Origin of the sequence: Neobacillus bataviensis LMG 21833, from assembly GCF_000307875.1 — a bacterium.
Classification (GTDB): domain Bacteria; phylum Bacillota; class Bacilli; order Bacillales; family Cytobacillaceae; genus Neobacillus; species Neobacillus bataviensis.
The window spans coordinates 1-100,944 of record NZ_AJLS01000132.1; the positions used below are offsets into that span (position 1 = coordinate 1).

Here is a 100,944-nt window from a genome sequence, read left to right on the forward strand (position 1 = left end):
GCTCTTCGTGTTTCCTTTATCTCAGTTGGAGCGCTCCAGGCCATACGCCGCTGACCAGGGCGCTTGCGCTTTTATAAATAATCGACACTGAAAAAAATGCACTGTATACTAAAATATAGGTTTAAAACTGATACCTTTCTCATTAAATAGTTCATTTCAAATAGATAACTTAGAAAAATAGGTGAATGAATATGGCGGATGATAAAATTTCGCGCTTGGTAGATGTGGCTAGAATGTACTACCAATTGGATTACAGCCAGCAGGAAATTGCGGAAAAGTTAGGAATATCCCGCCCCACCGTCTCAAGGCTTCTTGTCCAGGCTGTTCAAGAAGGGATCGTCCAAATAAAAATTTGTGACCCGGCGGAAGATGTTCTCGAATTGGGAAAGCAGATCAAGGAAAGATTTCAATTAAAGCACTGTATGGTCGCCCCGATTCCGGAATATGAGGACGAGCTGATTAAAGAGAAACTTGGAGAGGTCTCCGCTGAATACCTGCACAATATTGTTCAAAGCGGTGATACCATCGCGATTACTTGGGGAACAACTCTTTTTCAACTGGTTAAAAAACTGCAGCCTAAGAATGTAAAGGACGTTACGATTGTCCAGTTAAATGGCGGGGTCAGTTATTCAGAATCAAACACCTATGCATCAGACATCGTCAATGGTCTGGCAAGTGCCTTTCATACGACCCCACATTTTTTACCAGTCCCGGCAGTAGTGGATCATATTCTAGTGAAACAAGCGATAGTTGCCGATAGGCATGTAAAAAGGATTTTGGAACTAGGCAAACGAGCAAATATTGCAATTTTTACAGTTGGGGAACCAGGAGAACAATCGACGCTCATGCACGCAGGTTATTTTTTGGACAATGACATCGAAATATTGAAATCCAATCATACGGTCGGTGATATATGCTCAAGGTTCATCGGCATCGATGGGCGTATTAGTCATCCAGCTTTAAATGAGCGTACAATTGGAATTGAACTCTCTGATTTGGGTGAAAAAGAATATGGCATCCTCATTGCCGGCGGCAACACAAAAATTGATGGAATTTACGGGGCACTTCGGGGGCGCCACGCCAATGTCCTAATTACTGACCAATATACAGCCAAAGCCTTACTTGATATGGGATGAATAAAAATGTTTGATGCGGCTGAATACAGGTAGTACCTTATATCATTAAAGGAAGAGATCCATGACAAGTACAGTAACCTACATAAAAGAATGGCAGCAGGCACTACAAAATGAAATCATCCATTTGAAAAAATACGGAAGTAACAAATTTATTGTCTCAAATGGAAGATTGCTATCGAGTGACAGCTCGTTTACCTATTATTTTGATACCGCCTATTCATTACGGATTCCCGTTGGATCCTCGATTCGTCTGGAATGGGGCGGCATGAAACAAAGTGGACGTGTGCTATCATCAGAAGGCAAAGGTGTGATGATTGACCTCGAGAAGTCCTTCGGAGACTTAATCCCCGAGGCATTTCTTTTTCACGATCCATGGGAGCTGCTTGAACAACTTATCGAACGACTGGATGATATCAAAAAAAATAAACAAAAACGTTTACGGGTAAAAAAATTGATGGATCCCTCGATGCCGGCAAAGCATCCGGATGAAAAAATAAAAAGCAATATCCACGAGTTGGTTTTACGTTCAAAATACAATCCGGTTACTTTTGTTTGGGGGCCTCCTGGAACAGGTAAAACCTATACATTGGCTCGGACGGCAGCTAATAAATACTTTCAGGAAAAGCGGATCCTGATTTTATCGCACAGCAATCAAGCGGTTGATGTTCTAATCGCTGAAATTTCTGCCTTTATTAAAAAGAAAGACCGCTTCCGTGAAGGGGATGTTCTTCGCTATGGATCAAATACTGGAGAGCAGCTCGCAAATCATGAGGCGATTACCACAACCCAGCTGCTACAAAGACAAGATCCGCATCTTGCAGAGGATAAAGAAAAATTAATAGTAGAAAGACATCATCTGAAGCAGGATTTAGCTCGTTCTTTTAGCAAAAGGGACACCGATCATTTGCTGGAGCTGGAGACGAAGATTGCCAGAGTTCTAGACAAAATTCGTCAAAAGGAAATTCAGTTTGTGAAGGATGCGTTTGTTGTCGGATCAACACTGGCAAAAGCAGCGAGCGACCCGGCAATCTATGAAAAGGAATTTGATGTAGTTATTTTGGATGAAGCAAGCATGGCATATGTGCCGCAGGCTGCTTTCGCTGCAACACTAGGGAAACGGGTTATTATTTGCGGCGATTTTAAGCAACTGCCACCGATTGCGTCATCGAGGGATGCTTTGGTTTCGATGTGGCTGAAGGAGGATATTTTTCACCGGGCAGGTGTAGCCGATTGGGTGGAAAACGGTAAACTGCACCCGCATTTATTTTTATTAAAAGAACAACGGAGAATGCATCCGGATATCTCTGCCTTCACGAATCAGTATGTTTACCATTCACTTGTGGGTGATCATGAGAGTGTTCGAAGGAGTAGAAATGAAATTGTTGAAAAAGCTCCCTTTCCTAATCAGGCATCTGTTCTAGTGGATACGAGTTTTACTGGCGCCCACTGTATGAATGAGCGGACATCCCATTCTCGAATGAATGTATGGCAGGCGTTATTATCGTTTCAACTTATTCATGAATCATACTTGAGTGGAATACGTTCGATTGGATATGTTACGCCATATCGTGCCCAGGCCAATTTAATGGAGCTAATTCTCGAGGATTTATACGAAAAGGAACGATCAACAGCTGATATTATTGCAGCGACCGTGCATAGATTTCAGGGTAGTGAGCGTGATGTCATGGTGTTTGATACCGTCGACGGGGAGCCGCAAACCCGTGCAGGCATGCTGTTAACAGGAAAAGATAGCGAACGATTGATTAATGTTGCGATTACGAGAACAAAAGGAAAGTTTATCCATGTTAGTGATAGATCCTTTATCCGCAAGCATGTTTATAACGGAAAGACACTTAGACAGCTTGTGGAGCATCATGAAAGACAGCGGCAAACGGTAGGAACAAGGGAAATTGGAACTTGGATTAAGAATCAACATCCAAGATTACAATGGATGCATGCTAGGAAGCTTGAGAAAGTGTTCCTAGATTTAGCTGAGGCGAGGTCATCTATTATCATCTCTTTACCATCGCAAACAGCACTTTCACTGCAATGGCAGGAGAGGTTAAACAATCGGGACAAACTCGTAAAATTAACCGTGATTTCCACTGAAGAATGGCTTGAGCTTCAGCCACAGTATAGGATGGACGAAAACTTATCCTTCCCATTTATTATCATCGACCAGCGGCTGCTGTGGCTGGGATTACCGATTGAAGGAGCTAAAGGAATTCAACCGCCCTATATCGCAGCAAGGCTTGATTCGGAAAAGGTTTCAGAGCATTTTTTAGGTCAATTTTTAATAAAAGAATAGGAATTACAGGTGTTTTTCCGAAAAGCAAAAAAGGGGAAATTATGAAGGTGAATGGTGAACAAGTTCAAAGAAGAGCAATCATTATTGGCGGTGGGATGGCAGGAAAGTTAATTGCCGCTGCGATTTCGCCCTATTTTCATCGTATAGTAATATTGGAGAAAGATAAAATGCCCGATGATGATAAAACAGTACGGGCAGGTGTTTCCCAAGCACATCATATTCACGCACTTCTCCATGCTGGTGACCATGCATTGGAACGCCTGTTTCCCGGTTTTCAACAGGATATGATTAACCGTGGATCCATTAAAATCGATTCGATTAAGGATTTGGCTTGGTTCCATCACGGGGTCTGGAAGCTGCGCTTTTCAAGTAAGGATACAACGCTTTTACAAACGCGGCCGCTGCTTGAGTCTTACGTAGAGGAAAGGGTAAAGCAAGTTCCGAATATTAGCTATACATATGGTGTAAAGGTGCGATCATACAAACTTTCGTCTGACACTGGTAAGATTTGTGGAGTGGAGATCCAGTATGAAAATGAAATAAAAACCCTTGATGGAGATTTAGTGGTAGATACAAGCGGAGCAGCCTCCTTCACGAAATCGTGGATGGAAAAGCAAGGAAGCACCGTTCCGGAAGAAAAGGTTGAAATTGGCCTTTGCTATGCAACACGGCAATTTACTCTACCTGAACCACCAAAAGATTTTAAGATAAAACTCATTTATCCTGAGCCGCCAAACCAAACACTGGGCGGTACCCTTTCTATGGCCGAGGACGGTAAATATATTGCGACATTAATCGGGTATTTGAATACTTTGAAACCCGCAGAAGTGAATAGTGAAGCAGGATTTATCAAACATGCAGGGAAATTGCCTCTGCCAGATCTTCAGCAAGAATTACTAAAAGCAACATCTATTACCGAAACCGCTATTTATCAAATCCCGCATATTAAGTGGCGGCGTTTTGATAAAGTGGACTTGCCGGAGGGATTACTTGTTGCAGGTGATTCCATCTGCCGCATCGATCCGGTATTTGGCCAAGGAATGAGTATCGCGGCATTAGAGGCATTAGCAATCAGGGAATATTTCGCATCTTCACCGAAATCAAGCAGCTTGAAAAAGTTACAAAAGAAATTGGCAAAGATTGTAGCGCCGGTTTGGTCGATGGTTCTCTGTGAAGATTTTCGTTATGAGCAGGTAAAAGGGAAGAGGCCGTTTGGTTTGAAATTTCAACAATGGTACGTTAAAAACCTTTTTTTACTTTCATCAACAAATGAGTCGATTTATAAAGACTTTATTAAGGTGATGAATTTGGTTAGTCCGGCTGGAATTCTTTTTAAACCTTCTACAATCAAGGAGGTTTTAAAAAGGAAATAATCCTTCGTGTTGGTGGGAATCCTTTAGAGGTTTCCCGCCTTTTTTTATGGAATGAAAACAGTATAAACGGGAATGATAAATTTGTTAGTTGTGGAACAAATGGAACATTTGAAATATAAATGAAAAGGGGACAAAGAAATGACAAACGTTAAATTAGCCGTCATATATTACAGCATGGGCGGAACGAATTATCAGCTCTCACAATGGGCTGCTGAAGGTGCAAAGGAAGTTGGGGCAGAGGTAAAAGTATTAAAAGTGCCGGAACTTGCACCACAATCCGTGATTGAAGGAAATCCAGGCTGGAAAGCGCATGTGGAAGCAACTGCACATGTGCCAGAGGTAAAATTGGAGGATATTGAGTGGGCTGACGCCATTATCTTTAGTGTTCCGACTCGATTTGGCAATATGCCGGCGCAAATGAAGCAATTCATTGATACTTGTGGCGGCCTTTGGTTTAACGGTAAGACCGTGAATAAAGTGGTGAGTGCGATGTCCTCAGCCCAAAATCCTCATGGTGGTCAAGAGGCAACCATTTTATCACTTTACACCTCGATGTACCATTGGGGTGCGATCGTTGCAGCACCTGGTTATACCGATCCAGTTATATATGGTTCTGGGGGAAATCCTTACGGAACTAGTGTAACAGTGGGTCAAGATGGAAAAATGATTGAAGATGTGGAAGCAACGGTTAAGCACCAGGCAAAACGGACGGTAACGGTAGCTGAATGGGTGAAAAAGGCAAATCAATAATGGAATTGGAGCTGGCTAGGAAAACCTAGTTGGCTTTCTTTTTGTTAATTTTCAAACAATTGTATTGACATTTTCTTATTTTCTATGGATAATCAAAGAAAATTATCAAAAGAAAACGGTAAGGGATTAGTAAATCATTGGCATGTGTAAGAGAGTGAAACCCATAGGCTGAAAGGTTTCTCACGGAAAGATGATTGAACCTGCCCTCTGAATACTGCTTATGAAAACATAAGCCGTTTCCCTCGTTACGGGTTAAAGTGGGTGCTAATGCACCAATTAAGGTGGTACCGCGGAAACGATTCTTCCGTCCTTTTTTATAGGACAGAGGAATCGTTTTTTAATTTTGTAAGGAAAGGTTCGGATTGAAATGAAAAAACAGCTTGTGGTGGTGAAAATTGGGAGCAGTTCGCTTACAAATGCTTCGGGGACGATTTCTGAAGAGAAAATCCGTGATCATGTGGAGGCACTTGCTTTTATAAAAAATGAAGGGCATGAGGTCATACTGATTTCGTCCGGTGCAGTTGCGGCAGGTTTTGGCTCGCTGGGATATCCAACGCGGCCAAAAAGTACGGCAGGTAAGCAAGCGGCAGCAGCTGTTGGGCAAGGGCTGTTAATGCAACAGTATATTCAGCTGTTTAAAGAGTTTGATATGGTACCGGCGCAAATCTTATTAACTCGGGAAGATTTTTACAGCCAGACACGGTTTCAAAACCTTTTTTCGACAATCCATGAGCTGCTTCAAAGAGGCGTATTGCCAATTATAAATGAAAATGATTCAGTATCGATTGAGGAATTGACCTTTGGGGACAACGATTTGCTGTCGGCCCTCGTCAGCGGTTTTTTACATGCCAATGCCTTGATTATATTAACAGATATAAACGGGCTTTATGACGGCAATCCACGGGTGTCACGTGAGGCAAAAAAATTTAATTTTATTCCAGAGGTGTCGGAAGAATTGCTTGCTGTTGCTGGTGAAAGTGGTTCTTCCGTTGGTACTGGTGGCATGAAGTCGAAGTTATTGGCGGCAAAAAAAGCGTTGTCGCTCGGTGTCAGTGTCTTTGTTGGAACTGGGGTCGGCAAGGAAAAGCTAACGGATATTTTGGTCGGGAAGGGCGACGGAACCTATATTGGCGGTCCATTCCAAACTCAAATGCAAATGAGAAAGCAATGGATTGCCTATCATTCTCAAGTCGGTGGCGTGATTGAAATCGACGATGGGGCAGAAAGGGCAATCCTGTTTCAAGGCAAAAGTTTATTGCCAGTCGGAGTCACGAATGTCATTGGTGAGTTTAATGCATTAGATGTTGTGGTTGTCAGGAACCAAAAAGGGATGACCGTTGGAAAAGGGCAAATTTATTATTCCTCAAAGGATTTACTAAAGGTAAAAGGGTTACCAAGTGAACAGTCAAAGGTGTATTCCATAAATAAAAAGGCAGAAGTGATCCACCGGGATAATTGGGTAACTATGCCAAAGGAGTGATTGAGGGATGAGTGAGTTAGTAGAAAAAGCCAGAAAGTTAAAAAAAGCTGCCAAACAAATGGGGATGCTTTCGGCAGATGAGAAAAACGAAGCGTTGGCGAAAATGGCTGACCATTTACTGACGGAGAAAGAATGGATTTTAAGCGAAAATTCCAAGGATATTGAAGCCGGTAGAGAAAACGGACTAACTTCGTCTCTATTAGACCGTTTATTGTTAACAGAGGAAAGAATTGAACAGATTGTGGATGGAGTTCGTCAGTTAATTCATCTAGAGGATCCAATTGGTGAAACGATTGAAGCGTGGGAACGACCTAATGGATTGCAAATTGAAACGATTCGGGTACCGCTTGGGGTGATCGGAATGGTATACGAAGCACGCCCAAATGTGACGGTTGATGCGGGCAGTCTATGTTTAAAAGCGGGGAATGCCGTGCTTTTACGAGGAAGTTCTTCGGCGATTCATTCGAATAAAGCACTAGTTTATGTCATGCGGGGTGCGCTGGCGGGAACGGCTATTCCAGAGAATGCCGTGCAGCTTCTTGAGGATACCTCACGCGAAACAGCCGCGCACATGTTTAAATTAAACGAGTATTTAGATGTTCTCATTCCACGCGGCGGTGCAGGCTTAATACAATCAGTTGTCCAAAATGCCACGGTTCCCGTGTTAGAAACAGGTGTTGGCAACTGTCATGTATTTATTGATGAAACAGCTGGGGAAAAAATGGGGATTGAAATTGCGATTAATGCGAAATTGCACCGGCCATCTGTCTGCAATGCGGCAGAGACGTTACTTATTCATGAGAAATGGCCATATGTATCAGAGATGCTGAATGCGCTATATGAAAAAGGGATTGAATTACGGGGAAGTGAAGAATTGGTTTCGGCCTATTCTTTTGTTAAACATGCAGTTGAAGAGGATTGGCACACTGAATTTTTAGCCCCGATTTTAGCTGTAAAACTTGTGAGTGATGTGAAAGGTGCTATTGATCATATCGACCAATACGGAACAAAGCATTCTGAAGCGATCATTAGTGAAGATACAGAAAATGTACGTTTATTTTTCAAAGCTGTGGATGCAGCCGTACTTTATCACAATGCCTCGACACGGTTTACGGATGGCGAGCAGTTTGGCTATGGCGCAGAAATTGGTATCAGTACACAAAAACTCCATGCCCGCGGGCCAATGGGATTGAGGGCATTAACAACTACAAAAGCGATTGTGCAGGGAACTGGACAAATTCGCTCATAACGTGTGATGTAGGCGCTGAAAATGCGCCTATTTTTTTTGTTTTCTGTTATAATTAAAATGCAAACATACATTCTCTAATAGTAAGTTGGTGAGTTAGTGTCAAATGATGTTCATATTTCCGTACGAAATCTGGTTGAATATGTGTACAAAAGCGGCAGTATCGATGCCCGTTTTCGCTCACAATCGACGCTTTCAGATGGGACAAGGATTCATCAAAAAATCCAGAAAACCTATCGTGATGGTGATCAAAAAGAGGTTTATCTGAGCACTGAAATCCCGTACGATGGCCTTATATTTTTCATTGATGGCAGATGCGACGGGCTTTTATTTGATGATGGTAAGGTAACAATAGATGAAATTAAATCTTTCAGCCAACCGCTGGAACAATTGGAGGGAGAGGGTTTCCCAGTCCATTGGGCGCAAGCGAAAATGTATGCCTATACGTATGCAAAAGACAATTCACTGCCGGAAATTCTCGTCCAGCTTACCTATGTCCATGTTGAAACGGAAGAAAAGAGATATTTTAAAAAGAGTTACACTTTCTCAGAATTAGAGGAATTTGTTTTCCAGGTGATTGATGGCTACGCTCCATATGCTAAACTGCAACACAATCATCAATCACGACGGAATGAAAGTTGCAAAGAGCTAGCTTTTCCATTTGAAACATATCGCGCCGGACAACGGAAATTGGCCGGTGGTGTTTATAAAACCATATTAGAAGGAAAAAACCTATTTGCCAAAGCGCCAACCGGGATTGGCAAGACGATATCAACTCTTTTTCCGACTATAAAGGCGATTGGTGAAGGTCAGCTGAATCGAATTTTCTACCTTACCGCTAAAACGATTACACGGACAACGGCTGAGGAGACATTTTCCCGCATGCGTTCTTGCGGTCTTTGTTTAAAAGTCGTGACCATTACGGCTAAGGATAAGGTATGTTTTAAGGAAGAAACGAAATGTCAAAAGGATTATTGCGAGTTTGCAGATGGGTATTATGACCGGATTAATGACGCGGTGCTTGACATTTTATCAAATGATAGCGCCATGACCCGTGAAGTAATCGAATCGTATGCCCGTAAACATACAGTCTGCCCATTTGAATATTCACTTGATCTTGCCTATGCCGTAGATGCGATTATTTGCGATTACAATTATGTTTTTGACCCACGGGTATCGCTAAAGCGACTGTTTGAGGAGCAAAAAAAGTCTACGGCCTTACTCGTGGATGAGGCACACAATCTAGTTGACCGCGGTCGGGAGATGTTCTCAGCCTCATTAAATAAAGAGACATTTCTTCAATTAAAAAAAGACTTTAACGGTGTCAATAAAGTGATATATGGAGCAGCTAGTAAGTTGAATGCTTCATTCATTTCCTTGAAAAAAGATCACGCCACAAAAACCGAATTTATCTTAGAACAGCTGGATGAAGCATTTTTAGATCAACTCACTCAATTTTTAAAGGAGGCAGAACAAGTACTAAAAACAGAGACCTCCCAAAATCTATTGGAAGCTTATTTCATGGTAAATAACTTCTTGAAAATTATTGATCTTTTAGATAAACAATATGTGATTTATGGTGAGAAAAATCAAAACGATGTAACCGTCAAATTGTTTTGCATCGATCCAGCCAAACTCCTAAGGCAAATGGGAAAAGGCTATCGCGCAAAGGTATTCTTTTCCGCAACACTTTCGCCTTTACCCTATTACCAAGATATCCTTGGCGGGGATGAGGAGGATTATGTTCAATCCATCCCTTCTCCATTCAGAGAAGAGCAGGTTGACGCGTTTATTAAACCATTGTCGACTCGCTTCAAGGATCGGGATCGGACGAAGAATTCTATAATAGCAATGGTACAATCTTTAATTAACAACAGGCCAGGTAATTACTTGATATTTTTTCCGTCTTATCAATACCTTCTGTCCGTTTATGAGCAGTTCAAGCAAGTAGATGAGGAAACTCAAACATTAATTCAATCCACTGGGATGACGGAAGAAGAAAGAGAAGAGTTTTTGGCAGCCTTTAAAGCTGATCAAAATAAGACTTTACTTGGATTTGCTGTCCTTGGCGGAATTTTTTCTGAAGGGATCGATTTAATCGGGGATCGTTTAAATGGGGTGGTAGTGGTTGGCGTCGGATTACCGCAGCTTTGTTTCGAACGGAACCTTATTAAGGATCATTTTAACAAGCAGGGAAAAAATGGTTATGATTATGCCTATGTGTATCCAGGCATGAATAAGGTTTTGCAGGCAGGAGGACGATTGATTCGCTCGGAGACTGATCATGGGACGATTGTTCTTGTAGATGATCGTTTTTTACAAAAGCAGTATCAAATGCTCTTGCCGCAAGAATGGAAGCAGTTTACAATCATTTGAAGAGTTAGACTAATGAAGCAAATCAAATCATCATTTGACTATTTAATCTAACTTTATTAAAATTAGACTAAATAATCTAATTAGGGTGAGGAAATGTGCAAAAAAAACATTATCCAATATCGATTTTTATATTAGATGTCAGTAATTCTTCTACGAATAATATGGGGGATGAACTGACTGTCTATCTAGATGAAATGGTGAAAGGGATCAACATTTGGACGAAGGAAATGGTCCCCACACAAGTCAAGCATCGAGCCGGGGATGAAATTATCTTTATTGGCTATGGCTATTCCACGGCGTATATCCTTGCTTTTTTCATCAGCAGGATTTGGAAATATCGTGATCATAAACCCTATTTTGGTTTGGCTTTTGGTGATATTGATCGAAAACTGGAAGAAGTTGATATTGAAAAATGGATTCATCCGTTAATTAAGCAGGCTCGATATGCAAATGATTTGTTAAAACAAGAATCAAACAGACCCCTCTTTAAATTTGAGCTTGACCAATTTTATACTAGTCCATTTTTATATAATCAATTTAGAAATGAATTCGAATCGTTATTTAATACAATACTGTATTTGCAGTACGGCCTCATAAAAGAACAAACAAATATCCAGGAGCTGGTATGTTCCGCTTATTTAATCCTGCAGCAGCAAAAGGCGGTTGGAACATTACTTGGTAAAACACCGCCGACCATTTCAAGTCATTTTAAAAAAGGAAAAAGTGTAGAAATTCTGGGTAGCTTTCATGAAATCATTAACATTCTCAATTCCTTACAGGAAAAGGCATATCAAGGCATTGATATAAAGAGCGAAATAGTAACCAATTCAATCAGAAATCATTTGAAAAAAAATATAAAGACACTGTTGGATCAAAAGCAATAAACCGAATAAAGAGGGGAAACCATGCTGATTTTATGTCTAATACTCGCGCATTTAATTGCCGATTTTTATTTACAAACAAATGAAATGGTGAAGGATAAGCAGAAAAATATCAAGAAGCATATCATACATCATTTTTTCATGTCTGCCCTCATTCTAGGCGGCTTCTTGATATTTCAGTTTAAAGCAGTGAATATCTTGCATTCCTTTATTTTTCCGTTGGTATTTATCGTTGTGTCGCATTTCCTCATCGACGTAGTAAAAATGAAAATGCTTGATACTATAAAAATATCAAATGAGGAGAATCTGAAACGGCTTGGTTTTTTCATATTAGATCAATTACTCCATCTGTTTATGATCATTCTGGCCTGTCATTTATTTATCAATATAAGCTACAACAAAATACTTGAAGTTTTTGCTGAAGGTTCACAGTTAGGTACGGTTAATGCTTGGTTGTTTATTGTGATCATGGTCATTTTAACTACAAGTGTCAGTGGGCATGCGATTAGGATCCTATTAGGATCAATACCGAATCAGCTGTTATCCTTTGAAGGAAGGTATGCATTTAAGGCAGATCGACAGGAAGAAGGCTTTGCAAATAGAGGAAAAATGGGTTTAACCGAGGAATATCACTACACCATTTTCTCCAAGCACGACCTTTCTCGCGGAAAATTAATTGGCTATATTGAAAGACTGCTAGTGTTAGTTTTAACATTTTATAGTGCTTATCCCGCGATTGGGTTTATTGTTGCCGCAAAATCGATTGCCAGGTTCAAACAAATGGATGACCGGAATTGGGCGGAGTATTTCTTGCTTGGTACGTTAACCTCCATGTTCATCGGCATTTCACTTGGGATTATTTTACGTGAGGTTTTGACTTAAGATTCCACCCGTTTCTTGTCGAGACACACCGGCATAAAACGGGTGAGTTTGTTTATTTTGTTTTGCGGGTTTCTTCTGTAATAACAAAAGCAAGGTCATCGTTACCGAACATCGATAGAACGCCTAGCAATGTCTCGTCAGTAATTTCTCCCGCTTCATCTTTAGGGACTGTTAACTCGATTGCTTCTTTTAAGGCAGGATTCGCAGACTGGCTTGGATAGGCACGCAAGTATAATTCTTCCGGATCTAGATCATGATTTACACACCATTGGGCAAAAACAAGAATCATCATTTTCTCTTCAGCCTGATAGTGTTGAATGATTTTATCTTCTATCTCTTTTTGACTCATATTGTTTTCTCCTTACCTATCTTAATAAATTTATTATATCGGACTTTTGTTGAATAGGTAAAATTGTAGGTTAAATTTTATTCATTTTAGAGATACTGTTTGAAGAATGCTTTTTAAATGAAGAAAGGGAGGGTTCTATATGAGTAAAATTGAAGTAGGCGAAATCTTTACAATAAGCGATGAGAATGATGATGAACAGGAAGTAGAAGTGCTGGGAGTTATGACGGTTGAAGGAACAGACTATGTGGCTGTCGGTTTTGCAGAAGATATTAAACAAGAAACAGATGACGATATTGATATTTTCTTTTTAAAGGTTGATGCCGATGGCGATTTCTCTGCCATTGAAAGTGATGAGGAATTCGATAAGGTTTCTGCCGCGTTTGATGAAATGATGGATGAGGAAGAGTAAGCGAGAGGGGAACCTCTCTTTTTTTACTATTACAATTGGAAATATTATGTATTTAGAAATGGTGTTGTGGAACAATAACATTGAGAATACCTAAAAAGGAGATAATCATGTTAATTGAAGAAGGAACCAAATATCAAATTTCGCAGACAGCGAAAGAATTTTTTAATTCTGCTGAAACGATGACGGTGAAAAGCAATAATGGGGTTACGGTACAATTTATTCTCGGTGACAGCAAGGGCTACGGTTCTATGCCTATCGATCACTTACATTATTTATTGAAAAGATCTAATTTAACGCAAATCCCAAATAAACGCTCATTATTAAATACTGATATAACTGAGGAACAAATCGGCTAATTTTGGTGCATTGCTTCTACAGGAGGTAATGCATTTTTATTTTCAGCGATTTACAAATTAATAGGCATAACGCACCTTATTTCAATGAGGTGATGAATGCCTGTTCTTTTGTTTTTACCGATGGTTATTTGTTGAAAACCAGTTAATTAATTCTTATAATATAATTATAGAATGTTTGTTCGGGGTGAAACAGATGGCAAAGGAAACGAAAACTAGATACATTGTTGAATTAGACTTACTATTAGAGACTTTACAATTTAATACTCTTGAAAAGAGATTTGAAATCGCCCGCCATATTTCAAATGCCTGTAAACGTAAAATGATGGATAAAATTCAACTCTTGAGAGCAGATGAGGATTATCAATACTGGTTAAAACAAGATAAGTCTGAAAAACGTTCTGAGCGGCTAAAAGAAATAAGAGAAAAATATGATGTGTCCAAAACTGGTGCGGAACGAATTGTTAAAGAAATGGGGAAACATTTTAAACAAAAAAAGTCAAAAGATAAAAAACATAAGCAAAAGGTCCATCTTGATTCACACATAGTACAAAAAATTGCTCTTCAAGTTTGGAAATCTATCTCTGATTATCTTTTTGGTAATGGAAAAAAGGTGCACTATAAAAAGTACGGACAATTTGATTCAATTGAAGGAAAAAATAATGAATCAGGATTAACTTATGAGAATGGAATTCTTTTTTGGAATGGTCTTGAAATAAAAATTCATATTCCGATAAAAGATGAATATCTTCAAAGAGCTATGCATGACGAAATAGCCTATTGCCGATTGGTTAGAAAAACCATCCGTAGAAAAGTAAAATATTATCTTCAATTAGTATTGAAAGGAATTCCGCCACAAAAACATAAGACAGTAGATGGTGGGGTAGGCATTGATATGGGGATTTCCACTGTTGCTGCTGTTTCGGATAAGGATGTTCAAATAGAGGAGTTTTGCGAAGGATTAGATATGCTTGTGAAAGAGAAACGGCTTATTCTAAGAAAAATGGACCGTTCCAGAAGAGCGACTAATCCGAATAAATTTAACCCTGACAGAACCATAAAAAAAAGAAACACAGGGAAATGGATTCGCTCTAAACGCTATTGGAAACTTTTATTTGAATTAAAAGAAATATGTAGAAAATTAGCGGCTGTCAGAAGAATCATGCACAATAAATCAGCTAATCAAATACTAAAAATGGGCAATGTAGTCTATTGTGAAAAGATGAATTATAAAGGGCTACAAAAGACCAAGTTTGGTAAACGGATTGGTTATAAAGCACCAAGCATGTTTTTATCTATCATAGATAGAAAACTATCGTATCAAGGTAAAAAAATTGATTATGTGAACACTTGGACGGTAAAAGCAAGCCAGTATTGTCATATATCGAACGTTTATACAAAAAAGAAATTATCTCAACGTTTTCATGTCTTACCAGATGGTACAAAAATTCAACGCGACTGTTACTCTGCTTGGTTAATTAAAAATGTTAATAAGGCGAAAAATAAGGTGAATGGGGAAAAATGTAAAGAAAACTTTGATGTGTTTTATGATAATTATAAAAAAACCGAAGAGCATCTTCGGTCATTAAATAAGAAATTCATTTCTAGTATCGGATTTTAAAATATATAAACCTTGCCGTGTTGAATCCCACGGAAGAACAGAAACTTTATGTCGTGAGACATGGATAACTTCTGTTTGGCATGGTGGCTAATGCCAGACGCGAACGCTAAACGACAATTGGAAACCATCAGGTTTCTAACATAATTTAGACTGTTTTTCTTTCTTGTGTCAGAGTTGTTGGTTCGCAAATGTTGCACGGAAAACCATAGAGTTCAAACAACAAAAACCATGTTTTTGTCTAGTAGAGAAAAGGGAAAGTACGTGTACCCTTCATTAAAGAAGGTCTAATTATTTAGAACCTCCCTATTTCAATTGGGAGAGGATTCAGTATTATACTTATGGGTATCCACTATTGTAAGGAGTGATTAATATTATGCAAACAAAAAGTGTTAAATTATCAGATACAAAAATTGGGTATGTTGACCAGGGTGAAGGGGAAGTAATTGTTCTCCTCCATGGTTTCTGTGGAAGTTCCCGTTATTGGGAAAACGTGATTCCAGAACTTTCAAAATCCTATCGCGTAATCGCACCAGACCTTCCAGGTCATGGGGAATCGAGTATAGGAAATGAAGGTTCCTCGATTGAGGATTATGCGGACATAATTAAGGGAATTCTAGAACTGTTAAATGTCCAAAAGGTAACGATGTTTGGCCATTCATTAGGGGGGTACATTACACTCGCCTTTGCAGAAAAATATAGCAATCACTTAAATGGATTCGCACTAGTCCATTCAACTGCCTTTCCTGATTCGGAAGAGGCGAAAAAGGGTAGAGTGGCGAACGTAGAAAAGGTAAACAATGAGGGAATAAAAGTTCTAATCGATGGATTGGTACCAAAGCTGTTTTCGCCAGAAAACGTACAACAAGATTATGTAAGTGCAGCTAAAGAAATAGGATACTTAACTTCTCCAGAAGGTGCTATTAGTGCATTATCTGCAATGAAGAATCGGACTGATCGTAATCATGTATTGAAAACGACTTCGTTGCCCGTGCTTTTAATAGCAGGTGAACAGGATCAAATCATTCCAGCTGAAAAAACATTTTCGGTGAGCAGAGATAATATCCAACAAGAGATAGTAAGGAATTCCGGACATATGAGTATGTATGAAAACCATCAAGACCTTATTACTGTAATGAAGGAATATCTATCACGGATTTAGCAATCGAAGTAGCGAGGAACCAGTTTGGTTCCTCGGTGGTTACCTTGAGGAGCTCTATAACAAGTCATTAAGTTCTTTATCGGAATGAACAGCAATCAGTACGACCGCTTTTTCATTTCCGATATTTGTAACAGTATGCGGTACACAAGCATTCCAGCTAAAAGAATCCCCTTGTTCCAGAATAAAAGAGTCTTCACCCTGCTCCGCAAGAACTTTTCCTTCCAATACTAAATGACACTCTTCTCCTTCATGTGCGTGAGCATCACCAATTGAAGCGCCAGGTGGAAACTCCACACTTGTTAACCGTAACCCGCCTTTAGATGTTATATGCTCGATTTTTAATTTATTTAAAGTAGAGTAAGTTCTTTCCTCTTTTCTAACAACTTGCATATGTTGTTTCTTTTCAAGCAGCAAATAAGGCAGTGGAATATCCAAATAAGTTGCAATGGTTTGCAGTGTGTTAATGGATGGAGAGGTGTTGTTATTCTCAACATTGCTAATAAATCCTTTTGAAAGTCCAGTTCCTTCACACATTTGTGCAATGGTGATTTTTTTTCTATTTCGTATTGCCCGAATCTTTGAGCCAATATCCAATTGAACCACCTCAATAGTTTGCTAATATAGAACATATTTATATATTAGCAAAAAAACAATTGACAATCCACTTTGTAAATTGTTATTCTATATGTAACAAAGATTCATATATAGAAACAATGTTGGTTTATTTTTTTGTTTATATGTTTCCTAATATGAATCTTTTCTCTCTATTAAAATACAAAAAGACAAGCAAGTTCACCTAACTATGCCATTTGTTTTTATGATTTAACAAAATGGATTTCATGAGATTAGCTTTGTCTTAATGAGTCTACATTATGGTTATAAGGAGTGAACTAACAATTTTTGTTTAAAGAAAGGATGATGAAGGTGAATGCACCTATGATATATGAACTTCGCAGGCCGGAACAACTCGACCCGGAAAAAAGGTATCCTGCGTTATTCCTAATGCATGGTATCGGTAGTAATGAACAAAATATGCTGCAAATGGTAAAAGGTTTAGAAGACGAGTTTTTTATTTTTAGTATTCGTGGCCACCTGTCGCAGCCTCCCGGCTATGCCTATTTTACGATTCAAGGGTATGGGAAACCACATCGGGAAGTGTTCGATGAGGGAATAAGTAGGCTAACAAGTTTTATCGACTATGCATTGGAGGAATATCCAGTGGATGCAAGTCGATTATTCCTATTTGGCTTCAGCCAAGGGGCAATCCTTTCTATGACCTTAGGATTGACGTTAGGAGATCGGATAAAGGGTATTGTTGCATTAAGTGGGTACATCCCAGCTTTTGTTAAAGAAGAGTACACCATTAAACCTGTCGATGATTTATCCATTTTCATCTCTCATGGAGAAATGGATCAGGTTCTTCCGTTTGATTGGGGCAAAGCCAATAATGAGTATTTTCGTGAGTTAGGGGCAGATGTTACATTTAAAACCTATCAAGAAGGACATACTGTTTCTTTAAAAAATCATCATGATTTTATTAATTGGATATTTAATCAATTGGAAAACTAATTAAAATTAACTGGAGGAATATAAAATGTTAAAAAAATTCGAGGCTAGTACATTAATTTTGCGAGTAATATTAGGAATTACGTTTTTTGTTCATGGATTCGTTAAATTTCAAGGTGGTATTGAGAATATCGTTGGTTGGTTTGATGCAATCGGCTTACCAGGATTCCTCGCATATGGAGTTGCTTTAGTAGAAGTAATTGGCGGTATTGCCTTGATTCTTGGCTTAGGCAGTAGATTTGTTGCTGGTTTACTTGCTTTATTAATGGTTGGGGCTACTCTGAAAGTGAAATTAGCAGTAGGTTTCTTAGGAAATGGTGAAATGGCTGGTTATGAGTTAGATTTAGCTTTACTGGCGATGGCAGTATTTATTGCAATAAACGGCAGTAAGATGTTCGCACTCGATCAGTTCGTGTTTAAGGGTCAAAAGACAGATACAACCTCATTATAAAATGTCAGGAATTCATCCAATTAGGGGGTAAGTTACATGATACCATCATTATTTATTGCTCATGGAGCACCGTTATTAGCAATTGAGAATAATGAATATACACAATTTTTGAATTCTCTGGGTAAAACCATGCCACGTCCAAAGGCGATTGTATTGTTTTCTGCCCATTGGGAATCCTCGCAGCAAAAAGTAAGTGAAGTCGATTCGTATAGTACTATTTATGATTTCGGCGGTTTCGATCAAGCGCTATATCAGATAAAATATCCGGCTCAAGGAAATCAGCAGATTTCACAAGAAATACAGAATCTCTTTAAGGCAAACGGAATCCCATTTGAAGTGGAAACCGAACGAGGCCTGGACCATGGTGCTTGGATTGTGCTACGTCTACTTTATCCAAACGCGGATATCCCGGTCATTTCCATGTCAGTCAATCCGCAGCTTAAACCTGAAGAGCAGTATAAAATCGGGAAATCCTTATCGGCTTTAAGGGCCAATGATATTTTAATTATCGGTAGTGGTGGGACAGTCCATAATCTTAGAGCAGTGAAATGGGCTGATAACGAAGTTGACCAATGGGCACTGGAATTCGATGATTGGCTTGCACATCATTTGCACAATTGGGACGTGGAGTCATTATTCAAGTATGATTCACTAGCACCATACGCGGAATATGCAGTACCGCCATATGGGAAAGAACACTTTATCCCGCTTTTCTATGCAATGGGCGCAGCCGATAACGGTCAAAAAGCAACCTTACTCCATCGCAGCTTCCGCTATGGAAATCTAAGTCATAGTGTTTGGCAGTTTGGGTGAGTAAATAGGCATTCGCCAAAAATGTTTGGTCTAATAAAATACAAAATTCCCAACCGTTTATTGGTTGGGAATTTTGTTTGATTATTCGGCAGGAGCAGTACCAACGAAAATACCATTAATAAACACATAGATGGTTGGAACTCCGTTTGCATTGAAAAATGGTACGCCAACCATTGTTACACCCTCTGCTGGCAGTACTACCTCGATTGTATTCGCACCATTCCATTTAAAACCAGACTTTAAAAGTTCTGCTTTCTTCGCTTTGAATACGTCACTGCTGATAAACTTTGCAACTATTTTATTTCTCTCAGCACCTGTGATGGGTATTAGGTCGTGACAACCACAATCATCACCCTCAACTGTCGGTGGATCAGTTGGTTCTGCTGCTTTTACCGAATTCCCTGTTGTTACAAAAAGAGTTAATGCAATAATTCCTCCAAGTAGAACTGTTAATAATTTCTTCAAGCAAAATTCCTCCTTTTATTTAAATCTCCTTTATTCATTCTCTTTATTTCGACAAACTCCTTCAAAAATCTTGGAAAAATTTTTGAAAAATACCAAAATTTATTACAGAATTGTGTCGAACTGTGAGTTATTCGCTAAATGGTTGTGATTTTTCTGTGAATACGGTCTAATAATAGTAAGAATTCGAGAAGGATAGTGAGGTTGGTTAATGGGGTTCATATTAGGAGTATTAGTCATATATAATTTACTTTTATTTTATGTTGGCTGGAACGGTTGGAAATGGCTGCAGACATTTACCATTTATAAGAGATCGATCAAGTACATATATTGGATTCTCCTCTTGTTTTTTGCCTATTCATTCATGCTCGGGCGCTGGTTAGAGGAATTTCAGATTATTACATGGGTTGGTGCCATCTGGCTGGGAATCTTTTATTTTTCGATTTTATTTTTCCCGCTTGTTAATCTACTTGTCTTTTTATCGAGATTTACCCGCTTTTCGAAAAAAAATGTAATCAAATGGTCTGGATTTATCACCGGAATTGCTATAGGTTGTTTAATTGCTATTGGTATATACAATGCGTACAGCCCAGTTGTTCGGACGTATACAATCAACATTCCGAAGCAGGTTGAAGGCAAGCAAACGTTGAACATGGTTATGGCTTCTGATATGCATTTCGGTGTCCTGTCGGGTGCACATCATGCCAAAAACCTTGTGAAGCAAATCAATTCATTACACCCTGATCTTGTATTGTTCCCAGGGGACATAATAGACGATGATGTGAAACCCTATCTCGATAAAGGGATACCGCAAATCTTAAACCAAATACATGCACCAGTTTATGCATCATTTGGTAATCATGATCGAGATGAAAGTGCTGATCTTGTAAAGCTTTTTACGGATAGTGGCATGAATGTTCTGGACGATAAAACAGTAAGATTGGAGAATGGCATTAACCTTATTGGCAGGAAAGACAGGGGATATCAAGACGTGGTTCGTGCTAAACTTGCCGATTTAATGGAGCAAGCAGATGGTACAAAACCGGTCATTCTCCTTGATCACCAGCCATATGATTTTGCCATAGCTGAAAAAAATGGCGTAGACCTGATGTTGTCGGGACACACCCATCGCGGCCAAATTGCTCCGATGAACTTGATTACAAATAAAATCTATGAAAATGACTGGGGTTACCTAAAGCTTGGTCAATTTCAATCGATAGTCTCTTCAGGATATGGTTTTTGGGGGACACCGATTCGAATCGGCAGCCGTTCCGAAATTGTCCAACTAAAGGTAACCTTTAAACAAAATCAATAATGAATCAAAATAGCTGTACCCCACTCAATAAGGGAGTACAGCATTTTTTTACTCATTTTTCTTCACTGTATAATATTTTGTCGGCTCAGAATTTGAATCTTTGATTATATTAAAAATAGTTCCCGTTAAACTATGTGATCCTTGAGAATCAAGCCCAACCTCCCAAATCATCATTCCGCCGAAGCCAGACCTAAGTGCCAAGGTTGTTTTCTTTTTCATCGTGGCATCGCCGTTGTAATAATAGGTTGTGCCGTTCATGCTAACTGTGTCTTTTCCGGCATTTGCGGGATCTTGGTTAATAATCGCTCCATAAGAAACCTGTTTCACTTTAGGATCTTCCGGCTGAGCATAAAAAGGAACACCTAGCACTAATTTTTCTTTTGATAGATTATTCTTGTCAAACAAATCTGCCCAATAGTTTACGATTTTCTCAGTAAACGGATAGGGTGAAAGATTAGCAGCATGATAGCCATCATCCCATTGGCCGTCATAGGCCATAATATTGACATGGTCAACATCCTGGAACATCGACGGTTCATACACGACAAAGCCAATTTCGGTTAACGTAACGGCATGAATTTTTGAATAAACCGCAATCGATAATTCTTTATTTTTTGGATGAAGCTGTGCACTTAATTCTATTGCAAAGGCTGCAAGATTTTCAGCATCGGCTTTCGAACGGGGATGTTCAAAATCGATATCGATTCCGTCAAGATGCTCGCGATCTGCGATACTAGTAAGCTCATTAACTAGTTTTGTCCTAGAAACAGGATTAGAAATAGCCGTTTTAAAATACTCATAGGATTCGCCGCCATTCATGTGAAACCAGCCGCCAACAGCCAGCATCACTTTAGTGTCAGACTTTTTTGCATTTGCAACGACAGTTCTTAGGTTTTTTAAGGCGGCATCGCCATTTAGCAAAATTCCCCCATCCTTAGTTGGATGAGCGAAAGAGAAAATAACATGTGTTAATTTCGAATAATCCACGACGTTGGGGTCGCGAAAATCCTGTACATATCCGATGAGAACTTTTGATGGTGCCTTGTCCATTTTTGGTAATTTTTTTGTCCGTGGATTAATGAATGATTTAGCTGTTTTTTCTATATGAATCGTTTTTTCAGATGTTTTATTGGGTAAAAGTGTAGCTCCAGTGATTATTCCTCCAACGAAGGTAATCGCAATTACCAGGGCAAGGAGGAGTGTTCGTTTTTTCATTGATGTGATCCTCCTTATTTTGATCAATTATAAAAATTGTACCAGAAAAATAGAGGGAATTGGCTGGTAATATCCACCTACACTATTACAGGAAGTAAATAAATTTGAAAACCGATACTAATTTTTGATATAGTAAATAAGTTAATGTTAAAAATAAGGATATTTTTATATAGAGTAAGGTGGTAAATATGAATCAAGAATTTAGAGTGTTATTGTATTACAAATATGTACCAATTGAGAATCCTGAGGAATGTGCGAATGAGCATCGTCAATTTTGTACTGATTTAGGCCTAAAGGGACGAATCATCATCGCCGCCGAAGGAATAAATGGAACGGTGTCAGGCACCATTGAACAAACTGATGCCTATATGAAATACATGGAGGAACATCCATTATTTGCAGGAACTATTTTTAAAATAGATGAAGCAACCGAGCATGCGTTTAAGAAAATGAAGGTGCGTTATCGAACGGAACTTGTTACCTTACGATTGGAAGATGATGTGGATCCGAATGTGGTAACCGGTAAACATTTGAAACCAAAGGAATTTTTCGAGGAAATGCAAAAAGAAGATACCGTTGTGATCGACGCCCGAAATGATTATGAATTTGACTTGGGGCATTTTAGAGGTGCGGTTAGACCAGATATTTTGAATTTCCGCGATTTACCGGAATGGATCCGAGAAAATAAACAGGAATTTGAGGGCAAAAAAATTCTCACGTATTGTACCGGTGGAATCCGCTGTGAAAAATTTTCCGGCTGGCTCTTAAAAGAAGGATTTGAAGATGTGTCACAGCTTGAAGGCGGAATTGTCACCTATGGAAAAGACCCTGAAGTTCAAGGTGAATTATGGGATGGGCAGCTTTATGTGTTTGATGAGCGGATTAGTGTCCCAGTGAATCGAAAAGAGCATGTAGTGGTAGGAAAAGATTATTACACAGGTGAGCCATGTGAACGTTATGTGAACTGTGCTAACCCTGAATGTAATAAAAAGATTCTCTGCTCAGAGGAAAATGAACATAAACATTTACGCAGCTGTTCTCACGAGTGCAGGGTTCACCCGCGCAACCGCTACGTTGCCCAGCACGGCTTGAGTGAACAAGAAGTAAATGAAAGATTAATGGCAATTGACAAAGAGGTAACCATGTAACAAGGGCAGGTCAGATTTGACCTGCCTTTTGTTATATCTAAAATACATAAAAAAGGGAAAATAATGATACACATGGAATATAGTTTTGATTGCAATTTATTTTATTAATCCGGAGGAGAATACACATGCCGACATATACGAGCAGAAACGAAGTACCTGTTCAGGAAAAATGGAATTTATCTGATATCTATGCAGATGTAAGTAAATGGGAGGAAGATTATCAGTTAATAGAGCAAATGGCAAAGGAATTAAAAAAGTTTGATGGCGAAATTAATGATGGCAATTCCTTGTATTTATATCTGAAACAAGGAGAAGAGTTATCCTTTCATTTTAATAAGCTGTATGCCTATGCCATGTTGCAGGTAGATGAAAACACAAGGGCAACTGCTGCACAAGCACTGCAGGATCGGGCCAAACAGCTTAGTGTGAAAGTAAGTGCTGCCACTTCCTTTTTCATGCCCTATTTATTAAGCCTAGATGAAGAAATATTAAAAGGGTACATTAAGGCCGAAGAAAAATTAGCATATTTTGCCGAGGATTTATGGGAATCCTTCCGTTATAAGACGCACGTGCTAAGTAAGGAACAAGAAGAACTCCTTTCGCAGCTAGGGGAGGCCCTGTCTGCTCCCAGCAATACCTTTGGGATGATCAATAATGCGGACATTAGGTTTGGCGAGGTTACTGGTGAATACGGTGAACCGGTCGAACTGACCCGGGGGATGTATGCGAAGTTAATTGAGGATGAAGATCGTGAAAAACGCCGGGAAGCGTATAAAGCATACTATCAGCCTTACGTACAATTAAAAAATTCAATCGCTTCAACACTTTCAGCAGCGATTAAAAATAATGTGACGATAGCAAAGATCCGTCACTATCCCTCCGCACTGGAAAAAGCCTTATTTGGGGATAAAGTACCAAAAGAAGTTTATGAAAATCTCATTCAAACAACAAGAAACAATATTGCGCCGCTACATCAATATACTCGAATCCGTAAAGAAAAGCTGAATCTTGATGAACTTCGGCAATATGATATGAGTGTCCCGCTCGTTAGCGGTGTCAAACAAGTGATTTCCTATGAGGAAGCCTATGAAACGATGTGTAAAGCATTAGCACCTTTAGGAGAGGATTATGTCGGTATTCTTAAAGAGTTTAAGGACGCCAGGTATATTGATGTCCGGGAAACTCCTGGTAAGCGGTCAGGTGCCTACAATCTAGGTGTTTACGGCGTCCATCCGTTTATTCTTTTAAATCACCAAGACGATTTGGATAGTTTATTCACCCTTGTACATGAATGCGGTCACGGTGTTCACAGCCGGTTGAGTTCAGCGCATCAGCCGCAAATTACAGCCCGTTACAGTATCTTTGTAGCGGAGGTCGCTTCAACCGTCAATGAAGTGCTGTTGATTAACTATTTATTAAAAAATGAAAAGGACGCTGACGTTCGCAGCCATTTATTGAACCATTTTATCGATCAATTTAAAGGCACATTTTTCACGCAAGTCATGTTTGCCGAGTTTGAGATGAAAACGCATGAAATGGCGGAAAAGGGCCAGCCGCTAAATGTAGAAGTATTTAATCAAACCTATGAACAACTATTCAGGGATTACAATGGCGATGAAATGGTCTTCGATGAGGAAGTGAAATATGGCTGGTCAAGAATTCCTCATTTCTATCGTCCATTTTATGTGTATAAGTATGCGACAGGTTTTGCCTCTGCGATTCACTTGGCAACCAACATACTTGAAGGTGATAAGGAAACATTACATTCCTATTTGGAGTTTTTAAAAAGCGGGAGCTCGGATTATCCGCTCGAATTGTTAAAAAAGACTGGTGTTGACTTAACAACACCATATCCGATTGAAAATTCCCTCAAACGATTTGGTGAGCTTGTGGAAGAATTTTCAAATATATAAGAATTTCTCAAAAGCCTACCGCCCATTTTTAATAAGAAACATGGGTGTTAGGCTCTATTTATGCGTTATTTTACAACTTTCCGCCCACATATCTCAGAATAATGATAAAATAAGCGGTAATAATAACCATTTTTTACACAAGGGGGAACTACACATTGAATGAAAAATTTAAAAAGCCTAAGGGATTTGGTGAAATACTGGATCATACATTCAGTTTAACAAAAAATCATTTTAAAGAATTTTTTATGATTTTAATCATTTTTATGGGGCCGATTTATTTGCTTCAGGCAATCATCCAATTAGCCTCAGGAACCAGCTTTTTTAGACAGGTTGGATCTGGTGATACTTGGTTTGAACAAATTCTCTCAGGATTTGAGGGAACAGGTTCATTTGACTCTAGCAGTTTAGGTGTGGATATCAGCTTAATCGTAGTTGGATTATTTAGTGTCCTTTTATTTCCGGTTGCTGAGGCGGCAATCCTGTTTGCGTTGAATCGTATTCGGCAAACTGAAGAATATACCGTGGGGGGCGTCATCAAACAAGCCTTTTCTCGTTTTTGGCCCATGCTTGGCAGTAGTATTTTGTTTGGCTTAATCATGTTTGCCATCATTATTATTCCGATTTTAATTGTAGCATTCACTTTCGGAGTGTTAGCGTCATCGGTTAACACCGTTGTCTTAGTTTTATTAGGGATTTTATTATTTTTTGGTGGCGCAATCGGGATTGGCCTGCTATTAACGCGCTGGAGTTTTTATTTTGGTTCGGTTGTGCTTGACAAGACATCACCTGGATTTTTAAGAAGTTGGAGGCTTTCGAAAAATAGAACTTGGGTATTGATGGGACTATATATTGTCTTTTATATAATCGTTTCCATTATCGGTGCTGTTGTCCAAATGACATTTGGTGCCCTATTAGGAAATAGCGTCTTATTAACAATGATTTCGAATATGGCCTCACTGTTTACGACGATGATTTTTTCAGTGGGTTATGGGGTTATGTATCTAGATTTGAAAACAAGACATGATGCGGATGATTTAAAAGAATTAATTGAAGATTACAAGACTATTTAAAAAAACCTAAAATGTTAGGTGATGATTATGATAGATGCAAACAAGGCACGTGATGACATCGAAGATATTTTAAATGCTAAAGAATATTCAGTCTACAATGAGTCTAAGGGATTTATCCAGACTTGGTGGGAAAATGCTAAGAAATGGCTGGCTGAACAGCTGGAAAAGTTGTTTCCAGCCATTAAATCGGCCAGCAGTGCTTCCGAGCCAATCTTAATCGCGATTATTGTGATTGTTGTTATTCTATTAGGCTTTTTGACCTTTTTCCTTATTCGAAATACGAAGCGGAATGTAAAGCTCTGTAAGCAAAAGCCGCTGCAATCACTGAAGGAGATCAATTGGACATATGGGCGGCATCTTGATGAGGCTAAGGAATATGAGTCTTCCGCGGAATATTCGCATTCAACCCGCCATTTATTTTTAGCATTGCTCCTTTACCTTCATGATAAGGGATGGCTTGAGGCAAGAATTTGGAAAACCAATTGGGATTACTTCGATGAACTTCGGAAGGTGGATCAACAACATGCGGAGCAATTTTACCGTCTCGCCCACTTTTTTGATGAAGTGACGTATGGGGAACGAACGGTAAGTAAAGAGGAATATGTTCAATTTAAACAGGAAGCAATGGTCTGGCTCGGTGAAAGGGGAGAAGAAAGTAGTTGATGAACTCACAATCAAAGGGTAAGACATGGATGTGGCTGATTGTACTACTCGTCCTCTTTTTAACAATTAGTTACTTTTCCTTTTCACCGAAGCCTAAAGTTTACCCAGGGTATGTATCTGACTCACCCTCTCCTTCAGGTGTAAAGGCATTTTATACATATTTAAAGAAAGAAACAGATGTAAAGACGTGGAACCATTCACCTGACATGCTGCCTAAAAGTGAAGAAAACCAATTACTTGTTATGGTCGAATCCTCCTTTATTCCAGGGAAGGATGTCATGAAGAAATATGTGGATTTTATGAAGGCAGGGAATACCATCCTTTTATTTCAAACCAATCCAAAAGGGATGTTTGATGTAAACACGGAATTTACAGAACAAAAGTCCTCTCAAAATATTTATGACAAGTCACGTACACTTTATCGGGCAGAGGTTCGTTCACAGATTGGGTTGCAAAAGACCAAGCAGGATGAGGTCTTATTAAGTAATCGAAAAGAAACCATTGCACTTAAACGTCCTTATGGTAAAGGCCATTTGATTGTTTCGATTGCGCCAGAATGGATGACAAATGGCAACATATTAAAAAAGGATCATTTACCCCTTCTTCTTTATCTCTTAAATCAGGGGGAGACAAAAACCATCTTGTTTGATGAATATATACATGGCGGGGAAAATTCCTCCTCGATATTGACAGTCTACCCGATGTGGTTTTTATTGCTCAATTTGCAGGGACTCCTATTGATGCTTTTGTGGCTATGGTTCAAAGGGAAGCGATTCGGACCCATTTTCACCCCGAGGGAAGAATCAGTCCGTTTCAGTGATGAAGGAATTCAAGCAATTGCTGCATGGTACATGCGTGGCAAGCGATACCATGATTCATTGGTGATCCAGGCTGATTATGTCAAACTCTTGCTACAAGAACGCTGGCAAATTCCCTACAGCCGAGAATGGCAGGATTTGACAAGTTATTTTGAGAAAAAATGGACGCGAATGCCCGCCTGTGAGATAAAGTCTTTTCTAAGTGGACTGTTTACTATCCTTGAAAAAGAAAAAATTAGTAAACAGGAATACCTATTTTGGTCGAGAAAACTGGAGCAATTACGAAAAGAGGTTGAAGCATGAAAACAGAATTAACATCCTTTCTAGAAAAATATGAAGAGCGGATTATTGGTCAGAGTTTAAATCTAAGACTTTTGTTATCTGCCATTTTAGCAGGGGGACATGTCCTTTTAGAAGGAGTACCTGGCACTGGAAAAACGCAAATGGTGCGCACGCTGGCAAGTCTCTTAGGAGGCAGCTTTAACCGCATTCAATTTACACCTGATTTACTGCCAAGTGATATCACGGGCAGCATGATCTACAATATGAAAGAAGGCAGTTTTCAAACATTGAAGGGGCCAATTTTTACGAATATCCTCCTTGCCGATGAAATTAACCGGACGCCAGCAAAGACGCAGGCTGCATTATTAGAAGCGATGGAAGAAAAGCAAGTCACCATCCAAGGGGAAACCTATCCATTGCCAGAGATCTTCTTTGTTGTTGCCACGCAAAACCCGATTGAATTTGAAGGTACTTATCCGCTGCCGGAAGCACAGCAGGATCGATTCTTATTCAAGTTAAAAATCGATTTTCCAACCTTTGAAGAAGAGAAAAACGTACTCAAGCAAGTAATTGAAAACAGCTTTGACACAAAGCAAGTTACTTCAATCCTAGACATGGATACTTTTTTAAGGATTAGAAAAGAAATTGAACAAGTGACGGTTAGTGATAGTGTATTGGACTATATGATGCAGATTGTCAGGAAAACACGTGATACCGAAGCGATTCGCTATGGTGCCAGTACAAGGGCAGGGATCTCCATCGGAAAAGCCGCACAATCATGGGCATACCTGGCTGGCCGGGATTATGTGACACCGGATGATATCAAAATGGTCTCAAGGCCTGCATTACGACATCGAATTCAGCTATCCCCACATGTAGAATTGGAGGGAGCAACCGTTGACCAAATCATTGAAGAGCTTGTGGGCTCGGTTCCTGTTCCAAGATAGGGGAATATTGCCGACAAAACGGCTATTACTGCTTTTTCTCGTTCTCACCGTTGCATTGTTGATTGGAGCGGGTTGGGGGATTTCATGGGGTTATGTAATTACGATTAATATCGTGGTATTGATTGTAAGCTTACTAGACTTACTTTTTTCCCCGAAAAAAAGCCAGCTTTCATTTCTAAGAACAATGGCAGATGAGTTTGAAAGGGGTATTGCCGATCCGGTGAAGATTGAAGTAAAAAATACCTCCACCTATCCATTTTCATATCGGTTGATTGATGGGTTACCACAGTCTTTCAATCGTCCATTTCCACTCATTGGAAAAATACCAAGTGAAACAGAAATGGAGATTTCGTATGATACCATTGCTTATGAAAGAGGCAAGTTCGAATTTAGTAAGCTTTATTTTCGTTATACCAGTCTTATCGGGTTATGGGAGAAGCAAACAACGGTTGTGATGAAGGAATCAGTCAAAGTTATTCCGGATTTAACGGAGACCAAGCAGTATTTGGAGAATGCACAGCAATTTTTAACATACGAAGGGTTAAAAATTCGCAGGCAGCGAAGTGGTGTTGGTGATTTTTCCAAGATTCGCAGTTATGTGGTCGGGGATGATCCCCGTAAAATCAACTGGCGTCAAACGGCAAAGCTACGCGAAGTGATGACGAATGAGTACGAACCGGAGCATGGGAAATATATAACGATATTACTTGATTGCGGCAGAATGATGGGGGCCGAATTGAAGAAGGGGAACCGGTTAGAGAGGTCTTTAGAAGCAGCACTGACGGTTGCGGCGGCGGCCCTTCAAAAAGGCGATTATGTTTCTGTTCTTGCTTTTTCAAAAGAAATTAAGGTATATGTGCCGCCGGCCAAAGGATTGGCACACTTGCAGACAATCCTTCAGGCAATCTATGATGTGAAAGTGGATGCGGCAGAGTCCAATTATGCCGCGGTATTGCAATACTTAGAATTGGTGCAAAAGAAACGGAGTTTGCTTTTATTATTTAGTGACGTTCGAACGTTTCTTCACGAGGAGAGTGCCCTGGTTTTATTGAGGCGCCTTCGGCAGCGGCATTTATTTTTCATGATTGGCATCGAGGATCAAACGCTCGGCAAGAGAGTCAATGAGGAGCCGAATACAGTACAAGCAGCAATGGTTAAAAGTATTGCTCAGCAGCAGCTATTGTTTAAGAAGCGAGAAAAAAGCAAATGGGAAAAGCAAGGCCTCCAAATGATCGAGGCCCGTGAGGAAAAGCTCGCGATTGCCGCAGTTTCCCATTATATCGATATTATGAATCAAAACCTCCTGTAGATGTAGATTTGTTAAGCTTTAATTTACCAATTATGACATATAGAATTAGGCCAATCACCGTTAGGAAAGCTATTATATATTTTGCTTCTAAAGAAATCGCCGCCGGTGTGATAAATCCTTCTATGACTCCGGCGATGACAAACAGTGGAATGGTTCCAAGCAGGAGCTGTACTGATCTCTTCGCATGTTGTTTTAATTGGTAGCCTCTTGTGTATTGTCCTGGAACAAAGAGCTTATAGCCCATTAACAGGCCGGCACCGCCGGCGATAAAAATGGCTGTGAGCTCGATCATTCCGTGGGGGACGATATAGGCCCAAAAATCATAGGATTTCCCGTGATGCCAGAAAAGGGCTGCGAGTGCGCCAATGATGATACCATTATAGATAAGTAAATAAACCGTCACAAGGCCAAAGGTGATTCCGCCGGCAAAGGCGAGGAAGGCTACCTTGATATTGTTCGTCATAATGCTGGCCGACATCAGCGGGGAGTCGACGGCGCCATTCCCTTTCCCAAGCTGGTCGGGGTTTACCCCTTGCGCGATTTCAGCCGGAAGGATGGCATAAATATGCAGTGGGTCATTCACGACAGCGATAAAACTACCCACTGCACCAATGATAAATAAAATCATTGCTGCCAAGACAAATTTCCATTGTTCTAATAATAACCCAATAAATTGGGTGCTGAAAAAATGGCGAATTTGTTTAAAGCTTGATACTTGATCCTTATACAACAGGTTATGTGACTTTGATACAAGACCATTTAAGTACCCCGTTACTTCGTCATTTGGAAAGTAGGTTTGACTGTACGAAAGATTCTGGGCTGTCTTTTGATAGAGTCGGTGATAATCGGTGATCGTATCACCTGTAATTGCGTTTTTGCGTTTACTCATCGATCCGACCAATTGTTCAAGATGTTTCCAGTCTTCACGATGCATTTTTATGAATTGCTTTACATTCATTTTTTCACCTTCTTTTTTGAGAGGTATGTAAACTCTTTCTCCTTATTATAGGAAATTAGTAGAAAAATAGAAACAACAATAGAAGAAATCAACCGTGTGCTGGGGGAATTTTTATGAATGAAGATCATTTAGATGTTAAAACACCTGAATACGTGTCGATTCAATTTCAGCTTGCCGGGTTAGGAAGCAGGGCAGCAGCTTTTATCATCGATCAAGTACTTTTAATGATTATTAATATTTTGACAATCGCTGTCCTTTATTTTGTGATGGATGGGATGTCATCGATGCCGTTTTTTCTCGTGGACAGTTCAATCCCGATAGCAATAGCCATAATTATTCTATTTATTGTGAACGGGGGCTACTTTTTCGCTTTTGAATTTTTTTCAGGTGGAAGAACGCTTGGGAAAAAATTAGTCGGGATTCGGGTGATACAGGAAAACGGGCACAGCATCACCTTGTTATCAAGCTTCATCCGGAATCTTATCCGCATTATTGATTCCTTGCCGACAGCTTATTTCCTTGGAATTGTTATGATATTTTTTCATTCGAAACATAAACGTCTGGGGGATCTTGTCGCCGGAACCATTGTCGTCCATGAGCGTAAGCCAAAGCGGAAAAAGAAACTTTCATCCATTGAAAAAGAAATCGAAAATCGCGGTCTCTCCAAAAATGATTTGACCCTCGATGAATGGACCTTGAAATCGTTGGGGATGAAGGAGTGGAAGCTACTTAGCACCTATGCAAGCCGATTCCATCAAATCCCATTAGATGAAAGAAATCATCTAACAAAACAAATTGCTGAAATCCTCCTTCCTAAGATTGGGATGGATGTACAAGGGAAATTGGAAAGTGAAAAGGAAGATACACTCCTTATTCTTTATTTGCTACTGCGCGAAGAATGGGAATTTGAACTATAAAAACTCGGCACTTCCTATGGAGGTGCCGAGTTTTTTTAAAGTATGGGTGATAAGAGGCGTGTTATGGCCTCCTTAAACTTGGTTATGATGGACCGATCCTTATATCTTTTTTGTGTATATTCAGAGCTGTCTTGGCAATCCTGCAAGAATAGTCCGTGAAGTTTTGTGGCTGCATTTTCATCGTACAAAACAGCATTTACTTCAAAATTTAACCGAAAGCTGCGTGTGTCGATATTTGCAGTCCCAACAGAAGCCACTTCCTGATCCACTACAATCGTTTTCGCATGGATAAAGCCCTTCTCATACAGATATATTTTTGCTCCGTAATCGATTAGTTCCCCTGCGTACGACAAGGTGGCCCAATAAACAAAGGGGGAATCGCCCTTACTAGGTATCATTATACTCACATCAACACCTGAGAGCAGGGCAATTTTACAAGCATCCATAAAACTTGCATCCGGAACAAAATACGGAGTTTGGATGTATACAGTTCTTTTTGCTGACATAATCAATTTAATATAAGCATTTTTGATATGTTCTGTTTGAGAGTTTGGCCCGCTAGCAATAATCTGAACAGGTGTGTTTCCTTCAGGTTTTTCCACAGGAACAGAATAGGGCTCAAGATTCAACTTGTTCTGCGTAGCATAATTCCAGTCTAATAAGAATCTTCCTTGTAGTTGATTAACCGATTCACCTTGAACTCGTAGATGGGTATCGCGCCAGTAGCCGAATTTTTTATCCAACCCTAAGTATTCATTTCCAATATTGAAGCCGCCAATATAAGCAATCTTTCTGTCTATGATGCAAAGTTTACGGTGATTTCGGGTATTAATACGGAAATTGATTAATTTAAGGAATGATGGGAAAAAGGCCTCGACTTCGCCCCCGTTATGAATAAGTTCTTTAAAAAAACCGAGGGAAATCCTTTTGGAACCAAAATCGTCATAAAGAACCCGGACTTTTACACCTTCCATCGCCTTTTTTGTCAGTACATCCCGCAGCCTTTTTCCAAGGGAATCGCCTTGAATGATATAATATTGAAGATGAATTTCCTCTTGCGCTCTTCTAATGTCTTCAAACAATGAGTGAAATTTTTCATGGCCATCACTGAAAATCTGAATTTCATTGTACATGGTTAGTAATGAATTGGAGGATTTCAAGTTCATCAGGAGCAAATCAGAATGTTTCGTAAGTAAATTCCTCTGATAAAAACTACTATTTTTCAGCTGATGGATCTGTTCGTCAACAGTGGATTGAAGATAGTTTCTTTCTTCAGATGATAATTGGTAAAAGTTTTTCTGCTTTAATTGTCTTCCAAGAAATAAATAGACTAAAAATCCTGCAATTGGAATAAAGAAAAGGACCATTAGCCAGGCCCAGGTGGAACCAATGTCTCTTCGTTCGATAAACACAACCACACCCGCAAGTACAATATTACCTATGAGAACAATGGCTACAAGCAGTGTCGTTAAAGTTGTCACTTCCATCCGATAATACTCCTTCGTCTATCAACAAATTCTTTTAGTAAATCTTACCTGAATTGGCTGGACTTTAAAAGCAATATGACAGTTACTAAATCGTCATGTTATTGAAAAATTCACTTAAGACCTTTTCTAAAGAGGAATCAACGGGGAATGATATAATGGAGATGAGTTTTTTTAAAATGGGCTTGCAAGAAAAAGTTCAAGTATTAATAACTCGTAACGTGGAGGAACCTATATGAAACAAATGAAACCACCGAAAAAACCATTGATATTCTACTATGGAATAATATTAGTTATTATTTTGCTGCTAAATTCGTTTATTTTTCCCGCCATTTTTAATCACTCTGTCAAAGAAGTGGATTATGGAACATTTTTAACTATGGTGGAAGACGGTAAGGTAAAACAAGTAGAAATTGAAAATAACACGATAATGTTTAAACCTAAAGATACAAGTGAAGCTAAGCTCTATAAAACGGGGTCAATCGACGATCCTAAATTAGTTGACCGTTTGCATGAAGCGAATGTTAAGTTTGCTAAGGTGATTCCGAAAGAAACATCTCCGCTATTAAATTTCATTCTATCTTGGATTCTTCCGCTGCTGATCTTTATTGCGATTGGTCAATGGCTGATGAAGAAGATGCAAAATAAGATGATGGGCGGCGGCGGTGCCTTATCGTTTGGTAAAAGTAACGCCAAGGTCTATGTGGAAGCCCAAACTGGAATAACGTTTAAAGATGTCGCTGGTCAGGATGAAGCAAAGGAAGCACTTCAAGAAATTGTTGACTTCCTGCATAATCCCAAAAAATATAAAGAAATCGGTGCAAGTATTCCAAAGGGTGCCTTATTAGTCGGCCCTCCAGGAACAGGGAAAACCCTTCTAGCTAAGGCAGTTGCCGGGGAATCAAAGGTTCCGTTCTTCTCGATGTCAGGTTCTGAATTTGTTGAGATGTTTGTGGGGATGGGTGCTGCTAGGGTCAGGGATTTATTTAAACAAGCGCAGGAAAAAGCCCCATGTATTGTTTTTATTGATGAAATTGATGCTATCGGGAAAAGCAGGAATTCTGGTATGCCTGGAGGAAATGATGAAAGGGAACAAACATTAAATCAACTTTTAACAGAGATGGATGGTTTTGATGCCGATAAAGGTGTAGTCATCCTCGCCGCCACTAACCGGCCAGAAACACTTGATAAAGCGCTATTAAGACCCGGACGATTCGACCGGCGAGTTCCCGTTGAATTACCTGATTTAGCTGGACGCGAATCTATATTGCATGTTCATGCGGGAAAAGTAAAGTTAGCTGATGATGTCGATTTTAATATGATTGCAAGAGCAACATCAGGGGCATCAGGCGCGGATTTAGCGAACATAATCAATGAGGCGGCACTAAGAGCGGTAAGACTTGGCCGAAATAAAGTGATGCAAAATGATTTGGAAGAGTCTGTTGAGGTCGTCATTGCCGGTTATCAACGAAAAAATGCTGTCATTTCAATGAAAGATAAATTAACGATTTCCTATCATGAAATTGGCCATGCATTGGTGGCTGCAAAGCAAAGCCACTCGGCACCGGTTCATAAAATCACAATTATTCCTAGGACCTCTGGGGCATTGGGTTACACGATGCAGGTGGATGAACATGAAACGATCCTAATGACAAAAGAACAAGCCTTGGATAAAATCACGACCTATATGGGTGGACGTGCTGCAGAAGAAGTCATTTTTAAAACGATCACATCAGGTGCCTCCAATGATATTGAACAAGCTACAAAGATTGCCAGATCCATGGTAACTCGGTTTGGGATGAGCGACGAATTCGATATGATGGCACTTGAAACGGTCAATAACCCGTATTTAGGGGGAGATACTTCGCTTATGGTGTCTGCTGAAACAGCTGCAAAGGTAGATGCGGAGATTCTCAAAATCATCAAAACCTGTCATCAAAAAGCGATTCGAATTTTGGAGGATAATAAAGATAAACTACACGAGCTGACGAAGTACTTGTTAGAAAAAGAAACCATCAGCGGAGAAGAATTTATGGCGATTTTAGCAGGGAAACAAGAGTCGAGTGTTATCCTTGAGAAATAAAGTTTATAGAATTTTACATTAGTAGGTGAAGCTCATCTTATAATTACATAAGATGAGCTTTTTTATATTTTATGCGTCACATTTTACGTTTTTACACGACTGATAGGTAAGAGAGAAAAAAGGGGGGGAGAAGATTTGAACAATGGTAAAGAAGAACTGGTGATGAATTGGTACGAACAGTATTATGATGATATTTACCGGTTTATTTTATATATGATTGGTGATAAGCAATGTTGTGAGGATTTAGTCCATGACACATTTCTTCGGGCATACACGGCAGTTGATGGTTTTGAAAATCGATCGGCCGTGAAAACCTGGCTGTTTAGTATTGCGAAGTTTTTGGTGATTGATGAAATTCGAAAAAGGAAACGCAAAAGGCTGTTTTCGACAGTGGGGCTTAATCAGGAGATTCCATCTTCTTTTAACCTAGAATTGCATCTTGAAAACAAGGAGTTCGTCCTTCAGCAAATGGAAAAGATTCAAAACTTAAAACCAAATTATCGTTTGGTTTTAACATTGAAAAAGATTGAAGACTGTACCACGAAGGAAATTGCGGAAATTCTTAATTGGTCAGAAACGAAAGTTCGTAAAACATTATCAAGAGCGCTGCATTCTCTTAAGAAAATGAACGAGGTAGGAGGGGAAATCCATGGAGAATAAACATTTCGAAGTTCAATGGGAGCTGCTTAAGCAAGTCGGTTCTACAGACACTCAAAAAGAGGCGATTAGAAAAAGAATCCAAGCAACCATTCATAATCGAGCTTCCAAAACTCGTGGTTTTCAATTCCACCCGTGGAAAAGCATAATCGCGGCTTCATTGCTTATTGTGATCCTAGGAGGCTCTCTATTCATGTTAATAGAGGGTAATCCGATACAAAATTCTTCTCCAATTTATACGATTGACAATGATACATTCAGCTGGAAACTGGATGATGTTACTGGTAAAAAAGCTGGGGAAAAATTAGAACTTTACCATAAAAATAATCCCATTCCGTTTGGTACAGTCACTGAAGTAACGGAAAAAGAAATGAACACAACCATTAAATCAAAGTCGATGTTTGTAGAAAGAGAACTTGAAAATTTCCCATATAAGACAAACATGTATATTGAGCATGTAAAAATGCAGGACGTTGTCATCCGGTACTACTTTTTTGTTCCGATGAAAGCTGAAAAATGGATTCAGTTTACATTTGATTATCCAAAGCTTGAGTATGCTGAGATTTTTCGAGCAATGTCAACACTGGAGCTAAAGGAAAAAAAACCATACCACAGTACTGAACAGCTTTATGTGAACCATGGGTACGGGAGTATGATTTACCCGGTTGAAATAGAATCAATTTCCATTACCGCAAATAATTTCGAAGTGTATCGATGGGAAGAAGCATCCACAAAGGAATATAATCAATATGTGATGAAATTACTCCAGAATCGATACTGGAAGCAAGAATCTAGGGAGGGATTGTCTAGTACGTTCGCGTCAGTAGATGGGAATGAAGTCATCACGATCACTTTAAATGGAAATGAACTAACGTATGAATATTTCTACCCAAACCATGAAGAATAAGGAAAACAATAACCAAAACTCACTTCCGAATCAGCCAATGTTGATTCGGATTTTTCAATATTAATAAATAATATTATGCAGTTAGTGTAGCGGAAAATTAACAAAACACGTCTATTAAAGTGGATGTGGTCAAATCATTATGATATGTGGGGGAATCTCCTCTGAAGAAGCTGTAAAAAAGCGAAATCATTCAAATAGAAGCTGGGGGAAGACAAAATGAAACTTAAAATGCTTATAGCGATTATAATAGGGCTTTGCGTTCCATTTATGACAGCCTTAACAACCTTTGCCGATTCTAAACCAATTGATGCCATGATCGAAAAACAAAAAGAGGTTGATAAGATGATATTTGAAGAGAAACAGGCTGAATTAGCGGAAAAAGGAATCACAGTTACTTACACTGCACCGCTAGAGACCTCCATTGAAATTGGTATTCAACCCTATAACGAAGAAACAATCAACTATTTTAATGAGATTTTCGGAGTAAATAATGTATCGATTGTAGATGGTGGACAGCAAGCAGTGATCATGAGCAGCAATGTTAATGAACTTTTACGAGACGAAGAGACTTCAGAAGAAAATGGGTCTGTTATTAAGACATTCACTATTTTAGCAGCCATTATTGTTCTTTGCGGCGGGATTTCAGCTTTCATCCTAAGAAAAAAGAGGATAAAAAACTAAATATAACCCAGCATGGCAGCCCATTTCATCAAGGGAATCAGTATTAATTATGAAAATTAACACATACTTCCATTATGAAATTCACCATGAAATAAAGGAGTATGTTTATGCATTGGTATGAAAAGTTGAATCAATATTTTCCGGTTGAAGAGATGAAATCAAGAGAGCATATGGAAACCTTACTAAAAGAGCGTTCTGAAATTTATCATAAAGATGAAGGGCCTAACCATGTTTTAATGTACGTGGAGCTCGACAATTTTGTCTTTATCGATTACCTCTTCGTTTCGAAAAATGCCCGCGGACAAGGTCTAGGTCATAAATTAATGGAAAAAATGAAAAGCAAGGGAAAGCCAATCATCCTAGAAGTAGAACCTGTTAACTATGAAGATAGTGATACAGAAAAAAGGCTCCGTTATTACAAACGTGAAGGCTTCGAGCATGCGGAGTCCATTGGGTATGAGAGAAGGTCCCTTGCGACAAATGAGATTAATAAAATGGAAATCCTTTATTGGGCACCACATAATGAATCGGAAGAAATGATATTTGCAGCCATGAAAAAAACGTATGATTTGATTCACACCTATAAGGATCAACACTTTTATGGCGAGTCCTACCAGCCGGTTGATGAGGTTCTAACCTTTAACGAGGAACCGGAGAATAAGAATATTTTAGATAATCTATAACATTCACTCAAAAAGGTTAACCAGTTATTTGGTTAACCTTTTTAATAGCCTTTCTTTACTTCATGAAGAGCTTAATTTTTTTCAGTCCATTCTTCACATTTGGGTATCGAAACGGAATATCAAATAGGGTCGTTTGTTTCAAAACACTTTTTTGATGAGAAAAAGTATCAAAGTTTCCTTTTCCATGATAGGCGCCGATCCCACTGTTTCCAACACCGCCAAAAGGCAGGTAAGGGGAGACAAAGTGATAAACTGTGTCATTTACACAACCGCCCCCAAAAGAAACGCTATTTAGGACTTCATGTTGTACAGCATTATTTTCTGTGAAAATGTAGAGGGCAAGCGGTTTCGGGTGACGATGAATGCCATCCAATACCTCTGAAAGCTCATTGTATTCAAGAACAGGAAGAATCGGCCCAAAGATCTCATCCTGCATAATCGGATCATTCCATGTGACATTTGTAAGGGCTGTCGGCTCGATTGTTAGTTTTTCTTGATTTGTACCGCCGCCCATAAATTTTTCTCCATTGTCAAGGAAGGAACACAACCGCTGAAAGTGCCGCTCACTCACGATTCTGGTGAAATTCGGATTATTTAACGGCTGCTGACCATACAATTCAAATGTTGCTTCCTTAAATTGTTGGAGGAATTGATCCTTAATGCTTTTATGAAGATACAAATAATCCGGGGCAATACAGGTTTGTCCGGCATTAGTGAATTTCCCCCAAGCAATCCGTTTTGCCGCCAGCTTTATATTGGCATCTTTATGAACGATACAAGGACTTTTCCCGCCCAATTCTAATGTCAATGGGGTTAATTGTTTTGCTGCCACCTCCATAATGACTTTTCCAACAGGGGCACTCCCTGTAAAAAAGATATAATCAAATGTTTCGTTAAGTAATGCTTGGCTTGTTTCCACGCCACCTTGCACAACCGCAATGTACTCCTCCGGGAATAAATCACGTATGAGTTTCCCTAAAACTTCAGAAGTTTTAGGTGTCAATTCAGAAGGCTTGATGACCGCGCAGTTACCAGCGGCAATGGCACCATTTAATGGAACGATTGCCAATTGGAAGGGATAATTCCAAGGGGCGATGATCAGAGTCACACCATATGGTTCCGAGAGAATGATGCTGCTCGAGCCAATATGTGTAATGGGTGTTTTAACTCTTTTTGGCTTTATCCATGACCGCAAATGTTTGATTGTGAATCGTAATTCTTCTAGAACAAAGCCGATTTCAGAGGTATAGGCATCAAATTCCGATTTATTTAAATCCGCTCTTAAAGCATCCATTAATACTTTTTCGTTATTTTAAATGGCATTTCTTAACTTTTGAAGTGCATCAAGACGGTAAAGTACATCTTTTGTTGTTTCCGTTCGGAAACATGATTTTTGCTTCGTAATTAAGGAATTGTAATTTTTCATTTAATTTACCACCTTATTTCTTTTGACATCCCCGTTATTCCTTTATTAATTGGTAAAGAGTAAATAGGTCATCTTTATTTAATATCCTTGGTACAGGATACAAAGGGTTAGCTTCTTTTAATGCACGTGCAACCATAACAGGAATATCACTTTCGACAATCCCGCTTACTTTTTTCGGAATCGCCATACTCTCATTAAGCTTTTTGATCGCTTCAATAAACTTAACTGCCTTTTGCTCAGTCGTATCTGCACCTTCACCAATCCCTACTAATTCCGCCAGTTCAGCTAAAGACTTGTGGACGGATTCGCCGTAGTATTCCAAGACATAGGGGAGGATAATAGCATTCGCAAGGCCATGAGGGACAGAATAAAATCCACCTAGAGTATGGGCGATTGCATGTACATAACCAACATATGCACGTGTAAATGCCTTCCCAGCCAAATAGGCCGCTTTTTGCATGTTCGTCCGCGCCTGGATATTGGTTCCATTTATATAAGACTCATAGAGATTTTTTTACGATGAAAAATATAAAAAAATTCTTTGTTAATCATACATTTCTAAAATAAAAAACCACCCAAAATAAAATAGGGTGGGAGAGAGGGTGCAATAAAATTACCTTTGTTTAATGAACTCGATTAATAAGTCTAGCTCTGCAGTATTTAGTTGATTAACATTGTCGAAAAATTGTTGTACTAACGAGATCATTTCAGGACTTAATTCCTCACCAACAGATTGGATAATCATTCCGACAACTGCACCAACAAAAACGGTAAGCTGCACCTTTGCCTCCTCTGATGCATTTACCATATTGACAGTTAAATGTTTAATAGAATCACCGAGGCTATTCAAAAATAAAATGAGCACACAAAGGAAGTAAACACAGAACTCCAGCTTAACTTCGACATGCTTCATTAACTCTAAGATATAATTGATTGCATCCATCAAAGGCAGATTTTGCTGGTTTTCCATTAATTCTGATACTTTGTTGAGGACCTCTTCCCATTCATCCTGATTCGAAATTTCTCTTCTTTCTTTTTTAAATAGATGATCTGCAATTTCAGTTGGGGAGAAGACGACAACTGAACGTCCTGTTTCATTTTCGTTGACAGCATACGTTCTTTTTAATAATCCCTGGCTTTCTAGGGTCTTCAAAACATCATACGCAGTCCATTTGCTCACACCAATCGCTTCGGCCACGTCCGAATAATGTACAGGAAGATTGGTAGTCTGATACTGACGCCAAATCTGGTCTAAAAATTCCCGTCTTCTTTTCGTTAAGGATATCGTAGCGGCCACCACCATTTATTGTTGTTTTGTTAGTGATTTTACGTAATCTTGAACCATTTCACCCGTAACGAATTTCATTGTTGGCACAAATCGTAAGTTTATTTTATTCATTCTATTTGTTACCTCATTAATTTTATCAGTTGAAAAAGGAAGGCCTTGCTTACACAACTCAACGGCTTCTTCAATATAGCGTTCCCGCTGTTGATCTAGCTCTTGAAATACTTGATATGTTTTATTTTGATTTGCAGCATGTTTGATTAAATCTTTATGTACACTCATGATTTCACCCCTAAAAATGATTGACTGGTTTTATCATACCATAATCAGGAAAGATAGGAATTCAAAAATTTCATATCTATATTCCTCATATATTAGTTGGAAATAGTTTTTCTTTTTTAAAGAATGGGTATTTGTTTTTATTCCTAGAGGAATAAATTATTTTTTATAGAATAATGGTAGTTTGAGTAGTTTTTTAATAAAAATTAGTATGGATTCAACCTTACAAAGAATAAAGCTAAATTGAAGTATGTAGCATATACGTTTAAGTATTAATCATGTGGAGTGTGAAGGATGGATTATCATGAAGGAATCATACAAGTAATGAATTTAGTGAAAAAGTATGGCGATTTTACCGCGGTAAAGGGAATTGAGTTTCAGGTTCAAAAAGGAGAAGTTTTCGGTTTGCTCGGCCCAAATGGTGCCGGGAAAACAACAGCATTAGAAATGTTAGTCGGTCTTAGAAAACCCGATCAAGGTACAGCTATGGTTGGTGGATTTGATATCACACGAGAAATAAAAAAGGTAAAAGAGGTCATAGGTGTCCAATTACAGTCGACCTCTATCTTCGATTTGCTGACGGTAGAAGAAATCTTACACTTATATGCAAGCTTTTATCCAAAACAGGTTTCGATTTCTTACTTAATTGAGGAAATGCTGCTAGCTGATAAAAGAAAAAGTCGCATAAAAAGTCTTTCAGGAGGGCAGAAGCAACGACTGGCGATTGCCTTAGCTCTTGTACATGATCCATGGATTATTTTCTTAGATGAACCGACAACAGGACTTGACCCACAGGCACGAAGAACGCTTTGGGATATAATCCTTCTCTTAAAAAAGAAAGGAAAAACCATTGTCCTTACGACCCATTATATGGATGAGGCCCATGTGTTATGTGATCGAATTGCGATTATGAATCAAGGTGAACTAATTGCTCTGGACACACCGTCCCGGCTTGTTAAAAACTTGCAGTCAGATAGTGCAGTTGAGTTTCGTTTTGAGAATGAATCCACTGAAGTGAATTTACATGAAATCGAAGGGGTTAAGCAGGTAAGGATGCATAAAGATGTTTATGTTTTATATACTGACGATCTGCAAATCACCTTAACTAGCTTGATTCAGATGGCTGCGGATCATCAGCTCAAATTAGTAGATTTGCAAACTCGTACTGCTACATTGGAAGATGTATTTATACATATGACCGGGAGGAGATTAAGAGAGGAATGAGAGCTTACTGGCAGCTAACGTTATCGCAGTTACGGATATTCCTTCGAAATCGTCAGGTCTTGTTTTGGACGCTGGCATTTCCGATTTTCCTTATGGTTATCATGGGTTCATTTTTAGGAAATGGAAATGGAATTTCTTTATCGATTGGTGTTGTTGATCAAGACCAATCCATTCAATCAAAAGAATTTTCAACCACGCTTATAAAAAATAAAGCAATTGAAGTACAAATGGAAAAGAGTACAAATGAGGCTTTAAGCAAATTGAAAAAAGATGATTTACAACTAGTCGTTATCATACCAAAAGGATACAATGCAGGCTTAAGCGGCACATCAGCAAAAACGGCACCTTACTTACTCCCCGTCTACTTTAATGAAACGAACATTACTGCTTCACAGGTTGGTCTTCAGATCGTAAATAATATCATCGATGGAATTAGTAAAAATAAGGTGGATTATCAACCGGTAGTTGCCATGGATATGAAAGGGATCGAATCATTAAATTTAAAGTATATTGATTTCTTAGTCCCAGGAATTGTGGCGATGATGATTATGAGTAACAATATGAATGGCGTTGCCGGTCAAATTGCCGCATGGAGGGAGCGGGGAATATTAAGAAGGATGCAAGGAACCACTTTAAAAGCTTCCACGTTTATTGCAGCGCAAATTACCGCCAGACTTGTATTGAACGGCATCCAAGCGCTAATTGTTCTAGGGGTGGCCAATCTGATTTTTGATGTTGAAGTTCGCGGATCGTGGTTTACCTTAATCAGTTTTGTAATAGTAGGAACGCTCGCTTTTATGGCGATTGGTTTTATTATTGCCGGCATAGCTAAAACCCCGGAAAGTGCAGCCCCCATTGCCGGTTTTCTATCGTTTCCGATGCTATTTTTGGGAGGTGTGTTTTTCCCGATTAAAAACATGCCTGAATTTCTGCAACCAATTGTTGAGATTTTGCCCATTGCCCATCTAAGCCACGCATTAAGAGAAACAATGAATGTGGGAGCATCATTTATGAGTCTAGGGACAGAAGCGCTTATTTTGGGCGGTTGGCTTGTAGGAGCATTTATTATTGCCAGCTACACGTTTAAATGGGAATAGGTGCACGGTTAATATGAATAAGAATGAATAAAGGAAAAGGAAAGGGAGGAAACAAATGCGGAAACAAGATTATCGAACACACATTCGAATTCACCCGATTGATACTTATTGTGCTGATCTAAGCGGTAGTTGAAAAAAGAAATTTATACTAGGTTTGTGGAAATAGTAAAATTGAACTCAGTTTTGTTTAATACTCAAAAAGTTTTATATGGGTTGACTATGCTTGTTCAATACTTGCTTTTGCGAGATGAATAGGAATTGAACTCTAAAAAACTCGGCACTTCCTATGGAGGTGCTGAGTTTTTTTAGACGGGTATTAATGCGGAAGTTGACCAATTTAATGAATGATGGGAAGAAGGCTATCACTTCGCCGCCGTAATGAATAAGTTGTTTAATCCCGAATCTAATTTGGTCACTTCATGAAGAGCTTAATTTTTTTCAGTCCGTTCTTCACATTTGGGTATCGAAACGGGATATCAAATAAGGTTGTTTGTTTCAAAACGCTTTTCTGATGTGAGAAAGTTTCGAAGTTTCCTTTTCCATGATAGGCGCCAATCCCGCTGTTTCCCACACCGCCAAAAGGCAGGTAAGGGGAGACAAAGTGGTACACTGTGTCATTTACACAGCCGCCGCCAAAAGAGACGCTGTGTAAGACTTCCTGTTGTACAGCCTCATTTTCTGTGAAAATATAAAGGGCGAGCGGTTTCGGGTGACGATGAATGCCGACCAATACCTCTGAAAGTACATTAAATTCGAGAACTGGTAGAATCGGGCCAAAGATCTCATCCATCATGATCGGATCTTCCCAGGTAATATTTGTTAAGACTGTTGGCTCAATCGTTAATTTATCTTGATTGACACCGCCACCCATATAAATTTTCCCATTATCGAGAAAAGAACATAGCCGCCGAAAGTGCCGATCACTTACGATTTTGGTGAAATCCGAATTTTTTAATGGCTGCTTCCCATACAATGCAATCGTCGCTTCTTTAAATTGCTGAAGGAATTGATCCTTAATACTCTGATGAACATACAAATAATCAGGTGCAATACAGGTTTGCCCGGCATTGGTGAATTTCCCCCAAGCAATCCGTTTAGCTGCTAGTTTTAAATTGGCATCTTTATGAACGATACAAGGGCTTTTTCCGCCCAATTCTAATGTTAATGGGGTTAAATTTTTCGCTGCCGCCTCCATAATGACTTTTCCAACAGGGACGCTTCCCGTAAAAAAGATATAATCAAATTTTTCGTTAAGCAGTGCTTGGCTTGTTTCCACTCCCCCTTGAACAACAGAAATGTACTCCTCTGGGAATAAATCGTGTATGAGTTTCCCTAGTAGTTCTGATGTTTTCGGCGTCAATTCTGAAGGTTTGATGACCGCGCAGTTTCCCGCGGCAATGGCACCGATTAATGGAGCGATTGCCAATTGAAAGGGATAATTCCAAGGGGCAATAATGAGTGCTACACCATATGGTTCTGAATAAATGTAGCTGCGGGAGCCGATATGCGTTACGGGTGTTTTAACCTTTTTTGGCCTCGCCCATGAACGTAATTGTTTGATGGTGAAACGTAACTCTTCAAGAACAAAACCGATTTCAGATGTATACGCATCAAATTCTGATTTATTTAAATCCGCCCTTAAGGCTTCCATCAAAACTTTCTCGTTAGTTTTAATTGCTGACCTTAATTTTTGAAGTGCTTCAAGTCGAAAAGCTATATTTTTTGTTTTTTCTTTCCGAAAAAAGGATTGTTGCTTCGTAAGGAGGGAGTTGTAACTTTCCATTTGATCAGCCGCCTTTTTACTAAATCAATTTCTTATTCTTTAATAAGTTGATAAAGATTGAATAAATCTTCTTTATAAAGAATTCTTGGTACAGGATAGAGGGGATTGGCTTCCTTTAACGCTCGTTCAACCATTACTGGAATATCACTATCGACAATACCACTGACCTTTTTAGGAATCTCCATTTTTTCGTTGAGCTCCTTAATTGCCTCAATAAATTTTACTGCCTTTTGTTCAACAGTATCAGTTCGTTCGCCAATTCCAACTAATTCAGCTAGCTCGGCTAAAGGCTTATGAACGGATTCACCGTAATACCCCAGGACATAAGGGAGGATGACCGCATTCGCAAGTCCATGGGGAACAGAATAAAACCCGCCTAAGGTATGAGCTATTGCATGGACATACCCGACATATGCACGTGTGAACGCCATCCCGGCCCAATAGGCAGCTTTTTGCATATTCTTACGTGCTTGTATGTTGGTTCCATTTGTATAGGACTCATAGAGATTTTCAAAGATTAATTTTACCGAATCTAAACTATTTTTTCTGGTTTCTTTTGTGTTACTTTTGCCAATGTAGGCTTCCACGGCATGTGTTAAAGCGTCAATTCCGGTTGCTGCTGTAATATGTTTTGGAAGATTAATTATTAGTAAGGGATCAAGGACAGCGTAATGCGGAATGAGTGCTGTATCCATTATGGCATATTTTTCGTGAGTCTCGCTATTGGAAACAACCGCGGCTAAAGTTGCTTCACTGCCAGTACCAGCTGTGGTGGGAATAGCGAAAAGGGGAGGCATCTTTTTAAGCACCTTTAATACACCTTTCATTTGCGGAATACTTCTATTGGGTCTTGCTGCCCGTGCACCTACACCTTTGGCACAATCCATTGGCGATCCGCCGCCAAACGCAACAATTCCTTTACAATGGTTAGTGGAATACATTTGAGAGGCTTCCTCAATATTCTCGATTGTTGGGTTTGGGACCGTTTTGTCGTAAATGAAAAAGTCGATTCCTTCACCTTGTAAGTCATTCAGGAATTCATTCATTATCCCAACTGATACAATTCCTTGGTCGGTGACGATTAAAACGCTTTCAATTTTATTCTGTTTTATTAGTTTCGGTAATTCTTTTAAACTATTTTCTCCCTCTAACAATTCCGGTTCCCGCCACGGCATGAAGGAAGAAGCAATTTTCATTACTCCTTGAAAAGACCTGCAATAAACTTTATACATACCATTACCTCACTTTCTATGAAAAGTTGAATTTAGCTAACTAGATACCCAAAAGACCCAAAAAGGGGTGAAAAAAAACAAAATACGTATATTATTTATTTAACGTACTAATTTTAGAATTGTCAAGAATAATATTGCGAATATAGTTAATATTCCGAAAACACTAGTTATATTATGTCAAAAATTACGAAAATATGCTTTAGTGATGAAACTCTCGTAAAATAAAAAGTCAACCCATAAATTGAGCTAGCCAAAGAATAAGAGAAGGGGTGAAAGGAAAACAAAATTATCTTTGCTTAATAAACTCGATTAATAAGTCCAATTCTACTGTATGAAGCTGATTGGCATTATCAAAAAATTGCTGCACCAATGTGATCATTTCAGGGCTTATTTCGTCACCGACGGACTGGATGATCATTCCGACAACTGCTCCGACAAAAACAGTAAGTTGAACTTGGGATTCCTGTGATGCATTCACCAAATTTACCGTTAGGTCTTTAATAGGATTACCAAGGCTATTCAGGAATAATAAAAGGACACAAAGGAAGTAAGCACAGAATTCCAGTTTTACCTCGACACTTTTCATTAGCTCCAAGATATTTTGGATTCCCTCCATCAAAGAGAGATTTTGTTGTTGTTCAATGAGAACGTTAACTTGGTTAAGAATTATTTCCCATTCATCTGGATTGGAAATTTCTCTTCTCTCTTTTTGGAATAGGAGGTCTGCCATGACTGTAGGGGAAAAGACCACAACGGATCTTCCAGTTTCATTTTCGTTAGTAGCATAAGTTCTTTTTAAAAGCCCCTGGCTTTCCAAGGTCTTTAAAACATCATAAGCAGTCCACTTACTAACACCAATCGCCTCAGCCACGTCAGAATAATGAACCGGAAGATTGGTAGACTGATATTGACGATAAATTTGGTCTAAAAATTCCCGTCTTCTTTTCGTTAAGGAAATCGTAGCAGCCACCACCATTTATTGTTGATTTGTTAGTGATTTTACGTATTCTCGAACCATTTCAATTGTAACGTTTTTCCTTGTTGGAACAAATCGTAAGTTTATTTTATTCATCCTATTTGTTACTTCATTAATTTTATCAGTAGAGAAGGGTAGGCCTTGTTTACATAACTCAACGGCTTCTTCAATGTAGTTTTCACGTTGTTGGTCAAGTTCCTGAAACACTTGATATGTTTTGTTCTGATTCGCTGCGTGATTGATTAAATCTTTATGTACACTCATGATTTCACTCCTAAAAATAGTTGACTGTATTAATCATACCATATTCAGAAAAGTTAGGATTTCATAAATTTTTTAAATATATAATTAATAGCTTTTTCCCAAAATTCTGGAGCTGTCGTCTTAAGGAGATGAACAATTCTTTTTATACACAAACCCAGTGCCGCGAGCATAATCTAAATTATTAAATCGAAGGGGCGGTTTCAAATGCCAGCAATTATTGGTCCAGTAGAAATTGTTACTGTAACTGGGGAAGGTATACTTAATTTCGGGGATTCTGGGTTTGTAACCCCTAAGATTGTTTCAAAAACATTTGGTGGGTCAGGAGGATTCAACACAGGCGGATTGGTTGTTTCAAATACAATAGCAAGTGGGACAAATGTTGCAGATACGGAATTAATAGACCAACCAATTGTAGGGAATAAATAGACGAGATTACAGCGCCTAAGTAATTGGCAACAACGGGGGATTGTTGTTGCCAATTACTTTCTAAAAATATATAATTACGTAAAATATAAATTTGACGTAATTATGTAAGTGGGATAAAATAGAAGTGAGGTGTTATCATGGTAAATCAGGAAAAACAAGCTAATTTTAAAAAGTTGCAGGCCTTACTCCAGGAATTGCCTTGGTATGTGGATGAATATATCAATCATAAACTACGGAAACTTTCTACGGCATCGCTATTTAACTACTGTCATGATTATAAGATCTTTTTCAATTGGATGATTACTGAACAGTTATGGAACGGCAGCATTAAGGATATTCCATTAGATCGCTTGGAAAATATGACGGTTTTAGAGGTTGAAAATTTTTTAAACTATCTTCATTACCAATTAAATAATAAAGAACTTACCGTGAATCGGAAGTTATCTGCCTTAAAATCGCTGTTTAATTATCTGCAAAATATTGCTGAAACCCCTGATTTAAAGCCGTATATGAATCGGAATGTGATGGCAAAAATTGAATTTAATGAAGTGAAAGATAGCATGGAAACGAAAGCAAATAAAATGGAAGGCAAAATCCTTCTTGGTGATGAATACGAGAAATTCCGTTTATTTGTAGCTAATGATTTCGGCGAATTGAACAAAGAGAATAAAAAGCTTTTTAACTTTTATCAGCTAAATAAAGAACGTGATACAGCGATTGTATCGTTAATACTTGGTTCTGGACTGCGTCTTTCGGAGTTAGTTGGCATTGAGTTAGACGATATTGATTTTAGCAAGTATTGTGTCAGAGTGATTAGAAAAGGAAACAAAGAACAATTCGTTTATTTTAGCATGACGGCCATGGCAGATCTGCAAGAATATCTTTCTATTAGAAAAACAAAATACCAGGTTGATAAGTCCAATAAAGCATTATTCATTTCCGCTCAAATTGGCCCGAAAGGAAAATCGCGGAGACTTACCGCTAGATCTGTAGAGAAACTAATTGAAAAATATGCAACAGCATTTGGCAAACCCTCACTATCCGTACATAAGCTGAGACACTCGTTTGCTACCAGATACCATGCGGAAATTAATGATGTACCAAAATTACGCCGGCAATTAGGCCATTCCTCGATACAAACGACAATGATTTATACGCATATTAAGAATGACGATCTAAAAATTGCGGTTGATAAGATGGATATGCCGAAAGAACAAATGGAATAAATAATCATGGCTGTCACTCAAAGGCAGCCTTAAAATTTTCTTTTTATCAGTTTACATAATATTATTATGGTAACAAAATTAATATCGTCTCAATTACTGAGTATACTTAAGAAAATGAGACGGAATAAAATTTAAAGATTTATGTCAATTTTTGAATTAATTTTCCTTAAATTCTCACAAAATTCATCCTCGTTTTTTGGTGAAATCAAAATCGTACTCCACTTTCCATATTGTAATTCTAAACGGTTTAATGACAATGCTGGGCTCGATAACGGATTTCGTGTTTTTCTGATACTAATTATCGTCATAATGTCAATTTTCCAGCGAAACGGCCCTCCGACAATCTTTAATTGTTTCCCATTTATTTCATAATACGTTCCAAACCAGCACCAAAGAATAAACGCACAAGTAAAGCCACATACCAAAACCGCGGTGATGACCTCCCCCTTCCCTTCTGGCCCGCCTGGTAGGAATAGAAAAGAACCAATTAAAAAGGCAATTGCCCCCCACAAGAGGACACCTGTGATTATTCCTTTTTTTGAGTAATATTTCATATTCATCATCTCCAAATACCAAAAAGATAAAAGACTACTATTCCTAATCATATATTTATATACGAACAACATACTTAAATGTTACAAAAAAAGCAATTAGGAGGCTTTTAAGCCCTCTAATTGCTTTCTATTAACCTGCCTGATTAGCAGTAAACTGACTATTATACAAATCTGCATAAAAGCCGTCTTTTTCTAGTAATTCCTCGTGCGTTCCTTTTTCAATCACTTTTCCATGATTCATTACTAGAATTAGATCTGCGTCACGAATTGTTGATAACCGGTGGGCAATGACGAAACTTGTGCGCCCTTTCATTAAATGATCCATTGCTTTTTGAATCTGAACTTCGGTACGGGTATCGACGCTGCTTGTTGCTTCATCAAGAATTAAGATGGCTGGATTAGCAAGGATCGCCCGTGCAATCGTTAATAATTGCTTTTGACCTTGTGAGATATTGGAGGCTTCTTCATTTAATATCGTGTCATAGCCATCAGGAAGTGTACGAATAAAGTGATCAGCGTTTGCGGCCTGTGCTGCAGCCACAACTTCTGTTTCTGTAGCACCCTCTTTACCATAAGCAATATTATCACGAATGGTGCTATTGAACAGCCACGTATCTTGAAGAACCATACCAAACAAACCGCGGAGATGCTCTCTTTTTAGAGCCCGAGTATCAATTCCATCAATAAGGATCTTCCCGGAATTTAGCTCATAGAAACGCATTAATAAGTTGATGAGTGTGGTTTTACCAGCACCGGTTGGTCCGACAATGGCAACCCGTTGCCCCGGTTTCACCTCAATATTCATATCCTCAATTAACGGTTCATTTTCCTTATAACTAAAGGAAACATGTTCAAACGAAACGTCCCCTTTAGGAGCGGTAATTTCCTTAGCCTCAACCGCTTCAGGTACTTCTTCAGTTTCATCTAAAATTTCAAACACCCGCTCAGCACTTGCGATCGTAGACTGGATGATGTTCGCAATATTAGCAGTTTGGGTTATTGGTTGGCTAAATTGTCTAGCATATTGAATAAAGGCTTGAATATCCCCTATTTCAATCGCTTTTTTCGTTACCAAAAGGCCGCCCACTACCGATACAAGTACATAACCGATATTATTGATAAATGACATTAACGGCATAATCATGCCAGACATAAATTGCGCTTTCCAACCTGATTGATACAGGTCTTCATTGGTTTTTTCAAATTTTTCGATGGATTGCTGCTCGCGGCCAAATACTTTGATTACTTTATGTCCGGTATACATCTCTTCTACATGGCCATTAAGCTGACCAAGCGATTTTTGCTGCCCTTTAAAGTAGGTCTGTGATTTTTTAGCAATTTTCATAATCGCCACAAAACTAAGTGGGATTGTCAGGACTACGATCAATGTCATTAAGGGGCTAATCGAAAGCATCATCACAATAACACCGAGTAATGTAACGATGGAAGTGATCAGCTGGGTTAAGCTTTGCTGCAAGGTGGTACTGATATTATCAACATCATTAACCGCCCGGCTAAGAATTTCACCATGGGTCCGTGAATCGAAGTACTTTAATGGAAGCCTGTTAAGCTTCTGTTCTACCTCTTTACGAAGATTATAAACTGTTTTTTGTGCAACCCCGGCCATAATATATTGTTGAATATAGGCAAATATGGCACTCACGATATAAAGTCCTATTAGCAGAAGAATTATTTGGCCGATATAATCAAAATCTATTTTTGCTCCTGGAACTCCCCGTAATTTCGCCATCAAACCTTCAAATAATTTGGTAGTTGCCTTCCCCATTATTTTTGGACTGACAATCGAAAAAACGGTACTGATAATCGCCGTAATTAACACAGCTATCAACTGTAGTTTATAGGGCTTCAAGTAACCTACTAGCCGCTTCAACGTTCCTTTAAAGTTCTTTGCCTTCTGGGGAGCCATACCCATGCCCATTGGGCCGAATCCACCGCCCCCTGGTCCTCTTCCCCCGGGCACTTGACGCTTGGAATCGTTACTCATGCGATTTCCTCCTCTGACAACTGAGACATGACAATTTCACGATAAACTTTACTAGTTTCCATTAACTCCTTGTGTTTTCCAATTCCGGCTATTTCACCATTTTCTAAAACGATAATTTGATCGGCGTCCATAATCGTACTTACTCGCTGAGCAACAATAAGCATGGTTGCAAAAGCAGTTTCTGCTTTTAATGCAGCACGCAGCTTGGCATCAGTTTTAAAATCCAGTGCTGAAAAACTATCATCAAAAATATAGATTTCCGGTTTTCTAATTAGAGCTCGAGCAATCGACAAACGCTGTTTTTGCCCACCGGAAACATTTGTTCCCCCTTGAGCAATAACGGAATGAAATCCATCAGGCATTTCTGAGATAAACTCCGTTGCTTGCGCAATTTCAGCTGCATGATCAACTTCTTCATCGGTAGCATCCTCTTTACCATAGCGAATGTTTTCAGAAATCGTGCCGGTAAAAAGAACCGCTTGCTGCGGCACAAAACCTACTTTTTGACGAAGGCTTTCCTGGGTTATCTCGCGAACATCTATTCCATCAACTAGTACTTTTCCGCTATCTACATCATAAAAGCGCGGTATCAAATTAATCAGGGTTGATTTACCTGAACCGGTTCCGCCTATAATGGCCGTCACTTCACCTGGGTTCATTTTAAAAGAAATATCCGAAATCGCTGGCATTTCAGCACCGGGATAGCTGAAGGTAACATTACTAAATTCCACTTGACCCTTTTGCATCTTTGCAGGGACAGGTGCAGCCGGATCTTGAATATCAGCATTTGTTTCAAATACTTCGTTAATCCTAACTGCGGAAACCGATGCTCTAGGAATCATCACAAACATCATCGATAACATCACGAATGAGAACATGATTTGCATTGCATATTGGATAAATGCCATCATGTCGCCGACTTCCATATGTCCATTACTGATCCGAATGCCGCCAAACCAAACAATTGCCACAGTGGTAAGGTTGAGGACAATCATCATAATCGGCATCATCGCAGCCATAAGTTTATTTACCTTTATCGCTGTTTGCGTTAGATCCCAGTTTGCTTCATCAAACCGTTTTTTCTCATGGGTCACTCTGTTAAAGGAACGGATGACGCGAATACCAGTAAGGTTTTCTCTTAATACCCGGTTGAGATTATCGAGCTTTACCTGCATGGCCTTAAATAAAGGCATTCCCTTTCTCGCAATCACCACAATCGTGATGACTAGAACAGGCAATGACACCGCCAAAACCAAGGTCAACTTTGTATCTTTTGATAAGGCCATAATGATTCCGCCAATACACATCATCGGCGCCATCACCATCATCCGGAGCATCATAATGAGTACTTGTTGGACTTGGGTAATATCGTTCGTTGTTCTAGTAATCAATGAGGCTGTTCCAAGTTTATCGAACTCATGAAGGGAGAAATTCCCGACATGTGAAAAGATCTTGCTTCGCAGTAATTTACCGAAACCGGCTCCTGCCTTTGCTGAATAGAAGCTGGCAACGATGGAACAAATCATTCCTCCAGCCGCCACAAGCAGCATAAGGCCGCCGATTTTCCAAATATAATTAGTATCACCTGTTACCACGCCCTTATCGACAATATCGGCCATTAAGGTGGGTAAATACAGTTCAGCCATTGACTGAAGAAGAACAAGAACCAAAACAAAGTAAATAGGTATTTTAAATGGTTTTAGAAATCTGAACAATTTTATCAAGGTGCTTCAACTCCGTTTTTTTATTGTTTATGAGCAAACAATACACTACGTTTATGAACTGAATATGAACAGTAATGGTTCTACTTGCATAATACTTTCTTTATTGGTGGCTTTCCTGATTAAAATAATCATGTACTTTCGATAGTAAAACAGCCAACTGTTCACTTTCCTCTACACCTAAATAATCAATTAATCCTAAAAAGGTTTCGCCAAATGCTTTTCTTGCACTTTGTGTTGCTTCCATCCCTGCTGGAGTCAGCTTAATTTTTACTGCTCTTCTGTCTTCTTGATCAACCGTCCGTTCGACTAGGCAATCTTTTTCAAGGATATTAACGATTTGTGTAATTGTCGGGGGAGTAACTTCTAGAATCTGACTAATTTCAGAAACTTTCATTTCGGTATTTTTGTCATTTGCACAACGTTGGATTGTTGCAAGTACCCTGAATTCACTTGGATTAAAACCGGCAATTTTCTTATTATGCCACCCCTTTTTTTTGAATTGCATAAAGGATTGCAAGAGCTTTTGAGCTGTGCCACTTTCAAAATCGGCCATTTTTATCACCTCGATTTCATTTCACATCATAATACTTAGGTAACTTAATTATTTACAAACCTAAGTATATTCCTCTCTCTTTACATCGTCAATTTATAGATAAAGAAAAACACAGAAAATATTTTCTGTGTTTAATTTGCTGTATTCTCTTGCTTAACAGTTACAGTTAATATCTTCCATCGGCCATTTTCATATGTCCATGTGGATTCAATTAGTGCAATGGTGTCGGCATTAGCGACTCCAGTCACTCTCTGCAGACCCTTTAATCCCATACGTCCATCCTTTAATTGAATCGGCTTTAGGCTGCTATAGGGATTTACCGATAATTCAGTCGGTTCATTTAGCTTCCCTTTATAGTAAAAACCAAGTTTTTTGTAATATTTCTTCCGATCCTTTAAATCAAATAAGTAGGTTTTCCCTGTTTGAACTAGCTTTATTTCTGCCTTATAGCCATTAAGGAATTTTGCGTCCATTTCAAGGGGTTCCGGAATGGTGAGGTCGGTGTGGACAAAGTTTTTTATAGAATATAAATAATTGTTTACAATTCCACCGCTGCCCCCCGTTAATACACTCGCAAATAAATCCTTTATTCCATCATGATTTAGGTCTATAAGCTGCAGTGAGGCTTTCGATCCACTTTCTAATGGAAAGGTTATTACTTTACCGTTTGAGCCCGCGACCTCTATATAAACCTCTTTCAAATACGAATCATCATCTTGATAAGGGATCCCCTTTAAAAGGATAACTTCATCTATTTCGTCTCCTGAAAGATCCGCTTTTTCTTCTGAAATAGTAATAATTTTCGTTTTCTCTTCAATGGCATAAACTCCCGTAATTGCCGTAATTGATAGTAGAAAAAATGAAACGATAACAAGCAGCATTTCCTTTTTCACTCTTTTCCCCTCCATACTCGCTATTGTTAGTTAGTATGTCCAATTTTGGAAAAAAGATGAAGAAAAGACTCCCTTATTTTTAGAGAGTCCCTTCAAAATTATTCACTAGTGGTTTCCGGTGTTTCCACCTTCCAAACAGTATTTACTTTCCCATTTTCCCCTTCATCAAGGATGAATGAGCCATTGGAGTAACGGTCACTAAATCGGATATCGGCTACTTTTAATGTTTCTATGAAACCTTTTTCCGTCTGAATATAAATCGTGTCTTGTTCATTTGCAATAACAAAGCCCATGATCCTGTGCGGATTTGATTTGAGTTCTCTTAGGATGACGACACCGCGCTTGGCGCGAGTTGCCTTTTCGAATTCTTTCAATTTCATCCGCTTTACTGAGCCGCGTTGCGTGGCAATCACGATTGATTCCTTACTGTCGGAAGTAATCAGTTTCCCACCGACAACAAAATCGTTATCTTTTAGGTTTATACCTTTTACACCTGCTGCTCGAATGCCGACAATGCTAATTTCTTCCTCATGGAACCAAAGGGCATAGCCTTGGTTTGTAATAAGGAAAATTTCTTTTGTCCCGTCAGTAAGATGAACATCAATTACTTGATCATCATCTTTAAGATTGACTGCAACGAGGGGCTTAGAATAGCGATGTGCTTTATAGGCTTTCAGCTCTGTTTTCTTGACCATGCCGTTTTTCGTAACAAAAACGAAGAAGGCATCTGATTCAAAATCCTTCACCGGCACCGCTTTGATAATTTCTTCATCGCGCTCAATTGGAATGATATTCGCCACATGCTGTCCTAAGTCCTTCCAGCGGATATCAGGCAGTTCATGGACAGGGCAGAATAGATAATTGCCCTTGTTGGTGAAAAGGAGCAGAACATCCTTTGTATTCATGTCGAGTTGATCTAATAGACGGTCAGATTCCTTCATGGCGAGATCCTGACCACCTGAAGCAGCAAATGAACGCTGGCTTGTCCGCTTTACATAACCATGTTTCGTAATGGTTACAATCACGTCCTCGCTAGGAACGGTTACTTCAAGATTGATTTTTAATTCTTCAATCTCTGCTTCAATTTTTGAACGGCGTTCATCAGCAAATCGTTTTTTCACATCTTTTAATTCTTTTTTAATCACGGAGATCAGCTTTATGTCACTTGCTAAAATGCTAGTCCACTCTTCGATCTTCTTTGCTAATTCTTCTGCTTCCTGCCTTAATGCGGTGATATCCGTATTCGTTAGGCGATAAAGCTGTAAAGACACAATAGCTTCGGCCTGCAGCTCTGTAAACGCAAATTTAGCAATCAAATTGTCTTTTGCATCTCGCTTGTCCTTTGACGCGCGGATGGTGGTGATCACTTCATCGAGGATCGATAAAGCTTTCATTAAGCCTTCAACAATATGCTGACGTTCTTTCGCTTTATTAAGTTCAAACTGAGTTCTTCGTGTCACCACTTCTTTTTGATGCTCAATATAGGCATCAAGTAATTCTCGTAGCCCCATTAACACTGGACGCTTTTTATAAATGGCGACCATGTTAAAGTTATATGTTACTTGCAAATCACTATTTTTATATAAATAATTCAAGACACCTTCTGCATCGGCATCTTTTTTTAACTCAATCACGATTCTGAGACCGGTACGGTCGGTTTCATCGCGAACCTCAGATATTCCCTCTACTTTTCGATCCAGACGAAACTCATCCATTTTTTTGACTAGGTTTGCTTTGTTCACTTCATAAGGAATTTCCGTGATGACAATTTGCTGTTTACCGCCGCGAACCTCTTCAATGTCTGCTTTACTGCGGATAATAATTTTGCCTTTACCAGTTTCATAGGCTTTTTTTATTCCATCTATCCCTTGAATAATCCCTCCAGTTGGGAAATCCGGCCCCTTGATAACCGTCATTAGTTTATCAATAGAAACATCGGGCTGATCCATTCTCATGATGACACCGTCAATGACCTCGCCAAGATGGTGTGGTGGGATATCCGTTGCATAGCCAGCAGAAATCCCTGTCGAACCATTTACTAGAAGATTAGGAAACATCGCTGGGAAAACAGTTGGTTCCTTCGAGGTATCATCAAAATTTGGAATAAATTCGACTGTGTTTTTTTCAATATCACGTAAAAGTTCAGCGGATATGGCTGACAGCCTTGCTTCCGTATAACGCATCGCTGCAGCCGGGTCACCATCGACACTCCCGTTGTTTCCATGCATTTGCACGAGCACGTTTCTTACTTTCCAATCCTGACTCATCCGCACCATCGCTTCGTATACGGAGGAATCACCATGTGGATGATAGTTACCGATTACGTTACCAACCGTTTTTGCTGACTTACGAAAGCCTTTATCAAAAGTATTGCCCTCGAAATGCATCGCGTAGAGAATTCTTCGCTGTACCGGCTTTAACCCATCTCTGGCATCAGGCAGGGCACGTTCTTGTATAATATATTTACTATATCTTCCAAACCGATCACCAATTACATCTTCTAGGGGTAAGTCACGGAATTTTTCATTTGCACTCATCCTTCAGACTCCTCCTCAGCGACGGTAATATTTTCATTTTCCAAAATAGTGTCATCTTCTTCCAAACCAAATGCGACATTGCTTTCAATCCATTTACGGCGCGGTTCCACTTTATCGCCCATAAGGGTTGTCACACGGCGTTCCGCTCGTGACGCATCATCGATTTTTACACGAATTAGCGTACGTGTTTCTGGATCCATTGTTGTATCCCACAGCTGGTCGGCATTCATTTCACCAAGCCCTTTATAGCGCTGGATAATATAGCCTCTGCCAACCTTTTTCAATGCTCCCTGCAGATCATCATCACTCCAGGCATATTCAATAATTTCTTTCTTGCCGGTTCCTTTACTCACCTTATAAAGCGGCGGCAAGGCAATAAATACTTTTCCCGCCTCAAGGAGCGGCTTCATATAACGGTAAAAGAAGGTTAGTAATAATACTTGAATATGTGCACCATCTGTATCGGCATCAGTCATAATAACGACCTTATCGTAGTTGATGTCTTCCACATTAAAGTCAGCACCAACTCCGCCGCCGATGGCATAAATAATCGTATTGATTTCTTCATTTTTAAAAATGTCCGCAAGTTTTGCTTTTTCAGTATTAATGACTTTACCCCTTAAAGGAAGAACAGCTTGAAAACGGCGGTCACGTCCTTGTTTCGCTGACCCTCCCGCAGAATCACCCTCGACAAGGTATAATTCATTCCTTTGCGGGTTTCGAGATTGAGCCGGGGTTAGTTTACCGGATAAAACGGCCTCACCGCGCTTACGTTTCTTTCCGCTACGCGCATCTTCACGTGCTTTTCTTGCAGCTTCGCGGGCTTGGTAAGCCTTAATCGACTTTTTAATCAAAAGTGAGCTTATATCAGGGTTTTCCTCAAGAAAATAGGATAAATGCTCTGAGACAACCGCATCAACGGCGGATCTTGCTTCACTTGTTCCCAGTTTCCCCTTCGTTTGTCCTTCAAATTGAAGGAGTTCTTCAGGGATTCTTACGGAAATAATCGCTGATAACCCTTCTCTAATATCCGTCCCATCAAGGTTCTTATCTTTTTCTTTTAATAATGAAATCTTGCGGGCATAGTCGTTGAATACTCTTGTTAACGCTGTTTTCGAACCGGCTTCGTGTGTACCGCCATCCCGTGTCCGTACATTGTTAACAAACGAAAGCATATTTTCTGAATAGCCATCATTGAATTGAAATGCAAAATCTACTTCAATGCCATGATTTGCCCCTTCAAAGCTGACAACGGGATGGAGGACATCCTTCTCTTCGTTTAAATATTCAACAAAGGCCTCGATCCCATTTTCATAATGAAACACTTCATGAAGGTCATTGCGGTCATCATGGATTTCAATCTTTAACCCTTTCAGTAAAAAGGCTGATTCTCTTAACCTCTCACATAAGGTTTCGAAGTTATAGGTGGTTGTCGAAAAAATAGAGGGATCAGGCTTAAAATGAATCGTCGTCCCCGATTGATTGGTTTTACCGATTTTTTCGAGTGTTGTGGCCGGCTTACCGCCATTCTCAAACCGTTGTTCATAAACGAAACCATCCCGCTTAATCGTGACGGTTAACCATTCTGATAATGCATTGACGACAGATGCCCCAACACCGTGCAGTCCGCCGCTTGTCTTATAGCCGCCCTGACCGAATTTCCCGCCGGCATGGAGAACCGTTAAAATGACTTCCGGTGTGGGTTTCCCCATTTTATGCATGCCTGTAGGCATTCCGCGTCCTTTATCCATAACGCTGATTGAATTGTCTTTGTGTATTTTTACGATGATTTGATCACCAAAGCCGCCAAGCGCCTCATCAACTGAATTGTCCACAATCTCATAGACGAGGTGATGGAGTCCGCGTGAATCAGTGCTGCCAATGTACATACCTGGACGTTTTCGAACCGCCTCAAGACCTTCTAGTACCTGTATGGCATCATCATTATAATCAAAAGCTTGCTGATTTCTTGCCACGAAAATACCCCTTTCATACCTTACAAAAAAACTAAACTGATAAGGTGAAACTTCAATCTTTATCTATATAATTAAATTAAATAGAACTAATGTTTGCCACTTTGATTTTAACACATATGCTCGTGGCGTCTAGACTAATTGTAGCGATTTATTTCGATTTGGCAAATAAGTATTTTTAAATAACCCCATATTGCTATCGATTTTTGACACAATTTAGGGAGAAAAAAGGAAAAAACTGCCGATGATCAGCAGTTTTTTTGAAAGAAAAAGCCATCTTTTATTATTGAATATTTTTGGTTAATGCATGTTCCACCTTAATACAACGATCCATGACGATTGTATAGCCTTTTTCTTTTAAAAACTCATAGGCTTCTTCATTTGCGAGGCCGAGCTGTGCCCAAAAAACATCAGCATCGATTTCGTCAAATTCCTTTGCCACATCAAACAACTGTTCCGAGCGGCGGAATACGTTTACGATGTCAATATGGCCGTCAATGTCTTTTAAGGAGGCCACTGCCTTAACACCAAGAATCTCGCCATCAAATGTTGGATTTACCGGAATAATTTCATATCCAGCTTTTTGCATTACCTCAGAAACTTGATATGAAGTGCGATCAGGTTTATTACTTAAACCAACTACCGCAATTCTTTTTGCTTTTTTTAAAATAGCCCCAATTTCCTCTCGACTAGGATTCTCCATTCATTACCACCCCTGTATATTGTTTTCTATATTTTACCTCTTTCCAGTAAAAAAACAAAATAAAAAACTCCCTGTTTGTGGGAGCAATTTGTTACTATGAATTAAACCGAAACGAGTTCCTGTTTAATAGCTGCCGTAGCCTTAGGGATGGACAAGCAGAATTTGGCTCCATCATTCGTATTTTCAACCGTTACAGTTCCATTCATCTTTTCGAGGATCAGCTTAGTGATATAGAGGCCGAGACCTGTTCCATTTTGCCTTGTGGTAAAGTAGGGATCAAATATTTTCTTCAGCAATACAGGCTCAATCCCACCTGCATTATCAATAAACTCTGCTGTAACATAATCCGTTGACTCGCCTATTTTTATCGATAATTTTCGATTTCTGCTATCTTTTTGAACAAAGGCGTCACGTGCGTTTGTTAAAATATTCAGGACAACCTGGCTATATTCATTCGGGTATCCATATGCCATCTGTTGGCCCCTGTATTCAAATTCCACTTTAACCCCATGTTTTTTTAGACTCAGTGAAAAAATGGACAATGCCTCTTCGATTGAATCGCCAACGGAAAAAGGTAATCTTTCCTTATTCGGTTTATAGAATTTCCGAAAATCATTGATCGTTCGGGACATATGATTGATCTGGAGCATACTCTCCCTAGTAAACCGGTCAATGTATTGATCGTCAATTTCGCCAAACTCCAGTGCTTCTCTCACATCATGCATTAATAGCGATAAATTATTTAAAGGTTGTCGCCATTGGTGCCCAATACTAGCAACCATTCCTCCCATTGCAGCAAGTCTGGATTGCTCAATTAAAAGAGTATCTTTCTGTTTGTTCTTTACCACCTCTTCCTGGATTAGCTTTTCTAAATATCGATTTTGTTGTACCACTAACTCATACTTTTTTACTAATTCTAGGTAGTTCTTTTCACTTTCCGATTGCTCAATCATACAGCTCAACTCCCTAAAACAGATTGGGAAAATTATAAGTCAAACCGATCATAGTCTTGTCGATACGGCCGGTTTTTTGCTTGTTTAGTTGATTTTATCTAAATTATAGTGGCTCCATACACCGCTTTCAACGAATAAACAAATGGTTTGAAAATTCTCCATACTTTTGTAATAAAATCGACTTTAAATGTTCTTACTTTTGACGATTTATTAAAAAACAAAAAGGAAATAATAAAGGCTCTTTTAACGATCCTTTATTATTTCCATTATTTTTGTGTTACTGCATTGTCAGCAGGTAAACTCAAGGCCGTCCAGGCGGTTACGTCGCTGAAGACCCTAGACCATGTTCCAATTCCAGCAAGCTGATATTTAGTAGCTAAATCGGCTCGTTTCTTCAAAGACAATTCATCTTCTATCCAAATTTTATATGTTGCGTTTTCGTCTGCAGAAGCATATTCTGCATAGTTTTGACCACTTTCCTCATCATACGTTGGCTGTAATCCCTTTTCAGCAAGCCATATTTTAACCTTATCCATAGATAAAGCCTGTGCAGTTACCTCAGTGGTGCCATCTGCATTGGTTTGTTCCTTCCAAAGTCTTGCATACAACGGGACACCAAGGATTAATTTCTCATTTGGTACCTCTTTCAGCAAGTTTTCAAGGTTTCTTTGAACCCATGGCAAACTTGCCACACTTCCTGCACCCGACGCGGCACCTGTATGTTCATCATACGCCATTACAATTAGGTAATCGGTGATTTGGGCAAGCTTTTTACGTTCGTAGAATGAAGACCAGTTATTGTTATTACCAGCTGAAAATGTAATATCCATTGAAACTATTAAACCAGCTTCATGCATGTACGGGGCTGCCTCTCTCATGAATTGAGTAACAAGCGGCCCATCTGCCTGATTTACGTTTTCAATATCAAAATTAATTCCTTGCAGCTGATACATCTGACTGAAATGGAGCAATTGCCGGATGATCGCTTGCCGAGTTTCAAAATCCTTCATGGCATCATGCGTTAGCTCTGGGTCGAATGAGTTTGAGAACAAGCCCCATACTTGATATCCTTTTGTGTGTGCCCACTTGCTGTATTCAAGGGAAGCTAAATTTTTTATGGATCCGTCACCAGCAGCAAGGGAGAACCATGTGGGAGAAACGACATTCACACCTGCCATGTCTGGGATTTTAGAAGCATCAGGATTTTTAGTATAAACAGCCTCCCAGGTCAACTGCACCGGGCCATTGATCTTGGGCATTGAAAAGGGCTTACTTTGCCGTTTAATCTCGATATTTACTGTTTCTTTCGAATAAATATAATCCTTTTTTAAATAACCGCTGATCCCATTCGCTTTTCTGACAAGATAAAAATTGTCCTTTTCGCCTTCTATGGTAAGGGATTCGTTCTTTGCTATTTCTGCTACATATGGTGAGCGTAATGAAGGTTCAGTACGCAGTCTAAGTTTTTCTTTCGTAATATCCTTATCTGCCAATCTTCCATTTTTGTATTTCTCCCCATCCTGTTGAATCCAAATGGCCTCAGTTTCAGACAACTTTTTATATTGAATCGGGTAAAAGGGAATGATCGCATCTAGGGCAACAAATGTTTCACCCTCCCTGGTAATAGCAGGTGAGAGTTGTAAACGAACCTCCTTTTGATTGACAAAATAGGTTAGAGAATCGGTCGGCAATTGTACCACTTTATCTCTGGTTGTAAGGATGACCGAGTTTGATTTTTCATCATACATAATGGTGCTGTCGATGTTATTTTTCAAAAATGAAAGAGGGACAAACCAGGTGTTTTCTTCAAGTAAAGCATTTCCCCGCTGCTTCCCATGGTACAAGATAGGATGTTCACCTTGAAAATACGTTTTTTGATCCGTTGAGGCAAAGGGGTATAAGAATAGAAAAATGGAAGTGAAAATGAGCAGGAATGCGCAAATTAACCCTCCAATTATCCATTTCATAGATAGGTTTTTAGTGTGATGATATTCAATACGCGCCATGTTTCAAAGTCCTCCTTACTTCTATCCTAAGGTATCTTTTGGGAAATGAGAAGGTATTTTTCCAAACTAAAATGTTTAATCTTTTAAGTTATTGATGAAAGCAATAGTGTTTTTTCGTAATTACATGGTAAAATAGAAGGACTCGAACTTTTACTGAAGGAGAAATTGTTTATGGTTCAAATTATTTTAATTTTGATCCTTGCTTATTTGCTTGGTTCGATTCCGTCCGGTTTAATTATCGGAAAGGTTTTTTACAAAACGGATATTCGTGAGCACGGAAGCGGAAATTTAGGCGGTACTAATACCTTTCGCACGCTTGGAGTGAAGGCTGGTTTGGTTGTTACGCTTGCTGATATCCTAAAAGGAACATTAGCAGCATCCTTACCTGTTCTCTTTTCGATTGATATAAATCCATTATTGGCCGGTGTGTTTGCAGTCGTTGGTCATACCTATCCTATTTTTGCCGGATTCCGTGGCGGAAAGGCCGTTGCCACTTCTGGCGGTGTCTTATTATTCTGTGCTCCCTATTTGTTTGTAACCGTCTTGGTGGCTTTCTTTATAAGCTTGTACATAACAAAATATGTTTCCTTATCATCGATGATTGCCGGAATCACAGCTATATTATTTGCTGTCATAGAAGGGTTTGTGCAAAAATGGGACATCCCCTTGTTGATCGTCGTGTTTTTACTTGTATCCTTTGTCATTTACAGGCATCGGGCAAATATTAAAAGAATCATGAATAAAACAGAGCCGAAAATAAAATGGCTATAATGGAACCGAAACTGGGTTCTTTTATAGCCTTTTTTTTTTCATAAAAAATTCAGAATCCCTTCGGTCATTCATCTATAACTTCTGTAGTATATAAGTATGGATGGAAACTTCAAGAGTGGAGGTATTTTGATGCAAAAGGTGAAACAGGATCTTATTTTTTCAACCGTTGTTTCGAATAACTCAGATGTAAATGAATTTATTGTTGAGTTTACCAGTAACGGAGAAACAACGGACAGTAATCCAATAAAGATAACAAATAATTTCGAGGAATTAATTAAATTTTTATCGGAGTTGGAAGAATAAAAAGTGTCCCAGGAAGACAGCAAAAAGGAGCACCCTTTAAAGAGGAGGCTCCTTTAATTTACATTTTTAACAATGTGAATGTTTTATTTCCCATTACATCTTCAGTATAATCGAGCTTGGTATGGTCAAAATAGACAAAATCCTTTTCATGGATAAGGATGGTAAGATCATCAAACTCAAAGGTAGTATCTCCATGTATCTTCCGCTCTTCCAGAGACAGATTTAATTTTGGCCCGCCTCAGCCAATCCCCATACTTAAACGTAAGAATAGTGTTTCATCCGGTGTTTGTTTCTCACGATTAATGGTGTTTAGCAATTTTTCGTATGCACTCCGCGTAATCCGAAACATTTTTTCACCATCCTATCAATTTTTTAGGTAACCAAAAATAGATTTTATATTATTCTTAAATATAATATAGTATAAACAACGAGCACAAAAATAATTTGCTTGATGACTTGATTGGATAAGGTGATTTTATGAAGAAAAAGGCTATTATTCCCTCAATATTCATTATTTTGGGATGTATTGTTGTTACGACAGTCGTCATGTTTATTCAGCAAAACCAAGTTTCCAAAAAGGATGATAAAATCTATTCTTCTAAAGAGCATAAGCAGAGGCCATCCGTTAATATCAATCGTAAGTTAACCGAAAAAATAACGATTGGTGCGATTGGTGATATTCTAATTCATAGTCCTGTTTATTTGGACGCCTTTAATGGAGCAGGCTATACTTTTGATCCTATGTTTGAGCCAGTGAAACCATTATTAGAGGGGCCAGATGTTCTAACGGCAAATCAAGAAAGCATGCTAGGTGGTCTAGAATTGGGATTATCGGGGTATCCGATGTTTAATAGTCCGCATGAGGTCGCCAATGCCCTCGTCAATTCTGGAGTCGATATTGTTTCCACTGCCAATAACCATTCGTTAGATAAAGGTGAAAAAGGAATACAGGCAGAAAGCGCTTTTTTAGATGGTATTGGCTTACCCCATGTGGGGAGTTTTATTGATGAGAAAGATCGAGAGAATTTGCGAATTATTAATAAAAATGGTATCAAAATTTCCTTTCTCTCTTATACATACGGAACAAATGGAATTCCTGTTCCAACTGGAAAAGACTTTCTAGTTAACCTGATAGATCGCGAAGTCATGAAGAATGAGATTCATCGTGCCAAAAAGGCAGCAGATGTGGTGGTCATGAGTATTCATTGGGGGAATGAGTATCAGCGAATCCCTACCGATGATCAAAAGGATTTAGCAAATTTCTTGGCTAATGAGGGTGTTGATATTATTTTTGGCTCCCATCCGCATGTTTTACAGCCAATGGAATGGATTCAGACAACGGAAGGCCGCAAATCATTTGTGATTTATTCTTTAGGGAATTTTATATCCGCTCAGTATGATAATTATAAGGATATTGGCGGTTTAGCTACAATCGATATCACCAAGCATGTTTCAGAAAAAGGAAGAACGATTGAGCTTTCAAACCCTATGTTTTCTCCAACCTTCGTGACAAGTCATAGATATCATCAATTCCGTGTCGTACCTTTGGAAAATGCGGGAGCATATGGACTTTCTAATGCGGACGCAAAATATAAGGAAATTCAAGAGCATATGAACCAATGGCTCCGTTGATGTGGGGTAAAATCAATAGAAAAAACAGTCTCACTTGATAAGTTTACTTCTCAAGTGAGACTGTTTTGTTTTCCCAAATATGTTCTTGTAGACCTTCTTTTATCAAAATTTCTTTTTGTCTATCACCGATCAAGTCAAAATGGGAATAACCATCGATTCTGTGATGAATCCATTCCTTTTTTAAACCATGTTTTTTACCCCAAGATGCTAATTTTTCAAGGTCGCAGCATCCAACCTTCGTTACGGTCTTACTGCCTGGAAAGCGATCATCAAGCCAATAATGGGTTAAAAAGGCAATTTCGCCTCGATCAATTCTTCTTTTCCATTCCTTTATTTCATGTCGTTTTATGCCAAAGGCCATCCTGTTCACCTCACCATTGCATGATTATGGAGGCATTCCGAGAGATTATTTTTTCTTGATTTCTTCGTACTTCAAGTACCATTCTGGAAAAGTCTTTTTAAATGAAGTCGGTCTGAAATTATCTTTCTTCACGATAATGTGTGTCGAAGTCCCCACGGCACACACCTCATCAGCCCCGTTTACAATCGTGTAGCCATAAATGGTTTTAATTCCGTCATTTAATTCGACCCAAGTCTTTACAAATGCTTGATCGCCATATCGTAAAGGTTTTTTGTATGTAATTTGAATGTCGTAGACTGGAGCATAATATCCAGACTCTTCCATCGATAGATAGCTGTAGCCGATATCTTCAATAAACCCAGTTCTGCCAAGCTCGAAAAATTTTAAATAATTTGCATGATAAATGACACCCATCATATCTGTATCTGCATAATAAAGCTGAATTTCTCTTGTTGAAACAAAATATTGTTCCATAACCACGTTCCTCCACCTTGCCTTTTAGATTACATTTTAGTTAAAGCTCTTTTCACATCTTCTACTTCAAGGAACAAGGATTTTTCAAAAAGGCTCTCTTCCTCTTCTACATCCATTAAGCGTAACGCTTGCGCTTGAATCATCTCATCGATCATGTTTGTCGCAAAGCGTCCATTTCCCTTGAACACTTCTGCTTCCATGGTTTGGATTAATAGATTCTTCGCCATTTCAGTTAGTTGGTATTGGAAGCTTTCCGCGTAGGTTAACATGATATCAAGTAGTTCAGGTGTTGAATAATCCGGGAAGAGAAAGAACTTTTTAAACCTTGAGCGAAGACCTGGATTACTTTCAAGCAATTGATCCATTTCATTAGGATAACCCGCAAGAACGACCACCAGATTTTCATTTTGCTTGGTCATTTCATCCACTAATGTATCAATGACCTCTTTGCCAAAATCCCCGGCTGTCTGGCTCAGCAGTGAATAAGCCTCATCAATAAATAGGACCCCGCCAAGCGCTTCCTTAATCTTTTTTCTAGTTTTTGCCGCAGTTTGACCGACATAACCTGCAACAAAATCAGCCCGGCTCGCCACAATGAGGTGGCCCCTTTTTAACATTCCGCATTCTTTTAAAAACTCCGCGTAGATTTTAGCCACCGTTGTTTTTCCCGTACCCGGATTTCCGGTAAATACTGAATGGAGTTGAATTGGTACGGTTGGCAATCCTTTTTTTCTCCTAAACTGCTGTATTTTCACGAAGGAAACAAGTGTTCTCATTTCTTCTTTTAACGATTCGAGACCAATTAAACGGTTCAGTTTCTCTTGTGGTGATTCAGTACTATTCTCTGTTTCGATTTGAAAATCCTCTTTATTCAGCAGCATATAGTTTAAAATATCTACTTCCGTCGCTTGGTTGTCTGCTCCCTTTTTAAAAATCGCATCTAACACGATATTGCGAACGGTTCTTGCATTTCCAAATGTGTCATCAACTCGTTCCTGCTCAAGTCGATGGTTGATTTCAATTTTGGCGTCATCCGTTAAGAAATAATCATTCCCTGCTGCGACCAGTTCAGCAATCTGGATTAACTCTTCATTCGAATAATTGGGCAAGTGAATCAAGTTTGACTGAGGGAAACGACTTCGTAAACCAGGGTTAGCATCTAAAAAGGAGCGCATTTCTTCCGGATAGCCGGCTAAAAAAACCGCGAATTTCCCGCCAAACTCATTACCAGTCATTAAAGATACAAGTGTATCGATCGCTGTCTGCCCATAATCATTCCCAGTTTGGCCTTCTCGTTTTAAACTATAGGCCTCATCAATAAACAGCACCCCGCCGATGGAGCGTTCTACGATACTTCGAACATTTTCTTCCGTTTGACCTACAAAGGAACCAACTAATTGAGAACGGTCTGTTTCAATGACTTCCTCACGCGGCAAGACCCCAAGCTCATGATAAATTTTTGCCATCAGCCTGGCGAGTGTCGTTTTTCCTGTACCTGGATTCCCTGTTAAGATCATGTTAAGACTTAGTTCATCTTTAATTTGAAAACCTAGTTCCTTCCGCTGCTTTTGGTATTTTAAAAATTGGTAAAAATCATTAACCCGCTTTTTCACCAACTCCATGCCAATCATATTATTTAATTGATCCAAGGGATTTTCTGCAGCAGGAACTGCCTTCTCCACGTCAAGGAATTGCTGTAGCCATGTCTGTTTGATTTCTTCTACATTTGCCATATATAATTTCAGATCATCATAATAGGTGGAGGTATGAAAAACTCCTGTAATCGATTGGTCGTATTCTTCTGCTGCTTTTAACAGGCTGGTTGTTTCCTCAATTGCCAAAGAAAGTAAATCAGCCAGCTTTTGGAACCTTTTGAAAAGATCATTATTTACCATAGATGAAGTAATTTCTATATTGGCATGTAAATCCCTCAGCTGTAATTCTGCATGTGCTAAAAATGTTTGGCAAACCTCAATGAACTGCTCCGCTGTTTTCTTTTTCGCTGTGCGATTATCCGTTTCTCGGATTGGCGGAAATGTGAGCGGAGAAAGTAAGTTTTCCATCTTCCTCCAATCAGCCAGAATTCTAAATTCCTTGGCTTTTTGGTTTTCTGGATAAAGCTTTACTGCTTTTTCAAGCCAAACCGCTGCCAATGAATCCTCTTTATTTCTTCCGAGCCGTGAAAAAGCGGCAAGTGTTAGCAGTTTAGATAATATAATGGGATTTGACTCTTGTCTTATTGCGGTAATTAACTTGCTTTCATTTAGTATAATTCCGGTTTCGTTAAGTTCTTTTTCCCACTTTTTTATTTGCTCAGTGTTTCTTAAACGCTGGTTTCCTTGTTGTATCAAAATCATCACTTCTTTTCGAAAATTCCTTTTTATATTACCACAATGGCTATCGTTAACGAAATAATTGCTGTTAAAACAAAAAAAGACCCTCTTTGGGCCCTTTTTTGATTTAGCTTATTGCTCAGGTTTCATCTTGAAGCTCTGCTTGGAAGGATTCAATGCTTTCTCTTCGTCGTTGATTCTTTGCTTCAATTTGCTCGCGCTGCTGCTCACTGTCGGTAAATTGCATCGATTCTTCCGCTTTTTGAATATTTTCAGTTGTATCCTGGATCATGGATTGAATCTTTTCAGCATTATCACTGCGATCGTCCGGTTTCGGTTTGTTATTAAACGCCATGGTAAAATTCCTCCTCAAGTGAATTTGATACAAGTATAGTTTGTAACGATGGCGAAAAAATATCACAACAATTTTTTATGAAAAATAACAAAAAGACCCAAAGGCTAAGCCAGTGGGTCTTAAATTCAAAATTATTCACCTTTAGTTTGCATAACCTGGGCATGTTTGCCTGAAGTATCTTGCATCTTTTTGCCCTTATTTCCACCGAAACCACGGGGTTGCGTTCCAATATGATCTGGTTTAAATTGTTTTGTTTTATAACCTGATTCATTACTCATGTCCTAATCCCTCCTTATGTACATTTTGCCCAAAGGAGAGGTAAACGATGATTGGAAATCTTTTGGATTACTCCGCTTTGCCAAGGCGTTTTTCTTCTAAACGCTGTTCTATTTTTTCCATCGCAGCACGATCTTTTAAAAGTTGTGATTTATTTTCAGAAACAAGTTCTGCGAAGGAACGTTTTCTAGGTTTTCTCATTAGTATCACCTTCCTTATCAACTATTGTAACAGTTATTATGCCCGGAAACGGTTGCAATTATTACAACTTTTTGAAAATTTAATATTAAATTTTTTATAAAAAAAAACATTGGATGGAACCAATGTCTCAGGGTTTTTCAAAGTTGAATGAAGCAAAAGAACCGTCCCCTGCTTCTTATTTAATAAGGTCTTTCATGTTATCAAGTTTCATGGTGCCGATAAATTTATTTTTAATGATCCCATTGCTATCAATAAAGTAGGTTGTTGGGATTGATATGATTTGATAGGTTCCATTAACCTTATCTTCCGTGTCAAGAAGGATGGGAAAGGTGATTTTATATTCGTCAACAAATCCTTGGACATCCAATTGCGGGTCAATGTTTACGGCTAATATAACGGTTTCATCACCGATTTCTTTGGAGAATTGCTCCATTTCCGGCATTTCTGCTTTACATGGTCCACACCAAGTTGCCCAAAAATTTAACATCACTTTTTTTCCTTGATAATCGGAAAGCTTGACCGTTTCTCCTGTTAATGTTTTTAGTTCAAAATCAGGTGCCTTCGCCCCGATAGAAAGACCTTCTTTATGAGCTGTTCCCTGACCTGATGTTTCGGGTGTATCTGTCTTTTTATCCATTGCTTGAACAATCGCCACAGTGAGCAAGGTAACTAAAACTACGGCAGCAATTACTTTTTTAATCATCCCCGAAAATCCTCCTTTACTTCGTATCTGCTACATTGATTTTACACTATAAACTTAGGTGAAACAAAACTTGTATATGCCGAAACTGTGACAATTTGGAGAATCTTTATGTTAAAAAAATTCAACTGGAAAAAGCAAGCCTATATCCGCTTGCTTTCTAAAGATGTTTTTTCAATTCGTTTAATACTTTTTTGGAAACACCTTCAATGATCACATTCAAATCATGTTCAGACAATCCTTGGCCTATTGAAGGAGTTACTTTTTTTGAGTGGATGCCCTCTGGAGTATCCACTCCAAGCGGTGACTTCCCCGCGATTCCCATTTTTGTTTTCATTTCCACTAGTGTTTGAACATGCGTTTTTGAAAGTTCCCTGTCTCCATTAAGCTGCTTGGCAATCCAATTAATTTTCGCCGTAAATTCAATGGATTCCAATAAATAGTAAGCGTGTTCCAAATCCTTGCCCCAAGTTAACGTACCGTGGTTTTCTAATAACACCCCTTGGTGCTCGTGAACGTACTTCTTTACGGCATTTGGTATTTCTTCCGTTGAAGGAGTGCCATATTCTGCAATCGGTATCGTTCCAAGGAAGACAACTGACTCTGGCATGATCGCCTGATCCAAGGGGATGCCTGCAATGGCAAAGGCCGTAGCAAATGGGGGATGAACATGAACAACAGCTTGGATGTCAGGCCGCTCCTGATAGACCAGAAGATGCATTTTCATTTCGGAGGTAGGACGGTAATCCCCATCAAGAACATTGCCTTCCTTATCCACCTTGATAATCATTTCTGGTGTCAAAGAGCCTTTACTGACACCCGTTGGCGTAATCAGAAATTCATTGTCACTAATTCGAATGGAAATATTCCCATCATTGGCCGCCACAAAGCCTTTATCGTAAATCCTTTTTCCGATATCACAAATTTGTTTCTTATATTTAATTTCTGTAATCATATGGTACCCTCTTTCACATGTTCATTGAAAAAGTTTTGGCAGCTCTTCCTGATAATTTCCTGTTAGTATACCCTTTTCGGTAATAATAGCCGTAACCAGTTTATGTGGTGTAACATCAAACGCCGGATTAAATACCTTTACACCTTCAGGAGCGGTTCTTTTTCCAAAACCTTCAGTGATCTCTGACGCATCTCTTTCCTCAATTGGAATATTTGCACCGGTTTTGGTTTCAAGGTCGATGGTAGAGATTGGTGCGGCCACATAGAAAGGAATTTGATGGGCTTTTGCCATTAAAGCCACACCATAGGTGCCAATTTTATTTGCTACATCTCCGTTTGCCGCGACACGGTCACAGCCAACAATCACGGCTTGCACCCAGCCTTTTTGCATCACCATTGCCGCCATGTTGTCAGTAATAAGGGTAACATCAATCCCTGCCTGCATAAGCTCCCAGGCAGTCAAGCGGGCACCTTGCAAAAGGGGTCTCGTTTCATCAGCAAAAACCTTGATATCCCAGCCTTTTTCCTTTGCTAAATAAAGCGGTGCAAGGGCTGTCCCATATCTTGCAGTAGCGATTCCGCCCGCATTACAATGTGTTAGAATCCCCATTCCATCTTGTAAAAGTGTTAACGCATGCTCACCGATCGTGCGGCACACTTCTTCATCTTCATTGCGGATCAAATGTGCTTCATTTTCTAATGCTGCTATAATTGCTGCAACTGACTGGTTCTTTTCTTTACGTGCTCTTTCATCCATTCGTTTCAAAGCCCAGAATAAATTAACAGCCGTTGGACGAGAGGTTGCAAGATAGTCTGATTGTTTTTTAAATTCTTGATAAAAATCATCAAATGAACTTTCGGGGACATCCTTTATTCCTAGTAATAGTCCATAGGCTGCTGCGATGCCGATTGCTGGTGCACCACGGACTTTTAATTGCTTAATGGCATCCCAGGCATCTTCAATTTTGGTGATTTCAAGAAATTCCGTCACGTTTGGAATTTTCGTTTGATCGAGTATGTGTAAGACACCATTTTCATAGTAAACAGATTGTAAAAACGCTTCTGCCACTAAAATCATCTCCTCTACTATATATATAAGCCTCTACAAAAGCGCATTTTTCTACCTTTGTTCATTTTAACAATATTCGTGATGGATGCAATACATATGTTGTTATGATTCTGCTATCGGAAAGGGATAAATGACGTTTCGCAAATAATTTAGATGGTTTCGCAAATAAACTAGATAGTTTCGCAAACAAAATTAATTTTGATGGTTTTATACGGAAAAAGAGCAGGAAATCCCGCCCTTTTCCTATTTATTCTATTAACGAGCGTTTTTGCTTAAGGAGTTCATTAAATTCTTGGTCTAATTGTTGATATTTTGGGTCTTTTTGATCAATAATCGACAATTCACCTAATATAGCCGCAATTTTATTTTCAATAACTAAAAGTTTTTCATACTTGTCATCGGTTTTCTTTGTATTAAAATAGTCCTCCGGTTTCATTTCAACCCGCTTAATTTGTTGATTGTCAAACACCAGTAGCTGAACACAAAGTTTATTCAAAAAATAGAAATCATGGGAAACGGTGATAATAGTGCCCGTAAACTCACTTAAGGTTTTCTCAAGCTGTTCCCTGCTTGGTAAATCCAGATGATTTGTTGGCTCATCCAAAATGAGAACGTCATATTCCTTCATGAGGATGTCGACAAGCTTTACTCTTGTTCTTTGTCCGAGGCTTAACATTCCAATGGGCTTGATTATATGGTCTTCCTTTAAACCCAAATTGGCTAGTAATGTTCGTGCCTTTAGAATGTTCTCCCTATCGGTATACCCCAATGCCTCCAGTGTCGATTGATCTACCGGTAAATCAGCAACATCCTGGCTTAGATAGGCAATTTTACTGGACTCACTCTTCCACAATTCACCTTTAGATGATGCTTCCATACCAAGAATCATTTTTATTAATGTAGTTTTCCCGCAACCATTTTCCCCTAACAGGCCAATACATTCACCTTGATTAATATAGAAATGGGAATCATGAAAAAGGATCCTGTCATCAAAGACTTTCGTAAGCATTTTTGCTTCAATAATCCGTTTACCTCTCTTCCCGTGATGATCAAACTCAAATCGAATTTTTGCTTCATCAAGAGGTTTCTCTTTCCTTTGTTTTTCAAGCTCATTTTCCAGCCGTTTCATTTTCGATTTTACCTGATTGTCTCGCTTTTTTGCCTTTACCCGATGATATTCCTTAGTGCCCTCTTGTTTTGTCGAACTCCGATGAGCTTTTTCGGACCATGTTTTTAACTGTTCCATTTGACCTTCAACCAATTCTATTTGGCGCTGCTGTACATTGTATTGGTGCCGCTGATTTTCTAGTTGCAGCTGTTTTACCTTTCGATAATCGCTGTAATTCCCATTGTATAAATGTATCTTGCCATTTTCTATTTCGAAAATTCGATTGACTGTCTGATCTAAGAAATGGCGGTCGTGCGAGATGATCATAACAGGGCCATGAAACTTTGTTAATTCGGCAATAAGCCAATCAATTCCGGTAAAATCCAAATGATTGGTTGGTTCATCCAAGATTAATACATCCGGCTTTGATGCCCAAACCATTGATAGCGCTAGCTTTAGCTTTTCCCCGCCACTTAAGTGTGATAGCCTAGTATCTTTCCAATCATATAACTTTCGTAGACCCAGTTGGCTTGCATGCTGAAAAAGGTCATTATCGACAGCGCCTGCCAAAGATTCATGGAAATCATTCACTTCATAGTCAATCGATTGTGTAAGGTATCCTATTTTTAAGTCGTTTGGTTTCTCAATAACACCTTTGTCCGGTATAAGCTTGCCGATTAGGAGATTGGCTAGCGTGGTTTTACCAGTACCATTTAGTCCGACGAGACCTATCCTCTCACCATTTTTAATCTCAAATTGAATATTGTCTAATACTTTTTGTAAATGAAAGCTTTTTTCTACCCCTTTTACATTTATCAAAACTGAATTTTGTTTTTTAAACATAAAAAAACCTCCTTCTTGTGAACCTGAAGAAAGTTTATGCCGTATATGGTATCGTTCACCGCCTTGAAATAAGGACAGCAAATAAACCTAAAAAGGGTTGGAATGATACGATAAGGACATAAAAAGGACATACTAATCCTATTCTTCAAGTTCTTCATTTTCGTTTATTCGAATAATGAACTGAAAAAATAAGATTATAACTTCATGCCTCTTTACCATTCCTTTTCGTTTGATACTTTTATTTTATTCAAGAATCATGGATCTTGTCAATCGAAAAAACACCATGCCAACCTCGGCATGGTGTTTTTTGTTCATTACGCTTGTAATTTTTCACGTAGAACCATTTGCAGGATTCCTCCGTGACGGTAGTAATCAATTTCAACTTCAGAATCAAAGCGAACAAGAACTTCGAATTCTTTCTTGTTACCAGCTTCGTCAGTTGCAGTTACTTTTAGAAGATCACGTGGTTTAACGTTTTCGTCCACTTGAACGTCAATCGTTTCTTTACCAGTTAGACCAAGTGTTTCTGCGTTTTCGCCATCTTTAAATTGAAGTGGAAGCACACCCATTAACACAAGGTTTGAACGGTGAATACGTTCAAAGCTTTCAGCAAGAACTGTTTTGATGCCTAGAAGGTTCGTACCTTTCGCAGCCCAGTCACGTGAAGAACCCATTCCGTAATCTTTACCAGCAAGAACAATCAAGCCAGTGCCATTTTCTTTGTACTTCATACAAGCATCGTAAATCGATGTCACTTCGCCAGTTGGCCAGTAAGTTGTTACTCCGCCTTCTGTACCAGGTGCGATTTGGTTACGGATACGAATGTTTGCGAATGTTCCGCGCATCATGACTTCATGGTTACCACGGCGTGAACCGTAAGAGTTAAAGTCGCGAGGCTGTACGCCTTTTTCAGTCAAGTATTTACCGGCTGGAGTATTTTTGCCAATAGCTCCTGCAGGTGAAATATGGTCAGTTGTTACAGAGTCACCGAATTTACCAACCACGCGAAGCCCTGTTAGTGGCTCAACAGTACCTGGTTCTGGTGATAACCCTTCAAAGAATGGCGGGTTTGCAATGTAAGTTGAATCTTCATCCCAAGTATATAATGGCTCATTGCTTGTTTGAATTTGGTTCCATCGCTCGTTGTCACCGAACACGTTCTCGTATTCTCTACGGAATAATTCAGGTGTCACCGTGCGTTTAACCACATCATTTACCTCTGCAGTAGATGGCCAGATATCTTTGAAGAAGACATCGTTGCCGTCTTTATCTTTCCCGACTGCTTCTGTAGCAAAATCGATGTTCACAGTACCAGCAAGTGCGTAAGCAACAACAAGTGGTGGTGAAGCAAGGTAGTTTGCTTTTACAAGCGGATGAATCCGTCCTTCAAAGTTACGGTTACCTGAAAGGACAGATGTCACTAATAGGTCGTTTTCCGCAATGGTTTTTTCAATTTCTTCTTTTAATGGACCAGAGTTACCGATACATGTTGTACAGCCGTACCCAACTAGGTTGAAACCGATTTGCTCAAGGTATGGAAGTAAGCCGGAATCACGAAGGTATCCTGTTACAACTTTAGATCCTGGTGCCAAAGAAGTTTTTACAAACTTAGGAACTTCCATTCCTAATTCAACAGCTTTCTTTGCAACAAGTCCCGCACCCACTAAAACATATGGGTTAGAAGTGTTTGTACAGCTAGTGATGGAAGCAATCGCTACTGCTCCTGTTTTAATATCCGTTTCGTCACCATTGTTGAATTTAACCGTTGCTGATTTATCAAGCTCATCAGTTTGTAGTCCGAAGCCTTGGTTTCCTTGTGGTGCAGAAACAGCTTTTACGAATTCTTGTTTCATTTTTGAAAGTGGAATTAAATCTTGTGGACGCTTAGGGCCAGAAAGATTTGCTTCAATTTCAGTAAGGTCAATTTCGATTACATCCGTATAAACTGGTTCAAATGATGGATCGAAGAATAGTCCGTTTGCTTTGCAATATTCTTCAACAACCTTCACTTGTTCTTCTTCACGGCCTGTTAAGCGCATATATGCAAGTGATTCATCATCAATAGGGAAGAATCCGCATGTTGCACCGTATTCAGGAGCCATGTTGGCGATCGTAGCACGGTCTGCAAGTGGTAATGATGATACACCAGCACCGAAGTATTCAACGAATTTACCGACCACACCGTGTTTACGAAGTACTTGTGTGACTTTAAGGGCTAGGTCAGTTGCTGTAGCACCGTTTGGAAGCTCGCCATTTAATTTAACCCCAACTACTTCTGGAACTGGGAAATAAGAAGGCTGACCAAGCATACCTGCTTCTGCTTCAATACCGCCTACGCCCCAGCCAAGAACACCAAGACCGTTGATCATGGTAGTGTGGGAATCTGTACCAACTAATGTATCTGGATATGCTTCTAGTTCTCCGTTTGATTCAGCAACATGGACAACATCTGCTAAATACTCAAGGTTAACTTGGTGAACAATCCCTGTTGCTGGTGGAACAGCACGATAGTTGTTGAATGATTTTTGTGCCCAGCTTAAAAATTGGTAACGCTCAGCATTACGTTCGAATTCATAATCCATGTTAATTCTTAAAGCATCCGCAGACCCATAAGCATCCACTTGTACGGAGTGGTCAATAACTAAATCAACCGTTTTTTCTGGATTGATTTTGTCTGGGTCGCCGCCTAGGTCTGCCATTGCTTTTCTTAAAGAAGCAAGGTCAACAACCGCTGGAACACCTGTAAAGTCTTGTAGGATAACACGAGCTGGTTTGAATGGAACATCCACTTCTTTCAACTCATCTGTTCCCCATTTTGCTAAGTTTTCAACATGCTCTTTTGTGATTACACGGCCATCATATTGGCGAAGTACAGACTCAAGTAAGACTTTCACGGAATATGGCAATTTAGATACTTTGCCAATCCCTGCTTCTTCTAGTGCATTTAAGCGGTAATAGTGGTAGCGTTTACCGTTGGCTTCAAAGGAAGCACGTGCGTTAAATACATCGTTTTTACCCATGTGTAAAAACCCCCTCATTCGTCATAATAGAACAAAATTAACGAAAAGTTGAAAAGTTTGAATTTTCCCATCCATCTTCACTTTTCTCACAATTCTAATCTTAATACAACCTTTTACATAAGTAAATAACAAGAAAGTTATTGTGTTTGATAAGTTTTTCTTATGCTTTTTATGTAATTTGTTCGGAATATTTTGAAAATCGCATTAATAATAGTGTGATCTTGGATTTAGGGAGAATTCTTATTTTCTTTATTATTATCTCAAAAAACTTTTTTCTTGTCATTTTTCAAGTCATAAAGGAAATAGTAACAATATACAGGAGGTGAAGGAAATGGTAAAACGAAAGTCTAATCATGTCATTCCGGGAATGAATGCCGCTAGCGGTCAAGGAAAAGGGGCAGGTTTCAATGAGGAATTTGCTAGTGAACCTGAAAAAACAGTTAAAGAGAGAATGAACAATAAAAAGCGAAAAAAGAATCAATAAGAAATGCGGAAGCGCCTTGGTCAGCCCCGACAGGCATAAGACGAACCGCGAGGAGGCGTTTCCCAGCCACCACAGCGGGGCGGCTTATGACCCGAGGGGCTAGGCGCTGGAGCTGGACAATAAAAACCATGCGAGCCCCCTTCCCTTCGGTCTGGGGACTCATCTGGTTTTTTATTCTGTCTGATTTACTTCGTGAACCATATTTTGTAAATCTTGCTGGAATTGTTCTAGTTGGGCTCTTTGGTGCTCTGAAGCAACTTCTAGTGCACTTTCTATTTGTTGGTACGCTTCATTGACTTCATTCTTTAAATGCTTCAGTTGATGACCATAACTGGCATTATCACTGACAATTGTTTCAAAAAGCCCTTGGGCCTCCTCATATCCTTGTTGTGCTGCTTGAAAAGCCTGTTGTTTGTCCTTGTTGTAAGGATATTTCTGCATGATTCATCTCACTCCTTCATTTTATTTACCCATTAAATTGCACAGAATAGAGAAAAATATTCGGGATAAAAAGATTTAATGATTGCATCCTAAATGGTGAGGAGGGATAAAAAATGAACAAAAACGATGGAAAAGATATGCGTAAAAATGCACCAAAGCAATCCGGGCAGCCAGAACCATTGAGCGGTTCTCACAAGGTAAAGAATCGCAACCATACCCGGGCAAAACATAACTCAAGTCATGATATGTGATTGAAAAAGAGCTCCAGCCATAAACCTGGCTGGAGCTGATAGAATTAAACTTCGCTTATACTCAGTAATGTTTCAAGCAGGAACTCCTCTTCTTCAGGTGTAACGGTTCTAAGGTCAAAGAGCACTTCTTCTTTTTGGATACGGGCAATAATGGCCGGCTTCGACTCTGTACGAAGCTTTCTACCAATCTGTTCCGCAGAAAGTGACTCGTGTTTTAAAGCTATGACCATCGTGGGTAGTACGACATCTGGCATCGTTCCCCCGCCCACTTGACTTTCATCTCTAAAAATTTTTGCTTGAAAAGCGTTAGATCTTTGTAACAATTTTGTAACAAAAACATGTGACCTTTCGTCTATTTCATTAATAGAAACTAATAAATCACGAATGACCGGTATATTTTGCATTGTGCTTTCGCCGCGGGCATAGTCAATTAATGTTCCTTCGAGTGCCGCTAATGTCATTTTATCAACGCGAACCACTCTTGCTAACTGATGTTTTTTTAAGCGGTCTATAATTTTCTTTTTTCCAGCAATAATTCCTGCCTGTGGACCGCCAAGGAGTTTATCTCCACTAAAGGTAACTACATCTGCTCCTAATTCAATGACCTCTTTCACAACCGGTTCTTCACCAATTCCATGCTTTTTGAAATCATATAGTGCACCGCTGCCTAAATCCTCATAAAAAATGACGTCAACCAAATTTTTTGTAAAATCAATGAGCTCTTCCGATTCAACCGATTCTGTAAACCCAACTACCTTAAAATTACTCGTATGTACCTTCATCACAATAGCGGTATCGGGTGTAACAGCATTTTCGTAATCGTAAAGATGGGTTTTATTGGTTGTTCCCACTTCTTTTAGGGAGGCGCCACTTTCCTCCATAATAGAAGAAATGCGGAAGGATCCGCCAATTTCGACAAGCTGTCCCCTTGAAACAATCACCTCTTTATTTTTTGCCAATGCCCTTAAAACAAGATAAACAGCAGAAGCATTATTATTGACGACCATTGCTGCTTCGGCACCGGTAATTTCTTTGAGTAGTGATTCCACATGACTATGGCGTGAGCCGCGTTCCCCTTCCAACAGTTTATACTCTAGATTGGAATAATTTCGTGCTGTTTCCACAACATGACTGATTGCGTTCTCACTTAATCTTGCCCTGCCAAGATTGGTATGTAAAATGGTACCAGTAGCATTGATCACTTTTTCGAGCGTATAGGAAAATTGTTTGTTTACATTTGTATTCATGGTGATATACAAATCATCAATGAATTGGTTTGTTCCTGGTATGGCTCCTTGCCATTCATCATGGAGGATAGAATCCCGAATTTGCTCAAGTGTATGTTTTAATTGCTTAGTAAGCTGAGTAGAATCAAGCCGACTCTCATTAAGAAGTGTTAAAAATTTATCATGATTTTGTAGTTCATGTACTGGTGGGATTGACCGTAACCATTCTTTCACGAAAAAAACTCCTTCATCCATCGTTCTTTTGCCCTATTATACCACATGGATTTCACGTTTTACCTTACACTGAATAAAATGAAACGAGCAAGGGGGATTAGATATGAAGAAAAAGAAACAGCCTCAAAATCAGACCTTAAATTTTGATTTAGTTGAAAAGTGGCTTGAGAATTTTTTTCTAGATCCGCTTACATCGTACTTTGATCAGACTCAATTCCAAATCGATCTTTATGAGACAGAAAAGCAATGGATTGTTGAGGCTATTTTAAGCGAATTTGAAGCATCAGAAATAAAGGTATTTATAGAAGAAAAAAAATTAACCATTTCTGCCTTGCAATACCCCCCAACTGCTGACCAGAACAAAAAGATGCGCTCGATTGAATTCCCTTTTCTCGTTACAACACAAGAAGTATCGGCTGCTTTTTCGAATGGAATTTTAGAAATCTTTATTTCAAAAACAGAAAAAGGATCAGGAAAAAACAGATTTATTACCCTGCCCTAAATATAAGGAAAAGGGATTTATTTTTTTACGTCGGTTAACATAATACTATTACTGACAAGAAAAGACCCTCATATAAAACGTATGAGGGTCTTTTCTATTTTGACTCGATGATTTCAATCATTTCTTTTGTATCCGGGAAAATACCTGTATCAAGCTTTGAATAGATCTTTTCCCCATTGACCGTGACCTCGAATGCGCCGCCTGAACTAGGAATAAGTTCTAACTTTTGAATGTTTCGATAAAAATGGTTAAACAGTTCTTCCGCGAAACTCGCAGCTTTAGGTGAATAGTTTCATTGCATGCAAAATTCAACAACAATATGATAATTCTTCAAAATTTCACCCTCCAAAACCGACGTTCCAACTCAAAGATTGTAAAAATAGTTTATCCTATTCCCTCTTGTTCCGCAAATGTTCTGCGCTAGTAGTGCGGAATGAAAGCGAAAGGGTTATACTAGTAAAATGGAGGTGGACATGTTGAGTGAACAAGAAAAAATTCGCCTAACCTCATTATCTACAAAGGCTGGTTGAGGCTGCAAAATTGGTCCTGAGGACCTGGCGCAAGTGTTGCGTCTATTACCTAAACAAGAACCTGTTCCCGAACTATTAGTGGGACTTGATACATCTGATGATGCTGGGGTTTATCAATTAACCGATTCCATTGCATTGATCCAGACGGTTGACTACTTTACCCCAATTGTTGATGATCCCTATATGTTCGGGCAAATAACGGCTGCGAACGCATTAAGCGATGTTTATGCAATGGGTGGTGAACCGAAAACAGTTTTGAATATTGTTGGCTATCCCATTAAAAAACTTGGTGCTGAAATGCTTTCCGATATCCTGCGCGGTGCCGCTGATAAAGTAAAAGAAGCTGGTGCAATCACCGTCGGTGGTCATTCGATTGATGATCAGGAACCTAAGTTTGGCCTATCAGTTACAGGCATCGTTCATCCTGATAAGGTATGGAAAAATGTCGGAGCAAAACCTGGCGATGCCCTAGTATTAACAAAACCAATTGGTGTCGGCATTCTGACTACTGGGATTAAAAGAAGTGTGGTAACCAGTGAGCAGGAGCAAATCGTAACCGAAACGATGGCGATGCTCAATAAAACGGCTGCTGAGGCGTTAATGAATTATCAACCACATTCCGTTACCGATGTAACTGGATTTGGCTTACTTGGACATGGCAGCGAAATGGCGCGGGGCAGTGATGTGAGCTTTGAGATTTCATTGAGTCAAGTCCCTGTACTTGAAGGTGCACTTGAATTAGCGCGAGATGGTGTCGTTCCAGGAGGATCCAAGTCCAATCATAAATGGTTAAGTGATGACGTCATTTATGAAGATATTCTTCCCGAAGAACAGCTCGTTCTCTGCGATGCAATTACCTCTGGTGGTCTTCTTGTTTCAATTCGTGAAGAGGATGCAGCGGAATATGTTGAAAAACTTAAATCTGCTGGGTTAGCTTGGGCGTCCATTATTGGGCGGGTTACGGAGAAAAAAGAGAAACTTATTTATGCAAAACGATGACAGCGAGGCCTTTTTGGGCTTTGCTGTTTTTTTATAGAAAAATCCTGAACCAATATGGTCCAGGATCTCAAATTATAATTTTTGACGTAATTTTTCAATCATTTCCTTCGTCATTCTGTCTAAATCATACTCAGTTTTAAAGCCCCACTCAGCTTTGGCGACACTGCAATCAATCGAATTTGGCCAGCTATCGGCAATACTTTGCCGAGCAGGATCCACATCATAAGACATTTCAAATCCTGGGATATACTTGGCGATACTTGCAGCAATTTCTTCCGGCGCAAAACTCATCGCTGTCACATTAAAGGAATTGCGATGGATCAATTTCGAAGCATCTGCTTCCATTAAATCGATAATGGCATGTAAGGCATCCGGCATATACATCATATCCATGTATGTGCCCTTATCGATGTAGGAAGTAAATTTCCCTTTTTTAACTGCTTCATAATAGATTTCCACAGCATAATCTGTTGTCCCGCCGCCTGGTAGTGCCACATAGGAAATTAAACCGGGGAAACGTAAACCGCGAGTGTCGACTCCAAATTTATGGTGGTAATAATCAGCAAGCAACTCTCCAGCAACCTTGTTTACTCCGTACATGGTAGTTGGACGCATAATGGTATCCTGTGGTGTATGATCCTTTGGCGTAGTTGGTCCAAAGGCACCAATAGAGCTCGGAGTGAAAAATTGGGCATTTAGTTCTCGTGCTGTTTCAAGGCCATTCATCAGCCCGCCCATGTTTAAATTCCAAGCAAAAACAGGCTTTGCTTCTGCTGTTGCCGATAAGAGTGCTGCTAAATGCATCACCGTATCAACATTATACTTTTTGGCAGTTTCAACCATTTTGTTCAAATCGGTAACATCTACCGTTTCAAAAGGGCCACTTTGGGCAGCCTCGCTGTCATTCTTTTTAATATCTGTCGCAATAACATTATCCGCACCATATATTTCACGAAGCTTTAACGTTAGTTCTGACCCAATTTGTCCTAATGCACCTGTGATTAAAATACGCTTCATCGTTGTTTCTCCGTCCTCTTCACTTATGCTGTCTAAATCTGTCTACTTAAAGGTACGTTACCCACTTGTCTATAGTGCCATAAACTATATTAAATAACGCCCATTTCTTTCCCGACTTTTTCATATATTGCAATGGCTTGATCAAGCATTTCCTTCGTATGAGCAGCAGTTGGCATATTACGGACACGACCGGTCCCTTTTGGAACAGTTGGGAACACAATTGCCTTCGCGTAAACACCTTCCTCATTTAGACGTTTACTAAATTGCTGTGTTAGGGATTCATCACCGATAATGCATGGGGTAATCGGAGTTTCACTGTTTCCAATGTTAAAGCCCAATTCTTTTAAGCCCTTTTTCAAGTAGTTGCCATTTTCCCATAACTTTTTGTTCAATTCGGTACTCTCCATTAAAATTTCAATGGACTTCTTACTAGCTGCCACATCTGCAGGAGTTAATGAAGTCGAGAAAAGGAATGGACGGCTGCGAACCTTTAGCCAATCAATTAAATTTTTCTTACCGGCCACATAGCCGCCAACGACACCGATTGCTTTTGATAGCGTGCCGATTTGGAAATCAATTTTATCAGATAGCCCGAAATGCTTGACTGTACCGGCACCATCACCAAGGACACCTGAACCATGTGCATCGTCAACATAAGTGATAAGGTCAAATTCTTCGGCGATTTTGACGATTTCAGGTAATAACGCAATATCTCCATCCATCGAAAATACACCGTCGGTAATAACCATGATTTTATTATAAAGGCCACACTCCTTTGCCTCTTTTGCTTTTGCACGTAAGTCTTCCATATCAGAGTGATTGACACGAATAATTTTAGCTTTGGAAAGGCGGCAGCCATCAATGATAGAGGCATGGTTCAATTCATCAGATAAAATCGCATCATTTTTGTCCATGACAGCGGAAATTGCCGCCATATTACAATTAAAACCAGATTGGTAAGCGATTGCTGATTCTGTGTGTTTGAATTCAGCTAATTTTTCCTCTAATTCAACGTGAAGCTTTAACGTCCCGTTGATGGTACGCACCGCACCAGCCCCAACGCCATATTTTTCAATCGCACCAGCAGCTGCTTTTTTTAACCGTTCATCTGTTGCCAATCCTAAATAGTTATTGGAAGATAGATTAATTAGTTCTTTGCCGTTAATTGTAATGACGGGTCCATTTGGGCTTTCAAGCGGATCAATGACATTGTATAATCCTTTGCCTTTTAAATCTTCAAGATTTTCATTTAAAAATTGTTCTAACGTGTGACTGGACACATTTCATTCCCCCTTCGTTATTAAAACACATTTGTCCATCTCCAGAGGACATTGTGTTGTTTATTAAACTGTGGTATGTACGGATTTACATTATATACTTTATCATATTTTTTTGTATTTGTTCACTACTGGAGGACAAATTTTTTATCTTTATTAGTGTGCCCAGGTTAAATTTAGGTTATTTCATTATTTTTCTAATGTGACGGTTAAACTTTTTCATGCCTGACCTTTTTGGTTATAAACAAGAACTAATCACATGTAACACAAAAACGCTTGGTCACTTCATGTCCAAGCGTTTTTGTTATATTCAAATCCATTTAACGTTTAGGTTTCTAGCAATTTTTTTGCTTTTTTTTCAACGATTGGTTTCACTTCGGTTGGATCTTCAGCTTGTTTTGCCCGTTTAATGAAGAAGGCAAGAACAAGAGCAATACAGGCAATTCCAACTGAAACGATAAATGAATCGTTGATTCCTTCCAACATCGCTTTCATGGACACCTGTTGTTTCATTTCAGCTAAAACAGATGGAGTTGGTTTCTCTGTTAAGTGTTTCATGGCAGATGTCATTAAATCGGCTGCATGGGTTTTCGTACGGTTAGTCATGATGGTGACAAGGAGCGCGGAACCTATTGCGCCCGAAACCTGTTGCAATGTACTGTTCATCGCGGTACCGTGTGGATAGAAACGTGCTGGCAATTGGTTTAAGCCATTTGTCATTACTGGCATCATTACCATTGACATCCCAAACATCCTTGCTGAATATAAAAGGATAAGATGTGTATAAGATGTATCAAGCGTTAATTTACTGAAAAAATAACTGGTTAGTACTGTTATGGTTAAGCCAATCACAGCTAAAATACGACCGCCAAATTTATCAAATAATTTACCGGTGATTGGAGACATGATTCCCATCAAAATTGCACCCGGGAGCATCATCAAGCCCGATTTCATCGGCGAAATCCCGCGAATCGTTTGGACATAAATGGGTAAAAGCAACATCGCTGAAAACATCGCCATCGAGATTACCACAGAAATGGCTGATGATAGAGCAAACATTGGGTATTTATAGATTCTAAATTCAAGCATTGGTTTTTCCAGTTTAAATTGACGGAAAATAAACAAGATCAATGCAATGGCACCAATGAAAATAGTTCCATAAACCTGTGGGCTATCCCAGCCCTTATTTCCGGCTGAACTAAATCCGTACAACAATCCACCAAAGCCAACGCTTGATAACACAAGCGATAGTAAATCAAGACGGATATCCACTTTAGCTTTTTTATCCTTAAGCAAAAATACCCCAATTAAAAGAACAACAACTGCTATCGGTGAGACAAAATGAAATAACATTCTCCAGTCATAATGTTCAATCATCCAACCGGATAATGTTGGGCCAACCGCTGGCGCAAAAATGAAAATGAGCCCGAAAAGCCCCATTGCCCCGCCTCTTTTTTCAGGTGGAAAGCTAGTTAACATCACGTTCATTAGCAGTGGCATCATGATTGCCGATCCAGAAGCTTGGATTAGTCGTGCAACTAACAACACAGGAAAAGCGGTAGAGAATCCTGCAAGAAAAGTACCAACCGTAAATAAGCCAATCGCGGTTAAGAACAAACCTCTTACGGAATATTTTTGAATCAGAAAGGCAGTTGCCGGTATCATAACCCCATTCACTAGCATATACCCTGTTGAAAGCCATTGTACGGTCGATGCTTCGACATTTAGGTCTTTCATAATCGATGGAAGTGCAACATTTAAAAGTGTTTCGTTTAACATAGCAATAAATGCACCAATCATAAGAATGGCAAGAATCCCATATGGTGGACGTTGATCATTTACATTAGTTGTTCCCATTATTAACCCCCTTGAACCATTAGTTCATATTTTTATACCATCATTACAAGAGAGTTATATAATAGCATCAACAGTCCATATTGCGCAACAAAAACTTTCCAATTAGGTCCTCCGGATATACTTTGTGTTTTTTTGTAAATAATAAAAGTGTTAAACATTAAATTGAGGGGGACTTGTATGCAACAGAATCAACAAGCTAAAGAGAATTTGGGTTCTATTATGAATCCAGAATTTGCCGGAACTAATCCTCAAAAAGTAAAACAAGAAATTCAAAAAGATGTAAGCGAAGGACAAGGTTCAATGACTTCCCGAGAGGCAGGCGCAATAAGAGATTAAAAATATAGGAAAAAAACAGACCAAATCACTTTGCGATTTGGTCTGCTAATTATTAAGAATGGTTTCTTTAAAACCTTCATATTCCCGTTGGCCATGCTGCTAAAAGTCGCTCGCTTTTTTCTCGTTTTGAGGTGAGTAGAAATTCCAATGATTGACAGAGGAATTTCCGTGTTTCATTTGGCTGAATGACATCATCGATTAGATGCTTTGCAGCCGCTTTGTAGGGTGAACTATCAAATGACCATAACTCTAGAAGTTTCTTTCTTTCCTCACTAGGATTTTCAGCCCGTGCAAGTTCACGTCCAAACACAACATTAATACCAACCTCAGGACCCGTAAAATTAATCTCTGCCGTCGGCCAGGCTACTACCAAATCGCCTCCCATTCCGGGTCCGCACATATTCCCATAGGCGGCACCGATGCTTTTTCGAATAACGACTGAAATTTTTGGTACCGTTGCTAGGGCTAATGCCTGATTCCACACCATGATTTTCGTTGGCATTTTTGCCCGCTCGGCTTCACTGCTGATCCGAAATCCCGGAGTATCGTGAAGAAAAATCAGCGGGATATGATAGGAATCGCACAGGCAAATAAATTCAGTTGCCTTTTGACATTCCTGAGATCCCGGTGCTCCTGCGAATTGGTTTGGCTGATTAGCAACAATACCTACTACATGCCCATTTAAACGAGCAAAGGTAGTAATAATTCCTTTGGCGAATTTCCGCTGAAACTCGAAAAATACACCATCATCCACCAGTGATTCAATGATTCTTTTCATATCATAGACACGATTTTTCTGCTGCGGCAAAATTGTTAATACCTCATCCACTAACCGATAGGGATCGTCGTTTGTTTTTCTAAAATTTGGTCGTTCCCCGGCGTGTTGCGGCATATAGGTAAAAAATGTCTTCAATTGTTCGATGCATTCCTCTTCTGAACCACCATCATCATCAATTTGCCCCGTGAATTTATTGTGGATATCTACTCCACCCAATTCTTCAGGTGATAATTTTTGTCCATTTGCCAGTTCAAGCATTCTCGGGCCGGCGATAGCCATACAGGTTCCCTGCAGCTGTGTGACAAAATCAGAGGAAACTGCCGTCCAAGTGGGTCCGCCAAAACTATCCCCAAGAATCGCTGTCATCGTCGGAACTTGCCGGTGTAGCGTGAGCATTTCACGTGGGAACAATTTATCGCTGATCCCGTCAGATCCCATTCCATCAGGCATCCGTAAGCCGCCGCCTTCATGGAGGGAGAAGATGGGCAGGCCGTTTTTTACAGCAAACTCGTGAATACTTTTTGATTTTCGGATATGGACATTTCCTTCAGTCCCGGCAAAAACAGTTTTGTCCCCTGCTTGAATAACAGCGGAGCGGCCATTTACTTTCCCAATACCGGCTAGGAGACCATCACCATAGCTCTTTCCCTCTGCCCCGCTGACATCTGACGTATTTAGCATCCCAAGCTCCATAAAGGTGCCGCTGTCGGCTAATTTTTCAATTCGTTCCCTTGCCGTTAACAGCCCTCGCTTATGCTGAGCGTTTATTTTTTCAGAGCCGCCACCCAAAAGGGCAACCTCTTTCTTTGCCCGCAACTCATTTGTTAGATTTTGTAACGATTCCATCTCTCTCTCCTATTCTTCTTTTAATAGTTTACGCAGTACTTTTCCAGATGGGGTGGCTGGAAGCTGATAAATGATTTCAATATATCTCGGATATTTATAAGCCGCCATCGTTTCTTTCGCCCATTGGATTAAATCTGCGGCTGTTAAAGTGTCCTTTTGCAATTCATGCAAGACGACAAATGCTTTCACCACTTCCCCTTTGACCGGGTCTGGAACGCCAATCACTGCAGATTGCCGAATCGCCGGGTGAAGATTTAAAAGCGCCTCAACATCTTCAGGAAAAATACTATAACCGGAGCTTTTAATCATTTCTTTAACCCGGCCAAGGAAAAATAAATAACCATCCTCGTCAAGGTACCCGATATCGCCGGTGTGAACCCAGCCATCCTTTAAGGTCGCAGCGGTGGCATCCGGTCGGTTTAGATAGCCTTTAAAAACGCCAGGGCTTTTAACAACAATTTCACCTTGTTTCCCGGCCGGCTGCTCCTTTCCTGTTTCATGATCAATGATCCGGATAGTAGTTTCAAAAATGGGGATACCGCAGGAGCCAAATTTAATTTTGTCCTTGGGCATAAAGGTATCACAGGTGTGGGTTTCACTTAACCCGTATGAAGCTTCATAAAGGGCGCACCCTTTCGTAACGGCCCGCCAGTTTTCTGCCAGTTCTTTTGTTATCTGAACACCAAAGCTTGTAGCCAAATTAGTTTTCAGGCTGGATAAATTTCTCTCCGAAATCCCTGGCAGTTGTAAAATCGCCCAATTCATTGGGGCAATGCTGTACCAAAAACTAACTGCGTACTTCTCAATTGCTTCAACAGTACCAAGTGGATCAAAGCGGGTGAACAGCACACAGGGTCTGCCCGTATAGACAGGCGTGTTTAAGCCCATGACCATTCCAGCTATATGACATAAAGGAGCACTGGCCATAAGGATTTCTTGGTCACTCATTCCGTTTGCCTGAACTGTCGCAGCTGTTTTAAATAGGGCATTGCCGTAAGTCAGCAGCGCCCCTTTCGGACGACCAGTAGTTCCTGATGTAAAAACCATCAATCCAACATCGTTCCATATATTCACATCTTCATTTTTTTCGTAAGGTAATTCGGTTTGGAGTATCTCGTAGAAATCATCGGTGTCAGTAAACGTTTGTTTTGGTAAAATAAGTTCCTCAGGAAACTTCCATTCACTTTTTTGGGGGAGAAAATCTTCGAAGTTGGTTGTTACATTAAACGCTAAAGTGCGGGTTTTCTCAATTGCCTTTTTTACCTGTGGATATCCTTCGGAACCAGCAATGATTCCTTCAATAGGTGCTTCTTCTAAATAGTAGGCTAACTCATTTTCTTTAAACATCGGGTTTAATGGAACCACGATCCCGCCCAGCTTCTGAATCGCAAAGTGAGCGATAATATACTGAGGGCAGTTTTGTAAATATAGGGCTACACAGCTGCCCTTCTTTACTCCCTTTCCTGCTAAATAATTGGAAAAACGGTTTACATAGTTGAGGAGTGCCCCCCATGTAATTTCAGCACCGTAAAAAATATAGGCAGTAGCAGATGGTTTTGTTTTCCCATGTTGTTCAAGGTAGGCAAAAAGCGGCTTTTCGCCCTGCAAATAAGCTAGTTCGGCTGGCAGCTGAGCCGGCCAATAAGGTCGAGTTTTTTCTACCATTTTCATTCCTCCGAATAAAGTAATAGTGGAAATTGTAATATAGTTTTGAATTTTCAAAAAAGGGGAACCCTGCTTTAATAGTAACGGAAAATGAATATGTATTCAATCCTTGTTTTAAGATAGGAACTATTTAATGAAAGTGCTCTTAAAAGGCGAACAATCCCCCTATTAACCCAATGATTGTTCGCATATTTTGAAATTTAGGGTTGAATTACACTTTCACCGTGTTATAATGTGTACATAAATTTATAAGGCTTCGCTCATATAATAGCAGGGATATGGCCTGCAAGTTTCTACCGGATTACCGTAAATAATCTGACTATGAGTGGGTAATGAGAAAAATGCACAGGTTAATCGTGCGCTTTTTCTGTTCCCTTTTGGACGCATAGCCCAAGGGTCATTGCCTCACTCGATTATTGAAGTGAGCGATGATCCTTGGGCTTTTTAATTTTCATTAGGGGGAACCTGCACATGTTGAACTTTTTAGAAGAAAGAATAAAAAAGGACGGAAAAGTCCTCTCAGAACACGTTTTAAAGGTTGATTCATTTTTAAATCACCAAATTGATCCCAATTTAATGCTCGAAATTGGAAAAGAGTTTGCGGCACGATTCGCAAATGAAGGCATTACGAAAATCGTGACGATTGAATCTTCAGGGATTGCCCCTGCTGTCATGACTGGATTAATTTTAAAGGTACCAGTTGTATTTGCTAGAAAAAGAAAATCCTTAACACTCAATGGAGATTTACTGACAGCAAGTGTTCATTCCTTTACTAAAAATGAAACAAACGAAATCTCAATTTCAAAAAAATATGTAAATAAAGAGGATCGGGTTCTCATTATTGATGACTTTCTTGCAAATGGACAAGCCGCCCTTGGCTTAGTGGAAATCGTTCAACAAAGCGGTGCCGAGGTTAGCGGGATTGGCATTGTGATTGAAAAGTCCTTCCAACAAGGGGCTCAAATAGTAACAAAACAAGGGCATAGGGTTGAATCCATAGCAAGAATTGCATCTCTAAAAAATGGGGAAGTCACCTTTATCAATGAAAAAGTGGAGGAATTAGTCTAATGAAACAGCATCCTTTTAAAACCGCCTCTTTAGGGATTCAGCATGTATTAGCGATGTATGCAGGGGCCGTCATCGTCCCTCTCATCATCGGCGGAGCACTTGGTCTTTCTAGTAAACAATTAGCCTATTTAGTCTCACTTGATATTCTGACAAGTGGAATCGCGACCTTACTTCAAGTATGGCAAAATCGTTATTTCGGTATTGGACTGCCGATCGTGCTGGGATGTACGTTTACCGCTGTAGGACCAATTATTGCGATTGGCGGACAGTATGGTCTTTTCGCTATCTACGGATCGATACTGGTATCTGGAATAATTGTTATGCTAATTGCAACCTTCTTTGGAAAGCTGATCCGCTTCTTTCCGCCCGTTGTTACCGGCTCTGTTGTAACCATCATTGGAACTACACTGATTCCTGTCGCTATGAATAACGTTGCTGGCGGTCAAGGCAGTCCTGACTTCGGATCCATCTCCAATATTGCGCTTGCGTTTGGTACGTTGCTTTTCATTATTATCCTTTACCGATTTTTTAAAGGCTTTATTCGCGCGATATCCATCCTATTAGGATTGATGGCTGGAACAGGTGTAGCTTTCTTTATGGGAAAAGTTAACTTTTCTTCAGTCGGTGAGGCTTCCTGGTTCCATATGGTAACCCCTTTCCATTTTGCCACTCCATCATTTGAGCTGGCACCAATCATTACCATGACCCTTGTAGCGATTGTGAGTCTCGTAGAATCAACAGGTGTTTATTTTGCTTTAAGTGATATTACTGGTAGAAAGCTTACGGAAAAAGATTTGGTAAAAGGCTACCGTTCCGAAGGTCTTGCTAGTGTCATTGGAGCCGTATTTAATTCATTCCCATATACCACCTACTCACAAAATGTCGGACTTGTCCAGTTTTCTGGTGTGAAAGATAAAAAGGTCATTTATACAGCGGCAGGTATCTTGATCCTTCTTGGCTTTGTTCCCAAAATTGCTGCTTTAACAACCGTGATCCCTACCTCCGTTCTTGGCGGTGCGATGGTGGCCATGTTTGGGATGGTGATCGCTTCTGGAATAAAAATGCTCAGCAAGGTTGATTTTTCATCGCAAGAAAATCTCTTGATTATCGCTTGTTCTGTTGGCGTCGGTTTAGGTGTCACAACGGTGCCAAATCTATTTGCACAGTTGCCTGAAAGCATCAAAATTCTAACAAATAGCGGGATTGTAGCCGGAAGTTTTACAGCAATTTTTCTAAACATTGTCTTCAATGTCGCAAAGCCGATTAAGAAAAGTCAAGCGGCGCAAACCTTAAAGGCATCGTAATCGTTACCAAAAGTCAGCCGGTCTAATTATTAGCTCCGGCTGATTAAGTCAATCAAACTAGATTCCTCTGGTTGATTCGAAGTAATTGTCTTAGTAACTGCCCCTTGATTTCCCTCCCCTCCACGGATAACCGTTTTCGTAATTGATATCGGAGCAATAATGTCGGCTCCCCCAAAGTTGACAATACCACCGGAAACCGATCCAATCCTGACACCATCTCGATTGATTGCCATCCCTCCACCCCTTCCATTTTTCTTATATTATATGTACATGCATATAAGCTTGTCTAAACTACTATGAAAAATATGCTTTAATCATGCTTTTTACAAGCGACCTTCTCCTCTAGCTTACAAATCCACTTATAATAACCTAATAAGATCAACAATAAGATTGGATTAATGATGACGGCGTGCCAAATTCTCCACCAGCCATAATGAAAGTATCCCCAAGGTTCCGGTAATAAGGTGACCAATTCGTAAAGTAAAATAATGATGACGAAAACAACGAGATACAAAATTTGTTTTACCAAGTTTGTTTTAAAAGGAAACCATTTTAAAAAGATGATATTAGCCGCTGGTACTAGAAATAAGTGCGGTAAAAGACCTACCCAATCAATTTCTTTATCAAAATACCAATATCCGTGGTATTTGAACTCAATAAACACATCGAAGATAATCTGAAAAGCAGTCGTAAATGTCCAAATATGTACAATTTGATTGCCCGAAAGTCGTTTATTTTTCATAAAGGCAATGGTATTAAAGATGAGAATAGCAAGGATTAGTCCGATCATAAGTTATTTCCTTTTTTCATTACAATACCCAAATGAATAGACATGTTATACAAAATGGCACTGAAATTTCCAATTAATTTACAAAAAAAATCTTGTCAAAAATCTAGTCGAATCTTTAAAAATCTAGTATGATGGTATAATGTAATAATTCCTGAACAAAGCGAGGATTACGAATTAAAATGAGCTTATTAAATGTTGAAAATTTATCACATACATTCGGGGATCGTACCTTATTTAAGGATGTTTCCTTTCGATTATTAGCTGAAGACCATGTGGGGCTTGTCGGCGCAAACGGCGTCGGTAAATCCACGTTAATGAATATCATTACCGGACAATTAATTCACGATAGCGGCCGGGTGGAATGGACACCAAGTGTTCATTACGGCTATTTGGATCAGCATACCGTCCTAACTCCTGGAAAAACAATGCGCGATGTGTTGCGCGATGCCTTCCTTCCACTTTTTGAACAAGAAAAGGAATTAAATGAAGTAATAGCGCAAATGGCTGATGCATCTCCGGAGGAACTCGAGGTTCTATTAGAAAAAATGGGTGAAATCCAAGATACGTTAGATGCTGGTGGGTTTTATTCACTAGATATTAAAATTGAAGAGGCTGCTCGCGGATTGGGTCTTGATGCCATTGGCTTAGATCGTGATGTTGCAGCACTAAGCGGTGGGCAGCGGACAAAAGTCCTCCTAGCAAAGCTTCTTTTGGAACAACCTAAGGTTCTATTACTTGATGAGCCGACTAACTATCTGGATGTCGAACATATTCGCTGGTTAACGTCGTATTTAAAAGACTACCCATATGCGTTTATTCTAATCTCCCATGATACCGAATTTATGAATCCTGTTTCGAATGTTATTTTTCAATTGGAATTTTCTAAGCTGACCCGTTATACAGCAAGCTACGAGAAATTCCTGGAACTTGCAGAAATCAATAAGAATCAGCATATTAATGCCTACGAAAAGCAAAAGGAATTTATCAAAAAACAAGAAGATTTTATCGCGAAAAATAAGGCGCGCTACTCCACCACTGGCCGGGCGAAGAGCCGTCAAAAGCAGTTAGACCGGATGGAACGGATTGACCGGCCTGAAACAGCCATAAAGCCCACTTTCGGTTTCAAAGAGTCACGCAGCAGCAGCCGTTATGTGTTCGAAGCAATGGATTTAGAAATTGGCTATTCTAACCCCTTATTGCCAAAAATGAATATGACACTTGAACGCGGTGAAAAAGTGGCGATTACCGGCTGTAACGGAGTTGGAAAATCTACCCTTTTAAAAACGATGTTAGGTAAAATTGAGCCGTTGAATGGCAGGGTTGAACGGGGGGATTTCCTCTTCCCGTCGTATTTTGAGCAAGAAGTTAAAGCGGGAAACATGACGCCAATTGATGATGTTTGGAACGCCTTCCCATCCATGGATCAGCACCAAGTACGTGCAGCACTAGCCCGCTGCGGATTAAAAAATGAACACATCTCCCGCCCAATGAACCAGTTGAGCGGTGGCGAGCAAGCAAAGGTTCGCCTGTGTAAATTGATGATGAATGAAAGCAACTGGATTTTATTCGATGAGCCGACTAATCACTTGGATATTGATGCAAAAGCAGAATTAAAACGTGCCCTTAAAGAATATAAAGGCACTGTTGTTCTTGTGTGCCACGAACCAGACTTTTATGAGGATTGGGTAACAAAAGTATGGAATGTCGAAGAATGGTCACAACAGACAGTTTAATATAGGTAAGGTTCTCCCCTGCTAAAAATAGGCAGGGGATTTTTTGTATTCAAGGTATCTTTTAAAAATAAAATATTTTTATGTCTAGTATTTAAAAAAATTATGGAAATACGGTGAAATCCATTGCAAAATATGTCGAATCCTGTAAAATAACCATGTACTTAATACTTATATGAGGTGAATATGGTGAAAAAGTGGTTTTCGATTCTAATTCTTACAATTCTTGTTTTTTCATTAGCTGCATGTGGCAGCCAAAAAGATGAGAAAGCGAATGAAGGAAAAAAAGAAACAAAGACAAATGAAGTATTTAAAATTGGGGCGATTCCTGACCAGAACGCTGCTGATTTAGATAAAGGGATGACAGCAGTTGCAAAATACCTTAGTGAAAAAACTGGGTTAAAGGTTGAATTTGTACCTTCTGTTGATTATGCAGCTCTTGTAACGGGATTCCAACGCGGTGAAATACATATGGCTTGGTTTGGCGGTTTAACGAGTGTTCAGGCTAGAAATCTAGTGCCAGATGCAGAATCCATTGTTCAGCGCCCGCGTGATGCAGAGTTTCACTCTGTTTTTATTACCCAGACATCCGAAAACTTCACAAAGCTTGAAGATATTAAAGGTAAATCGTTTACGTTTGGCAGTGAAAGCTCCACTTCCGGCCATTTAATGCCGCGCTATTTTCTAACGGAAGCAGGAATTAATCCGGATCAAGACTTGGACGGCAAACCGAATTACTCCGGTTCCCATGACGCAACCTATAAATTAGTGGAATCTGGCGCCTTCAAAGCTGGTGCGTTAAACGAAGCCGTTTGGGAATCCGCGGTTAAAGAAGGAAAAGTCGATACTAATAAAGTAAAAGTCTTTTACACAACTCCGTCCTATTTCGATTATAACTGGACGATAAATAGCAATGTCGAGGACGTATTTGGGAAAGGCACAAAGAATAAGGTAAAAGATGCACTTCTTTCCATTACCGGTGAGCAGAAAGATATTGCTGATTTATTCCAAACGGACAGCTTTGTCGAAACAAAAAATGATAATTACAAAAAGATAGAGAAAGTGGCAAAAGAATTAAAGATTATTAAGTAGAAGGTGTAGACATAGATGTCTTCAAAAATTATGATTGAAGCCAATAATTTAACAAAGAACTTTGAGCGGAAGATAGCCCTATCTTCCCTTTCTTTTACGATTAAACAAGGGGAATTAGTGGCCTTGATTGGACCAAGCGGCGCCGGTAAAACGACGCTGCTTAATTCGATTGGAGGGCTTGTTCCCATTTCTAGCGGGGAACTTTTACTAGATGGCAAGTCCCTTTCTGCCCATAAAAAAGGGAAATCTTTCGCAAAAAAAGTCGGTGTCATCCGTCAGCAATTTGATTTAATTGGACCGCTTGCCGTCATCCACAATGTGTTAGCTGGGAAACTTTCCGAGTGGGGTACGATGAAGTCACTTTTTTCCTTACTTGTCCCTCAGGAAAAAGATCTTGCCATAAAGGCATTAGAGCGGGTCGGGCTCCATGGTAAAGCGTTCGAAATTACCTCTACCCTATCCGGTGGCGAGCAGCAGCGTGTTGCGATGGCAAGATTAATGGTGCAAAGACCTGAAATCATTTTAGCAGACGAACCGGTAGCCTCACTTGATCCAGCACGTGCAGATGATATTCTAGCGATGCTAACAAAAATCGTTACCGAAGAAAAGCAAACGTTGATCACAAGCTTGCATTCTGTTGAATATGCCAAAAAGTACTTTACGCGGATCATCTCAATGAGAAATGGAGAAATATTCTTTGACCTGCCAACAGAAAAAGTAACAGATGATCTATTAGCTGAGCTGTATCAGCTTAAAAGTGGTGTGATGGCATGAAATCGATCTTTCGCTTGCATAATCGATTCATACTTACTTTAGTTTTACTTGCTGTTTTTGTCTGGAGTCTCTTTTCAATCCAATGGAATGCCGATTTAATTCATTCCGGCGGAATCCCGACCTTACTGCAAATAGTGGAAGGACTTATTCATCCGGATTTGTCGCCCGAAGTCTTAATACTTGGATTCGAATCAGCGTGGATTACACTTGCTTACGCGGTTGCAGGGATGTCTTTAGCCATTATTTATGCTTTAATCATTGGAATCCTTGCCTCAGGTGTATTGACTTCCAATAGAACCTCGAGAATTGTCTCAAAGGTGTTTTTTAGAGGAATATTAGGGTTTACCCGTTCGATTCACGAACTAATATGGGCTTGGCTGTTTGTTGCGGCCATCGGGCTTTCTCCCTTCGCGGCTATTTTTGCATTGGCCATTCCCTACGGCGGCATCCTTGGACGTATTTTTGCAGATATGCTTAACGATGTGTCTGGAGAACCAATCAAGGCATTAAAATCAGCCGGTGCCTCTAAACTGCAAACCCTTATTTACGGTTATCTTCCCCTCATTTGGGCCGATATGATTAGCTATACCATGTACCGTTTCGAATGCGCGATTCGTTCCTCAGCGATTATGAGCTTTATTGGTCTTGGCGGTCTTGGTTACCAAATTCAACTTTCGCTTCAGGATCTTAAATATGACCGCGTATGGGCGTTTGTCTTTTTCCTCATCGGTCTTGTCATATTCGTGGATGTTTGGAGTAATTTTGTCCGAAAAGCCTTGACGGATCGCAAGAAACGGCAGGGATTCAGTTCTGGTTGGAGATCCGTGTTTTTCACTCTGTTACTGACAATAGGATCATGGGTCTTTATCCATATTGCTGAGAATGCGCAGTTTTTTGAATTACTATCAGAGAAAAATATCGAAGCAGCAAAAAGATTTTTTGGCGGACTGATTGGTTTAAATAATGACGAACCGGCATTTCTTGATAGGAACAACTGGGCTGCAGCTTTAAAACTTACCCTTGAGACGCTTGAAATGAGTATTATGGCGATTGGATTTGCAACCATTGCAGCCTTCTTAACGGTAGTTCCCGCAGCTCGAAATATCGCTAATGGCCATTTAACAGGATCGAAGAAATGGTACAACTGGCTCCTATATGGTATTGTCAGGCTCTCCTATATCTTTTCAAGGTCAGTTCCTGAACTGGTTTGGGCAATGATGATTATTTTTATTTTCAAACCAGGCCTATTACCCGGAGCCATTGCACTCGCCCTTCATAATTTCGGGATACTCGGTAAACTTTGGGCTGAGGTCATTGAAGATATGGACTCCCGCCCAATTCAGAATTTAGCTGCCTCAGGTGCTTCCAAAATAGAAACCTTGTTCTATGGGATCCTCCCTACTGTATTGCCGCGATTTCTCACTTATATCCTCTATCGCTGGGAAGTGATTATGCGGACAACCATTGTTGTGGGGTTTGTCGGTGCTGGCGGTCTGGGTATGGAATTTAAGCTCGCGATGAGCTTTTTCAATTACACCCAAATTACTCTGCTCCTCTTATGTTACATGATCCTCGTCATCATCGCCGACTTTGCATCAGAAAGCACGAGAAAAGCAGTACGATAATTAAAAAAAGAACTATAGCATAATCAATGTTATAGTTCTTTTTTATTTTTACTCCCCTATTAAACTCCATTTTTTGTATAATAATTTTTATATAAACAAATATTTTGGCGGTGATAAAAATGTACAAAGTAATGATTGTTGAAGACGATCCAAAAATTAGCCATATAATTTACGAGCATCTTAAAAAGTGGAAATATGAGCCTTTTGAAACGAAAAATTTTGAAAATCTCGAACGTCAATTTTTAAAATTGCGGCCTGACCTAGTTTTACTAGATATTAACCTCCCAGTCTATGATGGCTTCTATTGGTGCAACAAATTCCGCCAGCTCTCAAAGCTTCCGATCATCTTCATCTCTTCCCGAACGGAAAATATGGATATTGTCATGGCGATGAATATGGGAGGAGATGATTTTATTCAAAAGCCATTTTCCCTTGAAGTACTATTGGCCAAGTGTAATGCTATTCTAAGGAGAACGTATACTTATCAACAACAGGATAATGATTATCTTGAACATAATGGACTCATCCTACATGTGAATAAAGGCAGAATCTCGTATCTTGATGATGAAATAGATTTAACAAAGAATGAATCTCAAATCTTATTTATGCTAATGAAAAAGAAAGAAACGATTGTAAGCAGGGATGAAATTATGCAGGAACTGTGGGAAAGTGGAGATTTTATCGATGATAATACGTTAACAGTGAATATTGCCCGTCTTCGTAAGAAATTATCAGAAATGGGTCTCGCTGAATTCATCGAAACTAGAAAACGGCAAGGATACATCATTCCATGACATTTAAGCAGTTTATTTCCGACCAAAAATGGCTTATCTTTACCTTCTCTTTAATCCTGCTAATTATTTCTATAGTAATTAGCGTAGATCCTGCCTTACACGTTACGCTTGACAATCTCCTTTACTTGGTAAGTTTATCTACGATTATGTTTTGTGTCTATTTTATAGGTTCTTATTTTCATAAAGAACAACAGCTGCAAAAATGGAAGCAATTTGTAATAGATGACATAGGTAGCTACCCTGAGGCGAAAACGTTTGAGCAGCAAGTATATGTTCAATCCTTTAACCATGTGGGCGAAATCTATTTGAAGCAGATTCAGACAAGTAACGAAGCTGCAAAGGAACAACTTGAATTCATGACTCAATGGTTCCATGAAATAAAAACACCGATTGCCGTTAGTAGGCTGTTATTAGAAACGGAAGTAGAATCCCCTAGTCTACAAGAGGAAATGAACCGTATTGAGGGGTATGTTGAGCAGGCGCTCTATTTCTCTCGTCTGCATGAATTTAATAAAGATTATCTCCTTCAAGAGATTGACCTCGAAAAACTAATCAAAGAAATCGTCATGGCTGAATCAAAAACGTTTATTTCTAAAAAAATAAAGGTGGAAATGCCGAAAATAAATGTAACTGTTTTAAGTGATAAAAAAGCATTAACCTATATCATTCGCCAGCTTTTGCTTAATTCACTTAAATATACGGGTGAACATGGGCAGATTTCGCTTTCTCTTCATCCTGAGTCAAAACAGTTTGTCCTTCATGATAATGGAAGTGGAATCCCGGCTGAGGATCTCCCACGTGTATTCGAAAAAGGTTTTACTGGAAAAAACGGACGTACCCATCAGCGTTCAACCGGAATGGGTCTTTACCTGGCAAAGAAAACGGCCGAGAAATTGGGACATGAGCTATCCATTTCTTCCAAAGTAGGTGTTTACACAACGGCGATAATAACTTTTCCGGAACGGGATGATTCTTATTTTAAAATGTAAAAACAAGCTCAATGGTGACAAGATTGAAGCGGGACTTTAGGACAAAACCCTTCTATTGGACATTTCCATTGAGATTTCTAGAGTTTTGTCCTTTAGAGCCCTTCTATTGGACATTTCCATTGAGATTTCTAGAGTTTTGTCCTTTAGAGCC

93 protein-coding genes, 2 pseudogenes, 1 riboswitch and 1 other annotated feature are annotated in these 100,944 nt (G+C 39.4%); of the genes and pseudogenes, 50 read left to right on the forward strand and 45 right to left on the reverse strand.

Annotated features, from left to right (window positions below):
* Positions 1 to 191 precede the first annotated feature (191 nt).
* The 9 genes from BABA_RS19565 to BABA_RS19605 all read left to right on the forward strand — a co-directional run bounded on the left by BABA_RS19565 (position 192) and on the right by BABA_RS19605 (position 12,432).
* Positions 192 to 1,136 (forward strand): sugar-binding transcriptional regulator, encoded by a 945-nt coding sequence (locus BABA_RS19565; RefSeq protein WP_007086970.1) that lies wholly within the window; start codon positions 192 to 194, stop codon positions 1,134 to 1,136.
* Between the two features lie 61 nt (positions 1,137 to 1,197).
* On the forward strand, positions 1,198 to 3,444 hold the full coding sequence (locus BABA_RS19570; RefSeq protein ID WP_007086971.1) for an AAA domain-containing protein: 2,247 nt from the start codon (positions 1,198 to 1,200) through the stop codon (positions 3,442 to 3,444).
* Between the two features lie 47 nt (positions 3,445 to 3,491).
* Positions 3,492 to 4,817, forward strand: coding sequence for an FAD-dependent oxidoreductase (locus BABA_RS19575; RefSeq protein WP_157273231.1), 1,326 nt, complete (start codon positions 3,492 to 3,494; stop codon positions 4,815 to 4,817).
* A gap of 138 nt (positions 4,818 to 4,955) precedes the next feature.
* Positions 4,956 to 5,567 (forward strand): NAD(P)H:quinone oxidoreductase, encoded by a 612-nt coding sequence (wrbA, locus tag BABA_RS19580; RefSeq protein ID WP_007086973.1) that lies wholly within the window; start codon positions 4,956 to 4,958, stop codon positions 5,565 to 5,567.
* Between the two features lie 107 nt (positions 5,568 to 5,674).
* Positions 5,675 to 5,882: a binding site (T-box leader), on the forward strand.
* A gap of 52 nt (positions 5,883 to 5,934) precedes the next feature.
* Positions 5,935 to 7,047 (forward strand): glutamate 5-kinase, encoded by a 1,113-nt coding sequence (gene proB, locus BABA_RS19585; RefSeq protein WP_007086974.1) that lies wholly within the window; start codon positions 5,935 to 5,937, stop codon positions 7,045 to 7,047.
* Positions 7,048 to 7,054: 7 nt separating this feature from the next.
* Positions 7,055 to 8,296, forward strand: coding sequence for a glutamate-5-semialdehyde dehydrogenase (locus tag BABA_RS19590; RefSeq protein ID WP_007086975.1), 1,242 nt, complete (start codon positions 7,055 to 7,057; stop codon positions 8,294 to 8,296).
* A 96-nt stretch (positions 8,297 to 8,392) separates the two neighbouring features.
* Positions 8,393 to 10,669: an ATP-dependent DNA helicase gene (locus tag BABA_RS19595; RefSeq protein ID WP_007086976.1), complete on the forward strand. Its 2,277-nt coding sequence runs from the start codon at positions 8,393 to 8,395 to the stop codon at positions 10,667 to 10,669.
* A 95-nt stretch (positions 10,670 to 10,764) separates the two neighbouring features.
* A complete protein-coding gene (locus tag BABA_RS19600) occupies positions 10,765 to 11,553 on the forward strand; it encodes a hypothetical protein (RefSeq protein WP_007086977.1) in 789 nt (262 codons plus the stop codon).
* 21 nt (positions 11,554 to 11,574) lie between these two features.
* Positions 11,575 to 12,432 (forward strand): DUF3307 domain-containing protein, encoded by an 858-nt coding sequence (locus tag BABA_RS19605; protein ID WP_007086978.1) that lies wholly within the window; start codon positions 11,575 to 11,577, stop codon positions 12,430 to 12,432.
* 52 nt (positions 12,433 to 12,484) lie between these two features.
* Here BABA_RS19605 and BABA_RS19610 read toward each other — a convergent pair whose 3' ends face one another.
* Positions 12,485 to 12,781 carry a hypothetical protein gene (locus tag BABA_RS19610; protein WP_007086979.1) on the reverse strand — a complete coding sequence of 99 codons (297 nt, stop codon included), beginning with the start codon at positions 12,779 to 12,781 and terminating at the stop codon, positions 12,485 to 12,487.
* A gap of 139 nt (positions 12,782 to 12,920) precedes the next feature.
* On the opposite strand from BABA_RS19610, the gene BABA_RS19615 reads away from it, so the two are divergent.
* The 4 genes from BABA_RS19615 (at position 12,921) to BABA_RS19630 (ending at position 16,323) form a co-directional block, all read left to right on the forward strand.
* Positions 12,921 to 13,190, forward strand: a complete 270-nt coding sequence (locus BABA_RS19615) for a DUF1292 domain-containing protein (RefSeq protein WP_007086980.1) — start codon at positions 12,921 to 12,923, stop codon at positions 13,188 to 13,190.
* 107 nt (positions 13,191 to 13,297) lie between these two features.
* Positions 13,298 to 13,546: a hypothetical protein gene (locus tag BABA_RS19620; protein WP_007086981.1), complete on the forward strand. Its 249-nt coding sequence runs from the start codon at positions 13,298 to 13,300 to the stop codon at positions 13,544 to 13,546.
* 193 nt (positions 13,547 to 13,739) lie between these two features.
* A complete protein-coding gene (locus BABA_RS19625; RefSeq protein WP_007086982.1) occupies positions 13,740 to 15,164 on the forward strand; it encodes a hypothetical protein in 1,425 nt (474 codons plus the stop codon).
* A gap of 373 nt (positions 15,165 to 15,537) precedes the next feature.
* The gene (locus BABA_RS19630; RefSeq protein WP_007086983.1) at positions 15,538 to 16,323 is read left to right on the forward strand and encodes an alpha/beta fold hydrolase; all 786 of its coding nucleotides are present in this window, start codon (positions 15,538 to 15,540) and stop codon (positions 16,321 to 16,323) included.
* Positions 16,324 to 16,377: 54 nt separating this feature from the next.
* Here the strand turns inward: BABA_RS19630 and BABA_RS19635 are convergent, their stop codons facing one another.
* Positions 16,378 to 16,917, reverse strand: a complete 540-nt coding sequence (locus BABA_RS19635) for a helix-turn-helix domain-containing protein (RefSeq protein WP_007086984.1) — start codon at positions 16,915 to 16,917, stop codon at positions 16,378 to 16,380.
* Between the two features lie 342 nt (positions 16,918 to 17,259).
* Between BABA_RS19635 and BABA_RS19640 the strand changes: the two genes are divergently transcribed.
* The 3 genes from BABA_RS19640 to BABA_RS19650 are packed head-to-tail and all read left to right on the forward strand — an operon-like array spanning position 17,260 to position 19,153.
* Positions 17,260 to 17,892, forward strand: a complete 633-nt coding sequence (locus tag BABA_RS19640) for an alpha/beta hydrolase (RefSeq protein WP_235749758.1) — start codon at positions 17,260 to 17,262, stop codon at positions 17,890 to 17,892.
* A gap of 25 nt (positions 17,893 to 17,917) precedes the next feature.
* A complete protein-coding gene (locus BABA_RS19645; RefSeq protein ID WP_007086986.1) occupies positions 17,918 to 18,340 on the forward strand; it encodes a DoxX family protein in 423 nt (140 codons plus the stop codon).
* 36 nt (positions 18,341 to 18,376) lie between these two features.
* On the forward strand, positions 18,377 to 19,153 hold the full coding sequence (locus BABA_RS19650) for a dioxygenase family protein (RefSeq protein WP_007086987.1): 777 nt from the start codon (positions 18,377 to 18,379) through the stop codon (positions 19,151 to 19,153).
* Between the two features lie 81 nt (positions 19,154 to 19,234).
* On the opposite strand, the gene BABA_RS19655 is transcribed toward BABA_RS19650, so the two are convergent.
* Complete coding sequence (locus BABA_RS19655) at positions 19,235 to 19,618, reverse strand: hypothetical protein (RefSeq protein WP_007086988.1); 384 nt, start codon at positions 19,616 to 19,618, stop codon at positions 19,235 to 19,237.
* Between the two features lie 208 nt (positions 19,619 to 19,826).
* Between BABA_RS19655 and BABA_RS19660 the strand changes: the two genes are divergently transcribed.
* Positions 19,827 to 20,930, forward strand: coding sequence for a metallophosphoesterase (locus BABA_RS19660; protein ID WP_007086989.1), 1,104 nt, complete (start codon positions 19,827 to 19,829; stop codon positions 20,928 to 20,930).
* Positions 20,931 to 20,978: 48 nt separating this feature from the next.
* Here BABA_RS19660 and BABA_RS19665 read toward each other — a convergent pair whose 3' ends face one another.
* Complete coding sequence (locus tag BABA_RS19665; protein WP_007086990.1) at positions 20,979 to 22,145, reverse strand: glycoside hydrolase family 18 protein; 1,167 nt, start codon at positions 22,143 to 22,145, stop codon at positions 20,979 to 20,981.
* Between the two features lie 188 nt (positions 22,146 to 22,333).
* On the opposite strand from BABA_RS19665, the gene trhO reads away from it, so the two are divergent.
* The 7 genes from trhO (at position 22,334) to BABA_RS19700 (ending at position 30,295) form a co-directional block, all read left to right on the forward strand.
* Entirely contained in the window at positions 22,334 to 23,293 is a 960-nt protein-coding gene (trhO, locus tag BABA_RS19670) for an oxygen-dependent tRNA uridine(34) hydroxylase TrhO (RefSeq protein WP_007086991.1), read from the forward strand.
* Positions 23,294 to 23,418: 125 nt separating this feature from the next.
* On the forward strand, positions 23,419 to 25,206 hold the full coding sequence (gene pepF, locus BABA_RS19675; RefSeq protein ID WP_007086992.1) for an oligoendopeptidase F: 1,788 nt from the start codon (positions 23,419 to 23,421) through the stop codon (positions 25,204 to 25,206).
* 155 nt (positions 25,207 to 25,361) lie between these two features.
* Positions 25,362 to 26,276: a hypothetical protein gene (locus BABA_RS19680; RefSeq protein WP_007086993.1), complete on the forward strand. Its 915-nt coding sequence runs from the start codon at positions 25,362 to 25,364 to the stop codon at positions 26,274 to 26,276.
* 27 nt (positions 26,277 to 26,303) lie between these two features.
* Positions 26,304 to 26,939 (forward strand): DUF4129 domain-containing protein, encoded by a 636-nt coding sequence (locus BABA_RS19685; protein ID WP_007086994.1) that lies wholly within the window; start codon positions 26,304 to 26,306, stop codon positions 26,937 to 26,939.
* The gene (locus BABA_RS19690; RefSeq protein WP_051186065.1) at positions 26,939 to 28,060 is read left to right on the forward strand and encodes a DUF4350 domain-containing protein; all 1,122 of its coding nucleotides are present in this window, start codon (positions 26,939 to 26,941) and stop codon (positions 28,058 to 28,060) included. Before BABA_RS19685 ends, BABA_RS19690 begins: the two co-directional genes overlap by 1 nt.
* Positions 28,057 to 28,986 (forward strand): AAA family ATPase, encoded by a 930-nt coding sequence (locus tag BABA_RS19695; RefSeq protein ID WP_007086996.1) that lies wholly within the window; start codon positions 28,057 to 28,059, stop codon positions 28,984 to 28,986. Before BABA_RS19690 ends, BABA_RS19695 begins: the two co-directional genes overlap by 4 nt.
* A 7-nt stretch (positions 28,987 to 28,993) precedes the next feature.
* Complete coding sequence (locus BABA_RS19700) at positions 28,994 to 30,295, forward strand: DUF58 domain-containing protein (RefSeq protein WP_007086997.1); 1,302 nt, start codon at positions 28,994 to 28,996, stop codon at positions 30,293 to 30,295.
* On the opposite strand, the gene BABA_RS19705 is transcribed toward BABA_RS19700, so the two are convergent.
* A complete protein-coding gene (locus BABA_RS19705; RefSeq protein WP_007086998.1) occupies positions 30,273 to 31,253 on the reverse strand; it encodes a stage II sporulation protein M in 981 nt (326 codons plus the stop codon). The two genes, BABA_RS19700 and BABA_RS19705, sit on opposite strands and share 23 nt — an antisense overlap.
* 113 nt (positions 31,254 to 31,366) lie before the next feature.
* Here BABA_RS19705 and BABA_RS19710 point away from each other — a divergent pair, with 113 nt between their 5' ends.
* On the forward strand, positions 31,367 to 32,170 hold the full coding sequence (locus BABA_RS19710) for an RDD family protein (RefSeq protein WP_007086999.1): 804 nt from the start codon (positions 31,367 to 31,369) through the stop codon (positions 32,168 to 32,170).
* Between the two features lie 35 nt (positions 32,171 to 32,205).
* On the opposite strand, the gene cls is transcribed toward BABA_RS19710, so the two are convergent.
* Positions 32,206 to 33,657, reverse strand: a complete 1,452-nt coding sequence (gene cls / locus BABA_RS19715) for a cardiolipin synthase (RefSeq protein WP_007087000.1) — start codon at positions 33,655 to 33,657, stop codon at positions 32,206 to 32,208.
* 232 nt (positions 33,658 to 33,889) lie between these two features.
* Here cls and ftsH point away from each other — a divergent pair, with 232 nt between their 5' ends.
* The 5 genes from ftsH (at position 33,890) to BABA_RS19740 (ending at position 38,665) form a co-directional block, all read left to right on the forward strand.
* Positions 33,890 to 35,737: an ATP-dependent zinc metalloprotease FtsH gene (gene ftsH, locus BABA_RS19720; protein ID WP_007087001.1), complete on the forward strand. Its 1,848-nt coding sequence runs from the start codon at positions 33,890 to 33,892 to the stop codon at positions 35,735 to 35,737.
* Positions 35,738 to 35,872: 135 nt separating this feature from the next.
* On the forward strand, positions 35,873 to 36,397 hold the full coding sequence (locus tag BABA_RS19725) for an RNA polymerase sigma factor (RefSeq protein ID WP_007087002.1): 525 nt from the start codon (positions 35,873 to 35,875) through the stop codon (positions 36,395 to 36,397).
* Positions 36,387 to 37,301 carry a hypothetical protein gene (locus BABA_RS19730; RefSeq protein WP_007087003.1) on the forward strand — a complete coding sequence of 305 codons (915 nt, stop codon included), beginning with the start codon at positions 36,387 to 36,389 and terminating at the stop codon, positions 37,299 to 37,301. The genes BABA_RS19725 and BABA_RS19730 overlap by 11 nt, the downstream gene beginning before the upstream one ends.
* 216 nt (positions 37,302 to 37,517) lie before the next feature.
* The gene (locus tag BABA_RS26170) at positions 37,518 to 37,982 is read left to right on the forward strand and encodes a hypothetical protein (protein WP_007087004.1); all 465 of its coding nucleotides are present in this window, start codon (positions 37,518 to 37,520) and stop codon (positions 37,980 to 37,982) included.
* A gap of 107 nt (positions 37,983 to 38,089) precedes the next feature.
* Entirely contained in the window at positions 38,090 to 38,665 is a 576-nt protein-coding gene (locus BABA_RS19740; protein ID WP_007087005.1) for a GNAT family N-acetyltransferase, read from the forward strand.
* A 55-nt stretch (positions 38,666 to 38,720) separates the two neighbouring features.
* Here the strand turns inward: BABA_RS19740 and BABA_RS19745 are convergent.
* From BABA_RS19745 to BABA_RS19760, 4 genes and pseudogenes are all read right to left on the reverse strand, one after another.
* Positions 38,721 to 40,091, reverse strand: a pseudogene (locus tag BABA_RS19745) (aldehyde dehydrogenase).
* A 34-nt stretch (positions 40,092 to 40,125) separates the two neighbouring features.
* Positions 40,126 to 40,605, reverse strand: a pseudogene (locus tag BABA_RS19750) (dehydroquinate synthase/iron-containing alcohol dehydrogenase family protein); the annotation flags it as partial.
* Positions 40,606 to 40,704: 99 nt separating this feature from the next.
* Positions 40,705 to 41,394, reverse strand: coding sequence for a helix-turn-helix domain-containing protein (locus tag BABA_RS19755; protein WP_007087009.1), 690 nt, complete (start codon positions 41,392 to 41,394; stop codon positions 40,705 to 40,707).
* The gene (locus BABA_RS19760; RefSeq protein WP_007087010.1) at positions 41,395 to 41,658 is read right to left on the reverse strand and encodes a DUF2533 family protein; all 264 of its coding nucleotides are present in this window, start codon (positions 41,656 to 41,658) and stop codon (positions 41,395 to 41,397) included.
* Between the two features lie 291 nt (positions 41,659 to 41,949).
* Here BABA_RS19760 and BABA_RS19765 point away from each other — a divergent pair, with 291 nt between their 5' ends.
* Together BABA_RS19765 and BABA_RS19770 are read left to right on the forward strand one after the other, a co-directional pair.
* A complete protein-coding gene (locus BABA_RS19765; protein ID WP_007087011.1) occupies positions 41,950 to 42,879 on the forward strand; it encodes an ABC transporter ATP-binding protein in 930 nt (309 codons plus the stop codon).
* Positions 42,876 to 43,976: an ABC transporter permease gene (locus BABA_RS19770; protein WP_007087012.1), complete on the forward strand. Its 1,101-nt coding sequence runs from the start codon at positions 42,876 to 42,878 to the stop codon at positions 43,974 to 43,976. Before BABA_RS19765 ends, BABA_RS19770 begins: the two co-directional genes overlap by 4 nt.
* 412 nt (positions 43,977 to 44,388) lie before the next feature.
* Here the strand turns inward: BABA_RS19770 and BABA_RS19775 are convergent, their stop codons facing one another.
* The 4 genes from BABA_RS19775 to BABA_RS19790 form a co-directional block, all read right to left on the reverse strand.
* Positions 44,389 to 45,759, reverse strand: coding sequence for an aldehyde dehydrogenase (locus BABA_RS19775; RefSeq protein WP_007087013.1), 1,371 nt, complete (start codon positions 45,757 to 45,759; stop codon positions 44,389 to 44,391).
* 32 nt (positions 45,760 to 45,791) lie between these two features.
* A complete protein-coding gene (locus BABA_RS19780; protein WP_040347020.1) occupies positions 45,792 to 46,991 on the reverse strand; it encodes an iron-containing alcohol dehydrogenase in 1,200 nt (399 codons plus the stop codon).
* 286 nt (positions 46,992 to 47,277) lie between these two features.
* Positions 47,278 to 47,967: a LexA family transcriptional regulator gene (locus tag BABA_RS19785; protein WP_007087015.1), complete on the reverse strand. Its 690-nt coding sequence runs from the start codon at positions 47,965 to 47,967 to the stop codon at positions 47,278 to 47,280.
* Entirely contained in the window at positions 47,968 to 48,231 is a 264-nt protein-coding gene (locus BABA_RS19790) for a DUF2533 family protein (RefSeq protein ID WP_007087016.1), read from the reverse strand.
* 204 nt (positions 48,232 to 48,435) lie between these two features.
* Here BABA_RS19790 and BABA_RS19795 point away from each other — a divergent pair, with 204 nt between their 5' ends.
* Positions 48,436 to 48,657 carry a spore germination protein gene (locus BABA_RS19795; protein ID WP_007087017.1) on the forward strand — a complete coding sequence of 74 codons (222 nt, stop codon included), beginning with the start codon at positions 48,436 to 48,438 and terminating at the stop codon, positions 48,655 to 48,657.
* 137 nt (positions 48,658 to 48,794) lie between these two features.
* Positions 48,795 to 49,883: a tyrosine recombinase XerS gene (xerS, locus tag BABA_RS19800; protein WP_007087018.1), complete on the forward strand. Its 1,089-nt coding sequence runs from the start codon at positions 48,795 to 48,797 to the stop codon at positions 49,881 to 49,883.
* A 131-nt stretch (positions 49,884 to 50,014) separates the two neighbouring features.
* Here xerS and BABA_RS26175 read toward each other — a convergent pair whose 3' ends face one another.
* The 10 genes from BABA_RS26175 to BABA_RS19850 form a co-directional block, all read right to left on the reverse strand.
* Complete coding sequence (locus tag BABA_RS26175) at positions 50,015 to 50,437, reverse strand: PH domain-containing protein (protein WP_007087019.1); 423 nt, start codon at positions 50,435 to 50,437, stop codon at positions 50,015 to 50,017.
* A 130-nt stretch (positions 50,438 to 50,567) separates the two neighbouring features.
* A complete protein-coding gene (locus BABA_RS19810; RefSeq protein WP_007087020.1) occupies positions 50,568 to 52,442 on the reverse strand; it encodes an ABC transporter ATP-binding protein in 1,875 nt (624 codons plus the stop codon).
* Positions 52,439 to 54,166: an ABC transporter ATP-binding protein gene (locus BABA_RS19815; RefSeq protein ID WP_007087021.1), complete on the reverse strand. Its 1,728-nt coding sequence runs from the start codon at positions 54,164 to 54,166 to the stop codon at positions 52,439 to 52,441. The genes BABA_RS19810 and BABA_RS19815 overlap by 4 nt, the downstream gene beginning before the upstream one ends.
* Before the next feature lie 100 nt (positions 54,167 to 54,266).
* Positions 54,267 to 54,719: a MarR family winged helix-turn-helix transcriptional regulator gene (locus BABA_RS19820; RefSeq protein WP_007087022.1), complete on the reverse strand. Its 453-nt coding sequence runs from the start codon at positions 54,717 to 54,719 to the stop codon at positions 54,267 to 54,269.
* Between the two features lie 131 nt (positions 54,720 to 54,850).
* Positions 54,851 to 55,612 (reverse strand): hypothetical protein, encoded by a 762-nt coding sequence (locus tag BABA_RS19825; RefSeq protein ID WP_007087023.1) that lies wholly within the window; start codon positions 55,610 to 55,612, stop codon positions 54,851 to 54,853.
* Between the two features lie 98 nt (positions 55,613 to 55,710).
* The gene (gene parC, locus BABA_RS19830; RefSeq protein ID WP_007087024.1) at positions 55,711 to 58,149 is read right to left on the reverse strand and encodes a DNA topoisomerase IV subunit A; all 2,439 of its coding nucleotides are present in this window, start codon (positions 58,147 to 58,149) and stop codon (positions 55,711 to 55,713) included.
* Complete coding sequence (gene parE / locus BABA_RS19835) at positions 58,146 to 60,125, reverse strand: DNA topoisomerase IV subunit B (protein ID WP_007087025.1); 1,980 nt, start codon at positions 60,123 to 60,125, stop codon at positions 58,146 to 58,148. The genes parC and parE overlap by 4 nt, the downstream gene beginning before the upstream one ends.
* Before the next feature lie 280 nt (positions 60,126 to 60,405).
* Entirely contained in the window at positions 60,406 to 60,825 is a 420-nt protein-coding gene (locus BABA_RS19840) for a CoA-binding protein (protein WP_007087026.1), read from the reverse strand.
* A gap of 101 nt (positions 60,826 to 60,926) precedes the next feature.
* Positions 60,927 to 61,778, reverse strand: a complete 852-nt coding sequence (locus BABA_RS19845; protein WP_007087027.1) for a sensor histidine kinase — start codon at positions 61,776 to 61,778, stop codon at positions 60,927 to 60,929.
* A gap of 266 nt (positions 61,779 to 62,044) precedes the next feature.
* Positions 62,045 to 63,784, reverse strand: coding sequence for a glycosyl hydrolase family 18 protein (locus BABA_RS19850; RefSeq protein ID WP_007087028.1), 1,740 nt, complete (start codon positions 63,782 to 63,784; stop codon positions 62,045 to 62,047).
* Positions 63,785 to 63,955: 171 nt separating this feature from the next.
* On the opposite strand from BABA_RS19850, the gene plsY reads away from it, so the two are divergent.
* The 3 genes from plsY to BABA_RS19860 all read left to right on the forward strand — a co-directional run bounded on the left by plsY (position 63,956) and on the right by BABA_RS19860 (position 66,490).
* Entirely contained in the window at positions 63,956 to 64,555 is a 600-nt protein-coding gene (gene plsY, locus BABA_RS19855; RefSeq protein ID WP_007087029.1) for a glycerol-3-phosphate 1-O-acyltransferase PlsY, read from the forward strand.
* Positions 64,556 to 64,684: 129 nt separating this feature from the next.
* The gene (locus tag BABA_RS27405; RefSeq protein ID WP_157273233.1) at positions 64,685 to 64,858 is read left to right on the forward strand and encodes a hypothetical protein; all 174 of its coding nucleotides are present in this window, start codon (positions 64,685 to 64,687) and stop codon (positions 64,856 to 64,858) included.
* A gap of 477 nt (positions 64,859 to 65,335) precedes the next feature.
* The gene (locus BABA_RS19860) at positions 65,336 to 66,490 is read left to right on the forward strand and encodes a CapA family protein (RefSeq protein ID WP_007087030.1); all 1,155 of its coding nucleotides are present in this window, start codon (positions 65,336 to 65,338) and stop codon (positions 66,488 to 66,490) included.
* A gap of 43 nt (positions 66,491 to 66,533) precedes the next feature.
* On the opposite strand, the gene BABA_RS19865 is transcribed toward BABA_RS19860, so the two are convergent.
* From BABA_RS19865 to acnA, 11 genes are all read right to left on the reverse strand, one after another.
* Positions 66,534 to 66,851, reverse strand: coding sequence for a hypothetical protein (locus BABA_RS19865; protein ID WP_007087031.1), 318 nt, complete (start codon positions 66,849 to 66,851; stop codon positions 66,534 to 66,536).
* Positions 66,852 to 66,896: 45 nt separating this feature from the next.
* Positions 66,897 to 67,325 (reverse strand): acyl-CoA thioesterase, encoded by a 429-nt coding sequence (locus BABA_RS19870; RefSeq protein ID WP_007087032.1) that lies wholly within the window; start codon positions 67,323 to 67,325, stop codon positions 66,897 to 66,899.
* A gap of 29 nt (positions 67,326 to 67,354) precedes the next feature.
* On the reverse strand, positions 67,355 to 69,682 hold the full coding sequence (locus BABA_RS19875) for an AAA family ATPase (RefSeq protein ID WP_007087033.1): 2,328 nt from the start codon (positions 69,680 to 69,682) through the stop codon (positions 67,355 to 67,357).
* Positions 69,683 to 69,797: 115 nt separating this feature from the next.
* Positions 69,798 to 70,013 (reverse strand): small acid-soluble spore protein Tlp, encoded by a 216-nt coding sequence (gene tlp, locus BABA_RS19880; protein ID WP_007087034.1) that lies wholly within the window; start codon positions 70,011 to 70,013, stop codon positions 69,798 to 69,800.
* 131 nt (positions 70,014 to 70,144) lie between these two features.
* Complete coding sequence (locus BABA_RS19885; protein WP_007087035.1) at positions 70,145 to 70,291, reverse strand: acid-soluble spore protein N; 147 nt, start codon at positions 70,289 to 70,291, stop codon at positions 70,145 to 70,147.
* Positions 70,292 to 70,358: 67 nt separating this feature from the next.
* Positions 70,359 to 70,490 carry an FbpB family small basic protein gene (locus BABA_RS19890; RefSeq protein ID WP_007087036.1) on the reverse strand — a complete coding sequence of 44 codons (132 nt, stop codon included), beginning with the start codon at positions 70,488 to 70,490 and terminating at the stop codon, positions 70,359 to 70,361.
* Between the two features lie 175 nt (positions 70,491 to 70,665).
* Complete coding sequence (locus tag BABA_RS19895; RefSeq protein WP_007087037.1) at positions 70,666 to 71,193, reverse strand: redoxin domain-containing protein; 528 nt, start codon at positions 71,191 to 71,193, stop codon at positions 70,666 to 70,668.
* A gap of 157 nt (positions 71,194 to 71,350) precedes the next feature.
* Positions 71,351 to 72,145 carry a class II aldolase/adducin family protein gene (locus tag BABA_RS19900; RefSeq protein ID WP_007087038.1) on the reverse strand — a complete coding sequence of 265 codons (795 nt, stop codon included), beginning with the start codon at positions 72,143 to 72,145 and terminating at the stop codon, positions 71,351 to 71,353.
* Positions 72,146 to 72,166: 21 nt separating this feature from the next.
* Positions 72,167 to 73,222, reverse strand: coding sequence for an S-methyl-5-thioribose-1-phosphate isomerase (gene mtnA / locus BABA_RS19905; RefSeq protein ID WP_040347024.1), 1,056 nt, complete (start codon positions 73,220 to 73,222; stop codon positions 72,167 to 72,169).
* 238 nt (positions 73,223 to 73,460) lie between these two features.
* Entirely contained in the window at positions 73,461 to 75,164 is a 1,704-nt protein-coding gene (gene abc-f / locus BABA_RS19910) for a ribosomal protection-like ABC-F family protein (protein WP_007087040.1), read from the reverse strand.
* A 314-nt stretch (positions 75,165 to 75,478) separates the two neighbouring features.
* Entirely contained in the window at positions 75,479 to 78,184 is a 2,706-nt protein-coding gene (acnA, locus tag BABA_RS19915) for an aconitate hydratase AcnA (protein WP_007087041.1), read from the reverse strand.
* A 331-nt stretch (positions 78,185 to 78,515) separates the two neighbouring features.
* On the opposite strand from acnA, the gene sspO reads away from it, so the two are divergent.
* On the forward strand, positions 78,516 to 78,668 hold the full coding sequence (gene sspO / locus BABA_RS19920; protein ID WP_007087042.1) for a small acid-soluble spore protein O: 153 nt from the start codon (positions 78,516 to 78,518) through the stop codon (positions 78,666 to 78,668).
* Between the two features lie 171 nt (positions 78,669 to 78,839).
* Here sspO and BABA_RS19925 read toward each other — a convergent pair whose 3' ends face one another.
* Positions 78,840 to 79,109, reverse strand: coding sequence for a hypothetical protein (locus BABA_RS19925; protein ID WP_007087043.1), 270 nt, complete (start codon positions 79,107 to 79,109; stop codon positions 78,840 to 78,842).
* A 113-nt stretch (positions 79,110 to 79,222) separates the two neighbouring features.
* Between BABA_RS19925 and BABA_RS19930 the strand changes: the two genes are divergently transcribed.
* Positions 79,223 to 79,360 carry a small acid-soluble spore protein P gene (locus BABA_RS19930; protein WP_007087044.1) on the forward strand — a complete coding sequence of 46 codons (138 nt, stop codon included), beginning with the start codon at positions 79,223 to 79,225 and terminating at the stop codon, positions 79,358 to 79,360.
* Positions 79,361 to 79,404: 44 nt separating this feature from the next.
* Here BABA_RS19930 and selA read toward each other — a convergent pair whose 3' ends face one another.
* Positions 79,405 to 80,820: an L-seryl-tRNA(Sec) selenium transferase gene (gene selA, locus BABA_RS19935; RefSeq protein WP_040347027.1), complete on the reverse strand. Its 1,416-nt coding sequence runs from the start codon at positions 80,818 to 80,820 to the stop codon at positions 79,405 to 79,407.
* A 103-nt stretch (positions 80,821 to 80,923) separates the two neighbouring features.
* Between selA and BABA_RS19940 the strand changes: the two genes are divergently transcribed.
* Positions 80,924 to 81,322, forward strand: a complete 399-nt coding sequence (locus BABA_RS19940) for an Hsp20/alpha crystallin family protein (protein ID WP_007087046.1) — start codon at positions 80,924 to 80,926, stop codon at positions 81,320 to 81,322.
* Between the two features lie 94 nt (positions 81,323 to 81,416).
* Here BABA_RS19940 and BABA_RS28425 read toward each other — a convergent pair whose 3' ends face one another.
* Positions 81,417 to 81,623 (reverse strand): Rdx family protein, encoded by a 207-nt coding sequence (locus BABA_RS28425; protein WP_338040028.1) that lies wholly within the window; start codon positions 81,621 to 81,623, stop codon positions 81,417 to 81,419.
* Positions 81,624 to 81,795: 172 nt separating this feature from the next.
* Between BABA_RS28425 and selD the strand changes: the two genes are divergently transcribed.
* The gene (selD, locus tag BABA_RS19945; protein ID WP_420806015.1) at positions 81,796 to 82,851 is read left to right on the forward strand and encodes a selenide, water dikinase SelD; all 1,056 of its coding nucleotides are present in this window, start codon (positions 81,796 to 81,798) and stop codon (positions 82,849 to 82,851) included.
* 72 nt (positions 82,852 to 82,923) lie between these two features.
* Here selD and BABA_RS19950 read toward each other — a convergent pair whose 3' ends face one another.
* From BABA_RS19950 to BABA_RS19960, 3 genes are all read right to left on the reverse strand, one after another.
* Positions 82,924 to 83,868 carry an L-threonine 3-dehydrogenase gene (locus BABA_RS19950; RefSeq protein ID WP_007087048.1) on the reverse strand — a complete coding sequence of 315 codons (945 nt, stop codon included), beginning with the start codon at positions 83,866 to 83,868 and terminating at the stop codon, positions 82,924 to 82,926.
* A gap of 89 nt (positions 83,869 to 83,957) precedes the next feature.
* Complete coding sequence (locus BABA_RS19955; RefSeq protein ID WP_007087049.1) at positions 83,958 to 85,148, reverse strand: glycine C-acetyltransferase; 1,191 nt, start codon at positions 85,146 to 85,148, stop codon at positions 83,958 to 83,960.
* A 324-nt stretch (positions 85,149 to 85,472) separates the two neighbouring features.
* A complete protein-coding gene (locus BABA_RS19960; RefSeq protein ID WP_007087050.1) occupies positions 85,473 to 87,002 on the reverse strand; it encodes an MDR family MFS transporter in 1,530 nt (509 codons plus the stop codon).
* 177 nt (positions 87,003 to 87,179) lie between these two features.
* Here BABA_RS19960 and BABA_RS27740 point away from each other — a divergent pair, with 177 nt between their 5' ends.
* A complete protein-coding gene (locus BABA_RS27740) occupies positions 87,180 to 87,338 on the forward strand; it encodes a hypothetical protein (protein WP_007087051.1) in 159 nt (52 codons plus the stop codon).
* A 76-nt stretch (positions 87,339 to 87,414) separates the two neighbouring features.
* Here BABA_RS27740 and BABA_RS19965 read toward each other — a convergent pair whose 3' ends face one another.
* A complete protein-coding gene (locus BABA_RS19965; protein ID WP_007087052.1) occupies positions 87,415 to 88,962 on the reverse strand; it encodes an acyl-CoA carboxylase subunit beta in 1,548 nt (515 codons plus the stop codon).
* 9 nt (positions 88,963 to 88,971) lie between these two features.
* Positions 88,972 to 90,627 carry a class I adenylate-forming enzyme family protein gene (locus BABA_RS19970; RefSeq protein ID WP_040347030.1) on the reverse strand — a complete coding sequence of 552 codons (1,656 nt, stop codon included), beginning with the start codon at positions 90,625 to 90,627 and terminating at the stop codon, positions 88,972 to 88,974.
* 240 nt (positions 90,628 to 90,867) lie between these two features.
* Positions 90,868 to 90,969, forward strand: a riboswitch (purine riboswitch).
* Between the two features lie 132 nt (positions 90,970 to 91,101).
* Between BABA_RS19970 and BABA_RS19975 the strand changes: the two genes are divergently transcribed.
* Positions 91,102 to 91,695 (forward strand): xanthine phosphoribosyltransferase, encoded by a 594-nt coding sequence (locus tag BABA_RS19975; protein ID WP_007087054.1) that lies wholly within the window; start codon positions 91,102 to 91,104, stop codon positions 91,693 to 91,695.
* Positions 91,695 to 92,999 (forward strand): nucleobase:cation symporter-2 family protein, encoded by a 1,305-nt coding sequence (locus BABA_RS19980; RefSeq protein ID WP_007087055.1) that lies wholly within the window; start codon positions 91,695 to 91,697, stop codon positions 92,997 to 92,999. The genes BABA_RS19975 and BABA_RS19980 overlap by 1 nt, the downstream gene beginning before the upstream one ends.
* A gap of 29 nt (positions 93,000 to 93,028) precedes the next feature.
* Here the strand turns inward: BABA_RS19980 and BABA_RS19985 are convergent, their stop codons facing one another.
* Positions 93,029 to 93,232 carry a hypothetical protein gene (locus tag BABA_RS19985; RefSeq protein WP_007087056.1) on the reverse strand — a complete coding sequence of 68 codons (204 nt, stop codon included), beginning with the start codon at positions 93,230 to 93,232 and terminating at the stop codon, positions 93,029 to 93,031.
* A gap of 77 nt (positions 93,233 to 93,309) precedes the next feature.
* Positions 93,310 to 93,789, reverse strand: coding sequence for a hypothetical protein (locus BABA_RS19990; protein WP_007087057.1), 480 nt, complete (start codon positions 93,787 to 93,789; stop codon positions 93,310 to 93,312).
* Between the two features lie 179 nt (positions 93,790 to 93,968).
* On the opposite strand from BABA_RS19990, the gene BABA_RS19995 reads away from it, so the two are divergent.
* The 6 genes from BABA_RS19995 (at position 93,969) to BABA_RS20020 (ending at position 100,793) form a co-directional block, all read left to right on the forward strand.
* Positions 93,969 to 95,522: an ABC-F family ATP-binding cassette domain-containing protein gene (locus BABA_RS19995; protein WP_007087058.1), complete on the forward strand. Its 1,554-nt coding sequence runs from the start codon at positions 93,969 to 93,971 to the stop codon at positions 95,520 to 95,522.
* 186 nt (positions 95,523 to 95,708) lie between these two features.
* Positions 95,709 to 96,611: a putative selenate ABC transporter substrate-binding protein gene (locus BABA_RS20000; protein WP_040347062.1), complete on the forward strand. Its 903-nt coding sequence runs from the start codon at positions 95,709 to 95,711 to the stop codon at positions 96,609 to 96,611.
* A 15-nt stretch (positions 96,612 to 96,626) separates the two neighbouring features.
* Positions 96,627 to 97,385 carry a phosphonate ABC transporter ATP-binding protein gene (locus BABA_RS20005; protein ID WP_007087060.1) on the forward strand — a complete coding sequence of 253 codons (759 nt, stop codon included), beginning with the start codon at positions 96,627 to 96,629 and terminating at the stop codon, positions 97,383 to 97,385.
* A complete protein-coding gene (locus BABA_RS20010; protein WP_007087061.1) occupies positions 97,382 to 99,010 on the forward strand; it encodes a PhnE/PtxC family ABC transporter permease in 1,629 nt (542 codons plus the stop codon). The genes BABA_RS20005 and BABA_RS20010 overlap by 4 nt, the downstream gene beginning before the upstream one ends.
* A 119-nt stretch (positions 99,011 to 99,129) precedes the next feature.
* Positions 99,130 to 99,804: a response regulator transcription factor gene (locus BABA_RS20015; protein WP_007087062.1), complete on the forward strand. Its 675-nt coding sequence runs from the start codon at positions 99,130 to 99,132 to the stop codon at positions 99,802 to 99,804.
* Positions 99,801 to 100,793, forward strand: coding sequence for a sensor histidine kinase (locus BABA_RS20020; protein ID WP_007087063.1), 993 nt, complete (start codon positions 99,801 to 99,803; stop codon positions 100,791 to 100,793). The genes BABA_RS20015 and BABA_RS20020 overlap by 4 nt, the downstream gene beginning before the upstream one ends.
* The last annotated feature ends 151 nt before the right edge of the window (positions 100,794 to 100,944 follow it).

Excerpts from the sequence above, each read along its gene's own strand:
- BABA_RS19730 (WP_007087003.1), top strand. The coding sequence starts at position 36,387 with ATGGAGAATAAACATTTCGAAGTTCAATGGGAGCTGCTTAAGCAAGTC.
- BABA_RS19810 (WP_007087020.1), bottom strand. The coding sequence starts at position 52,442 with ATGAGTAACGATTCCAAGCGTCAAGTGCCCGGGGGAAGAGGACCAGGG.
- BABA_RS19760 (WP_007087010.1), bottom strand. The coding sequence starts at position 41,658 with ATGAGTGTACATAAAGATTTAATCAAACATGCTGCAAATCAAAATAAA.
- BABA_RS19615 (WP_007086980.1), top strand. The coding sequence starts at position 12,921 with ATGAGTAAAATTGAAGTAGGCGAAATCTTTACAATAAGCGATGAGAAT.
- BABA_RS19610 (WP_007086979.1), bottom strand. The coding sequence starts at position 12,781 with ATGAGTCAAAAAGAGATAGAAGATAAAATCATTCAACACTATCAGGCT.
- BABA_RS19570 (WP_007086971.1), top strand. The coding sequence starts at position 1,198 with ATGACAAGTACAGTAACCTACATAAAAGAATGGCAGCAGGCACTACAA.
- ftsH (WP_007087001.1), top strand. The coding sequence starts at position 33,890 with ATGAAACAAATGAAACCACCGAAAAAACCATTGATATTCTACTATGGA.
- BABA_RS19630 (WP_007086983.1), top strand. The coding sequence starts at position 15,538 with ATGCAAACAAAAAGTGTTAAATTATCAGATACAAAAATTGGGTATGTT.
- BABA_RS19845 (WP_007087027.1), bottom strand. The coding sequence starts at position 61,778 with ATGATTGAGCAATCGGAAAGTGAAAAGAACTACCTAGAATTAGTAAAA.
- BABA_RS19770 (WP_007087012.1), top strand. The coding sequence starts at position 42,876 with ATGAGAGCTTACTGGCAGCTAACGTTATCGCAGTTACGGATATTCCTT.
- BABA_RS19685 (WP_007086994.1), top strand. The coding sequence starts at position 26,304 with ATGATAGATGCAAACAAGGCACGTGATGACATCGAAGATATTTTAAAT.
- BABA_RS19650 (WP_007086987.1), top strand. The coding sequence starts at position 18,377 with ATGATACCATCATTATTTATTGCTCATGGAGCACCGTTATTAGCAATT.
- BABA_RS19710 (WP_007086999.1), top strand. The coding sequence starts at position 31,367 with ATGAATGAAGATCATTTAGATGTTAAAACACCTGAATACGTGTCGATT.
- BABA_RS26175 (WP_007087019.1), bottom strand. The coding sequence starts at position 50,437 with ATGAAATATTACTCAAAAAAAGGAATAATCACAGGTGTCCTCTTGTGG.
- BABA_RS19565 (WP_007086970.1), top strand. The coding sequence starts at position 192 with ATGGCGGATGATAAAATTTCGCGCTTGGTAGATGTGGCTAGAATGTAC.
- BABA_RS19950 (WP_007087048.1), bottom strand. The coding sequence starts at position 83,868 with ATGAAGCGTATTTTAATCACAGGTGCATTAGGACAAATTGGGTCAGAA.
- BABA_RS20015 (WP_007087062.1), top strand. The coding sequence starts at position 99,130 with ATGTACAAAGTAATGATTGTTGAAGACGATCCAAAAATTAGCCATATA.
- BABA_RS19795 (WP_007087017.1), top strand. The coding sequence starts at position 48,436 with ATGCCAGCAATTATTGGTCCAGTAGAAATTGTTACTGTAACTGGGGAA.
- BABA_RS19890 (WP_007087036.1), bottom strand. The coding sequence starts at position 70,490 with ATGAGAAAACCTAGAAAACGTTCCTTCGCAGAACTTGTTTCTGAAAAT.
- BABA_RS19930 (WP_007087044.1), top strand. The coding sequence starts at position 79,223 with ATGAACAAAAACGATGGAAAAGATATGCGTAAAAATGCACCAAAGCAA.
- BABA_RS19640 (WP_235749758.1), top strand. The coding sequence starts at position 17,260 with ATGATATATGAACTTCGCAGGCCGGAACAACTCGACCCGGAAAAAAGG.
- BABA_RS19660 (WP_007086989.1), top strand. The coding sequence starts at position 19,827 with ATGGGGTTCATATTAGGAGTATTAGTCATATATAATTTACTTTTATTT.
- BABA_RS19860 (WP_007087030.1), top strand. The coding sequence starts at position 65,336 with ATGAAGAAAAAGGCTATTATTCCCTCAATATTCATTATTTTGGGATGT.
- BABA_RS19645 (WP_007086986.1), top strand. The coding sequence starts at position 17,918 with ATGTTAAAAAAATTCGAGGCTAGTACATTAATTTTGCGAGTAATATTA.
- acnA (WP_007087041.1), bottom strand. The coding sequence starts at position 78,184 with ATGGGTAAAAACGATGTATTTAACGCACGTGCTTCCTTTGAAGCCAAC.
- mtnA (WP_040347024.1), bottom strand. The coding sequence starts at position 73,222 with ATGATTTTAGTGGCAGAAGCGTTTTTACAATCTGTTTACTATGAAAAT.
- plsY (WP_007087029.1), top strand. The coding sequence starts at position 63,956 with ATGGTTCAAATTATTTTAATTTTGATCCTTGCTTATTTGCTTGGTTCG.
- BABA_RS19965 (WP_007087052.1), bottom strand. The coding sequence starts at position 88,962 with ATGGAATCGTTACAAAATCTAACAAATGAGTTGCGGGCAAAGAAAGAG.
- BABA_RS27740 (WP_007087051.1), top strand. The coding sequence starts at position 87,180 with ATGCAACAGAATCAACAAGCTAAAGAGAATTTGGGTTCTATTATGAAT.
- BABA_RS27405 (WP_157273233.1), top strand. The coding sequence starts at position 64,685 with ATGCAAAAGGTGAAACAGGATCTTATTTTTTCAACCGTTGTTTCGAAT.
- trhO (WP_007086991.1), top strand. The coding sequence starts at position 22,334 with ATGAATCAAGAATTTAGAGTGTTATTGTATTACAAATATGTACCAATT.
- BABA_RS20020 (WP_007087063.1), top strand. The coding sequence starts at position 99,801 with ATGACATTTAAGCAGTTTATTTCCGACCAAAAATGGCTTATCTTTACC.
- BABA_RS20005 (WP_007087060.1), top strand. The coding sequence starts at position 96,627 with ATGTCTTCAAAAATTATGATTGAAGCCAATAATTTAACAAAGAACTTT.
- tlp (WP_007087034.1), bottom strand. The coding sequence starts at position 70,013 with ATGGCGTTTAATAACAAACCGAAACCGGACGATCGCAGTGATAATGCT.
- pepF (WP_007086992.1), top strand. The coding sequence starts at position 23,419 with ATGCCGACATATACGAGCAGAAACGAAGTACCTGTTCAGGAAAAATGG.
- BABA_RS19695 (WP_007086996.1), top strand. The coding sequence starts at position 28,057 with ATGAAAACAGAATTAACATCCTTTCTAGAAAAATATGAAGAGCGGATT.
- BABA_RS19985 (WP_007087056.1), bottom strand. The coding sequence starts at position 93,232 with ATGGCAATCAATCGAGATGGTGTCAGGATTGGATCGGTTTCCGGTGGT.
- BABA_RS19960 (WP_007087050.1), bottom strand. The coding sequence starts at position 87,002 with ATGGGAACAACTAATGTAAATGATCAACGTCCACCATATGGGATTCTT.
- BABA_RS19705 (WP_007086998.1), bottom strand. The coding sequence starts at position 31,253 with ATGAATGTAAAGCAATTCATAAAAATGCATCGTGAAGACTGGAAACAT.
- BABA_RS19780 (WP_040347020.1), bottom strand. The coding sequence starts at position 46,991 with ATGTATAAAGTTTATTGCAGGTCTTTTCAAGGAGTAATGAAAATTGCT.
- BABA_RS19995 (WP_007087058.1), top strand. The coding sequence starts at position 93,969 with ATGAGCTTATTAAATGTTGAAAATTTATCACATACATTCGGGGATCGT.
- wrbA (WP_007086973.1), top strand. The coding sequence starts at position 4,956 with ATGACAAACGTTAAATTAGCCGTCATATATTACAGCATGGGCGGAACG.
- BABA_RS19605 (WP_007086978.1), top strand. The coding sequence starts at position 11,575 with ATGCTGATTTTATGTCTAATACTCGCGCATTTAATTGCCGATTTTTAT.
- BABA_RS19990 (WP_007087057.1), bottom strand. The coding sequence starts at position 93,789 with ATGATCGGACTAATCCTTGCTATTCTCATCTTTAATACCATTGCCTTT.
- BABA_RS20010 (WP_007087061.1), top strand. The coding sequence starts at position 97,382 with ATGAAATCGATCTTTCGCTTGCATAATCGATTCATACTTACTTTAGTT.
- BABA_RS19590 (WP_007086975.1), top strand. The coding sequence starts at position 7,055 with ATGAGTGAGTTAGTAGAAAAAGCCAGAAAGTTAAAAAAAGCTGCCAAA.
- BABA_RS19895 (WP_007087037.1), bottom strand. The coding sequence starts at position 71,193 with ATGATTAAAAAAGTAATTGCTGCCGTAGTTTTAGTTACCTTGCTCACT.
- sspO (WP_007087042.1), top strand. The coding sequence starts at position 78,516 with ATGGTAAAACGAAAGTCTAATCATGTCATTCCGGGAATGAATGCCGCT.
- parC (WP_007087024.1), bottom strand. The coding sequence starts at position 58,149 with ATGAGTGCAAATGAAAAATTCCGTGACTTACCCCTAGAAGATGTAATT.
- BABA_RS19850 (WP_007087028.1), bottom strand. The coding sequence starts at position 63,784 with ATGGCGCGTATTGAATATCATCACACTAAAAACCTATCTATGAAATGG.
- BABA_RS19765 (WP_007087011.1), top strand. The coding sequence starts at position 41,950 with ATGGATTATCATGAAGGAATCATACAAGTAATGAATTTAGTGAAAAAG.
- BABA_RS19820 (WP_007087022.1), bottom strand. The coding sequence starts at position 54,719 with ATGGCCGATTTTGAAAGTGGCACAGCTCAAAAGCTCTTGCAATCCTTT.
- xerS (WP_007087018.1), top strand. The coding sequence starts at position 48,795 with ATGGTAAATCAGGAAAAACAAGCTAATTTTAAAAAGTTGCAGGCCTTA.
- BABA_RS19740 (WP_007087005.1), top strand. The coding sequence starts at position 38,090 with ATGCATTGGTATGAAAAGTTGAATCAATATTTTCCGGTTGAAGAGATG.
- BABA_RS19620 (WP_007086981.1), top strand. The coding sequence starts at position 13,298 with ATGTTAATTGAAGAAGGAACCAAATATCAAATTTCGCAGACAGCGAAA.
- cls (WP_007087000.1), bottom strand. The coding sequence starts at position 33,657 with ATGGAAGTGACAACTTTAACGACACTGCTTGTAGCCATTGTTCTCATA.
- BABA_RS19625 (WP_007086982.1), top strand. The coding sequence starts at position 13,740 with ATGGCAAAGGAAACGAAAACTAGATACATTGTTGAATTAGACTTACTA.
- BABA_RS19885 (WP_007087035.1), bottom strand. The coding sequence starts at position 70,291 with ATGAGTAATGAATCAGGTTATAAAACAAAACAATTTAAACCAGATCAT.
- BABA_RS19870 (WP_007087032.1), bottom strand. The coding sequence starts at position 67,325 with ATGGAACAATATTTTGTTTCAACAAGAGAAATTCAGCTTTATTATGCA.
- BABA_RS19690 (WP_051186065.1), top strand. The coding sequence starts at position 26,939 with ATGAACTCACAATCAAAGGGTAAGACATGGATGTGGCTGATTGTACTA.
- proB (WP_007086974.1), top strand. The coding sequence starts at position 5,935 with ATGAAAAAACAGCTTGTGGTGGTGAAAATTGGGAGCAGTTCGCTTACA.
- BABA_RS19900 (WP_007087038.1), bottom strand. The coding sequence starts at position 72,145 with ATGATTACAGAAATTAAATATAAGAAACAAATTTGTGATATCGGAAAA.
- abc-f (WP_007087040.1), bottom strand. The coding sequence starts at position 75,164 with ATGTTTAAAAAACAAAATTCAGTTTTGATAAATGTAAAAGGGGTAGAA.
- BABA_RS19940 (WP_007087046.1), top strand. The coding sequence starts at position 80,924 with ATGAAGAAAAAGAAACAGCCTCAAAATCAGACCTTAAATTTTGATTTA.
- BABA_RS19980 (WP_007087055.1), top strand. The coding sequence starts at position 91,695 with ATGAAACAGCATCCTTTTAAAACCGCCTCTTTAGGGATTCAGCATGTA.
- BABA_RS19790 (WP_007087016.1), bottom strand. The coding sequence starts at position 48,231 with ATGAGTGTACATAAAGATTTAATCAATCACGCAGCGAATCAGAACAAA.
- BABA_RS19840 (WP_007087026.1), bottom strand. The coding sequence starts at position 60,825 with ATGGAGAATCCTAGTCGAGAGGAAATTGGGGCTATTTTAAAAAAAGCA.
- BABA_RS19875 (WP_007087033.1), bottom strand. The coding sequence starts at position 69,682 with ATGATTTTGATACAACAAGGAAACCAGCGTTTAAGAAACACTGAGCAA.
- BABA_RS19755 (WP_007087009.1), bottom strand. The coding sequence starts at position 41,394 with ATGGTGGTGGCCGCTACGATATCCTTAACGAAAAGAAGACGGGAATTT.
- BABA_RS19925 (WP_007087043.1), bottom strand. The coding sequence starts at position 79,109 with ATGCAGAAATATCCTTACAACAAGGACAAACAACAGGCTTTTCAAGCA.
- BABA_RS19665 (WP_007086990.1), bottom strand. The coding sequence starts at position 22,145 with ATGAAAAAACGAACACTCCTCCTTGCCCTGGTAATTGCGATTACCTTC.
- BABA_RS19865 (WP_007087031.1), bottom strand. The coding sequence starts at position 66,851 with ATGGCCTTTGGCATAAAACGACATGAAATAAAGGAATGGAAAAGAAGA.
- BABA_RS19970 (WP_040347030.1), bottom strand. The coding sequence starts at position 90,627 with ATGGTAGAAAAAACTCGACCTTATTGGCCGGCTCAGCTGCCAGCCGAA.
- BABA_RS19775 (WP_007087013.1), bottom strand. The coding sequence starts at position 45,759 with ATGGAAAGTTACAACTCCCTCCTTACGAAGCAACAATCCTTTTTTCGG.
- BABA_RS26170 (WP_007087004.1), top strand. The coding sequence starts at position 37,518 with ATGAAACTTAAAATGCTTATAGCGATTATAATAGGGCTTTGCGTTCCA.
- BABA_RS19785 (WP_007087015.1), bottom strand. The coding sequence starts at position 47,967 with ATGGTGGTGGCTGCTACGATTTCCTTAACGAAAAGAAGACGGGAATTT.